Genomic DNA, 114,601 nt, shown 5'->3' on the forward strand with positions numbered 1-114,601 from the left:
TTGGCTGAAGAGTGCGGAAGGAACCAATATTTTATGCGACCTTTGGTGTGGCACTGGCAAGCGCAGTCATGGGAATGGGCAAATGAAAAAAGGCCATCAAATGATGCGAATGAGTGGTGTACAAGAAATGCAGCCTAACCTACGGACTCAGCCCTTTGTGATCGATCCATTTGCAATCAAAGGAGTGGATGCGTTAGTGGTGACCCACATCCATTCCGATCATTTAGACATCAATACCGCAGCCGCAGTCCATCAAAATTGTCCAGAAGCAAAATTCGTCGGTCCCCATGAAGTCGTTGCAACTTGGTTGAAATGGGGAATACCAGAAGAAAAAACCATCGTGGTCAAACCGGGGGATGAAGTAACCATTGGGCAGGTGAAAATCGTCGCTTTAGAAGCATTCGATCGAACCGCTCTGATTACTTGTGAAGATCCGGATACCAGCTTGAAAGGAAAAATGCCCCAGGACATGGATCGTATCGCAGTCAATTACTTGTTTGAGACTTCCGGTGGGGCGATTTATCATGCAGGAGATTCTCATTATTCGAATGTATTTGCTAAACATGGGAATCAGTACAAGATCGATGTTTGCTTAGGTGCATATGGCGAAAACCCGCGGGGCATCACCGACAAAGTTACATCAGTCGATATGTTGCGGATGGCCGAATCCCTCAATGCCAAAGTGGTGATTCCCGTACATTATGATATCTGGTCCAATTTTATGGCTGATCCAAAAGAGATCACCGAGATTTGGAAGTTTAAAAAAGATCGTTTGAACTATGAGTTTAAACCGTATATTTGGCAAGTTGGCGGCAAATTCACCTACCCAACGAATAAAGATGATCTTGAATTTAATTTCTATCGTGGCTTCAAAGATGTTTTTTCGGTCGACAATGATACGCCATTCCCTTCTTTCTTATAAAAGAAGGGGGGATGCTGCAAAAGCCAAATTTGAAAGGAGCAAACGTAATGCTGCGTTATTTTTATGAAAATGAGTTGGTTGCAATCAACCAGGAACAGCCCGAAGACTGGGAAGCTGCTATCTGGGCGAGTGGCGAAGGATTAAAGCAAAAGGCGTTGATTACGGATCAGTACATTGAAGATGTCATTCGGGATGTCCATCAATACGGTCCTTATATTGTGATCATTCCCAAAGTAGCCATGCCCCATTCTTCAGCAGAAAGCAAAGGCGTCTTAGGAACAGGGATCGGGCTGACGATTTTTCCAGCGCCCGTCTCGTTTCAGGAAGATAATCCGGACAAGGAGGCGCAGTTGTTCTTTATGCTCGCTGCCAAAAACGCTGAAGCACATATGAACAATATCGCTGGTTTATCAGAGATGTTGATGGAAGAGGGGCTGGTAGAAGATCTATTAGGTGTAAAAACGATGGCAGATTTTGAAGTGGTGATGGAGAAATATGACCAAAAAGAAAGCAGGGATTAGATGGAAGTGATAGGAGATTTCTTATTGAGATGCTGGGATTACTTTGCTCAGAATATTTTGATGCAGCCAGCTTTTTTGATCGGTTTTATTGTACTGATCGGTTACTTACTATTGAAACGGCCGTTTGTTGAATGTGTCGCAGGTTTCTTAAAAGCCACCGTTGGTTACTTGATTTTGACGATTGGCTCTGGTGGATTGGTCAATAATTTCCGTCCGATCTTGGTGGGGCTTAAGGAGCGTTTTGAATTAGATGCGATGGTCACTGACCCGTATTTTGGTCAAAATGCGATCACCGCCGGCATTGAAGAACGATTCGGACGCACCTTTGGTGACACGATGCTCTTATTATTGATTGCCTTTGTTTTTAATATCTTACTCGTTCGCTTTAAAAAATATACGAAGCTGCGGGCCGTCTTCACTACTGGAAATGTGCAAGTACAGCAAGCCGCAACGGCCTTTTGGTTGCTGCTATTTTGTTTTCCAGACTTGGGTCGGATCGAAGTCTTACTTGTCATGGGCTTGATCTTAGGCTGCTATTGGGCGGTTGGTTCCAATTTGACCGTGGGCATCTGTCAAGATTTGACGGAAGGTGCTGGTTTTGCGATTGCCCATCAACAGATGTTTGGTGTTTATTTCTTTGCGAGACTTGCGGAACGGTTCAAAAAGAACAAATCCAACCGGAAATTAGAAGATGTCGAACTACCGGGTTTTTTATCGGTCTTCAATGAAAATATGGTATCGACTTCGATCCTGATGCTCTTTTTCTTCGGTATCATTTTAGTGACACTTGGACAAGATTATTTAATAACAGCAGGATTTATGGCAGAAGGACAAAGTTTCTTATTTTATATTTTACAAACATCACTGATGTTTGCCGTCTACTTAGCAATTCTTCAATTAGGTGTGCGCACCTTCGTTTCCGAATTGACCGAGTCATTTCAAGGAATCTCAAATACGATTTTACCAGGTGCTGTTCCGGGGATCGATATCGCCGCAACCTTTGCCTTTGGTTCACCAAATGCTGTGACGGTGGGCTTTTTATTCGGTGCATTAGGACAATTTTTAATGATTGCTTTACTGATTTTGTTCCGGTCACCAACGATCGTGATTGCCGGGTTTATCCCACTGTTCTTTGATAATGCAGCGATTGCCGTTTTTGCCAACAACCGTGGAGGTATCAAGGCGGCTTGTCTTTTCCCATTCTTATCAGGCATCATTCAGATCGGTGGTTCGGCCTTGATCGCTACTTGGGTAGGATTGTCCCAATATGGCGGCTATCTTGGTATGTTCGACTGGGCGACCGTCTGGCCATTCTTTACAGTATTGATGAAATTCTTAGGCATCATTGGTGTGGTTCTTGTGGTGGTGATCTTATTAGTGATTCCGCAATTGCAGTACCGCAGAGATCCAGAAGGATATTTCTTGATCGTAGATGATTACGATGCGTATGTAGAAAAACAAAAATAATAAATTCTTAGGAGGAAAAAAAGATGAGAGTATTAGTATCTTGTGCAAATGGATCAGGAACAAGTTTGATGATGATGCGGAGTGTTGAAAAAGCTTTGAAGTCTGAAGGGATCACAATCACCTCTATCCACCACTGCGCGATTTCCGAAGGCAAAAGCACCGCCAAGAATTACGATGTGGTCTTTACGCCAATGAACTTTGTCAATATGTTCGATAAAGCAAAAGAAAAGGGCGTAACAGTAATCGGGGTCAGAAATGTGATGTCTCCAAAAGAAATCATTGAGCGGGTCAGAGAAGCGGGTCTTTCAAAGGAGTAGTCAGCGTAACAGGATGTGGCAAAACAAAAAGGTTGGTCAAACAAAAGAGAGGGGAATTTCATGAGCATACCAAAACTACAGATTGCTTGCGATCACTCCGATTTAGCTAGTGCACTGGCAGATATCAAAAAAGTCGGCGATGTGGTTGATATTATTGAAGCAGGGACTATTTTATTGTTGCAAGAAGGAGAACAGGTATTACGCTGTTTCCGAGCAATGTATCCGGAGAAGTTGATCGTAGCAGACACAAAATGTGCCGATGCCGGTGGGACGGTCGCCAAAAACTGCCAGCAAGCTGGCGCGGATTATATGACCGTGATTTGTGCAGCAACGATCCCAACAATGAAGGCAGCAGCAAAAGAAATTGCTGAGATCCAAGTAGAATTATATGGTGACTGGACCTACCAGCAAGCACAGCAGTGGCTAGATGCCGGCATCTCACAAGCCATCTATCATCAAAGTCGTGACGCATTGTTAGCTGGTGAAACATGGGGAGAAAAAGATTTAACGAAAGTCCGTAAATTGATCGATATGGGGTTTCGAGTGTCAGTCACGGGAGGATTGAGCGTCGAGACGTTGGCTCTGTTTGCCGGCATTGATGTGTATACCTTTATCACAGGACGAGGCATCACTGCCGCTGACGATCCGCAACAAGCAGCAGTTGATTTCAAGCAAGAGATTTTACGGATTTGGGGGTAGTTTTCTATGAGTTTGATCGGTCTATATGAAAAAGCAACACCCAAAGCCCTTTCTTGGCCGGAACGATTGCAGTTTGTCAAAGACCGAGGTTTCGACTTCATTGAAATGTCCATCGATGAATCCGATGAACGCTTGGCACGCCTAGAGTGGAACCAAGCACAGCGCAAAGAGATCGTCGAGGCAATCTATGACTCGGGGATCAAAATCTTGTCTTTATGTCTCAGTGGACATCGGCGGTTTCCCTTTGGTTCGATCGATGAAAAAAAGCGCAAGCACGCGATGCATCTGATGGAAAAAGCCATCGACTTGGCTTCAGATTTGGGTATTCGCTGCATCCAATTAGCCGGATACGATGTGTATTATGAGGAAAAAAGTCTTTGTAGCCGAGAATGGTTCATTGCCAATCTAAAAGAAGCCGTCGCCAGGGCGTCTGAAAAGGGGGTCGTTTTGTCACTAGAGATCATGGATGATCCGTTTCTGAATTCTATCTCAAAGTATTTACGGATCAAGGAGCAGATCCCTTCGCCCTATCTACAAGTCTATCCAGATGTCGGGAACCTGTCGGCCTGGCCAGAAAATGATGTCGGTTATGAATTAGAAAAAGGCATTTGCGAGATTACCCAGATTCATTTGAAAGATACATTGGCGGTCTCAGATAAGTTTCGAGGAAAGTTTAAAGAAGTACCGTTTGGCACTGGGTGTGTTGATTTTGATGGCTGCTTACGCACGCTGAAGCGGTTGAATTATAACGGTTCTTTTGTCATCGAGATGTGGAGTGAGACGAGCGCTGACCCGATTGGGGAGATTGAACAAGCCAAAGCATTTTTATTACCAAAACTAAAGGAGGTCGGTTACCTTGATCAATCAGCTTCAATTGATGAAAGAGCGAGTTTATCAAGCCAATAAGAGACTGCCTGAGGAAGGGCTAGTAAAGCTGACTTGGGGAAATGTCAGTGAGATTGATCGAGATTTAGGGATTATCGTCATTAAACCAAGTGGTGTTGATTATCAGACGATGACGGTTGATTCAATGGTGGTTTGCGACTTAACGGGAACACCGAAAGAGGCGAAGACGTTGAAGCCTTCCTCGGATATCAAAACCCATGCGCTATTGTATAAGCACTTCGAAGGCGTCAAGGCGATCGTCCATACGCATTCGACAAATGCGGTAAAATGGGCGCAAGCACAGCGAGACATTCCTGCATATGGAACGACGCATGCGGATACTTTTTATGGTAGTGTCCCTTGTACACGACCATTACGGGCCTCTGAGGTAACGGCAGACTATGAAAAAGAAACCGGCAAAGTCATTGTCGAGACGTTTGAAAAGCGGGGATTAGATCCGCTTGCATGCCCAGCTGTCCTCACAGCGGGACACGGTCCCTTTACTTGGGGGCAATCTGCGGAACAAGCGGTCAGCAATAGTATTGTTTTAGAAGAGGTTGCAGAAATGGCACTAGGTACCGAAGCTTTGACCTTGGATCGAACACCGATCGCTGATTATTTGCTGGATAAACATTATTTCCGCAAGCATGGCGAACATGCTTATTATGGACAAGGATAACGGAAAAGCAGCCATTCCTAGCGATCAAGGAATGGCTGCTTTTCTATTCGTTTTCTTCAACGAGTGTTTTCACATAAAAGCGATCCATCGTGGTATGCTGTGCTGCCAATAGTGGCTGGCACAATGCGCGATAGCCGGCTTTTTGATAGACATGCAAGGCTGCTTCTAGAGAATGATGGGATTCTAAATAGAGTTGCCGATAACCTAGTTCAACAGCTTTGGCCTCGATATTCGCCAGCAAGGGATAGCTGAGGCGCTGCCCTTTGGCAGCATCACTGAGATAAAATTTTTGCAGCTCGGCGATTTGCCCTTCTGAATCATAAGCGGCAAGACCACCGCCGCCTAAAAGGGTACCCGATTCATTAGTGACGACAAAATAATGGCGGCTAGCAGGATCTGCTGCATAAAATTCACTTAAGTGGTCTAACTCGGGATCAAAATAGGCAGTTCCTGGAACCGCCAACTGGTGGTCGGTCAAGCTTTTGCGAATGATAGCAGCTAATGGCGCATCATCTTGAGATTGGATCGGACGAAATATCGGCTTCATGCAGTTCCTCCTTAACGTAAAAGTAAATGAATAGCTATAGTGTACCACAAGCATCGAGGTAGTGTTTAGTGATGATAAGAAAAGCCATCCTCGCAATGGCGCACCTCTTTAATAAAAAAAACGCCCCTCGTTGCCAGGCTCCTAATGTAAAAAGGAGGATGGCGAAACGAGGGGGCGGTTTTTGTGTTAGTCATGGAAGCAGTAATTAGAGCGTTTCACCATTAGAGGCGATTACTTGCTGGTACCACGCAAAGGAATCTTTTTTCAAACGATTCAAGGTTCCTTTGCCGGTATTGTCTTTGTCGACATAGATCATGCCATAGCGTTTCTCCATTTCGCCGCTGCCGAAGCTGACGATATCAATGATCCCCCAAGGCGTATAACCTAATAGCGGTACACCATCTTCAACCACCGCTTTTTCCATCTGTTCGATATGCTCTTTCAGGTAAGTGATGCGGTAATCATCATGGACTTGCTGTTCATCGGTTAATTGATCGTAAGCACCAAAGCCATTTTCTACGATAAATAGCGGCAAGTCATAGCGTTGATAGATCGTATTTAACACATAGCGCAACCCGACTGGATCGATAGGCCAGCCCCAATCAGAAGCACTGATATAAGGATTACTCACGATTTTTGCTCCCGGGATATCCTCAGTTGGTGTGCCAGCCACTTCATCAAGGGTTGAGATCGTTCCTGACATGTAATAGCTGAACCCAATATAATCAACGGTTCCTGCTTTTAATAGCGCTTGTTCCTCGGGCGTGATCTCAATCGTGATGCCTTTTTTTGCCCAATATTTTTGCACATAGGTTGGGATCTTGCCTCGTACGTGGACGTCGCTGTAAAAATAGCGCCGTTCATTGGCTTTGACGGATGCCATCAAATCAGCTGGCGCACAAGAGTAGGGGTAGACCGGGACATAGGCCATCATACAACCAATCTGAAACTCTGGATTGATTTTTTTGCCTTCGATCACGGCTGCCGCGCTGGCAATCAACTCATTGACGCCCGCTTGAAAGACGAGTGCTTCTTTTTGACTGTCATCCTCGATGATCATGGCAGAATTGGTCCAAACGTGCAGCGGCTCTTGCCCATCTGCTTGATTATTGATCTCATTGAAAGTCATCCAATACGTCACTTTGTCATGATACCGTTGAAAAACAGTCTTAGCGAATTTGACAAAGAGGGGAATCACTTCTTTGTTAGCAAACCCACCAAATTCTTCATAGAGGGCATAAGGCATTTCAAAGTGAGACAAAGTGATGACGGGTTCGATGCCATTTGCCTGCAATTCGTCGAAAAGATCATCGTAGTATTGGAGACCGGCTTCATTTGGTTCTTCTTCTGTTCCAGTTGGATAGATCCGGCTCCAAGAAATCGATGTCCGTAGACATTTCAAGCCCAGTTCTTTGAATAACTGGATATCTTCTTTGTAACGGTGATAAAAGTCAATGGCTTCATGGTTCGGGTAATATTCCCCTTCAATGACTCCTTTGGTGATTTTACGGGGAATACCGTTGCCACCGGCCGTCATGACATCGGCGGTACTCATTCCACGGCCAGCAACATTCCAAGCGCCTTCCGCTTGATGGGCAGCGATCGCGCCGCCCCATAAAAAATCTTTCGGCATTTTTGCGGACATAAATTTCATTCCTCCTCGACTCATTCGTTTGCTTATAATTCTACTTTCTGGGAACGGTTAGAGGCGATCACGAAAGGCAAATAGATCAAGACCGAAATCGCAAGACAAACGACACCGACAACCGCAGCGATCGCATTTCCTCCAGTTCCTAAAAAGAGATTAATGATTCCTGGGGTCGTCCATGGTACCCCAATCGCTGGGGTCGGCATGATCGGCCAGACAACAGTGACAAAATAACCCACCAAAATATTGACCATTGGTGTCAAAATAAACGGAATGATCATGATTGGATTCAAGACGATCGGTAGACCGAAGATCATCGGTTCATTGATTTGGAAAATTCCTGGAACTAAGGACATCTTAGCGATCTCACGTTGTTCTGGACGTTTTGAAGCGATGAAGATCGCAATGATCAAGCCCAATGTCATACCAGTTCCGCCCATATTTGCGAACATATCATTTAAAACGCCCCAGGTTTCTTTGTAAGGAACGTCCCACAAGGAGCCGCCCTGGTTGATAAAGTCTAGGTTAGCTAGATCTTGTTCGGTAAAAATCGCTGAACGAACCGCATTCAATGTGTTTGGTCCATGGATCCCGATCGCAAACAACGTGGTTTGCAAGAATGCCAAGATCAAGACACCGACGACATTGCCCCCCAGATCCCGCAATGGACTTTGGATCCCGTTGTAAATCAGTTCATTGATGCCTTCCGGTGCAATCATTAAAACTAAGAAATTGATCAAAGCAGTGACTGCCACGATGATCACGATCGGAATCATGCCAGAAAAGGAACGGGAAACAGCTGGTGGTACCATTTCAGGCATTTTGATCTGCAATCGTTTGACCTTGAAAAGCTTGGGTAAGAATTCACCGACCAAACAAGCCACGATCATAGCTACGAACAACCCTTGGGCGCCTAAATATTGTGTAGAGATCACATTGACATCATCTACTGCAAACGAGGTCGGGTACAAGATCATAAAGGCAGCGACACTTGTCAAACCAACTAGCGTAGCATCTGCTTGGAAATGCTTGGCTAAAAGTTGGGCAACAAGAAACGCAATGAATAAACTCATGATGTTGATGGTCCCGTTCGCCACGGAAGCTAGAACTTGCTGGGCGCTTTCCAGATTAGGAAAAAGCCGATTCAGTTGAAATAATTGCACGATGAAACTTTCATTGGAAAATAAAATATTGTTGACCAAAATAACGAGAGAAGAAGCGATGGTCAGTGGGAAAATCAGCATGAATGCATCCCGGATCGCTGCTACGTGGCGTTGATTGTTCAACTTTGTTGCGATTGGTACCAACGAGCGGTCTAACAGGTCATTGAATTTTTGCATAATAATAACACCTTTCCTTAATTGATGCCATCATTATAGCGAATGAAAGCGGCTAAAAGTAAGCGGATACGGATTCCGTACATATCTCTCAAGAAATGAAAAAAATTCCGCATCCGGAACACAGTGTTACAAAAAAAGATGGTTCAGTAAACTGAACCATCAAGGGTTGGAACGATAATCTTGTAAATAGCCGATCAGTGTTTCTAAAATCGCTACTGAAGGCAATTGACTAGTCAAATCAAGAAAGATGTCTTTGCGTTCCTCTTTGATCGCATACTCGATCGAATAATCGCACAGGCGTGCCAACGTACTTTCCCGATTAGGGGTAATGCAGTATTTCTGCACGATCGCTTGATTGTCTAAACCGGTAATGACTTCGATCAGTTCTTTGGTTTCACCAGAGACACTCAGAAAAACCAAAACATTTTTTTGATCTTTTCGCAAAAAGCTTTTGATTGGGTAGGTCAGCTCATCAATGCTGATACTAAAGTAACCGAGACTGGCTAGCTTGCGGGCAACGTATTGCGCGATCGCACCGGATGCCCCCATCCCCATAAATAAGATCAAATCGGCATCCCGCATCGCTTCGGCAAGTTTTCGTATTTGGTATTCCGCATCAGGGTGGAAGATCTGCATATTCAAGCCTTTGATGCGCGCTTCTAAACCTAAGTGTTCAGGATGCGCGTCAAAATGGGCTTTTTCTAAATGATTTTTGATATAGAAGCGAAATTCTGGAAACGACTGAAAGCCGACTTTTTGAATAAAACGAAAGACCGAAGTCGAAGAGACATGAGCATCATCGGCAATGTCGCGCACACGCATATACGGGATCTTTTCTAAGTGATTGACGATAAAACGGTAGATTTCTTGTTCTACCGCAGAGAGCTTGTTCAAGTTTAATTGTTCAAAAAGCGCCATGCTGGTTCCTCGCTGTCCTAGATAATCAATTTACACCAGTATAGCATATCCGAACTTTTAACGGTGCAGCTGTTGGTGGATCTGATAGACTGCGCCGATCAAGCCGGCATCGTTTTTTAGCTTCGCTGGACGAACAGGCGCGATGGTTTGTCCGCGCAAATAATTGATCGCTTCATGCCGTGTTTCCGTGATCGTCAAGCGAGCCTGCAGGCGTTCCCAGAAATAAGGATTGGCACTGATGCCGCCGCCGATCAATACCAATTCTGGGTCAAAACAGCTAATCAAATTGATCAACCCTACAGACAGATCCGTCAGAAATTGGTCCGTCAGCTTCAACGCCAATGCTTCGCCTTGCTGCGCGCGGTCAAAAATCTCTTTGGCGTCTTGGGTGGGTTCAAAGCCAGGAACTGCTGCGCCAGATAAATTGTAGAGGCGAATCAAGCCGCCCACGACGGCAGTTTTTTTATTGATGGAACTTTCCTCGATATTGCCTTCTTCTGGCAGCTGATCGATCACCATCCAACCAAATTCACCAGCCATGCCATGAGCACCTCGGTAGACTTGATTATTGATTACGATCCCACCGCCTACACCAGTGCCTAGGACAAGACACAAATAGTTGGCTACCTCTTGCGCATTCCCGATCCATTTTTCAGCAATCGCTGCTGCATTGGCATCATTTTCCACCGCCACCGGCAATCCTGTACGCGCTTCCAAGACTGCTTTAAAATTTTCACCATATAACGATTTGATTGCTCCAGCCGTTAACATAAACCCGTCTTTTTGAACGATCCCGGGGGCGCTGATCCCAATGCCATCAATCGTGTGGCGGCTCTGGGCATCTTCGATGATCGTGAGTAGATCCTGATAAAACTGGGCTGGCTCATAGCTAGTAGGGATCGCTGATTTTTCAAGGATCGCTCCGGTTTCATCTAAAACCCCATATTTAATACTTGTTCCGCCAATATCAAATCCTACGTACATTCTTCTTCCTCACCTTCTAAAACATTGTTGCCTTAAGTGTACCATCTGGCAGGAGGAATTTTTTTCTTTTTTCAGCTATTTTTTGCCTGCCGTTTCCGCTGCATCCAAATAAAACAAAATGTCACTTTTGCCTTCCTGATTGGTTCCTTTGTACACCTCCGTATCCAGGCCTCCGATACGAAAGCCTGCTCGCAAGTAAAACAGACAGGCAGAAGGATTGTTGTCCTGCGCTTGTGTATAGATGCCGCGATAGTCTTTGGCAAGGGCCGCTTTCAGTGCCTGTTGGATCAACAGTTGACCGATTCCTTGCTTGCGGTAGTCTGTGTTGACCTTTAAGTCATAGAGGTACAGATACTTGAAAAAAGCGTCTTGAACGATCGCTAAGCCGATGCATTTTCCATCATCATAAGCACCGATAAACAGACTGTTTCGGCTCATTTCATCATAGCAATAATTTTCATCTGGGAAACGCATCGTCTGAATGTCTTCAGGTGCAAATTTACAGATTGTGTACTGCCAGTTGCCCTCATTATAAGACGGCAGCATTTTCCCCCATAAGGAGAAGGGTTCGTTTTTCAAGCGGATATCAGCTTGGTGTTCTTGATCGATCAGTTTGATTTCTAGCATGGGACACCTCGATTTTCTATAGTTTTCAATCATGAGTATTTAAAAGTAAGTTGTTGTAGTTTAGTTTACTACAAAGAATGAAAAATCACGATACTTATTAAACAGTCTGGTCTTCCTGTGAGAAGGGACGTTTTTGTAGGAGTAACTTAGTTGTTTGTCTATACATTTAGGTGGAAAAAGCAGAAAATATTCCATTGATACCTTAGTTACAATGACCGACGGAAAAATACGTCTTAAGTTTGATTATATTTATCGCTTGTTTTTTTATACTGAAGGCAGATAGAAAAAACGGAGGACAATCACTTGAAAAAAGCAATTAGTATGATCCTGCTCGTGTTAACGATCGGGACCGTCACATTGGTTACATGGTCTTATTTTACGAAAGATGATTCCAGCGAACTGGTTCAGCTGGTGGATCGTTTCAATCCTTTCGTACCGGAGAAAAAGGTTTATGTCAAAACATCCGATGAGTATGGCGTGCCGCAAGAACATGATGCCTATGAATATACGCAAGAAGGAATCAATGAAGATGGACAAAAAATAAAAATCACGTTTTGGGCACCACAAAAATTAAAAGAAAATGCCTACCTAGAGCTTGATGCAAAGGGCAAACATGTGGAGTCGTATCAAGAGGTGACCGAGCAAGATCTCCCTGACGCTATCAAAGACGAGTTGGTTACGACCCATTGATCATCGAGCCTGCTTGAAGAAACGGACAGAAAGTCATTTCCCACATGTTGGGAGATGGCTTTTTTTAGTACCTTCACCTAAAGAAAAGTTCGCCAAGATTTGATTTGGGTGAAAAAGATTAGAGGATGATAGAATTTTCAGAAAAAATAGATAATTTTTTCAATTCTTAGTTGCAATAGCAGAAACGTCTGGTATTCTCTATGAGGTAGTTAAAAAAAATCATTCATATAATTAAAAATAGCAACAGTGAGAGAATCACTGTGTATGAAGGATCAACGGTTTTCGAGGAGGAACGTATGACAGAAAAAAATCAATTAAAAAAACAGATGAAAACCAGGCACATCACTATGTTGGCACTAGGTGGCGCAATCGGTGCCGGCCTATTCAAAGGCAGTGGGGAAGCGATCCAGTTAGCGGGGCCTGCGGTCTTGCTAGCGTTTATTTTTTGTGGGCTGATCTTATTTGTCGTCATGACAGGACTGGGACAGTTGGTTTTATCTGACCAAAAACAACATGGCCTTTCGGGCTTAGTCCAGCCGTATCTTGGCTTGCATACAGCTGATTTCATTGATTGGATCTACTGGTCAATGTGGATGATCAACATCATCGCCGAAGCAGTTGCTGCCGCAAGCTTTTTGCAGCTGTGGTTTCCCAATATTCCAGCTTGGATCTTTGTTTTGATTTTGGCACTACTCACGACCATCATCAATTTGTTTTCGGTCCGCTTGTTTGCAGAAACGGAATACTGGCTTTCGTGGGCCAAAATCAGTGTGGTGATTGTGCTGATCTTGGTGGGTCTCTATCTGGTTGCCACGCAAGTCTTTGATCTGGGCTTTTTACCGACGATGAGACAAATGACAGACTATGGTGGTTTTGCCCCTCACGGTCTCAAAGGATTTATCAATTCTTTATTGGTCGTAATCTATTCTTATGGCGGTTCTGAGTTAGTAGCCATCACGATTAGTGAAGCAGAAAATCCAAAAAAAGCGATCCCTCAAGCAATCAAAGGAGTAATGACTCGGATTGCCGCTTTTTACATCATTCCCATGTTTCTTTTACTGATCATTTATCCGTGGAATCAATTAGCAGATCCAAATGTCAGTCCCTTTGTAATGGTGTTTCAAAAAATCCATGTGCCTTTTGCTTCCGACATCGTTAATTTAGTGATCATTTTGGCCTTGTTTTCCTCCATCAATTCTGGGGTCTATGCTTCTTCAAGAACGTTGTTTTTCCGGTTAAGCAACAATGGCCAGAAAAAAAGCCGCTTCACGATGCTGAATAAAAACAGCGTGCCCCAACGAGCGATCATGTTTTGCAGCGGTACTTTATATCTTGGAGTCGTTCTTTCTTACTTTTTAGGCGACAAACTCTTCAATTATCTGGCAGGCTCCCTGTCGTATACTGTATTACTGATTTGGTTGTTGATCAGTGTGGCGGCGTTTGTTTTGGTACGCAAGCAGAAGAAAATGGGCTATACGATTTTTTTGGGTGGGGCGATCCTTGCGTTGCTTTTGCTGTTTGCCGGAATCTTGATCACTAACCCATTAGCGGTTACAGGTTTCACCGCATTGCTGTATACGATCATTTTTCTTAGTTTTTATTGGAACCATCGAAAAATAGGGGACACCAGTGGAAAAAGTTGAAGAACCCTCCCTTAAGGCATAAACTGATGGAGAAGGAACAGCCCGCTTGGCTATTTTTTCGCTTCTCAGGAACATGGCTAAAAATAAAGTAAAGGAGAATACGAAAATGGTTAATTTTTGGACATTGATTTTCGGCACCCTCAGCTGGGTTGTGGTGGAAAGTCTGCTTTACAACCCGATGCATAAGTGGGGCAAGTTTTGGGCGAAAGAATCAGGAATGGCAGAGAAGATGGACGGTCAGCAGATGACGACCGGTGACATGCTCTTTACCTTTGGCGGCACGATTGTTGGTGGGATTCTCTTATCGGCAGCGACCTATCAAGTCGTCTATTGGTTTGCCACATTCGATCATGATGGTTGGCTGATGACCTCCTTGCAAGTCGCTTGCTTATTGTGGCTAGGGGTGTATGGGGTCGCCACCTTCGTGATGGCTGTTTACTCGGGACAGTCCCGTAAATTAGTTGGGCTGCACCTTGTGAATGGGTTTCTAGGAGTGATCGTTTTAGGGCTTGTTGTCGGACTAATTGGACAATAGGCAGCGATCATATCCCAGCGAGAACGTTCAAAGATCTCAACGAATCAATCCTAAAGAAAGCCGATCTTGTCTCGACAAGGTTGGTTTTTTTGCGCGTGAAATTAATCTCACTATAAAAAAAAGCTATAAAAGCAAATTGTTTATGCTATACTGAAAATAACTAAATTTGACAGGAAACACAAACCCACGGGTTTGCGAAAAATCATGAAAGAAGGAAACTTAGGGAAAACGAGGAGGGGAAAAATGAAAACGAAAAGCAAGTTAGGTAGAAGAATGTTTGCTACCGTTTGTTTGGCGGTGCTATTTTTTTTGGCAAGCTGCAGCCGCGCAGGGGTTGACTCTGCAGCTGCAAATCAAGTATTGACCAATAGCAACAGTCATCAACAATATGCTTTGTATCTATTTGAAGATGGAAGGATCACTGTCAATAAAACGCTGAGTTTTTTGGTCGATCCGAATCAGGAACCTGCGGACTTGGTAGAAGAACAAGAGGCGCAATTAGTGCAGATCAACGAAACACTGCAAGCAGAGTTTCCCAAAAGCAAAGCACTGACTGCGGCAGACATCGGCACTATGCACACCTTTGAAGTGACAAATGCCCAAGTGATCATTGATCAAGAGAAAAAGGAAGTGCGCATGACTGGCGATGATTTTGAGAAAGTATTCAAAATGGTGGACAACAATGACAAGCGTCTGATCGATGATGAACAAAACGAGTACGAGTTTTCTTACGATGAGAAATAGCAAGTGATAAAAAAGCAGCTGCCTCCGACGAGACAACCACTTTAGACTGCAGACAAACCTTAGACAAAAATGAGGTTTGTTTTTTTTCGTTGCAAAATATTAGTGACTATTACGGAAAACATTTTGCGCAAGGAGTAAGTCCGCGACTTTGCGCTTCTGCTAAAGTGGCAGGCGTGTAGGTACCGTTGCCGCATTTTCTCGTATGATATTTCGAACCTGTTGGTGTAACGAGGACCGACGTTTGGGCTTGATTGCTAGCAGCGACTGGCTGACTTTGTTCTGGCACAGCGGCGGCTGCCTGCCGTTCTTCCTCCGCCTTGGCTTGAGCGGCTGCTTGTTCGTTGGCAGCGATCGTTTGCGCCACTGTTTTTGTTCGAGTAGCTAATTCCTCATCGGGGGTCTTGAGACGAGCGACAGCATCTTCTGCACGAGCAAGGGTATCTTTTGTCGGCTCCGCCTCTGCCGCTTCCACCGCTTGGACAGCTTCTGCAACGAGGGCTTCTGCTTCTTTCTCAGAAATCTTAGTTTCTACAGTGGATAACCGACTTTCAAACGTTTCCTTGTTCAACACTGCTTGTGCGACCAATTCTTTTGCCTGATCGAAATCCTTGCGCTCAAGAGAAGCTTCAGCGGTATCAAGGGCTTTGCCGATGGCAAGGTGTTCTTCAACTACAGCTAGCCGGGTAGCAAAATTTTCGTAGGTTTTACTTAAAGCATGAATCAGCGTCACGGCTTCGTCATAATTCTTTTGGTTTGGCTGGGTTTCGGCAAGCGCCAGTGCCGTCTCAGCTTTTTCCAGTGCTGCTTGTTCTTGTCTTTCAGCTTGTAAATTCGCTAGAAATGCGCGAGAAGGTTTGACGGTGACGACTTCTTCTTTGGCGCTTCCACCCATTGAGGCTTGGAGAGTAAATTCCTGTTCCTCTTCATCTTCAAGTTGCACGGTGTAAGAAAATGTTTCGTCCGCCAGCGAAACCTCCACCCCGTTGATCGTCAGTTGCGCTTCTGGGTTGGTTTGACCCGTAATCGCCGCTTCGCCTTGTTCGTTGGTAACCAGTTCTGCTTCATCTACGTGAAGCTCCGGTGTTGCTGCTGGAGTCATTAGTGCTCCGCCAATCAATAAGAGAAAACCACCCATAAAAATAACGATTTTGTTGCGAAGCGACTTTTTCTTGATCAAACTAAGAACAAAAAAGATTCCGCTTACAACCATTGTCAAAAAACCAACAACAAAAATAAATATCCCCATACTTTTTTCCATTTCCTTTCTTGTGAATAATTTAATTATAACATTTTTACTAACGTATCCGCCATCAATAACCGGCTAGCAAGGGTTGCTGAACGTATGGAGGGAGTTCAACTAGCAAACCAATAGATTTTTATCAATAATAAATAGATTTACGGAAATTTTTATTATAAAATGATGTAGAAAGGTTTTTTTTCGTTTGTATTTGCTTTTTTTGCTAAACAGCTCTTGGTCCTAATACACGTATTTACTTCATTACTAGAAAAAGACGCTTTGAACAAACGGATGAAATCGAGCAAATACCTGCAAACAAGCGGCTTTCCCCAAATAACACCATAAAAAAGACATTCCCCCTCATGTGCAACTAAGCCACTTCATTGATAAGAAAATCAGTATGTGCAAAAGGAGTAGCAATGAAAATCACACAAATCCAATGTCCCAGCTGCTTGGGTCAGTTAACCGTTGACTGGGAGACAGGAAAAGCAGTCTGCCAGTATTGCTTAACTAAGTCAGTCCTACAGTCGCCGCCAAAACAAACGCAAGAAGCTTCGAATGAACAGGCTCCCGTAGTTTTTCAAAAAGTCAAAGAAGGGTTTTATTCGTTTGCCTTTAATGAAGACGAGGTAGCAAATGCCTTGAAAAAATGGCTGATCCAACAGGAATCAGTTCCTGAGGACATTATCGTTCATCTTGAAGTCAGCGAGGTAAAACGATATTTTATTCCGATTTATGAATTTCAGGTGACCTATACGATGCACTGGGAGGGGGCCTTTGGCTACGATACCCATTCCATTGCATGGGCAGGCTCGCATACGACCACGTGGGAAAAGAAGCGAGGCGACCATTCAGGTGAGACGGTTATATTCTATCAATGCGGCAGTTCGGAGGTGATCGAACAAGAAATTCCTCAGAGCTTTGAGGTCAATGATGAAATGAAAAGAAAACCGCACTTTAATACCGATCAAAAGGAATTTCAACAGCTAGTCTCAGCACATGCTATTCATGTTTTTCCCTTTGATATTGAGCAAGAGCAGGCGCTCTTTGGTTCTGAAAAACAAGCGGAATTGAGAGCTCATGCGAATGCGGTGATCCAGAAGAAAGAATCTGCCGATCATCTAAAAGAGCTGCACCTAAATCTTTCCCTGATCAGCTGTGCTACAGAAGAGCTCTACTTTCCCCTGTATATGGGCACCTTCAAGTACCAAGAGCAATCCTTTGAATTTGCGATCGACGGCAAAGATCCTGACCGAATGAAGCTGCCGATTATCCCACAGTGCCAAGCTACCTATCAAACGGTTGCGAATTTTTCAAAAGCTCGTAAGGTTTTTGGCTGGTCCTCCGTACTCTTTTTTACGTTAGGTGTGATCCTGATGATCTTGGCGCTATTCATTTCTGAATGGCTTCCTCTAGGAAGAGTATTTAGGGCTGTCATAGGGGGAATTGTCATGAGTTCCCTGCCAACTGCAGTTTATTGGGTAGTATCGGGGATAGTGTTGCACTTTCTAAAAGAACAGTACCTCAAAACAGTCCAAAAATTTAGAGATGAGCTCCAAAGAGAATTATTAGGTAAGAAAACTGGGACAGCTTTTTTAGCAAACTACGAGAAGCGTGGAAAGCATCTTGCAAGAATGAGGAAATTTTATGAATGGCTCGATACGCTCGCTTATGTGGTCGTGGTCGTTATCCTTATTTGGAACATTCTTCGGTTTCTTTGATAAACCATCTTGTTGAAAAGAAAAAACGATTCATAAAAAAGGAGAAAAAATGAAAATCACCCAAATCCAATGTCCCAGCTGTCTGGGACGTCTAGAAGTTGATTGGGACTCAGGGAAAGCAGTCTGTCAGTATTGTTTAAATGAGCTGTTGATCAAACCGGAACAAAAAAACCAGGAACAAACAAAACAAGTCGTCTCGCTTAAAGAGTTGCCACACATTCAAGGGACTGTCAAAGAAGGGTTTTATCCGTTTGCCTATGATGAAAAGGCATGTGAAGCGGCGTTAAAAAATAAACTAGCATGGCAAGAGACCATCTCGGAAAGTATCTTTTTTGAGCTAGAGATGGTTCATCTAAAACGTGTATTTATCCCGATGTATTACTTTCAAATTGCTTATGATGCTCAAGTGAGAGGGAGCTATGTCCACGAGGAACAGCAGAGGGGGAGTGGGCGCATTACTGCCGATATTTCTTTACATAACAGCGGGAACACAACAATTTTCAATGAATATTTCCCTACGGATACCCAAAAAGAAGCGGATTACAGTATCAATGGTAAGCTGCCGCTGCATCTTCAAAAAGGAGCCGCCTATTGCACGGATATGCAGCAGTTTTCGGCACTTAGCCAAGGCGCTCAGGTGCTGCCCTTTGATATTTCCAGAGAAGCGGCACTCTCTGATACCCATCTAATGGAAGTCTTTGAAGCAAAAGCCAAAGACCATTTGGTGGGAGCAGATGTTGCCAATGAGGTTCAACTGACTCTTTTTCCGAAACAATGTGATACGGAAAAACTGTATTTTCCTTATTACATTGGCGAATTCAAATACGGAAACCAAACCTATTCTTTCGTGGCTGATGGCACCGATGCTGAACGTCTCTTTCCAACCCAGCTTCCTGAATGTGAACAGCTGGTGCAAGTGAAGAAAAGTTTTTCCAAAACCAGCAGGATCCTTGGAAATTCTTTCTGTATATTTTTATTGTTAGGTATGCTTTCAGGAACGTTCTTGAATCTTTTTTTTGGTGGATTTTTAATGCCTGCCGTTGCCTTTAGTCTGATTGTTTCAGCGGTCATCTTGCTGATTGCTTGTGTCGTGACTTGGTATTTCTTGCTCGTACCAGAGGTCAAGTTTTTCTCAGAGTACGGCAAATTCAAAGCAGAACTTTCTCAGGCATTGAGTCAATCGGATGCATCAGCAACTGCAGTGAAGAAAGCTTTTGAAACGCGTAGGAAGAAACTCGTCCGACAGACAGTATTTTACAGCAGTCTGGAAAACATGGCGTATGAATTCGCCTTGATCCTTTTTTTAACATTCCTGACTTGGTATTTCGGTTTTTATGGCATATCGCTTCTAGTGCTGCTGGCGTTTTTCAGCTGGAATACGATCCGTATCTTTACCACGGATAGCTCCGATACCTGTATCGAAACGAAAGGATGATTCAATGGATATTATTCCGATTCAATGCCCCCACTGCTTAGGAGAACTAGAAGTCAATTGGGACGCTGGCACGGCGATTTGTCTGTATTGTCGTGGGAAAATGGTGATCAAACGGTCCTTCGATCCTACCAAAAGCCCGCATGCCAATCCTATGACAGCAAAACAGCTTTCGTTGACGCACCTTGCTGTTTTGCTGAAGAAAATCAGTCAATCAGCTGCTGCCAACCAAACGATGGATCCTCTTCCCCTGGGAAACTCCTCAGCGGCAGGGGGTTCAAGTAATCACAAGCAGTCAAAGCAAGCGGCAATGAATCAGACGTCTTTGATTCAGCGGGCGCCACGCGATCCAGTCAAGGAGCGACAAACTCGTTTGAATGCTTTTTTGCAAGAGCAAAATTTTTTGTTCTATTTTTCTGGAGAAAGACAAGTGCTACCAAGGCAATGGCAAAGACAAGTCCTCGCTAGTTTTCAAGTGCCTGAAACGGAGACCCCTCTTGCGTTGCTAACGTCAAAGATGACTGGCAAGCAAGCGAATGCGGGACTGCTTTTTGGCGTTGAACGAGTGTATTTGTGCACGTACGAAAAGAAAGAAAAACGAATAGTCAGTTTTTCCTGGAGTGTTTGGAAAAACCTCGGTTTTGAGGTCCAGCATAAAATGTTTAGTAGCTTTTTGGTGATTCAACAGGAATATCGTGTTCCTCTTCAAGCATTGGGCTTTGCGACCCAATCATTTTTGCAAGAATTACAGCAGTTGCTGCAAGAGTGGGAGACTGGCTAGTGCTGAGTATCGATGAAATCAAATAGGGAATCAATTTATTGGTCAAAAAAACAAAGAGAGCGTCGCAAACAGCGGCGCTCTCTTTCACTTCATGTGGTTTCCAACTCAGCATTGTTGGTCTCTGTTAAATACTCGGCTTCATCGTTTAAAAGACTGGCCGTCGTTCGCAGCGTGTCGTAAGAATGCAAAACGGCAGCGAGACTTTTTTGCGAATCACTGATTTTCATAGTCGTCGACTCGGTACTATCTAACACGACTAAGGCTTGTTGGTTGATGGCTTGCATGGTTGCGGCAATGGTTTGGGTCAACTGCTTGGTCTGTTCGGCTAATTTTTGCATTTCATCGGCAACTACCCGAAAGCCAGCTGCTTGTTCGCCGATCCGTGCTGTTTCGATGGAAGCGTTGAAGGATAGCAGTTTGGTTTGTTGTGCAATGCGGTCGATGTCATGCAGCACCGCTGTCACCTGTTGGCTATCCATTTCTAAGGCATGGGTCGTTGCTTGATTTTGATCAGACAGCCGTTTGACTTGCGCCAAGTTCTCTGACAAATGATCGACTTGCTGATGCCCGTTGGCAGAAAGTCGTGTCAGGGAAGCAGCACTTTCTTGCACTTTTTTGATAGTGACCGCTAAGGCTTGTTCTCTTTGGGTAATGTCAAAAGCGATTTTGACGACGTTGACGACTTCTTGCTGCTCATCGAGGACGGGGAAGTAGATTCCTTCTAAAATCAGTTTTTCTCCTTGTTTGTTTTTTCGGATGATTTTGTCTTGAAACCGTTGCTTTGAGTACAGCAGTTGATTCCAAAAAGCTTGGTAATCCGTACTGGCAGCATAATGGTCAAAACAAAAGGTCCGATGCGGCAAGCCAATGATTTCTTCTTGGCTGTACCCTAGGATATCAGTCATGTTGGCATTGGCGAAAACAACTTCTTTTTGCGGATCAAAGACTATGACAGCGAGTTCTTGAAAAATAGCAGCGAGCAGACGGTTATTTTGTGTTTCATCTAATGTGAATTTCATACGTACTTACCTACGCCTTTCAGTTTTTTGGGAAGTTTACACAGCGAGTGTCTTACAGTTATCGGTCATGAAGGCAAGGCAGTTAAGAGTGCAAAAACCACCTTTTTTGTCGAACAAAATGCCTGGAAGCAGAAGGAAGCAAGATTCTTTGCATCAGAATGACTTGGTGGTACCCTTAAGGTCAACACGAACGATTTCAAACAAAAGGAGAGAATCGTATGACAGATAGAATTTCGTTGGAAAAAGCAGCCGTTGAATTTAGTGAGGCAAATGCACCGCACCCACGGATCTATGAATTACCGCCAGAAGAAGGGCGCGCACTATTGGAACAAGTCCAAGAGTCACCCGTCAATAAATTGGCGGTTGAGATAGAAGATCAGACCGTAGATACAGGCGAATGGGGGACCATCAATGTTCGTTTTGTTCGTCCTGAAGGAAATCATGCGATTCTCCCTGTCATTTATTATCTCCATGGCGCGGGCTGGGTCTTCGGCAGTGCCGCGACTCATGATAAATTGATCCGTGAATTGGCGGTACGAACCAACTCGATCGTCATTTTTCCTGAATATAGTCGTTCACCAGAAGCAAAATACCCAACGGCGATCGAACAAAATTATGCGGTCTTGCAGCAATTACCGGGATTTGTCGATGTCAAAGGCTTAGACCTTAGCCGTTTGACCGTGGGTGGTGATTCCGTAGGTGGGAACATGGCGACCGTTATGACCTTGTTGACGAAAGCCCGTGGCGGCATTCCGATCGCACAGCAATTATTGTTCTATCCTGTGACAGATGCCCGCTTTGATACGCCTTCGTATGAAGCATTCGGCGAAAACTATTTTCTGACCAAAGAAGGGATGCAATGGTTCTGGGATCAATACACGACGGATGAAACACAGCGGAATCAAATTACCGCTTCTCCTTTACGAGCGACCAAAGAGGAGTTAGCCGATCTGCCACCAGCGTTGATCATTACAGGGGAAGCAGATGTCTTGCGGGATGAAGGGGAAGCCTATGCGCAGCATTTACGAGCAGCTGGCGTGGAAGTTACCCAAGCACGTCTGCAAGGAATCATCCATGATTTTGTGATGGTCAATGCGATGGATCAGACCCAAGCTGCACGAGCGGCCATGACACTGGCTGTCGGTTGGCTGACGGAAAAAAATGTCCCAGCAGAATAAAAAACCGACAAAAGAAGCTTCTTTTTAGAGGTGTTCTGATACAGTAAAGGATTTATGGGGTGGAGCGATCCACTCCTTTTTTTGTCGGAAAAATGGAAAGACATACACCTGCAGTCTGAAGCAGATGCAAACGCTCTCTAAAAAACTACGTTTTTATAGTACAGATATTAATGAGTGTTTTTCGTTTATAAATAAATAGAAAGTGCTATTATATGTATTGTGATTAATACAGTTTTCGAAAAGAGGTAATACAGTGAGCGCAAAAGGATCAGAAATCATTGTTGAAAGTTTAGAAAATCATCGGGTGCCTTATATCTTTGGGATTCCCGGTGCAAAAATCGATGGCGTATTTGATGTGTTGAGTGATCGGGGACCAGAGTTGATTTTGGCGCGACATGAACAAAACGCGGCATTTATGGCACAAGCAATCGGTCGCCTGACAGGAGAGCCAGGAGTCGTCATTGCGACAAGTGGACCAGGAGCCAGTAATTTAGCGACTGGGTTGGTCACGGCAACTGCCGAAGGTGATCCCGTCCTGGCACTAGCAGGACAAGTGAAGCGTTCTGACCTTTCAAAATTGACCCACCAAAGCATGAATAATGCGGCATTGTTTGCGCCGATCACGAAATTCAGCAGTGAAGTCCAAGATCCTGAAACCCTTTCTGAAAGTATTGCCAACGCCTTTCGCATCGCAAAAACAGCGAAAAAAGGGGCGAGCTTTTTATCCATTCCTCAAGATGTGACGGACGGAACCGTTCAAGGGGCAGCGATCAAACCACTATCTTCGCCTAAATTAGGCAGTGCCGATGCAGAAGATATCCAGGCACTCGTCGATCGGATCAAAGAAGCCAAACTGCCTGTCTTACTCTTAGGAATGCGGGCTTCAGGCGTGAAAGAAACACAAGCGATTCGTCATTTAGTTGCAAAAACTGGGTTGCCTGTCGTAGAGACCTTCCAAGGCGCTGGGATCATTTCTCGTGAATTAGAAGAGCATTTCTTTGGCCGCGTCGGCTTGTTCCGCAATCAGCCTGGTGATATGCTGTTGAAACGCAGCGACTTAGTGATCGCTGTGGGGTACGACCCGATCGAATACGAAGCTCGCAACTGGAATGCGGAAAAAGATGCCCGCGTGATCGTCATCGATGAAGTACCGATGGAGATCGATCCATTTATGCAGCCAGAAGTTGAACTGATGGGCAGTATCGCGAAAATTATTGAACAACTATCAAAAGCCATCGATCAGTATCACTTGACCGAAGACGCTCAAAACTATTTAACGACGCTGCAAACCAAACTCAATGAAAAACCAGCGGATGTCGAAGGCAGCAACAATACCTTGCATCCCCTGGAAATCATTGATGCTTTGCAACAAGAAGTGACCGATGACATGACGGTGACGGTGGATGTCGGCAGCCACTACATTTGGATGGCCCGTCATTTCCGCAGTTATGAGCCACGGCATCTGCTCTTTAGTAATGGCATGCAGACTTTAGGGGTAGCTTTGCCATGGGCGATCGCGGCAGCGCTCGTGCGACCAAATACTCAAGTGATCTCTGTATCTGGCGATGGTGGCTTCTTGTTTTCTGCCCAAGAGTTAGAAACAGCCGTCCGTTTGAAACAAAACATCATTCACTTGATTTGGAATGACGGTACCTACAATATGGTGAAATTCCAAGAAGAAATGAAATATGATCGTGCTTCTGGGGTTGATTTTGGACCAGTTGATTTCGTGAAATATGCCGAAGCGTTTGGTGCCAAAGGCTTACGGGCAACCACCAAACAAGAATTGATGGCAGCCATCGAAGAAGGCTTTGCAACGGATGGTCCAGTGATCATTGATATCCCTGTGGATTATTCAGACAATGCCGATCTTGGCAAAACGATCCTACCTGATCAATTTTATTAAGACCAAAGGAGCATCAAGATGAAAGTGAAAAACAAAAGTTATTTATATCAGCATGGCACCCTAGGTGGGTTGATGCAGGATTTAATGGATGGCACGGAGCAAATCGGAAAAATGCTTGAATATGGCAATTTTGGGATTGGTACTTTGGCTGGTTCCAATGGTGAAGTGATTATTTTAGATGGTGAAATCTACCATGTAGACGAGTCGGGCAAGGTACAAGTGCTCCAAGGAAATGAAGGAACCCCCTATGCGGCAGTCGTTGATTTTTCTGCGGCGAAGCACCTGCAGGTCAGCCAAGAAATGACCGATGAAGAAGTGAAAAACCACGTCCTGACAGAAGTCAGTCCGAATTTGTTTTCCGCTGTCAAGATTCATGGGGTATTTACCAAGATACACGTCCGCGTTGCCCCAAAGCAAGAAAAACCGTACCCAAAATTCATTGAGATCATCCAGCATCAGCCGGAATTTCAAGCAGAAGATATCAGCGGCACGATCGTCGGGTTCTTTACCCCGTTGTTGTTCCACGGTGCTGCGGCCGCCGGTTTCCATTTGCATTTTATTAGTGATGATCGCACATTTGCTGGTCATGTCTTAGACTTTGAAGTGGCAGCTGGTGAAGTCGAATTGATGGAACTAGCCGAATTTCGTCAGCATTTTCCTATCGACAACCAAGACTACTTGCAGCGGGAGATCGATGTCGCAAAAATCGCCAAAGATATTGAAGCTGCCGAATAAGTAGCAGGCAGCAAAAAATAATTGATCGCCAGTAGAGTGGTCTCGGATCGAATGGAACGCAAAGCAGCAGTGAAGCCAACGCTTCACTGCTTTTTTGTGCTTCCTTTTATTCATGAGGCTTGCTGCAAAACCTGGATACTTCGATAGAAAAATTGGGAAATGGTCAAAAATCTGAATTAATTCTTATTTCCGAGCAAATAAATTGATATATTTTAAGAATAATGATAATTTTTGTACTAATTAGAAGTATTTTGTTGAGAGTAATTGCACTTGACTGATTTTATAGAGAAAAGAGGAAAGATATGAAAAAAAAGTTGACGACTGCGCAAGGAGCCAGTGTAGCGGATAACCAGAATTCTTTGACGGCGGGGCGCCGTGGACCAGTGTTGATTCAAGATGTCCATTTGCTAGAAAAACTGGCACATTTTAATCGTGAGCGGATTCCCGAACGGGTCGTTCATGCGAAAGGTGCGGGGGCTCATGGGGTCTTCCGAGTAACAAACGACGTAACGATGTACACGAAAGCGGCATTTCTTTCAGCCATCGGGAAAGAAACGGAGATGTTTATTCGCTTTTCAACGGTTGCCGGAGAACTAGGGTCTGCGGATACGTTGCGCGATCCTCGGGGGTTTGCGGTTAAATTTTACACGGAAGCGGGGAATTATGATCTCGTGGGCAATAATACCCCGATTTTCTTTATTCGTGATCCGTTGAAATTTCCTGATTTTATCCATACCCAAAAAAGAGACCCGCGAACGCACTTGAAAAATCCAGAGGCGGTGTGGGATTTTTGGTCCCATTCACCGGAATCCCTCCATCAAGTCAGCCTGTTGATGGGGGATCGGGGCTTACCGGCAACCTTTCGTCATATGCATGGGTATGGGAGCCATACATTCGCTTGGCTCAACGCAGAGGGAGAACGCTTTTGGGTGAAATATCATTTTCGGACGGATCAAGGCATTATGAACATGAGTGCGGCACTCGCAGCAGAACTTGCGGGAAGCAATCCTGATTATCATATTGAAGATCTATATAAAGCGATTGAGGCAAAGGAGTATCCTTCTTGGACACTCTATGTTCAAATCATTCCCTTTGAAGAAGGTTGGTCAGCTGCCGTCAATCTTTTTGATGTGACCAAAACAGTCTCACAAAAAGACTATCCGCTCATTGAAGTGGGACGAATGACTTTGAATCGCAATCCAGAGAACTATTTCAACGAAGTCGAGCAAGTCACTTTTTCACCGGGCAATATCGTTCCAGGGATTGATTTTTCTCCGGACAAACTATTGCAAGGTCGGCTGTTTGCTTACGGTGATGCGCATCGTTATCGAGTTGGACCCAACAGCAGCCAGTTGCCGATCAATGCGCCAAAAGCGCCTGTCCATAATCACCAACAGGACGGTTTCATGAATACCAAAACGAATTCTTCAGGGATCAATTATGAACCGAACAGTTTCGATGGCATCAAAGAAAACCCGCATGCCAAGGGCATCCACTATTCGTTAGAAGGAGAGATCGGTTCCTTTGATTACGATGAAGACTATTATAGCCAAGCAGGTGATTTTTATCGTTTGCTCTCAGAAGAAGAACGAACACGTTTAATTCAAACGATTGCGGGAAGTTTGGGACAGGTTCAAAATCAACAGATCAAAGAACGGCAGGTCATGCATTTTTACCGTGCGGACCCAGAATACGGCAGACGAATCGCTGAAGCGATCGATGTGAACATTTAAGAAAGGAGGAAAAAGAATGTTACTTTTACATGTAGTTTTTGGTCTTTTATCTTTTGTCGGAGCAATGATGCTGGGGGTGGCCTTTAAAGGGCAGCTGCGAGAGCTTTCAAGGCTTCAGCAATGGGCAGTCGGTTTGAGTTATACGGGCACGCTGTTGACGGCGATTTTGGGGATCTTGTCTGCATCTTCTCATCCAATCATCGTACTCATGACCCTCGTAGGCGCACTGGCTTTTACGAAACGGACATTTTTAAGTGCAGATCAATCCAAAGAGCAATGATTGCTGATAGTAGCAGCGTAGAAGGAAAAAGCGTACTTGATTCATTGGAAAAGTCCCATATAAAACTGCTTCCACTAAAAAAGAACAGCTTTATATGGGAGGATTAGTCAGGCGTTCGTTTAAAGGCGACAAGGAAATATCAATTCTCTTTCTTTGGAGAAGCGGCGTGAATGATTGGAATTACTACGTATTATCAAGAACGACCAACCGCAAAATTCTCGGATTGATTCGATTCAAAAGATAATTCCAATCGGCAGCGTCGGGTATTGATTTTAATAAGACACTTTCAACATCCAGTAAGTATTCAGTGGCGTATTCGGAGTAGTTAGTAATGAGAAAATTAATGTTTTTTTCTTTTAAATACTCGTGGGAGAGTTCGTTTGAATCAGGGTAGTACATTTCATGATAAACGCCAAGATATTTTCGGATAATACTTTCAGCGTACTCACAAACATACTCGTTACCTTCAAAAATAACAGCTATAGTTCTCCGCGTGCCCCAATTCTCTTCAATGATGGCTTCCATGTGGAAGGTGAGACTTGCACAAAAATCATCCAAATGGTCGAAAGAATAGAGTGTTTTCACAAGAGGATGTGAGAGCAAAAACTGGCGATTTTTTTTATATTCAGCCGCAAATTTCTCTTTGACGAAAGCATTCAAATCATCGATGTTGACGTTCATCGTTGGCGATAACAACTCACGAAGCTTGAAAATAGTAAAGAATGACTCTAACCAAAGCAAATCTTTTTGTTCATCAAAGCTGTTGCCGCGATTTTGGGCATAGAAATCAGCAGTGATTTGTTTGATCGCGGGCCAGTGGTTATAGTTAAGACAAAACGCTTTGCTTGTTTCTAGATCGGTGTTGAGTTTGCGACGACAAATGATGCAAGTCAGAAGATAGATTGCTTCTTCTTGAGGAAACTCAAAGGTAAAATAACGCTGGATAATCTTTTTAAGGTCCTCATAATTTGAAAGTAAACCATTTTTTTTAACTAACTCGCTTAGTTCTGGAGAGGGGGCAGCAAGTAAACCGCGTTTGCTGCGCTCCACGCTAATATAAAGGATATAAGCAAAATAAGAAAACGAAGAGCTCTGTAAGGCCTTCGTTTCCAAAAGGTCAGTGATTTCCATCACCGCATCTTGTACATGGATCGAGGGAAATAACGTGTGGACATTAATGTCAGACTCGTAGTAAAAAAGACAGAAAAATTTTCGTATATCGATCTCCGAACCTGCCAAAGAGACGGGATCCGTTTTTATTTTTAAACCGAAAGGGGATAAAAATGGCTGTATTTTCCGGAAGTAGCTGATCAGCGCTTGTTCAGAAATATTAAGCGTTAAGCTCCAATCAAAGAGGGTTTGCTGCTCATCATAAAAAATACTTTCTAAAATCTGGAAAATCGGTTCATCTTTTATCAGTTCTTGCTTTTGCTTTCGATACCTATCATGATCGATTTCTTCAAAAAGATACCCGATTTTTGCTGTATGGATCGCCATAGCCCCTTTAAAATACTCTCGCAAGCTAGCAATGTCAGTAATCAACGTACGCGTACTGCTCTCGGTCACTTCAGCGAGTTCTCCCAGTGTACGGGAGGGACTTTTCTCAAATTCATTCAACAATTGCAGCCAGCGAATCAACGTACGATTTCGCATGAATTTTAATTGAAATGTTTTCATGTCAGCCTCCGAAAAATAAGTTTAAATAATTATAGCATAATCATTTACACAGAGAATGAAACGTTCAACTGTTAGGCGTTCTTGCCACAGTGCCTTGAAGGCTCTGACTACCAGCAGAACATTTCCGGGAATATCAATCGTTCACGGTAAGTATAGCAAGGACCTGAGAAACCAATTGCCAAAAATCATACATAAACTTGAGAAAACGAAGCGCTAATAGAAAGGCTCCAAACGCTAGATAAAAAGCTAATGAAGCAAGAAAAGACGATAAAAACACAGTTTTTCAACTGGCAGTTGCCCATTTGAAAAACTGTGTTTTTTTCTGATGACGCCAGAGGATCTTAGGCAACAGAAAGAAAAAGCTGCAACCCAGACTCGATAACGAATTGGATGCAAAACGTGATCCTTTACCAGTAGACCCATTCTTCCAACAACTCGTTCTCTTTGACAAGCACGGGAGTCATTTGCTTGAGTCGAAAAAACGAAGCGTAGTATAATAAAAGAGAATTGATATTTATTTACTATTTGGATGACAACATGTTTTTTTGATAGAGGTTGTTAAGTGAAAAAAGGAGAGAAAGGAAATCGCCTATGAAGCATTCGCAAAAAGGGGTAGCGCTTCTTTTGGTTTGCGGACAACTTTTAGCTGGTGTGCCAGTTTCAGCTGCGGTTGTTGCATCGGAAGGTACGATCGTTGCCCAAACATCAGAAACAGCTGCACAAGAAAGTGACAGTAGCAGCACAGCAGGGACGGTTGAAGAAACTGCTCCAGCAGGGGAAGGACAAGTGTCCGATTCGGAGCAAGGATCGGCACCTGTAGAAAGTGTACCAGAAGGATCTGAGACAGCGCCGGAGGGAACAGAGCAAACCGAAGAACCAACCCCAGATCCCCAACCGACGCCAGAACCGAAACCAGAGCCGAAACCAGAGCCAGAACTACCGAGTAAGCCAGAGCCTTCTCAGCCAGAAGAACCAACCCCAGCACCGAAACCAGAAAAACCAACGAAGCCTGAAGCGCCCAAACCTGAGACGCAGCCAGAGAAGCCCCAACCGTCAGAACCTGTAGAAACGCAACCGACACCAGAAGCAAACAGTGATGCAAGTCAAGAAACACCGGCGGCTGTGTCTCCGATCATACCACCAAGTACCCAAGCACCAAGCGGGCCAAGTCAATCCGATCCTATAACGCAGCAAGGTAGCGAAACGAGCTTGACGGTCACACCAGTAAAAGAAGTGTGGGATTTTATCCAAGAAATCGGCGAAGATGCCCGAGATATTGGCTTGAAAAATGATTTGTACGCTTCTGTCATGATTGCACAGGCTATTTTAGAATCAGGTGGCGGTCAAAGCAGATTGAGTCAGGCGCCGTACTTCAATCTCTTTGGTATCAAAGGAACCTATCACGGACAGGGTGTTGCCTTTCGGACACAAGAAGATGATGGTTCGGGAAATCACTATACGATCACGGCAACGTTCCGCCAATATACTGGGTACAAAGAGTCATTGATGGACTATGCTCGTTTGTTGAAAGAAGGGGTCGGACAACAGTCTGATTTTTATAAAGGTGTATGGAAATCAGAAGCGGCTTCTTATCAAGAAGCTGCCCATTATTTGACTGGTCGGTATGCCACTGATACCGCGTATGATCAAAAGCTGACCGCATTGATCGAAGCCTATGCGTTGACCCGTTATGATCAGAAAAAACCTGATGTGACCGCAAGTGAGACGTATCTTTTTCCTGTTGAAAAAGCCGTTGTCACTTCTACTTTTGGCCCACGTTGGGGAAGCTTTCATCGGGGCGTTGACTTTGCCGCAGCGTTTGGGACACCCATCATGGCGAGTCAATCTGGAACGGTCATCCGTTCAGAGTTTCATCCTTCTTGGGGGAATTATGTAGCGATTCTCCATGAGGACGGGATGACGACACTCTATGCTCACAATCAACAGAACCTTGTGAAGGTTGGTCAACAAGTGGAACAAGGAGAAACGATTGCGCTCATGGGTAGTACGGGCAATAGCACAGGCGCACACCTGCACTTTGAAGTCAGTGCATCGCCTAGCTTGAGCCAAGCGAAATTGGTCGATCCAATCGCTTTTCTAACAAAATAAGGATTGCCGAAAAGAGAGTATCGTGGATACTTTCTTTTTTTGTCTTTTTCCAGCAATTTTTTGGGAGCAACGATTTTAATTTTTTTTTCATGAAAACCGAAAAAATGTTTAAAAAAATCGTGCATAGATTCTTTATAATTTTCACATAACCGTAACAGTTGCTAATCCATAAACTGGCGTGAACAGATCGGTCAGCCAGCAGCACAAATGGTAGGTTCGAATGCTATTGATGATGAGCGGAGAAGCAAAATCGTTACAGTTATTACCCCTACGAATAAAAACTTGCTAACGAAGTAGGGGAGCGAATAATCAGGAAGTGCATCAATTATAAGTCTACTCCTTTTTTTCTAATCAGTATTGATCGTTGAAAAGAACTAACAAGAAATGATTAACCATAAAAAAGTAGAAGAGATAAATGAGCTGCTCTTTTTTTCTGTTAAACGAAAAGAATGTTTTACACAGTGATGCATAAAATAAAAAAAGAGGGGAACATTTTATGAGAATAAATAAAACGGATTTTGAGGCAGTGATGGCCAATAGCGAATTTTTAGACTATTACTGTCAATTATTTGAACAAAACGGTGAACGATCCGTCACAGATAAGCAATTAGAAAAATTACACTATTTGATTCAAAAGCAGGTGGCACTAACGATTCAAAAGAATGCGAGATATTCCTTTTTTACACAAACATACAAGCTGCCGCAAACACTCGTAAAGGATTACCAACTGTTAGCGGAATGTACCGAGAGGCTTTCAAAAATAGAAATGGATCAGTTGATACCCAAACAATTTATTGAACAGGACTTTAATGTGCAGATGAAAAAAGTAAGTCAAGAAACGCAATATGAACAGCTTTTAAACATCATGACAGACACATTTAGACAAATAAAGAAAACATAGGTGATTTTCAACATAGCAGTTTTTTTCAAAATGAAGCAAATAATACAAAGAATTTTCTTATTCCTTAAGCAGAATCTGATGAAAGTAAAAGCGAAATCCTTGCACTATTTTTAATAGCCGATAAAATAATTGTTATAAGACAGTAGTCTGGACACAACGCTTTTTTTCATCAGTCTATGAAAAAACCGATTTTTTATGTAGGATGAAAACCGATATAATGAGACTGCTTAGGCGCCTTTCATGCGTAAATTAGCCGCAAAAAAGAAATTCTTAGTAAGGAGCTTATGTTTGAAAAATTTTCAATTGAGTTTTGTCACAAGCAAATCGACCGTCCGATGGCTGCAGATTCTAAGTGAATTTGAAAAAAATGAAATTTGCAGTGCCAGCCATTTGGCTGAAGTAACAAGTAGTACTACAAGGACGATTGGCAAAGACATCAGTCAGATTAATGATTATTTCTGTGGGTTGATCCTGATCACTTCCACCAATCAAGGCTATTCGTTTGAACTATTTGATTATTCACAGTATGAAAAGAAAAAAGCCTCGCTTTTAGCGAATGAACCGCTCTTTATTTTATTGGAAAATATTTTTATTGGAGAGTTAAAGACGATCGATGAGTGGGCGGACTGCTTGTTTTTATCCAAGAGTACCTTATCAAAATACTTGCAGCGCATTCATGAACAACTGGCACGTTTTGATCTCCAACTAGCACTAGATCCCCTGAATATCGTTGGACAAGAAGCAGATATCCGCAATTTCTTCTGTACCTTTTTCTATGAAACGGATAGCACACCCCATACTGTCTTTCCGCCTGCTGCGGTCCAACAGGCAGTAACGGAAATCGGCAGGATGTTTGACAAAAATAGTTATCACACCGTTTCGTTTTCACAATATACGTATCTACTTTATATTTCGCTTGAGCGATTTATGCAAGGCAAAACTGTGCAAATCAACGACGAATTGTACCACGCCTTGCGACACAGTATTCAGCTGATGCACTTTCAGCGAATCAATGGCATTATTGAAAAGTACTTTCAATGTCGATTGACGAACGATGAACTTATCTTTTTGTTTGTTAGTATTATCACAAAGAAAAAACTGCAAAATGTGATCGTCGAACAAAAGTTTTGTCTTTCTTATAATCATTGGACCGAGATTCGCACGTTGACCAACGAGTTTTATCAGATGTTGAATGTATCGTCGAAAAAGCCTAAAGAAGATCAGATTCTGATCGAATCCTTTTTTACTTCTGCCAAATTGAAGGAGTGCTTATCCACTTCGGCCAATCGTAATATTTATGATGTGAATGCGTTTATTAAGAAAACTTTTTCTAAGGAGTTTGCTGCTTACCGAGAGTTTTTAGAAAGTAGTTGCGAGTACCACACCCTTTATTCTGTGGAGTATCTGACGGATTTTTGTGCAAACTTAGTGATTTTTATTGAATCTGTTCGAGAACGTCATTGGTTTCCCCGAAAAAATATCGCCTTTATCTTCGAAGGAAATAACAATATCGTTCAGTACATTGAGGGCTGGTCCAACCGCTATTTTAGCCGATCCCATCAAGTCTTTTATCCTGACTCAGGGGAAGTCAATGCTCAGTATTTAGAACAAAATACCATTGATCTGCTAGTGACGAACTATGCCGAGCATGCGACCGAATTTCGAGATATCGTTGAATGTATCGTCTTCAAAACGATCCCTTCTTCTTCTGACTGGAATCGGCTGCTTGAACGGATCAATCCTAACGTCACCCGCCAATTTGCCCTAAAAGACCTCTTCTAGTTTCCCATTCTGTTTTGACCTAAAGAGTTGCTAGAAAGGGCCTTTTACATGAAAAGAAAGCATTTTTCCTTCACTGCTTAGACAGTGAGAAGGAAAGATGCTTTCTTTTTTAATGGCTTGACTCTCCGCAGCTGTGCAGGAGTGTGGGAAGGGGAAGTGGGGAATGCATCAGGTACGGATGCAAGCCTTTGGAACCAGCGGTTTTCAATTCAATCGATCAATGTGGGCGAAATCATTGGGCTTCACTTAAGTAAATCAAACTCCAAGGCGCCTTTTGGTTTAGCTGAAGACCGGTCAATTCCCGATAGAAACAGGTTTTGTCTTTGACCGTCAGCTGAATGATCTCTTCTTCCGTATACTCGTTTAGAGAAGAAATTTTTAAAACATAAAGTTCTTTTAGTATTTGCAGCTGTGCGTCGATATCTAAGAGCAACGACATTTTTTCGAAAAAAGTACCCTCGTCTTGTTCATAGATCGCCAAGAATCGTTGGCGCAAAGAGAGATAAAAATTAAAGATTTTTGGGTGTGTATAAGAACAGGGAGAGTGGATAAATTCTACGTCAAAAAAGTTTACATATTCTTCGGCTGATTGGATCGTTTTTAAGTTCATATCAATACTCCTTATAAGTGTTAGGAAAAGGCGACAATACGTGTCATTATCAAAAAGAGTCACTGTTAAGCAATGTCTTACTGAGAAGGCCCTTTTGTTTTTTTTAATGATTGGGGGAAGGACTTTCGCTACATTCAATGTACAGGATATTCCAAATTGGCTCAAACGCGTTTTTTCGTAACCATACGAAGATTTGTTTTTCGCTGGTATTAACGTCAAAAATGTTCAACTATTCTGATAATTGTTGTTATAAAAAGAATATTTTCGGAATGGACGAAATGACCGGGTTTCCTTTCTTTTCCAGCAGGTTGTTTTTTCATTCGCTGAAATCATGGTTGAGAAAAAACAGCATCAGTTGACCGGTAGGCTCATCCCCGTCATTTTTTCAAAGGTGTGATACTATAGAATTATCTAGAAAAACGATCCTTTGATTCAAGTGGCCAATGCCAAAATAGTGCGAAGACACGCAGTTGCAGTGAGACGCAACCGTCTGTTTCGGTGAAAAGAATTGGCTAAATAGGGACGTTTATTAAAGCAAACGAGGAGCAACTCAATGAATGAGAAAAAAACAGTTGTAGTGATCGGCGGCGGACTTGGTGGTCTATCAGCGGCGGTCTCATTAGCCCAAAATGGCTTTGATGTATCATTATATGAAAAAAATCACCATTTAGGTGGCAAATTGAACCGACTGGAAACAAACGGCTTCGGCTTTGACTTAGGTCCTTCGATTTTGACGATGCCGCAGATTTTTGAAAAATTATTTACTGGCAGCAATCGCGATATGGCGGATTATGTTGCGATTCGCCGATTGCCATTGGAATGGCGCTCCTTTTTTCCTGACGGCACCAAGATCGATCTCTATGGCGATCTTGCCCGCATGGCAAAGGAAAACCCCCACTTGTCAGAAAAAGACATGGCAGAGTACCAAGATTTTTTGGACTATGCGCAAAAGATTTATGATATCACGGAAAAAGGCTATTTCGAGAAAGGCTTAGATACCACGAAAGAAATCTTGAAGTATCACGGCGTGATCAAAGCGCTGAAAGGCTTTGATTATTTCTCTTCCATGCATGATGCTATTCAAAAACGTGTCAGCAATCCGCAGCTGCAAGACATGCTGAGCTATTTTATCAAGTATGTCGGCTCGTCTCCTTATGACGCCCCAGCCGTCTTGAACATGATGATCTACATGCAGCATGCCCAAGGTGTCTGGTACGTGCCAGGCGGGATGCATCGGTTAGCCGAAGGCATCGTTCACTTAGCAAAAGAGATCGGTGTGACCTTCCATACGGGACATAAAGTGGAAAAATTGATCGTTGAACAAGAACAAATCCGTGCCGCTCGTTTGGATGATGGTACGTTGATCGAAGCGGACTATTTTGTTTCCAATATGGAAGTGATCCCGGCATATGAAGAGCTGTTAGAAGAAGCGCCGGCCTTTACTCGAAAACTGGAAGAAAAATTTGAACCAGCAAGTTCTGGCTTTGTCTTGCACTTAGGGGTCAAAACCTCCTATCCGCAACTGGCGCACCACAACTTTTTCTTTTCAAATGCCTCAAAAGAAAACTTTGATCAAAATTTCCATCAGCATCAGCTGCCGGAAGACCCAACGATCTATTTGGTCAATGCCAACAAAACCGATCCTTCGCAAACAGTGGCAGGGCATGAGAACATCAAAATCTTGCCTCATATCCCTTATTTGCAGGATAAACCCTTTACGGAAGCGGAATACGATGCCTTTCGTGAACGGATCTTGATCAAGCTGGAAAACATGGGCTTAACGGATCTACGCAAGCACATCGTGTATGAAGACCGCTGGACACCCGAAGACATCCAAAAGAATTATTTGTCACATCGCGGCGCCATCTACGGCACAGTCTCTAATCGCAAGAAAAATCATGGCTTTAAACACCCGAAACACAGCGAACGCTACGACAATCTTTACTTCGTTGGCGGTACGGTCAATCCCGGTGCCGGTATGCCGATGGTGACCCTTAGTGGCCAGCAAGTCAGTGAGATGATCACCAAAAGAGAACACTAAGATAAGAAAGGATGATGACTGTGTACCTGCTGCTCGCTGGTATTTGCGCTGCTTGGCTGGCAGGCTGGCTGATTTTTTTCCGCCTGCCGACGATACCCACCCGCAAGGAGACAGCCGCATCCAAAGACTTGAAGGAGAGGGCAGAATTGTCGATCATCCTCCCCGCCCGCAATGAAGCAGAAAATTTGCCGCAATTGTTGGCATCCTTGCAGCAGCAAACCCTTTATCCTGTGGAGATTTTGGTGGTTGATGACGGATCGGAAGACGAGACGATCGCCTGTGCCAAGCGCTTCGGTGCGACGGTCTTGCAAACCGCTGCTGATTCTGCTGGGAAAGCGGCGGCTTGCTGGTTAGGCGCCTCACAAGCGGTGGGCAAGTATCTATTATTTTTGGATGCCGATACCTTCTTTCTAGCAGAAGATGGCTTAGAGCGCCTTTTCGCTGCGTATGAGGAGCGATCGGGACAAGGCCTGCTCTCGGTGCAGCCCTATCATCAAACGAAGCGCCTGTATGAACAATTATCTGCCGTCTTTAATGTCATCTTACCTGTCGGGTTGAACCGCTTTTCTATCGTAGGCGAAAAACTCTCAGCCGGCGGCGCCTTTGGTCCGTGTATCTTGTGCAGCAAAACAGCGTACCTTCAAGCCAATGGGCATCAGGACATGCCACAAGGAATCTTAGATGATCTAGCATTAGCGAGACGCTTTAAGAAAAAACGCTTGCCGATCGCCTTGTATGGTGGAAAAGACCTGTTGGCCTTTCGGATGTATCCAGCTGGTGTTCGTCAACTTGTTCAAGGCTGGACGAAGGATTTTGCCACTGCTTCGCAATTCACTCACCCTTTGATTATGGCAGGTGTCATCTTGTGGATCAGCGGCGGCATTGGGGTACTGGCGGCACCGTTTCTGATGGAACCGTTTTGGCTAGGACTGCTTTTTTATGCTGCTTATTTTGGACAAACCGTGTGCTTTGCCCGCCGTGTCGGCAACTTCAACCGAGTCTTGCTGCTTTTTTTCCCATGTTACTTTCTTTTTTTCCTAGGCTTATTTGGTTGGTCATGGATCCAAACCCATTTGTTGAAATCCGTGACCTGGAAAGGACGAAAAATCAATTTATAGGAGGCGATGAACATGCCGCTGATCACCTTATCTCCACTGCTCTTGCTCATTACAGACAGCTTGGCTTGGCTGCTGTTTCATCTAGGCATCTCGTTTGGCTTGCGCAAAGTCAGTGATGCTTTTTTTGAACGTCATGCCAACTGGTTCCGTTCTTTTGCCTTTGAAAAAGGCGGCAGAATCTGGGCGGAGGTATTTCGTATTCGTCAGTGGAAAGACAAATTGCCCGACGGCACTGTGATTGCCAAAAAAGGCTTTGACAAATCTCGCTTGGCTCAGCAACAAAAGGACTATCTGGAAAAATTCGTCATCGAAACACGCCGAGCAGAGCTGACCCATTGGCTGCTGATGGTTCCAGCACCGTTCTTTTTCCTCTGGAATCCTGCGTGGGCGGGCTGGGTGATGATCGTCTATGCGTTATTGGCCAACTGCCCATTCATCATGATCCAACGCTATAATCGCCCCCGTTTGGAGCGAGTCTTGCGGAAAAAAAGTGCCCTGCAAGTCAAGCAGAAGGCGACGGTCTAGGTTCCTGTAGGTGCCGCTTTAAGATTCGCTGAAAAATAGGCAAACGGGAAATCAAAAGGATCGGAGGATAACTGCCTTCGATCCTTTTTAAAAAATTGGTGTTAATTTTTATGGGATGCGTCAAGACCATTCTTTGTACACTAAGGTCATTCAGAGGAAAGGGTGATCGTATGTCATCAGAAGGATATGGGCAAATTTTCGACCTGCCTTTGCAGGCTGCTGCATTGGTTGGTCGTGTGTTAGGACAGGTACAAAGTATTTTTGTAAGTGTAGAAAAGAAGGAGGGATGCGCAAGATGATTGAAGATAGCCGACAACGGGACCACTATTACGACATGCTGATTGAAAAAAATTCCCAATATGAAGGGATTTTTTACGTTGGGGTAAAAACCACCGGCGTCTTTTGCCGTCCTACCTGTCCAGCGAAAAAACCGCTCAAGAAAAACTGCGAGTTTTTTCAGACGGCACAAGAAGCGCTGCTGGCGGCGTATCGTCCCTGCAAACGATGTCGCCCGCTCAGCTCACCTAGCCACTTATCCCCTGACGTGAAAAGCCTTGTGGAAGCGGTGGAGAGTAACCCGGAGAAAAAGTGGACCGATAAAGATTTTGAAACGCTAGCGATCCATCCCAATACTGCGCGTCGACAATTTAAAAAATATTTTGGCATGACCTTTATCGAATATTCCCGTGCACGCCGTTTAGGGTTAGCGTTTAAGCAGATTCGTGAAGGAGAACCGCTGATCCAAGCACAATTAGAAGCCGGCTTCGATTCTGGCAACGGCTTTCGAGATGCGTTTTCCCGGATTATGGGGGAATTGCCTTCCAACAGCCGCGAAAAAACGATTCTTTCTTCTGCTTGGCTTGAGACCAAGATAGGGTCGATGTTGGCGATCAGCGACCAGCAGCAGCTTTACTTGTTAGAATTCGTGGATCGCAGAGGGCTAGAAACGGAGATTGCTGTTTTGAGAAGCCGCTTGAATGCAGTGATCATTCCGCAGCAAACAGCAATCATTCAGCAACTCAAACAAGAACTGACGGAATATTTTGCAGGGAATCGAACTGCCTTCACGGTACCCATCGCATTGATCGGCTCTGATTTTCAAAAAGCCGTCTGGCAGCAGCTGTTGGCGATGAAGATCGGAGAAACATACTCTTACAAACAATTGGCACAGCGAATCGGTTATGAAAAAGCCACCCGAGCTGTTGCCAACGCCAACGGAAAAAATCAATTGGCGTTGATCGTTCCATGTCACCGTGTCATCAATAGTGATGGTAGTATCGGCGGCTATGGCGGCGGTGTCGAACGCAAAAAGTGGTTGCTGGCTTTGGAAAAGCAGGTCCAGCCGACTGTAAAGATTTGAAAAAGAGATAACTATGCGTAGGAATCAGCGCTTCATCGATCAGTACATGGAATGGATCGAATCCTCTTCAGTAAAATATATATTTAGCGGAACTTATGGAATCTTTCATGAGTTCTGCTTTTTTATTAGATTTGAAGGGGACATAGAGAAAAGGTGGGACCTTCGTTAGTGTCTAACCGTTCTTAACCTCTATAAAAATAAGCATTGAATGATTTTCTTAAACAACCAAAGCATATCTTTTTACAACTTACAAAAAGTAAGTTATGATTATCTCGAATTCGAAATAAAGAGGTGAGGAAAATGGCGCATCAAGAAGAAGCGCTCAAAGCGTACATCGGTTTGCTGCGTACGGCGAGTCGTTTGGAACAAGTGGCAAAAAAAGATGTTCGTTGTTATGGCTTAAATATTACAGAGTTTTCTGTACTGGAATTGCTTTACCATAAAGGCACCCATACGACGCAAGCCATCAAGGAAAAAATTTTGATCGCCAGCAGCTCGACAACCTATGTAGTCGATCAATTAGTCAAAAAAGGCTGCGTGCGCCGGGAACCTAGCCAAGAAGATCAACGGGTAACTTACGTCAGGATTACGGAAGCAGGCAGGGCATTGATGGAGAAAATTTTTCCCAGTCATGCACAAAAGATTGCGGCGAGTTTTTCCGAACTCAGCAGTGAAGAATTGCAACAATTAAAAACAATTTTACGAAAAATAACTTACGATCAGAAATGAGGAAAAGAAAATGAGAAAACAAGATCAATTATTAGGGGTACACCATGTGACGGCCATGACAAGTGATGTGGAACGGAATTACCATTTCTTTACGGATGTGTTAGGGATGCGTTTAGTGAAAAAAACCGTCAATCAAGATGACATTTATACGTACCATACCTACTTTGCGGATGATTTAGGGACACCGGGAACGACCATGACGTTCTTTGATTTTCCCAATACCGCTCGCGGCAGCAAAGGAACCAACTCGATCACCCGCACCAGTTTCCGAGTACCCAGTGATGCTGCCCTTGATTATTATGCCGCACGCTTTGATGAATTTGAGGTAAAACACGAAGCAATCACCACCGAATTTTGGAAAAAAGTGTTGCGCTTTTGGGATTTTGATACGCAAGCCTATCAATTGATCTCTGATGAACACAATACTGGCGTGAAAGCTGGTACCCCTTGGAAAAAAGGACCGGTTCCTACTGAATTTGCGATTTATGGCTTAGGTCCTGTCGAAATGTCTGTTTCTTACTTGGCAGATTTCAAAGGGCTGCTGGAATCCGTTTTTGATTTCAAAACCATTGATCAAGTAGACAATCGCTATTTGCTAGAAGTCGGTGAAGGCGGCAATGGCGCTCAAGTCGTTTTAGTGGAAGATACCACGAGCCCGCAAGCACAACAAGGCGATGGCGAAGTGCATCATGTCGCTTTTCGTTTAGCTCACCACGACTCATTAGCAGTTTGGCAAGAAATCTTTGATAACTTGGGATTGGCCAACTCCGGCTATGTGGATCGCTACTATTTTGAATCCTTGTATGTGCGCATCGGCCATATTCTTTTTGAACTAGCAACAGATGAACCAGGGTTCATGGGGGATGAGCCATACGAAACATTGGGTGAGTCCTTATCATTGGCACCATTTTTAGAAAATCGCCGTGAATACATCGAAGGAGTCATCAAACCCTTCAATACAAAACGCGCCTAAGGAGGCACATAGTATGCAACCCATTCAACAGATCCACCATATTTCAGCTATCGTAGGCGATCCGCAAACGAACGTTGCCTTTTACCGCGACGTGTTGGGGTTGCGCCTCGTCAAACAAACCGTCAATTTTGATGATCCCTACACGTATCATCTTTATTACAGCAATCAAGCGTTAGAAAATGGGACCATCATCACCTTCTTCCCTTGGGCAAATGCTCATCCTGGGCGAGTAGGAAGCGGACAAGTCGGCACGATCGCGTTTCGCATTCCAAAAGACAGCAGTGCCTATTGGCAAGAACATCTGGCGAAACATCAAGTAACTGTCCAAGAAAGTACATTGTTTGATCGGCCAACGTTAGAACTTCATGATCAGCATGACCTGTCTTTGGCGTTAGTCGAAGCCGAAGAGTCGGCAGAAACACCAGCGATTTTAGGCTTTCATGGGGCCGTCTTGCTTTCGGCACAACCAGAAGCGACCATTCAAACGTTGGCAGATGATCTAGGTCTGGACATTGTTAACAAAACAGAGAAAAGCACCCATCTTCATACCGCAGGCACCCTCGCTCATGAGATCGTCGTGCCCCATGAAGCAATGCCAGCAGGGCGCTGGGGTGTCGGCACCGTCCATCACATCGCGTGGTCTGTGCCAACGGAAGCAGTGCAAAAAGAGTGGCAAGAGTACTTGTACGATCAAAGATACGGAGTCACTGAAATCAAAGACCGCAATTATTTCAAAGCCGTCTATTTCCAAGAGCGGGGCAACATCGTCTTTGAGATCGCAACAGAAACCCCAGGCTTTTTAGTTGATGAACCATTAGAAACGTTAGGACAGCAGTTGATGCTGCCCGCCCAATTTGAAAGCCGCCGTGCAGAGATCGAGGATCGCTTGCCAGACTTATCGGTTTAGAAAAAAGGAGACGCTGTATGCACTATTTAGATCCCAAGGATTTGACCCAACGAGAAAATTATAAGCTACTGATTGGCTCCATCATTCCACGGCCAGTGGCAGTGGTCAGTACGCAATCAGCCGATGGTATCGTCAACATCGCCCCATTTAGTTTTTTTAACATCGTCAGCTCAGAACCTGTGATCCTCTCGTTGGCTATCCAGCGCAAAGAGGGGGAACTGAAAGACACCGCCCGCAATCTGTTGGCGACGAAAGAAGCCGTCGTGCATATTTTGGATCAAACAAATGTCCAAGAGGCCAATAAAACCGCGGCATTATTGCCCGCAGACCAAAGCGAGTTGACGGTTTCTGGGTTTACCACAACGACATCGAAAACGATTGCCGTTCCTGGCTTGAACGAAGCCAGTGTCCGCTTAGAAACGATTCTGCATCAGCACGTACCCATCAAAAAAGACCAGCAGACCACTGCCGATCTCTTATTGTTGGAAGTCGTCGGCTACCAGATTGCAGAGGATGTCTATCAAGACGGCAAGATCGATCCCCGTGCCTTACAAGCAGTCAGCCGGCTAGCGGGAAATTCTTACGCAACGATTGGGGAGATTTTCGATATCAAACGACCAAGTTAAAGGAGGAACTTCGATGAAAGCAATCTACCAACAAGGAGCAGCCGACGCACCAGTTTTGGTGCTGCTCCACGGCACTGGTGGCGACGAACAGTCGTTGCTGGAAGTAGGCAAAGCCCTTGATCCCCTAGCATCACTATTAGGTATTCGCGGGAACGTTTTAGAAAACGGCATGCCCCGTTACTTCAAACGCCTGGCTGAAGGAGTGTATGATGAAGCCGACTTAGCACTTCGCGGCGACGAATTAGCCGATTTCATTCGGCAAGCCGCCAAAGAATACAACTTTTCATTAGCCCAAGTGGTACTGGTGGGTTATTCCAATGGCGCCAACATTGCCATTCGCTTATTACTAAATGATAGCGACCACTTCAAAAAAGCGATTCTCTACCACGCCATGTATCCAGTCGAGAATGTACCGACGAATTCCTTGCCTGACACTCATGTGTTTCTGAGTTTTGGCAGAAACGACCCGATCGTTTCCCTAGCCGACAGTGCTTACGTCCAAGAGATCTTCACCTCCCGGGGTGCAGTCCTTTCAACCGTTTGGACCCCGAGTCATCAGTTAACGTATGAAGAAGTTGAACACTCGCGCACGTGGTTGACCGAACAATAAAGGAGTACCCATTTCCTAATCAAACAGCGATCCTGCTGGTTGGTTAGGTTTTTTTGTTTCACGTGAAAACATTGAACAGAGAGTAGATCAGCTCCACCAAGATATGCTTTACATTAGTTCTGTTAGTATGGGTGGTTTTTATATTCTTAAAGCTTCTAGATTATAAGGTAGCTTGTTATCTCTAACCTGTTTAAGTTAATAACATGAATTATTCCTAAAAAAAATGGTAATACAATTTAATAAAACACATAATGGAAAATGAGTTTGGTGATGATCAAAACCAGTTAGGGATTATACCTAGCTGGTTTTTTTATTATGGAAGCAGATTTGTTGATAGTTCCTTTATTTAACAACGTTGATTGTTGTATCGGTGAATAGTGAGTGACTTGTGGTTCTTTAGATACCAAGACTCAAAAACCAGTGAACGTACTTGTTAAAAATAACATTAAGGTCGTTCCCTTGATGGATTTCAATACCTTTATCAATTGGGTTATTAATTGATAATCATTGTTTTGGCGCCGTTTTTCGTATTTAAAGATAACAAAGACATTTTTATATAAAAACAAAAAAATTGTTGACAGACAAAATGAAAGCGTTTATATTGGATATGTGGTTACTACCAGTTGAGAGTAAGGGGAGGACATAAGATGCTTGGTTTGGTTTTAACAGGTCATGGAGGATTTGCGCAAGGGATGGAAAATGCGCTTGCGATGATTGCAGGGCCGCAAGAACAGTTTCTAGCAGTGTCGTTTTTAGAGGAAAATCCGTTAGCTGACTTTGAAAAAGAGTTGCAAGGAGCAATCGATCAATTAAAGGAAACCTGTGATGGGGTCGTGATTTGTGCAGACCTTGTAGGCGGGACCCCTTTTAATGTTGCGATGACCGCTGCCAATGAGGACCCGCAAGTCGAGGTCATCGGCGGCATCAATCTACTGCTGCTAGTGGAAGGTTCGTTGACTAGATATACGGCAACTGATCCAGAGCGTTTTTGTCAAGAACTGGCAGAGATTGGCAAGAGCGGTATTTTTCACGGAAAGATCAAAGGCCATGAGGAAACCAATGAGGAAGAAGGGATTTAACGATGTGGGAAATGATCTTAGCAGCCTCAATCGTGGTGCTTGTTTTTCTCTTTCTCTTTTTGGCGGTCTCATCTTTCTTGAATGGGAAACATCTGAAAAAGCAAAAAGGCTATTTCGCTGAATTGCAGCAGTCCTTGAAAAAGGGGCAGAAAATCAAATTATACGGCGGCATTATTGGGGAGATTCAAGCACTTGGGAAAGAGACGGTCGATCTAAGGGTGAAATCGGGAACGGTGATCGAAGTAGAACGCAGTGCGGTTGCAGAAATCATGCAGTAAATAGAAGGAGGACATATTTATGGGAGAACCAAATATTTTGTTGACGCGAATCGACAATCGGTTGATTCATGGGCAAGTTGCCACCCAATGGAACGGTACGTTGGGGGCAAATCTAATTTTAGTGGCAAATGATAAGGTCGCCAAAGACAAAGTCAGACAAGGGTTGATGGATATGGCGGCGCCATCTGGCGTCCAAACGAGGTATTTCTCGATTCAAAAAACCATCGAGATCATTCATAAAGCATCGCCAAAACAAAAGATTTTCATGGTGGTTGAAAATCCTCAAGATGCGTTGAAATTAGCTGAAGGTGGGGTGCCAATCAAGAAACTCAACATTGGGAATATGCATATGTCAGAAGGGAAAAGACAGGTTGCTACGACAGTTGCCGTCGATGAAGCAGATGTCGATGCTTTTAAAAAACTGAAGGAAATGGGGGTGCAATTAGTGATTCAGCGGGTTCCAACGACACCTGTTGAAGATGAAAAGAAATTATTTCAGTGATGCAGAGATAAGGAAGGAGAAAGAAAATGGATTACACGATTTTTCAAATCATTTTAGTCTTCATAGTTACATTCATTGCCGCAATCGATCAATTTAGTTTTTTAGAATCATTGTACCAGCCCATTGTTACTGGGATGGTTATCGGACTTATTCTTGGAGATCTTCAAACCGGCTTGATCGTTGGCGGAACCTATCAGTTAATGACGATCGGCAATATGCCGGTGGGCGGCGCGCAACCGCCAAATGCGGTGATTGGCGGAATTATGGCAGCAATCTTAGCGATCACGCTGCAGCTGGAACCGACAGTGGCCGTCGCTACGGCGATTCCGTTTTCTTTGCTGGGGCAATATGGGGTGACGATTATCTTCTCACTAATGTCGCCAGTGATGTCAAAAGCTGACAGCTACGCCCATGATGCCAATACGAAGGGCATTGACCGGATCAATTATTTAGCGATGGTGGGTCTTGGAACGATCTTCGGCTTGATTGTGGTCTTATTCTTTATCGGCGGTGTTGCCTTCGGGAATCAGGCGGTCGCAGCGATCCCTCAATGGTTGATGGGTGGGCTCGGCGCAGCTGGGGGCATGATGCGGTATGTCGGTTTTGCGATTTTACTAAAAGTGATGGTTTCCAAAGAAATGTGGGGCTTCTTCTTTATGGGGTTTGGTTTAGCCACGATCGTAATGGCGGCACCTTCCTTGCAAGGACCAGCCTTGATCATTCTAGCCTTTATCGGTTTTGCATTAGCCTTTTGGGATTATCAAATCCAGTCCAAATTTAAAGTAGCAACAGCCAATACCTATGATTTCGGAGGCGATGAAGATGGCATATAATATTCCCGATTCTTATAGCGAACAAGCGCCCGCAGAACAACTGGATAAAAAGACCTTGAACAATATGGTCTGGCGTTCCTTATTTCTACAAGCCTCTTTCAACTATGAGCGAATGCAAGCAGGAGGCTGGTTATTCAGTATTTTACCGGGATTGAAAAAGATCCACAAAAATGAAAAGGACTTGGCTGCTTCAATGAGCCATAACCTAGAGTTTTTCAATACTCATCCATTCCTCGTGAACTTTGTGATGGGGATCATTCTATCGATGGAACAAAACAAAGCCGATATTCCCATGATTCGGGCAGTGCGAGTCGCCGCGATGGGACCGCTAGGCGGGATCGGTGACGCGTTATTCTGGTTCACTCTGGTACCGATAACAGCTGGTATCACAGCCAATATGGCGATCAACGGCAACATCGCTGCACCGTTTATTTTCTTACTGGTATTCAATGCGGCCCAATTTGGTTTACGGTTCTTCTTGATGCATTGGTCCTATCGTTTAGGGACAGATGCGATTGGGATCTTAACGGAAAATGCCAAAGAGTTCACCCGAGCAGCGAGTATTTTAGGGATTTTTGTTGTCGGTTCCTTGACCTGCGTGTATGGGGCGACGTCTTTGGATATTCAGATCCCTAACGGTACTACCAATGAAGTGACACAAGCGACGACGATCGTGGATGATCAAGCAGCCATTGCCGCTTACGAAGACATGCTGTATACCACGGATGAGAATGGACAATTGACCGACACACTGCAAGAAAATGCGGCGGTCAACGAATTGGCTAACGGCAAATATGAATTGACGTTTAACAAAGTCAACGAAGTGCCTGTGACGATCGATATTCAAAAAATCCTCGATGGGATCTTGCCGCAAGTGATTCCATTGACCATCACACTGATGCTGTATTTCTTCTTATCAAAACGCGGCTGGACGCCGTTGAAATGTATCGCTTTGCTGCTAGTGATCGGCTTGATCGGTTCTGGCTTTGGTCTGTATCCATCCATTTGGCCGCAATAAGCAAGCTAGCAGAAGAAACGGCGCAAACCGTAGGAGGAGTTTTGCTAAGCAAGCAAAAGCTGACTTTTCAGCTTAGCTCGTGCTGGCAATTGGTTCATTTTCCTGCGTGAAGAGATGCAAGTTCAGGAAACAGAGCCCCTGTAGACGATTGTTTGACACGCCTATCGGGAAATAGTACACTCGTTATGTGGTAGTAACCAGTTTGGAGGGGCTTATGAATATCAATAAAAATCGACAACCATTATACGATCAATTGTTAAATTTACTGATTGAAAAAATCGAAAATGAAATGGAAGCAGACACGATGCTTCCCTCAGAAAGAGAACTGTCAAAGCGCTACGGGTTAAGTCGGACCACCGTTCGCTTGGCTCTACAGGAGTTAGAAAAATTAGGCTATATTTATCGCCAACATGGCAAAGGCACCTTTGTCTCGGAGATCCGCAAGCAGGCAACCAATTTATCAGGTTCGTATAGTTTTACCGAACAGATGAAAGCACTAGGGAAACAACCAGAAACTAGAGTATTGGCATTCAAAAAAATGGAAGCGACAAAATATTTTGCCACTCAGTTGCAAGTTTCCATTGGCGAGCCGATCTACAAGTTAAAACGATTGCGTCTTGCTGATGGCCAACCGATGATGATCGAGCGTTCTTATCTGCCCGTCAAGCGCTTCATGAATTTAACGAGTGAGATGATCGAGCAAAAACCATTGTACGATATCTTCCATGAAGATTTTCATCAAGTGATCCGCCTAGCGGACGAAGAATTTTTTGCCAGCATTGCCAGTGCGAAGGATGCGGCATTGCTAAAAATCCACGAAGGTGCGCCGGTGTTGAACCTGGTACGCAGCACGTTCAATATTGAAAATGAAGTGATCGAATACACCTTGAGTGTTGCTCGAGCAGACCAATTTAGATACAAAGTCCGCCACTTGCGTAACGACGAGTAGCGCATTTCCTAGACAGTCTGAAATGATCCGCTCGAGCAAAGAAAAGGTGTGTATTCAAAACCAGTGAGGTCGAGGAAGTTTGCCCTTTGGGTGATCGCTAAGTATTCATCCAAGACAACGCTCCTCGTACCGTCAATGGGAATACATACTGGAAAACCAGCAGCTAGGAGGAAGAAAGATGTTTCAACTGTCAACAAAGGAATTAGCAGAATTAGGTGCGGAGATTACAACAAGAGAAATCAAACAACAGCCAGAACTGTGGCAAGAAACCTTGACGATCTATCAAGAAAAGCAAGAGGCGATCGCGGCTTTCTTACGTACTATCAAGCAAAAGACGGACAAGCGAATCCGCGTGGTCTTCACGGGAGCGGGGACATCGCAATATGTTGGAGATACGATCGTTCCTTACTTGAATAAGAACGGCGCAACGGTGGATTATCTTTTTGAAAGTATTGCTACGACGGATATTGTCGCTGCTCCAGAACAAGTTTTATTTGCGGATGAGCCAACACTGCTCGTTTCTTTTGCTAGAAGTGGCAATTCACCAGAAAGTTTAGCAGCGGTCAAAATCGTCGATCAATTCGTTGCGGACAGCTATCATTTGACGATCACTTGTGCAGCCGACGGATCTTTGGCACAACAAGCTGCCGCTGATGAAGCGAGTTATCTGTTATTGATGCCTGAGAGGTCAAATGATGCTGGATTTGCGATGACGGGAAGCTTTTCTTGCATGGCCCTTTCGGCACTGCTGATTTTTGACCAGACGCCTCTGGCGGAAAAAGGGCATTATGTTGAAACCCTTAGCCGGTTGGGGCAAGAAGTGATCGACAGAGAAACAGAACTCCAAGTACTGACGGACCGTTCCTTTAAGCGAATCGTTTACCTTGGTTCAGGCACGTTGTCGGGGTTGACCAGGGAAGCACAGCTAAAAGTATTGGAACTGACTGCGGGAAAAATCGCCACCGTGTTCGATTCTTCGATGGGCTTCCGTCATGGACCGAAATCATTCGTAGATGATCAAACCCTCGTCTTTGTCTTTGTCAGCAATACGCCCTACACGCGGCAGTATGATCTTGATATGTTGGAAGAATTAAAGAGTGATGGCATCGCCGCCGCAGTGACTGCTATCGGACAGCCGGCCGCTGTGAATTTCTCAGGAACAAACTTTTTCTTTCCAGATGACACATCATTGCCAGACGGTTATCTAGCCTTAGCAGACATTGTCTTTGCACAAACGATCGCACTGCTGGCATCGATCAAAGTCGGTAATACACCGGATACTCCTTCGCCAACACGTACCGTCAATCGGGTGGTCAAAGGCGTGACGATTCATCCGTATAACAACTAACGATGACTGAGAAAGCCCACCACGAGCACGTATCTTTTCGTGTACGAAGTCGATACGTGCGGTGGTCAATCAGTCGAACGGCTTCATCAATAGACATTTTTATACGTGCTGACAACCGTTTCGCCAACGCTGAAAAAAGTGAAAGCGGTTGATTCTTTGGCATGGACAAAAAAGGAGGAATTTTAATGAAAGCAACCGTAACGAAAGCCAAAAAAGCAGCGATGGATCGCCTGTCAACGAAAGAAGGAGTGATCGCAGCTTTAGCGATCGACCAACGAGGTGCCTTGAAAAAAATGATGGCAGCACTTGGCGTGGAGGCTGATGCAGAAAAAATCAGCCAGTTTAAAAAGCTAGTCTCACAAGAATTGACCCCTTACGCGTCTTCCATTTTACTAGATCCAGAATATGGGTTGGCAGCTGCGCAAAGTCGTGATCCAGAGGCGGGGCTTTTGCTGGCGTATGAAAAAACCGGCTATGATGCGACTACGCCGGGACGTTTGCCTGATTTATTAGGGGAATGGTCAGTTGAGCGATTAAAAGCAGCAGGCGCCGATGCCATCAAATTTTTGCTTTATTATGATGTAGATGAAGATGCCCAGATCAATCAGTTGAAACACGTCTTTGTGGAACGACTCGGCAGCGAATGCCAAGCCGCTGATCTGCCCTTCTTTTTAGAAGTTCTTTCCTATGATGCTAAGTTGCCTGAAGTCGACTCAAAAGCATATGCGCAACGCAAACCAGAAAAAGTCATCGGATTGATGAAGGAATTTTCAAAACCACAGTACAAAGTCGATGTGTTAAAGGTGGAAGTACCAGTCAACATGAATTATGTGGCAGATTTTGCCAAGGAAGAAGCCGTGCATACCAAGGAAGAAGCCGCAGCGTATTTCAAAGCGCAAAGCGATGCGACGCATCTGCCGTTTATTTTTCTCAGTGCAGGCGTATCAGCCAGCTTATTCCAAGAAACACTGGTTTTTGCCAAAGAAGCCGGTTCAACCTTCAATGGCGTCTTGTGCGGCCGGGCAACGTGGAAAGACGGTGTTGATCCCTTTGTAAAACAAGGAATAGAAGCTGCCAAAGAATGGCTAGCAAGTACCGGAAAACAGCACATCGAAGACTTGAATGAAGTGATCCAAAAGACCGCCACTTCTTGGTGGGACAAAGTCACGGTCGAAGAATAGTTTTTTCGCTGTTTGACAAGAGAAATGGCCAATGATCAGACATCTTAAGGGCTTTTGAGAAGAAGTGCAGGCTTCTGACTTAAGGCTTTAAGGTGTCTTTTTCTAGTGAAAAAAGGTTGATAGTATAACGGATGCTGACCTCATTTAGACAAAAAAAGGTTAGCAAAAAAATTATGAAAAAAAGTCATGGCACTACGGATGATTTATCATAATTTTTTCATATAGACTAAGTTAACTTTGCTAGTTAAAAGAAAATGAAGGCAAGAAAATCAATCCCAAAAGATTTGTTAACAGGTTAAGTCAAAAATCCCTCAAAAGCTTTTCTCATTTTTCAGAAGTATTGCCAGTAGAAAATCGCTTGATAAAAAAGTCGTGGCTTGCTATTCTGTTCTGTAAATTGACAGAAGGAGATGGCGTATGAAGCAAATGGCAATCAAAGAGAATACGTTTTTGACGCGTCTGGATTATCAGCGGGCAGTGGAAGACATGATCGCTCCTTTGCGAGAAGCGATCTTGGCAGATGACCATCCAGGATTGAATCTAGGTAGCAGTGGGGCCGTGTATGACCGAACACGGGCTGAAATGGAAGCGCTTGTGCGTCCTTTGTGGGGGCTGGCGCCTTATTGGAGGATTTGCTCAGATGATCCGTTACGAGTAGCTTATGTGGAAAAAGTGATCGCGGGGACAGATCCTGAACACGCATTTTACTGGGGAAGGATCACGGATTATGATCAATACATCGTGGAAGCAGCCGCATTGTCATTGACTCTTTTATTGCAAAAGGATGCTTTTTGGACAGCGTTGCCGCAGAAGAACCAGCGAAAGCTAGTGGCTTGGCTATCCCAAGCACTTGAGTGCAAGATTCCTAAGAACAACTGGACATTCTTCAAAGTGTTGATTCGCGTTGCCCTGTTTCACTGTGGGGAACCGTTGGCAAAAGAAGCATTGTCCCAAGAGTTGGCATTGATCGATTCCATGTACATTGGCGATGGTTGGTACGTAGATGGGAAAACGACGCAGCGAGATTACTATATTCCTTTTGCGTTTCATTATTATGGCTTGATTTACGCTACATTTATGCAAGACGAAGACCCAGAATGGGCACAGCGTTTTAAAGAACGAGCCACCCGATTTGCCCAAGATTTCATCTATTATTTTGATGAAGACGGCGAAGCCTTGCCCTATGGCCGCAGCCTGACCTATCGGTTTGCGCAAGGTGCTTTTTTCTCGGCGCTGGTTTTCGCAGATGTCGAAGCGATCCCATGGGGACAGGTGCGAGGACTACTGGCGAAACACTTGCGCAATTGGATGGCGCAGGAGATTTTCACTTTCGATGGTCGCTTGTCCATCGGGTACCACTATGAAAATCATGTAATGGCAGAAGGGTATAATGCACCAGGCTCGCCTTATTGGGGGCTGAAGACCTTTTTGCTTTTAGCGGTCGCAGAAACGCATCCTTTTTGGCGGGCTGAACCTGAGCCGATCAAAAGAGAGCCGCAAAAACGGATTGAAAAAGGCAATATGTTGCTGGTGCACAATGAAAAAAGCCATCATCTGTTGGGGTATCCTGCAGGCTTGATGCTTGAACAGCAAGCCCATGCTCAAGCAAAATACAGCAAATTCGTCTATTCGAGCAAACTTGGTTTCAGTGTGCCGAAAGCTGGCGTCACGTATGCCGAAGGCGCCTTCGATAGCACATTAGCTATTGCTCGAGATGGCAGCTATTTTCGCACGAAGGGCACAGTCATGGATTATCGAGTGACGGAAAAAGGGGTCTTTTACCAATGGGCACCCTTTGAGGAGGTAGTGATTGAAACTGAGATTTATCCCTTTGGTCAGTGGCATGTGCGCGTGCACGAGTTGACGACGACGATTTCGTTGGATCTTCGTGAGGGCGGGTTTAGTGTACCGCTGACTGGACGGTTGCCTCAGGCCCAAACAGGACCGACCTGGAGTCGAGTCAGTGAAGAAGGCTTTTGTTCTCAAATCATCAACATCGAAGGCTATCAACAAGCCAGTATTGTTCAGCCAGAAGCCAATACCTCCGTCTTTTTTCCAAGAACCAGTTTTCCATACTTAGCACAACATATTCCGCCCGGGAAGCACCGTTTGATTTGTTTAGTCGGTGGTATCGTAGAAAAAGAAAGGATCGATCCAAATGATTACGCTAGCAATAAAAAATAAGCAGGACCAGGTGATCGTCGGTCGCATCGACCATGAAAAAGAACCCGCGCCATTTCAAGTTTCTGATGATGATTTGGCCGTATTAGCCATTAAAAACTATCCCTATGAGGAAGGAGATAAGATCGTTATTGAGGTGACGGGGGAAAATCCGTATTATGTCCTTCAGCTTGATGAAACCTTAGCACCATCACTGATCTATCTTTCCCAATCCACTTGGGAGTATCAGATTCCTTGGACGGAATCCGCTCGAAAGTCCTCGGTGGAAACGGCCTTTACCTCGCAGCGCCATCACCTGATGGTGCGCAAAGCCCATGCGTTTGAGATCACGAATTATCAAAATTTATCCTTCAATGCCCATGATCAAAAGTCAGCGACAGGGGCGTATCCTCATGCTTCAGCGAATGTGGAAACGCGAGATGATTCCGTCTTTTTTGCTAAGAATGCGATTGATGGAAAATATGGCAACCGATCCCACGGGTCGTATCCGTTTGCTTCTTGGGGCATCAATCAGCAAGCCGATGCTGCATTGACCATTGAGTTTGGTCGTCCCGTCTTGATTGATCGGGTTCGCTTCCTATTGCGGGCAGATTATCCCCATGATAGCTATTGGACCAAAGGGACCTTGGTCTTTGCTGATGGAGAAGAGCTGGTGGTGGAAACGACAAATACGGCGTCTTTTCAAGAAGTTCGTTTTCCGAAAAAAGAAACGACTAAGCTGACCTATAAAGAGCTGCAAAAAGCAGAGGATGATTCCCCGTTTCCAGCTCTTACACAAATCGAAGTATTTGGTTGGAACTGTTAAAAAAAAGAGGACAAGAGCATGACAGGTCTGCATTTGTGGGCAGTTGTCATGCTCTTTTTTAGGAATCAAGGAAGGAAGGTCGCTTTTTTTTTGTGTTTACGTTATAATGATTTCAGTTAATATGTTAACAAGTTAAGGAGAGGGTAAACATGCGTCTGCAAGAGAACAAACAACGCTTGATCCTGTTAGGAGAAAAAGTGACCGATGTGTGGGTAGCGGATAAAATCACCGCGTGCATCCAACAGATCGAAAAAAATAGTCAGCGCTTTGGCACACAATTTCCTTCAGCCTGTGCCACCAATGGCAAATATCGGCTGAAAGGCAACGATGATTGGACCAATGGCTTTTGGACCGGTATGTTGTGGCTCGCCTATGAGTGGACCAAGGAAAAGAACTTTCTTGATCGAGCTATGGCAAATATCGACAGTTTTCAAACGCGTTTAGACGACCATTTTGTATTAGATCATCATGATATTGGTTTTTTATATAGCTTATCTGCCGGTGCGGGCTACAAGATCACTGGCGATGAACACTGCAAGCAAGAAGTCATTCAAGCAGCAGATGTTTTGTTGGCACGGTTTCAAGAAAAGGGGGAATTTATTCAAGCTTGGGGCGCTTATGGCGACCCACAAGAATACCGCTTGATTATTGATTCGCTACTGAACTTGCCGCTTTTATTTGCAGCAACTCAATTGTCGGGAGAGCCTCGCTACGCAGAGGTTGCGAGTAAGCATTATCAGACAGTCCGAAAGACCGTCATTAAGAATGACGCCACCACCTTTCATACGTATTATTTCGATCCTGAGACGGGGCAGCCAAGTCACGGTGCGACGCATCAAGGAAATAGCGACCAATCGATTTGGGCACGAGGGCAGAGCTGGGCGATTTTAGGGCTTCCTTTGAATGAAAGCTACCTGCATAGTCAGCCTTTTCCAGAAAATTATCCGCAGATCGTGGAGGTGTTTTTGGCTCATTTGCCAGCAGATTTGGTACCGTATTGGGACTTTGATTTTAACGACCAACATCCTGCTGAAAAAGACAGCTCTGCTTTAGCGATTGCGGCTTGTGGCTTGTTGGAAGCAGAGAAAATGGGGGCATATCCCGATGCCCAAAAAATCGCTAAAGGAATGCTTTACCAATTAGGCGAGCAGTATGCAGCGAGCCAAGTGCCAGAAAATGAAGGCTTATTGCTGCATGGTGTGTATGCTCATGCGGAAGGCAAAGGCATCGATGAGCCCAATCTTTGGGGTGATTATTTCTATTTAGAAGGATTGATCCGATTGGCATTGCCTGATTGGCAAAGATACTGGTAAAGGGGAAGACGACATGCGAACGTTTGAGATAAAAGAAGATTTTTTGTTAGATGGAAAACCAATCAAATTGATCAGCGGAGCGATCCACTATTTCCGCATGACACCGGTGCAATGGACAGATAGCCTCTACAATCTAAAAGCACTGGGAGCCAACACAGTTGAGACCTACATTCCTTGGAATCTCCACGAACCTCGTGAAGGAGTCTACGACTTTGAGGGGATGAAAGACATCTGTGCTTTTGTAAAGCAAGCCCAAACGATTGGCTTGATGGTCATTTTGCGACCTTCCGTCTACATTTGTGCTGAATGGGAATTTGGTGGGTTGCCAGCTTGGCTGTTAAATGAACCGATGCGGTTGCGCTCAACCGACCCACGCTTCATGGCAAAGGTGCGCAACTATTTCCAGGTCTTGTTGCCAAAGCTTGTGCCGTTGCAGATCACCCATGGGGGACCAGTGATCATGATGCAGGTGGAAAATGAGTACGGCTCTTATGGAATGGAAAAAGCGTATTTGCGCCAGACCAAGGAGTTGATGGAAGAATACGGCATCGATGTACCCTTGTTTACCTCAGATGGGGCATGGGAAGAAGTACTGGACGCTGGGACATTGATTGAAGACGACATCTTTGTCACAGGCAATTTCGGCAGTCGTTCCAAGGAAAATGCGGCTGTGATGAAAGAGTTTATGGCAAAACATGGCAAAAATTGGCCCATCATGTGCATGGAATATTGGGATGGCTGGTTCAACCGCTGGGGCGAGCCAATCATTAAGCGAGACGGTCAAGACTTAGCTAATGAAGTCAAAGAGATGTTAGCGGTCGGCTCCTTGAATCTCTACATGTTCCATGGAGGCACGAACTTTGGCTTTTACAATGGCTGTTCCGCTCGGGGAGCGCTGGATCTACCACAAGTGTCCAGCTATGATTACGATGCTTTACTGACAGAAGCAGGAGAACCTACCGACAAATACTATCAGGTACAAAAAGCCATAAAAGAAGCCTGTCCCGAAGTGTGGCAAGCCAAACCACGGACCAAGCAATTAGCGGCATTAGGAACCTTTCCCATCGAAAACAGTGTCTCATTATTGGCTATCAAAGATCAGCTGATGGCACCACAAGAAAGCATGTATCCTCTAACAATGGAAGCGGCCAGCACAGGCTACGGCTATTTGCTCTATTCGGTTCAGTTAAAAAACTATCATCGAGAAAACAAATTAAAAGTGGTAGAAGCTAGCGATCGGTTGCATATTTTTACCGACGGCCAATTACAGGCGATCCAATACCAAGAAACGCTAGGTGAGGAGCTGTTGATCCAAGGGACACCAGATAAAGAAACCATCGAGCTAGATGTCTTAGTAGAAAACTTAGGGCGCGTGAACTACGGGTTTAAATTGAATGGGCCTACACAAGCCAAAGGTATCCGTGGGGGCATCATGCAAGATATTCATTTCCATCAAGGCTATCGTCATTACCCATTGACGCTTTCCGCAGAGCAGCTACAAGCCATCGATTATCAAGCAGGAAAAAATCCGACACACCCCTCCTTTTATCAAACGACCTTCACGCTGACAGAGGTAGGAGATACGTTTATCGATTGCCGTGGGTATGGGAAAGGCGTCGTTATCGTCAATGGCATCAATCTTGGTCGCTATTGGCAACGTGGCCCCGTGCATTCCTTATACTGTCCGAAAGAATTTTTGAAAAAAGGCAGCAACGAAGTCGTGGTATTTGAAACCGATGGCGTTGAGATCAAGGAACTCGTTTTCTGTGATCAACCTGTCGTAGAATAAAAAAATAGAAGTAGAGACCCAAATTTACGCGGGCTCTACTTCTATTTTTGTTTTGAAATATTTCCAGTGCTTGTAGCTGACGATGTATTCAGCGACACTTCCATCTGCCAAATAGGAGTGCTTGACTTGTTTGACCGCAGGCTCTCGGAAGCTCAGTTGCAATAAGTTCAACAATTCAGCGTCATCAGGAAAGACGATTTCGTTGGTTTCAACAGAAGCCAATGAGAAAAGGTCGATCGCAAAGTCTTTTCGGACCCGCTCATAAACACTAGCATATTGGTTGAGGTTTTTGGCGATCGGTTCTTTCATCAGCTTCTTCGGCAAATGAGTGATGTGAACCAAGAAAGGAACGTCGCCAAAATAGCGGACTCGTTTGATTCGGTAGTAGGAAGCACTGGCAGCCAATCCTAATTCTTTCAAAATCTCTGGGGCATTTCCTTCTTCCACCGCAAGGACCTTGACCTTTTCTTGGTCCAGTGAATGCAGCTCAATGTCGGAAAACTTCACACTCTGAGATACTTTTGCTTTTGAAACAAAGGTCCCTTTGCCTTGGATGCGATACAGATAGCCAGCACTCGTCAATTCATTCAACGCTTTGACTGCCGTGATCGAACTAACAGAATACATCCGCTTGATATCTGCCTCTGAATAAAACTTATCACCGGGAATGAATTTATGGTCTTTGATTTCTTGTAAAAGATCTTGCTTGATCTGCTCATACTTTGGCAACACAGTGGTTTCCCTCCATTCCATATGAATACATCAAGCATAACATGTTAAATCCTTTCCTGCCACTTAATTAGTGTAGAAAATTCGTTGTTTTCCAGTCTATACAGGTCTGAAAAATAAAATTCAATATGTTAAGATATTAGGTTTACGAATGGCTTGCCATGTGGTATAGTATGCTTACAAGGAACATAACATGTTAAGTAGGGCGACCTGCGGAGTAGGAGGGAAATTAGTGGAAAACATTGTATTGATCAGTCATGGCGGCATGGCAGAAGGGGTCAAAAGTAGTCTCGAGATGATCGTAGGCCAGCAAGCAAACGTTCACACCGTTTCATTACGACCAGATAGTGACAATCTACAATTTGAGAAAGAATTGAACGAGAAAATGAAAGCCCTTAACGGTCCAACATTGATTATTGCGGATTTATTAGGAGGAACCCCGTGCAACGTTGCAGTCAAGAATTATTTAGAGGATGACGAAGTGGCGATCTTCGCTGGAATGACATTGTCCGTAGTGATCGAGGCAGTCGTCAATCAACGAGCGACGATCAAAGAGCTGCTTTGCTTAGCCAAAGAAAACATCGTTGATGTCAAAGCAGGGATGAACCAAGCAGAACAAGAGATGTTAGAAGAAAAGCAAGAAGAATTAGGGGATTACAGTGCGTATGCTGGGCAAGAAAATATCGTCAATAGTCGGATCGATGAGCGCTTGATCCATGGACAAGTCGCCGGTATCTGGTCCACCAGTTTAAACACGCAACGGATCATCGTAGCCAATGATGAAGCTGCCGCAGACCCATTACAAAAATCTTCTTTACGAATGGCAGCGCCAACTTCAATGCGACTTTCCGTCCTTCCAGTGGCAACGGCAGCCAAAAATATTCGTGCCGGTCGTTATGGAAAACAACGGTTGTTTTTGCTTTTCAAAAATCCCCAAGATGTTTTGCGTTATATTGAAGCAGATGGACCGATCAAAGCGATCAACGTCGGCAACATGAGCTACAAAGATGGTGCACGGGAAATAACCAAAAGTATTCAAGTGATGCCAGAAGAAGAGCCGATCTTTGAAGCGATCGCCGAAAAAGGCATCACCGTCACGGCACAGCTTGTTCCCAATGAACCATCGATCGACTTTATGAAGAAATTACGAGGATAAACCAGGCAGGGATTGAATCGAGGAGAATATGTAGCGGAAGATTTGTCAAAAAACGAGTGTTTTTCACGATTTATCTGAGGCGACATAACGATCGATAACTAGCCAGTTAAGACTCGTTCATACAATTAGGAGGAAAATTCATGCATTTAGCAGCGTATCAAATCATTCTTATTACTGTTTATGCTTTTATTGCTATTAATGATTCACTTATTTCCAATACGTTGACCCAACCAGCGATCGCCGGAATGATTTCTGGAATGATCATGGGGGACTTAAAGACCGGTTTGATGGTCGGTGGGACCTTGCAGTTGATGCGTTTGGGGATCGCCGCATTTGGTGGTGCATCCGTCCCGGATTATTTTACCGGCGCAGTACTGGGAACGGCGTTTGCCGTGATCTCAGGAAACGGCGCGGAATATGGCATCGGCTTAGCAGTTCCAGTGTCCTTGCTGATGCTGCAACTGGATGTCGTGGCTCGTTTTTGTAACGTATTTCTACTACACCGGATCGATAGAGCCATCGACAACATGCAAGTCAAACGAATCCCACGGTTAGTTTTATCGGGTTCTTTCTTATGGGGATTGTCACGGGCGATTCCGATTTTATTGATGCTTTTAGCTGGAGATGCAGTCGTTACGACGATTACCGATAACACGCCAGAATGGCTGATGACCGGACTAAAAACCGCTGGTGGCGTCTTGCCAGTCGTCGGGGTAGCGATCTTATTGCGCTACTTGCCAACAAAGCACTACATTCCTTATTTGTTATTAGGCTTCTTTTTAGCTGCGTATCTGCAAGTACCAATGCTCGGCGTTTCCATCATCGGACTTGTAGCAGCAATGTTAGTCTTTAAACGTGATAGCGAAAAAGGCACGGTTGCAACGGCAGCTGCCGGAGATTTTGAAGGAGGATATGATGGCGATGAGTGATCAAAAACTGACAAAAAAAGAGTTGAATACCATTAGCTGGCGTTATATTTTGGCAAGCCAATTAAACTGGAACTATGAGCGAATGATGAGTTCAGGCTACCTTTACGGCATCCTGCCCGTCTTGAAAAAATTCTATGGCCATGATGAAACCCAGCTGCAAGATATGCTGCGGACCCACAATCAATTTTTTAATACCAATGCGATCTTTGGGAACTTGATCATGGGGATCGATGTCGCGATTGAAGAACAAGATGGACACAAAGCCAAAGAAACGATCATCGCCTTGAAAACGGCCTTGATGGGTTCCTTAGCCGGTGTCGGTGACTCCTTGTTCCACGTGATTTGGGGAACAATCTTTGGCTCTGTTGCTGGCACATTAGCGCAAAATGGTTCCGTCGTTGGTTGTGTCATCTGGATCATCGCCAACATCGCGTTACTTTTCGGTCGGGCAGCGTTGCTTCCCCTTGGTTACAAACAAGGGGTCAAATTAGTGACGACCTTGAAAGACAAATTATCTGCCTTCACCAATGCCGCAACCGTTTTAGGGGTTACAGTGATTGGTGCCTTGATTCCCTCTGTGGTCAAAGCAACTGTTCCTTTTGTCTATAAAAAAGACGGTGTCGAATTAGTGATCCAAGACACGTTGGATGCCATCTTGCCATCCCTTGTACCTATCTTGCTCGTCTTGCTGACCTACTGGATGCTAGGCCAAAAGAAACTAAATTCCACTCGAGTAATTTGGATCATCTTGATCTTGTCGATCGTTTTGAGTGCGTTTGGTATTTTGGGTTAGGAAAGAATCATGGTGTAAAAGGAAATGGGCAGCTGCTGTGATTGTTTTGTAAATCGTATAAGCAGTTAGGGTAGTCAACCTGTTTTCTTTTTTAGAATAGTTGAACTAAATGGAAAAGAGTGCGGAAATGAATTTCTTCACTCTTTTCCTATTCCACGAAATGATAGCGCTATCTTTTGCGCGGGGAAATAGGAGGAGTAAAGGATGGAAAAAGGGAAAAAATATCTGCTGATCATGGGGTGTTTCTTGTTGCTGTATTCGGTAGTTGGCGCCACTCGTCTTTCTGGAAATGCCGAGGAACAAATACCCGAATTGCCGGAAGCAGAATCGATCTATCACTCGGATTTTTCAAACCAGAAAGGGTCTTGGCAAGATTTAGTCGGGAAAGCCGAAGTAGCACAAAATGCTACTGGTTTAATGATCAGTAATACGAAGCAAGGCACCAATCTGGAATCAGTAACGCTCAACAAAGATGCTCCCAAGCGGTCTTCAGGGGATTTTGAAACTACTTTCTTATATGAAGACCAAGCGAACATTGGGGTGGTCTTTCGCGCAGATGAACAAAAGACAGATCAGTGGCAATCGTTTGCTTATAATCGTGATGGGCAGTGGCAACTTGGTCAACCAGGTGGAAAATGGCTGACAGCTATTTCTGGACCTACTTTGATTGCGGGACAAAAATATAAACTCTTGCTTCAGTATGAGGGCTCGAGTTTTCGTGCCTTTTTAAATGATCAGCTATTTTATGAGAATCAAAAGGTAAACTATCCCAATGGTACGGCAATTGATGGGGACTGGTCCGGGTATGTGGGTATCCGTTTGTTTGGCAATTTATCTAAGCTGAAGGTATTATCGATGCGCAGCGGTCCTATCGGCAGCTTGCCCGTGGAAGATCATACAGCAGAATTTATGCAGCTGCAAGAAAAATGGCAAAATCAACTGGTTTCCGATCACTATGATCCAAATAATCCGACTATGGCTGATTACGTGCAGATGGTCACCTCAGAAGCTGAGGCGTTGTATCAAACCATAAATAAAGCATCTGATCGAACGAGCCTATGGCCCCTCGAACAAGGGAATACTGCTTCAGCGGATGTAACGACTCAATTTACAAAATTACAGAAAATGGCTTTAGCCTATGGCACGAAAGGTAGTTCTTTGTATCAAGATGATGCAGTGGCGACGACGATTATTGATGGGATAGATTTCATGGTCACTCGAAAAGGGTATGATGGGAAAAAGTACCATGGAAACTGGTGGGATTGGCAAATCGGTGTCCCGCAAAAACTGATCAGTACTTTAATGATTTTAGGCGCTGAGTTACCGTCCGAGAAATTACAGCAATACACTGCCATTATCAGCAGTTATGTACCAGATCCCTTCAAGCAATTGTATACGAAGACACAAGGCAGTTTTACTGAGCTTGCTTTTATTCCAAATTTTGTGACTTCTGGTGCTAATCGTACAGATCTCGCGCTTACTGTATTAGGCTTGGGCATTTTGCAAAGGGACGCTGGGAAAATCACCCAAGCTTCAGCAAGTATCGAAGAAGTATTTCAGTTAGTCACAAAAGGCGATGGTTTTTATAAAGATGGCTCCTTTATTCAGCATAATACGATCCCTTATACTGGTTCTTATGGAAATGTACTGATCAAGGGTGTGGGACAAATTCTAGCTATCACGCAAGGGTCAAGTTTTGAAATGGATGCCGATCTCGTACAAACGTTTGTCAAAAATGTTGATCAAGCATTCTTGCCGTTGATCTATCAAGGAGAAATGTTGCCGTTGGTCAATGGTCGTTCGATTTCAAGAGCTCCAGCCAAAAACAAAGTCGGTTATGGCTCATCAACAGTTTATAATTTGCTGATCGTATCCCAATTCGCACCAACTCAATACCAGCAAAGATTCCGTGAAGCTGCCAAATATTGGCTCAAAGAAAATCCAGACTATTATTTGACGAATGCAAGAGACTTCAATGATTTACAAATGACAATGAATCTCTTGGCAGACCCATCGATTACAGGGGATGCATTACCTTTTACGGGAACAAAACTGTACGCTTCAATGGATCGCTTTGTTCAACGAACAACTGATTATATGGTGGGTTTAGGACTATATTCCAGTCGCATTTCTTCCTTTGAAGCTGGCAACAAGGAAAACAAGCGTGGGTGGCATACAGCAGACGGGATGCTCTACCTCTATAATGATGATCAAGTTCAATTCAATTCTAGCTATTGGCCGACCGTCGATCCATATCGCTTGCCAGGAACAACCGTGGACACCATACAATTAGCGGATGAAAATTCAGCTTTTACAACGGTAACGTCTCCAGAAAAGTGGGTAGGCGGTGTGGCTTATGATGGTGCAGCTGCGGTGGGAATGGCATTAAACAAAACGGGTACAAAAAATAACGGGAATGTTTTACCTATGAACGTGCGGGCAAAAAAATCGTGGTTTATCATTGATGGGCAGATTGTCGCTTTAGGTGCGGGAATCACTGGTGATACGACAGCTTCTATTGAGACGGTCGTGGATAATCGCTTACTAAACGATGCGTATACTTATCAAATCCTTTCTGATCAAGGAAGTATTGATCAGTTAAATGAAACAAGTAGCAAGCAGTGGTTGTTGTTAGACTCCGATCATTCCCAGGCCAATATCGGTTACTATTTTCCAGAAGAAACGACAGTAAACGTGGTAAGTGAAACACGAACAGGCAGCTATACAGAAATCAATGAGGCATTTCCAAGTAATGCGGTTTATACCGGAGAATATCGAAAATTCTTGATCAATCATGGCAAAAATCCCATGGAGGATCATTATGCGTATGTCATGTTGCCAGGTATCAATGAAACAGAACTGACTGCCTATGCCCAAGAAGAACCGCTGGAGATTTTAGCCAATACCTCGGAAGTTCAAGCAGTAAAACTTGATCAAACTGACTATTTAGGTATCAATTTTTGGCAGAATGATGGAGGTAGTGTCGCCGATATTACTACTAACAAACCTCTTTCATTGATTAGAACAAGTAGAGAAGGCAAAACCATCTATGCCTTTTCTGATCCAACTCAAACAACGACTACCATGACCTTAAAATTGCCAAAAGACTACCAAAAAATCGTTTCTCAAAGCGATGGAATCAGTTATGATGCTTCGACGAATCTATTTACGGTGAACTTTGCGGAGCAAGACGGTGGAAATAAAGTGATTGTAGTCGAGTAAGGTGTTTCAATGCTATCTGTCTCATCATCAGCAGCTAGGGATCAATCTCTAGCTGTTTTTTGTCAGCTAGAAAATGAAACGATGAAAGGCTAAACATAGATTTTTTCTTTGACTATTAATTCCTTTAACTACTTTTCAAGGGCCGAGGTTTTGTCAAAAAAATCCTCACAGAAAAGGCTGAAAACTTGCGCATTGGCATGAAACGTTTGCTAATTTTCTTCTTACTTAAAAGGCGTATGTTTGCCACGAAAGAATGTATCTAAGATTGCAAACACACTTTTCCAAGATTGCAGTGGCAACTTTTCAAGTAAGAATTGGTAGCGAATTTATCCGAAGGCGCGGCGATTAACAATATACTCTTCTCCATCAATTTCAAAAAGATAATAGTGTTGACCATAAATAGAAACTATATCTTCAGTAACTGGAACAGTTCTATTCATAAGATTATTACTCGAAATTGTTCCTACATATGGATCTCTTGGGGACAGAGACAGTTTATACAAATTATAGTTACCTGTTATTTCAACTGTTTGATCGATGAAAGTAACGCCAGAAATTTTTCCAGCAGGAGAATCTAAAAAGATTGAGGCAATTTGATTAGAACGATGATTATTCAAATAATAGACTTTATCCCTATTATTAAGGATATTTAGTATCGCATATTTGTTGAATAATGGGACAGCAGGAAGTATCCCCTTAGAAATTGAGTCCGCCGTTTTTTGCGCTGCATCCAGCATCTCTTGATTGTTGCTAACCTGGGCATCATATAAATCAGCCATTACTGATCCATTGTCATGTTGGAGACCTAAAGTATGCCCCATTTCATGTCGGATAGTTGAAACCAGCTGTACGTAGCCGGAGGTTCCTTTTCCAGATGATGCGTCATTTAAAGCAGCATTATTCAAAAATATTCTGTTCGTACTATTTCCCCAACCAAATCCAGAGTACCCCATATCTGCATAGGAATCGCCATCCGTTGATTGCAAAACTAAATCAACTTGGTTATCTGCTGCATTTACACTTGATTTTTCAACAATTACTGATCTCCCAATCGACTGATTCCATGATTGCGCAGCTTCATTGACAGCCTCTTGGCAGGTTTCTCCTAGTGAGTTTGAGTCGTAAATGATGGTACCGTATTCGTTAACACAAGTAGCTGTACCATACAATATTCCAGGATAGTAATAATCAACAATAGGCGTCTTCGCTATGTCGGCTGACTTTGCATCTACAGAAATTGTTCCTATAGAGCAAATTAATGCAACTAAAAATAACGAACGAATTCTTGAAAAAAATTTTTTCATTGTTTTCCACTCCTTAAACTTGTTGACTTGATTTCATACAAATAATTCCAAAAATCTTTTTCCCATCTATCTTGTATGGAAAGATGCTCCCAGGGCATCGAATTTTTTTCAAATTCAACGAAATGTCGAATCTTTATATTTTTTCTAGCTTTTTCAATTTTCAAAAATTTGAGTGGATTCACATTTTTTGCCCAATCAAATAACCAATGATCATCTTTCTGGTAATTGTATTCATAAGGCAACAACTCAACACTTCTCTCACAAAGAATGTTTAAAATGGTTTGATCTAAATACAAGTATTCATTCTTATTTATCATACGTACTATGGCTTCTGGTCGTATCTGTTCATTGAACACAACTACATTAAATAAAATAACTCCAGAATTGAAGTAATTCTTCATAGTTTTTACGCCAAAATATTTAAAGCTGTCCTCTGTATCACTTATAACTGAGAAGTAGAAGTCTCTAACTGCAGCAATTGATTTTTGATCAGGGATCAAATCAAAGAAATTGGATACGTCATCGTATACAATAGTGTCATTATCTAAATAGAGAATGTAATCATAATTGCTAAAATATGAAGGTAGAAATAATCTCCACAGAGTGACTTCAGGAAAACGCGAATTACTATAATTCTTTATTTCGTTTATTATTTTAGGTGGATACCAAATAGTAATAGTTACATTTTTTTCTCCATATAATCCAGAAATACTCTTCAATTTCAGTATTTCTTCGTTCCCTATTTCATTTACAACTACTAATATATCTAAAGGTTCATTCCCTTCATAAGTATTTACTACTGACGCAATGGATACTGCAGCTAATTGAATATGTGACCCCGTAACACAATAAACGACAGCTTTCTTCTTCATAGTTCATGTTCACCCTTTTTAGTGTTTTTTATTTTTTAATAAAAACCTTCTATAGAAACTTAGGCAATAAAAGCATTTAAGCTTATTTTATCGTATCTGATTTCCAATATGAGCGTTAGTCCCACTATTGGGATTAACGTAGTTAACGAGAATCAACAATTTCTTATCGTATTTTCCCAAAAGGGTTGTCAGATTAAGCCTAAATCAAAAATCCCGTCAGAGAAATCTGACGGGATTTTGGTGGTGAACCTAGGTAAAACAGGTCATTGTTATCCATTCCAAGTGAACTAAAACACTGTTAAATCAACATTTCGCAACCAAGTGAGGTTGCTACTTTATTCCCACTCCACAGTAGCAGGTGGTTTACTCGTAATATCATACACGATCCGATTAACGTGTGCGACTTCGTTGACGATGCGGACGCTGATTTTTTGTAGGACTTCCCATGGGATGCGGGCAAAGTCAGCGGTCATGCCATCGATTGAAGTGACTGCACGAATGCCGACGGTATAATCGTAGGTCCGGCCATCACCCATGACACCGACGGAGCGGATGCCTGGTAAGACGGTGAAGTATTGCCAAATGTCGCGATCTAAGCCGGCATTTGCGATTTCTTCCCGCAAGATTGCGTCCGAGTCGCGGACGATCGTTAGTTTTTCTTCTGTCAATTCGCCAAGGACACGAATACCTAGACCTGGTCCAGGGAATGGTTGGCGCCATACGATGCTGTCTGGCATGCCAAGTTGGGTCCCTAATTCACGGACTTCGTCTTTGAACAAGGTGTTCAATGGTTCGATCAATTTGAATTGCATGTCTTCAGGTAAACCACCCACATTGTGGTGTGATTTGATGGTTTGAGCAGTTTCGGTTCCTGATTCGATGACGTCGGTATAAAGGGTTCCTTGAGCAAGGAAAGAAACGCCTTCTTCGCCAGCTAGTTTCGTTGCTTCATCATCGAAGACATACACGAATTCATTCCCGATGATCTTGCGTTTTTCTTCAGGATCAGAAACCCCAGCAAGTTTTGATAGGAAACGTTCTTTGGCATCAACTTTGATGATGTTCAAGCCGAATTTGCCGCCTAAGCTTTCCATTACTTGCTCGGCTTCCCCTTTACGCAAGAGGCCGTGGTCAACAAAAATACAAGTCAGTTGATCGCCAATCGCTTTTTGTAAAAGAACACCAACGACAGAAGAATCGACCCCGCCGGAAAGACCAAGCAAGACTTTTTTGTCGCCCACTTGTTCGCGGATTTTTGCGATTTCCATATCGATGAAGTTGTCCATTGTCCAATCACCTGTACATTGACAAACGTCAATGGCAAAGTGACGCAGTAAGTCGTTGCCGTATTCTGAATGGCGAACTTCTGCGTGGAATTGGATACCGTACATTTTGCGTTCTGCATCTTGGATAGAAGCAATCGGGCAATCTTTGCTCGTCGCCACAACATCAAAGCCTGCAGGTGCTTGAGTGACCAAGTCTCCGTGGCTCATCCACACGGTTTGGGTTGCGGGCGTGTTTTGGAAAAGGGCCGCTGCATCAGAAGTGACTTCCAATTCTGCTTTGCCGTATTCACGGTTTTTGGCAGGTTCAACTTTTCCGCCTAATTTATAAGTAATCAACTGCATGCCGTAACAGATCCCTAAAACTGGGATGCCTAACTCAAAAATTTTCTCGTCGATGCCGAAAGAGTTCTCGTCGTAGACGCTGTTTGGTCCGCCAGATAAGATGATCCCTTTTGGGTTCATCGCTTTTACTTCTTCAGCGGTAATGCGGTGGCTCAATAATTCTGAGAAAACACCGAACTCACGAATACGGCGTGTAATCAGCTGGTTGTACTGACTACCGTAATCAAGTACGATAATTTTTTCGACGTTTGGCAAAGTGTCAACGTTTGTCACAATAAATTACCTCAATTCTTTTAGTTTTTATTGAAAAAAGGCTGGGCCTTTTCAACAGCATAATTATAAAAATGAAGCGGTCAATACTTGCGCAAGAACACTTCATCGATCAAATGGTGCTTTGTTTTATGAAGAATTATATCGGCTCTGCTGCGTGTAGGCAAGATATACTCGTGTAAATTCTTTAAATTCACATTTTTCCATACTTCTTTTGCCATTTTAATCGCTTCCTTGCGATCCCCGATCGCATATTGGTAATAATAATTGCTAGGGTCTTGAAAGGCAGTGTCTAGTAATGATTCAAATCGTTCCAAATACCATTTTTCAATCAGTGCCGGTTGGGCATCCACGAAAATTGAAAAATCAAAAAAGTCACTGATATAGATTTGTTGGTTGGCAGGTAGTTGCAGGGTATTGATGCCTTCCACGATCAAGATATCTGGTTGACTGATCGTTTCATACGTATCAGGAATAATATTGTAGACTTCATGGGAGTAGACGGGGATCTGGATGTCTGGTTCTCCTGATTTGACCGCATTCAAAAAGTTGATCAAGGCTTCCATGTCATAACTTTCTGGAAATCCTTTGCGATTCAAGCTGCCGCGTTCTTCCAAGACTTCGTTCGGGTACAAAAAGCCGTCAGTGGTGATCAGTTGGACGGTTCTGCGGGGAAACAAACGGGCCAATAAATTTTGGACGAGCCGTGCGGTGGTACTCTTGCCGACGGCGACGCTTCCGGCGATGCCGATGATAAAAGGCGGCATTTTAACATAGCGGTGTAAAAAGAGTCCCTTGCTGAGGGTCAATGATTCAAACTCTTTCATATAAAGATGGATCAGATGGCATAAAGGCACGTAAACATCTTCCACATCTTGGACCGAGATCCGGTCGTTCAAACTTTTGATATTATCCAATTCTTCTTGAGTGAAAGGCATCATGCCGTTCGTATAAAACCCTTGCCATTGCTCACGAGGAATTTGATAAAAATTCATGGTTTCTTGCATAGTAGGCTCCTTTTTTGCGGCATCATCGGTTTCTATTAGAAGCGATAGGCCACTGTTCGAAAGTATTTTACCATAGAAACCCGCAGAACTTGGAAAAAAGACATGATTTCCTTTGCAGAAACAACAAAAAACTGTTTTTTCGTTGTTTTTTTTGCTGGGCGTTTACTTCTGGCTGTTTTTCGGTATGATTAGAAAGAAACAGCAGACAAATCTTGCTGGGCTTTTTTACTAGTGTTTTCACTATGTTCACTCGTTCGAATAGAAGAAACAAGGAAAAACTAGTAGAAACCAGTAGAAAAAACAAGTGAAGAGGAAATAGAAGAAAGGAGCATAACCATGAGTAATCATTACTATACAGAAAATCCTGATACGGCCCATGATTTTGAACAGTGGTCGTTTGAATTAAGAGGAAAGAAGTTTCATTTTGTGACAGATAGCGGGGTGTTTTCCCGTGACACGGTGGACTATGGCTCGCGGGTGTTGATCGATGCGTTTGAGTGGGGGGAGCTACCAGAAGGAAGTCTGCTGGACGTTGGGTGCGGCTATGGACCTGTTGGCTTAGCGTTAGCTTATGCGAGTCAACGACCTGTCGAGATGATCGATATCAATCAGCGGGCAGTGGATTTGGCAAAAGGCAATGCCCAGCGTAACGGCATTGAACAGGTAGATATCCATCAATCCAATATCTATGCCCAATTAAATCAACCTGCTTATGCGGCGATCCTCAGCAACCCACCGATTCGGGCAGGAAAAGAAGTCGTTCATGAGATTTTGACGGGGGCGTTTCCGCTGCTAAAAGCAGGGGGAACCTTAACGATCGTGATCCAAAAGAAACAAGGAGCGCCGAGTGCTCAAAAGAAAATGCAAGAGACCTTTGGCAATGCCGAAATCATCAAAAAAGACAAAGGCTATTACATCATTCAAAGCGTAAAAGAAGCGTAGCTGCTCTTTGATTCTCAGCAGATCAAAGGCATCGCCAAGGCAAGCGCTGGTTAGCAGCAACTGGACCAGTTGGTTTCTCAAAAAGCCTATTGCCAGCAGCCTTTCGGGCAATTGCAGCGTTGGTTAATCAGCTGTCTATATCATCGGGCTATTTTTGATCAACGAAAAAGAAAGTCGCACACTTGTTGAAAGTGTGCTATTTTTTTTGAGAAAAATTTGCTACACTTTAGGCAAGAGAGGAGAGAAGCAGATGAAATTGACGATTAAACAGATTGCTGAAATGGCTGGCGTCTCTGTCACGACCGTGTCGCAGATCCTAAACAATAAAGGCAGCCGTTTTAGTGAAGAAACCCGGAAGCGGGTCTTAGATATCGTAAATAAATATCACTATAAGCCGGATTTTTTTGCTTCGAATCTTATCAACCGCCATTCAAAAACGATCGGAATGATCGTGCCTGATGTGACGGATTTCTTTTTCTCTAAAGTCATTGAAGGGGCGGAAAGTTATTTCAATCCACTAGGTTACATGCTAGTGTTATGCAATTCGCGCCACAGCCAAGAAAAAGAGGTTCAATATTTGAATGAACTGTCTCATCGTTCGGTAGATGGTATCTTATTAGCGACGCCGCATTTACTGCCGGAGGATTATTCCTTGAAGAGCGGGTTCTTTGATGACCGACCAATTATTTTAGTCGATCGCGGGATCAATCAGCGGGACAATGGTCGTTTAATCGTGAAAGAATACGAAGGTGCCTACCAAGCCGTCAGTTATTTGATCAAAAACGGTCACCGCAACATTGCGATGCTCAAAGAAATCACCGGCTACTATCAATTAGAGGAACGGTTCAATGGCTATCGCCATGCCTTGAAGGACCATCAGATCCCTTTTAAAGGCCGATATGTAGAAAATGCTGAATTAACGGTTACCGGCGGGTACGAAGCAACGAAGGAATTATTGAAGTACAAAGAGATCACAGCGTTTTTCTGCGGCAACGACGCCATGGCGATCGGCTGTTATCAAGCGATTTATGAGGCTGGCAAAAAAGTACCAGAAGACTACTCGGTGATCGGCTTTGATGCCTTGAAATTATCGGAATACATCACACCACCGCTTACCACGGTCATGCAGCCGACCTTTGAAATCGGTTTTACCGCAGCGAAGTTTTTAGTGGACGCCATTGAGTTTCCGACACGGCGAATTCCAAATAAGATTTTTGATACAAAATTAATTATTCGTGAGAGCGTGAAGACATTGACAAGCGAGAAATAATGCGGTATATTTCTTCTTGTAAGTGTTTTCATAGTTTTGCGATATTTAGTAAACTGTTTTACTAAAGTGGTTTACCCTACGAAAAATTATTGTATAATGTTAAAGGAAGCGAGGGTCATTTCGATGCGAATGGTGGATTTAATTGAAAAGAAACGTGACGGCAAGTCATTGACGAAGGAAGAAATTGACTACATTGTAACTGCGTATACTGAAGGAAGTATTCCAGATTATCAAATGAGTGCCTTGTTGATGGCTATTTTTTATGTAGATATGACAGATGAAGAGATCACGAACTTAACGCTAGCAATGGCAAATTCTGGTGAAGTGATCGACCTATCCTCAATTGAAGGAATCAAAGTCGATAAGCATTCGACTGGTGGTGTTGGTGATACGACCACGTTGATCCTAGCGCCATTAGTGGCTAGTGTTGGCGTACCGGTTGCGAAAATGTCTGGCCGCGGCTTAGGCTATACCGGGGGGACGTTAGACAAGCTTGAAGCGATCCCTGGATTTAAAATCGAGCTTTCTGAAGCCGACTTTATCCGATTAGTCAACGAAAGCAAAGTGGCCGTGATCGGTCAATCAGGAGATTTAGCTCCTGCGGACAAAAAACTGTATGCCTTACGAGATGTGACGGCAACGGTTAGTTCGATCCCATTGATCGCCAGCTCGATCATGAGTAAAAAAATCGCGGCAGGTGCCGATGCGATCGTGTTAGATGTAACCACAGGCGATGGCGCCTTTATGAAAAACTTGGAGGATGCCAAACGCTTAGCCCAAACGATGGTCCGCATCGGAAAATTGGCAAATCGCCAAACGATGGCAGTCATTTCTGATATGTCACAACCTCTAGGGGAAGCGATCGGGAACAGTTTGGAAGTGGTGGAAGCTATTGATACACTGCAAGGAAAAGGACCGAAAGACTTGGAAGAAATGTGCTATGCACTGGGCAGCCAAATGGTCGTTTTAGCGAAAAAAGCTGATTCATTGGAAGAAGCACGCCAACTGTTGGAAGAAGCCTTGCATTCAGGCAAAGCGTTAGAAAAATTCAGACAGATGATCATAGATCAAGGCGGAGACGCTTCAGTGATCGATGACCCGAGCAAGATTTTGACAGCAAAATATGAAGTGGAGGTCCCAGCGAAAACTAGCGGCGTGGTGACGAAATTAGTTGCCAATGAGCTAGGGATCGCGGCGATGATGTTAGGGGCAGGTCGTAAGACCAAAGACGAAGACATCGACCATGCAGTGGGCATCAAATTGCATAAGAAAGTTGGCGAATCCGTAACTGAAGGAGAATCGCTATTGACGATCTATAGCAATACCGAAGCAATCGAGGATGTCAAAGCATTGATCGACCAAAATATTGCAATTGGGGAAGGTGGCGCAGAACCGCCATTGATCCATGACATTATTACAGAATAAGGAGCGAATAAAAATGGAATTGAATCGCATGATCGACCACACGATTTTGAAAGCAGACGCAACGGAGGAAGATGTTTTACGAATCATCGAAGAGGCAAAAACCTATCACTTCTATTCTGTCTGCATCAATCCAACGTGGGTTTCATTAGCAGCAGAAAAATTACAAGGCGAACCAACGGCTGTTTGTACTGTGATCGGGTTTCCTTTAGGGGCAAACACATCTGAAGTCAAAGCTTATGAAACAACAGATGCGATCAAAAATGGCGCAGATGAAGTCGATATGGTAATTAACGTAGGTGCCTTGAAATCAAAACAATACAAAAAAGTTCAAGCAGACATCGAAGCAGTCGTTGAAGCGGCCAAAGACAAAGCGCTTGTCAAAGTAATCATTGAAACAGCGTTACTAGACAACGAAGAAATCGTCAAAGCCTGTGAATTAGCCAAAGCAGCCGGTGCAGATTTCGTGAAAACCTCAACTGGCTTTTCAACTGGTGGGGCAGTCATTGAAGATGTTCGCTTGATGCGTGAAACAGTAGGACCAGAAATGGGTGTCAAAGCTTCCGGTGGTATCCACAACGAAGCAGAAGCTGCAGCTATGGTCGAAGCGGGGGCAAATCGCTTAGGAACAAGCGCAAGTGTTGCTATCGTGACTGGCTCAACAGGTGCTGGCTACTAAGCTTAGCATTATTAAGTAAAGTAGCAAAAAATAAAAACAAGAGCGGGGAAGACAATGACAACAGCGAAAAAAGAGTGGATCGACACCGCCGTTTCCGCCTTAGATAAAGCGTATGTGCCGTACTCTAAGTTTCCGGTCGGTGCTTGTCTCGTTGCCAAAAATGGTACGATATATCAAGGGATTAACATTGAAAATGCCTCATATGGCTTAACAAATTGCGCAGAACGAACCGCTTTTTTCAAAGCCGTTTCTGAAGGCGAAAAAGAGTTTCAACATTTGGTTGTGGCGGGTCATACGCCAGAACCGATCTCTCCTTGCGGTGCTTGCCGCCAGGTCATGGTGGAATTTTGTGCGCCAGATATGCCGGTGACCTTAGTCGGCGATGATGGAGTGATCAAAGAAACCACGGTAGAAGGCCTATTGCCTTATTACTTTACGAACAAAGATTTATAAACCATGTTCATTCAGTCGATGCGGCTGTTGAAAAAAACTATATTTTTAGGGGGCTTTACAGCAATGAAAAAAGCAAAATTATTTAGTTTAGGTATTGTTGCAGTAGCTGGGTTGACTTTACTTGGTGCTTGTGGCGGAGGAAATTCAGGTTCAACTGATTCAACTGGTGGCGGTTCTGCAGACGGTACGACTGATGCAGCGCATAGTGTCGCAATCGTTACCGATATCGGCGGGGTGGATGACCGTTCATTCAACCAATCCGCATGGGAAGGCTTAGAAGCATGGGGGGAAGAACACGGGATCGCTCGCGGTGCTGGTGGTTATGACTACGTGCAATCAAATGAAGCATCAGAATACACAACAAACGTAAATGGTGCCGTTCAAAATGGTTTCAAAACAGTTTTCGGTGTGGGTTACTTATTGAAAGATTCAATCGCAGCAGCAGCTGATCAAAACCCTGATACACAATTCGGGATCATCGATGATGTGATCGAAGGCAAAGACAACGTTGTTTCAGCAACATTTAAAGACAACGAAGCAGCTTACCTAGCTGGTTTTGCAGCAGCTTATACAACCAAAACAAACAAAGTCGGCTTCATCGGTGGTGAAGAAGGCGTCGTTATCGACCGTTTCGAAGCTGGTTTCATGAAAGGTGTTCAAGACGCAGCTGAAAAATTAGGCAAAGAAATCACAGTTGATCCTCAATATGCAGCATCATTTGGTGATCCTGCCAAAGGGAAAGCTTTGGCAGCTTCAATGTACCAAAGCGGCATTGACGTAATCTTCCACGCATCTGGCGGTACTGGTGCAGGTGTCTTCCAAGAAGCAAAAGCAATCAATGAACAATTGAACGAAGCAGACCTAGAAGACAAAAAAGTTTGGGTCATCGGTGTAGATAGCGATCAACAAGACGAAGGTAACTTCACAACTGCTGACGGCAAAGAAGATAACTTCACACTGGCTTCAACATTGAAAGGTGTTGGCGCAGCGGTACAAGATATCTCAACTCGGGCGTTGGAAGACAACTTCCCTGGCGGCGAACACATTGTTTATGGCTTGAAAGATGGCGGTGTAGACATTACTGAAGGGTTCCTTTCAGATGATGCCAAAGCAGCGATCGAAACAGCGAAACAAGACGTGATCGACGGCAAAGTAGAAGTACCAGAAACACCTGAAAAATAAAGTGGTTCTTTTCGGTTATCTTGCCCTAGCTTAGGGCAAGATGATCGTTGTTGGATTACTATGTTGATGAAAGCTACGGGTTTTCATGAGGATAGTAATCATCCTAAGCAATAGCAATTATTTTTTTGACATGACGAATGGTTTGTATAAGCGAATTAGAAAGTAAGGATGTGAGTAATTTGGCTGAGGAAAAATATGTTGTAGAAATGCGTCATATCACCAAAGAGTTTGGAACGTTCAAAGCCAATGACGATGTCAACTTGCAAGTAAGGCCGGGAGAAATCCACGCATTGCTTGGTGAAAATGGAGCGGGCAAGTCGACCTTGATGAATATGCTGTCAGGATTATTGGAACCAACATCTGGTGAAATCTGGATGAATGGTGAAAAAGTGAATATCACGAGTCCGACCGCGGCAAACAAATTGGGGATCGGTATGGTGCATCAGCATTTCATGCTGGTAGACGCCTTTACTGTAACAGAAAATATCATTTTGGGGAGCGAACCCCATCATCTCGGTGTGTTAGATCGCAAGAAAGCCCGCAAAGAAATCAAAAAAGTTTCTGAACAATATGGTTTATCGGTTGATCCAGATGCTTATGTGCGTGACATCTCTGTCGGGATGGAACAACGGGTAGAGATCTTGAAGACTCTTTACCGCGGCGCAGATGTACTGATTTTTGATGAACCAACGGCAGTTTTGACACCGCAAGAAATCGAAGAGCTGATCGAAATCATGCGCGGATTGGTGCGTGAAGGCAAATCGATTATCTTGATCACCCACAAACTGGATGAGATCAAAGCGGTGGCAGACCGTTGTACAGTTATCCGTCGGGGACAAGGGATCGGCACTGTCAATGTCAAAGACGTCAGCTCGCAACAGTTGGCCGATATGATGGTTGGTCGTTCTGTGTCCTTCAAGACACCGAAGAAAGAAGCGTCACCAAAAGAAGTCGTGCTTTCTGTTGAAAACTTAGTCGTAAAAGAAAACCGTGGCTTAGAAGCAGTCAAAAACTTAAGCTTAGAAGTACGTGCAGGTGAAGTATTGGGGATTGCTGGGATCGATGGCAATGGGCAATCAGAGCTGTTACAAGCCATCACTGGTTTACGGAAAGTCGAAAGCGGCAAGGTCTTGCTGAATGGTGATGACATCACCAACTTCAAGCCTCGGAAAGTCACTGAAGCCGGCGTTGGTCATGTGCCAGAAGACCGCCACAAATACGGACTTGTCTTGGATATGATGTTATCAGAAAACATCGCCTTGCAAACCTACTACAAAAAACCTTTGAGTAATGCAGGTGTCTTGGATTACGGAGAGATCAACGAGTTTGCTCGTGACTTGATTCAAGAATTTGACGTACGAACAGTCAACGAGATCGTACCGGCACGGGCATTGTCCGGCGGGAATCAACAAAAAGCGATTATCGCACGAGAAATCAGCCGCGATCCTGATCTATTGATCGTTGCCAATCCGACCCGTGGGTTGGATGTCGGAGCGATCGAATTTATCCACAAACGCTTGATTGAACAACGGGATAAGTTCAAAGCTGTTTTATTAGTCAGCTTTGAATTAGATGAAATTTTGAATGTATCAGACCGCATTGCTGTTATTCATGCTGGTGAGATCGTTGGGGTCGTTGATCCGAAAGAAACATCAGAGAAAGAGCTTGGCTTGTTGATGGCAGGGTACTCCTTGGAGGAAGCAAGACGAGAGCTGCAAATGGAGGAAGTAGGTGGTTCGGTTGAATAACCGCAAAGAAAAGATCCGCAATATATTAGTGCCGATCATCGCTGTCTTGTTGGGATTCGTCCTTGGCGGAATCATCATGGCGGCCTTCGGCTACAGCCCGATCACAGGGTATACACAAATGTTCCGGACCGTTTTTATCAACGGACAAACAGGTGGGTTAAATGCCCGCAACATTGGTGAGATTTTTGTTACAGCAGGACCCTTGATCTTTACTGCTCTGGGATTTGCCGTTGCAAACTCAGCAGGATTCTTCAATATCGGTCTTTCTGGTCAAGCGCTAGCAGGTTGGGTTGCCAGTATCTGGGTCGCACTGGCGATGCCGGATGCGCCTCGGTTGGTGGTCTTGCCATTAGCCGTGATCGTAGGGGCTTTATGCGGGGCGATCGCAGCTGCGATTCCTGGTTTCCTACGGGCATTCTTTGGAACAAGTGAAGTCATCGTGACGATCATGATGAACTATATCTTGCTTTATACGGGGAACCATTTAGTCAATAATGTGATGAGTGAATCCATGATCACGACAAAAGGGGTCACGAAAATGGTGGGGGAAAATGCCTCCATGCAGACGCCGTTTCTAGCAAGCATCACGAGCAACTCTCGCTTGAACTTAGGGATCTTCTTAGCCTTGATCTTCTTAGTTTTGGTTTGGTTCTTGATGAAAAAAACCACTCTTGGTTATGAGATCCGCGCGGTGGGCTTGAACCCAAGCGCTTCTGAATATGCTGGGATGAGCAGCAAACGGACGATCATTATCTCCATGATCATCTCTGGGACACTTGCCGGATTAGGTGGAGTTGTTCAAGGACTAGGAACGTTTGAAAACTTCTTCGTTCAAGGGTCATCATTAAGCATCGGGTTTGACGGTATGGCTGTATCCTTGTTAGGAAGCGGCTCATCGATCGGAATCTTGCTTTCAGCCCTCTTGTTCAGTATTTTGAAATTAGGTGGACAAGGCATGCAGTTTGCAGGTATTCCATCTGAATTAGTTGATGTTAATATCGCAATTATTATTTTCTTCGTAGCGATCAGTTTTGTGATTCGTTTCTTGTTGGCAAAAATCTTTGACGGCAAAAAAGAAGCGCTGGTCGTACAGGAGATTGAAGCCCAACCAAACGATCAAGATCAGGAAGGAGGAACCATCTAATGGATATTAGTTTAATTTCTTCGATCGTCACTCAAACATTGATTTATGCGTCTCCTCTGATTTTGACGGCGCTAGGTGGCGTGTTCTCAGAGCGAAGCGGGATCGTTAACGTGGGTCTTGAAGGAATCATGGTTATGGGTGCTTTTAGCTCGATTGTTTTCAATATTGAATTTGCGTCACAATTTGGTGCGTGGACACCGTGGTTAGGGATGCTCGTCGGCGGACTTGTCGGTGTGGTTTTCTCCTTGCTGCATGCGGTGGCAACCATCAACTTCCGTGCAGACCACATCATCAGTGGTACGGTGATGAACTTGATGGCACCAGCTTTGGCCGTGTTCTTAGTTAAAGCGATCTACAACAAAGGGCAAACCGATAACATCCAACGGACATTGGGGTATTTCAATTTCCCGATTCTTAAAGATATTCCTATCATTGGCCCGATTTTCTTTAATCAAACGTTCTTACCGGCGTACTTCGCCATTTTGATCTCAGTGATCGCGTGGTTCGTGATTTTCAAAACACGCTTTGGGTTGCGTCTTCGTTCTGTCGGTGAGCATCCTCAAGCAGCTGATACCTTAGGGATCAATGTTTACGTGATGCGTTACTCAGGCGTCTTGATCTCTGGATTCCTTGGTGGGATGGGCGGTGCCTTGTTTGCTCAATCGATCGCGGGTCGCTTTGCTGTGACAACGATCGCCGGTCAAGGGTTTATCTCGATGGCTGCGATGATCTTTGGTAAATGGAATCCACTTGGTGCGATGGGAGCAGCGATTTTCTTCGGTTTCGCGCAAAACATCAGTATCGTAGGTGGCCAGCTGCCAATCATCTCTTCCATTCCAGCAGTTTACTTACAAGCTGCGCCTTATGCCTTGACGATCATCGTGCTCGTTCTTTTCCTTGGAAAAGCTGCTGGTCCGAAAGCTAACGGGAAGAACTACATTAAATCTAAATAATTTTTTCAGTATGAAAGGGTGGGGCTATGGGACATGAATGTGTTGCTGTGTCCTGCCCTTTTTCTATCCTCTGGGTGAAAGGAAAGCGTCAGGAAATTTCCAAAGCAACCCAGCGCAATTTTTGCTTAAGTTTAGTATGATAGAGGTAGTAGATCCGCTTGTAAAAGCATAAAATAAAGAAAGTAGGGAATAGAATGTTTAAACGTGTACACTTGATCGTGATGGATTCAGTCGGAATTGGTGAAGCACCTGATGCGGCAGCTTTTGGTGATGTCGGTTCAGATACATTAGGCCATATTGCAAAAGAAGCAGGCTTAACGATCCCTCACTTGGAACAATTAGGCCTAGGGACGATTCGTCCTTTAGAAGGCGTAAAGGCGGTAGCTGACCATGATGGGTATGCAACCAAATTGGAAGAAGTTTCTGTTGGGAAAGATACGATGACGGGTCACTGGGAGATCATGGGCTTGAATATCCAAAAGCCTTTCCGCGTATTTCCAGATGGGTTTCCCGATGAATTATTGCAACAGATCGAAGCGTTCTCTGGACGCAAAATCGTCTGCAATGCGCCGTATTCTGGGACAGCAGTCATTGATGACTTTGGCGAACATCAAATGAAGACCGGGGATCTGATCGTTTACACTTCGGCTGACCCAGTGTTGCAGATCGCCGCTCATGAGGAAATCATTCCATTAGAAGAATTGTATCGTATTTGTCAGTACGTTCGGGATATCACGAAAGATGAGCCGTATATGATCGGCCGCATCATCGCGCGTCCTTATGTCGGTGAGCCTGGAAACTTTACTCGTACGAGCAATCGTCATGACTACGCACTCGATCCATTTGGCCATACAGTGTTAGATTCATTGAAAGAAGCTGGAAAAGACGTGATCGCCGTTGGGAAAATCAATGATATCTTCAACGGGCAAGGAATCACCGATTCTGTACGGACGAAGAGCAATATGGACGGTGTGGATCAATTATTGAAGGTGATGAAACAAGACTTTACGGGTCTAAGCTTTACGAACTTAGTCGACTTCGATGCGCTTTATGGTCACCGTCGCGATGTCGTAGGGTATGCCCACGCCATTGAAGATTTTGATTTGCGTATTCCAGAACTCTTAGAAGCAATGGGAGACGAGGATCTGCTGTTGATCACAGCTGATCACGGCAATGACCCAACCTTTACGGGAACGGATCACACGAGAGAATATGTGCCATTACTAGCGTACAGCAAGAAATTTCAAGGCCAAGGCCAATTGCCACAAGGCTACTATGCGGATATTTCCGCAACGATCGCTGAAAACTTTGGTGTTTCAGCTACAGAAAACGGAACAAGCTTTTTAAAACATTTAAATTAGAGGTGATGAAATGACAACGTTACATGAGAAATTACAAGAAACAACGGCATTTATCAAAGGAAGCGGCGTCGGTGAAGTGGAATTTGGGTTGATTTTAGGATCTGGCTTAGGTGAACTAGCCGATGAGATCGAAAATCCAATCGTGTTGCCTTATAACGATATCCCGCATTTTCCTGTTTCGACAGTGGTCGGTCATGCTGGACAATTGGTCTATGGAACATTAGCTGGGAAAAAAGTCTTAGCGATGCAAGGACGATTCCATTATTATGAAGGCCATTCGATGCAGACGGTCACTTACCCCGTCCGTGTGATGGCGGCATTGAAAGCTCATTCCTTAGTCGTGACCAATGCCTGTGGCGGTGTGAACGAAAGCTTCCAGCCTGGAGACTTGATGTTGATCACCGATCAAATCAACTTTATGGGGGACAACCCACTGATTGGTGAAAACGAAGAAGAAATGGGTCCACGTTTCCCAGATATGAGCCAAGCTTACCATTTGCCTTATCGGGAAGCGGCACAAAAAGTTGGCGCATCAAAAGGATTGCACTTAAAAGAAGGCGTCTATATGGGCTTCTCAGGTCCTACGTATGAAACGCCAGCAGAGATCCGCTTTGCTCGGACGATCGGTGCCGATGCTGTCGGTATGTCGACTGTCCCAGAAGTGATCGTTGCTGTTCACAGTGGCTTGAAAGTCTTAGGTGTTTCTTGCATCACAAACTTGGCTGCTGGTATGCAAGCGAGCTTGAATCACGAAGAAGTCGTGGAAACGACGGAACGGGTCAAGGCAGAATTTAAAGCGTTGATCAAAGAAACGTTAGCAGTACTATAAAAAGCAGACCAAAGGAGAAAAACGAATGAGCGTTCATATCGAAGCAAAAGCAGGCGAGATCGCAGACAAAATCTTGTTACCAGGTGATCCACTGCGGGCAAAATATATTGCTGAAACATTTTTAGAAGACCCGATCTGTTACAACAATGTTCGGGGAATGTTGGGCTATACAGGCGTTTATAAGGGCGAGCGGGTCTCTGTCCAAGGAACCGGCATGGGCATGCCTTCAGCGAGCATCTATGCCCATGAATTGATCAACTCTTACGGCGTGAAGAAATTGATTCGGGTCGGTACGTGTGGTGCCATCTCAAAAGATGTCCATGTGCGTGATCTTGTGATTGCCCAAGCGGCAGCAACAAGTTCCTCGATGGTGGCAAAAAACTTCCAAAGTTTCCATTTCCCACCAATCGCTGACTTTGCACTGCTGCGTAAAGCCTATGATACAGCGATTGAATCAGGATTTACGACCCACGTCGGCAACATCTTATCTGAAGATACCTTCTACAAAGATGACATGACGGAAACGTTACAGTTGGCAGACCTTGGAGTGATGGGTGTTGAGATGGAAGCCGCAGCCTTATACTATTTAGGGGCGAAATTCCACGTTCAAACCTTAGCGATCTGTACTGTCAGCGACCACATCATCACTGGAGAAGAAACAACGCCAGAAGAAAGACAAACGACGTTTAACGACATGATCAAAGTTGGCTTAGAAACAGCGATTGCGTAAAAAAGATACCACAGGATCGGTGCATGAACGATGCGAGGGCTGCTTGCTTTTGAGAGAGCAAGCAGCCAAATCGTATTGGTTTGCATGCAACCGAGAATGTGTTATCTTTTTTTGTTGGCAAAAAGCCACGAAGAAGCGTTGCACTTTTGCCAGAAAATGGTTTAATGAAAAGAAAAGGTGTAAAAAGGAGACGAGACAATGAATAATTTTACGTTTCATGTAACGACGGACATTCGTTTTGGGAAAGACCGTCTGAACGAATTGCCAGAAGTACTGAATACATTTGGAAAAAACGTCTTGCTAGTCTATGGTGGCGGCAGTATCAAGAAAAACGGCTTGTACGATGCAGTCATGGCGCAATTGACTGCCAACGGCAATCAAGTCACTGAATTGACTGGTGTCGATCCAAATCCACGAATCGAAACCGTTCGTCAAGGAGCCGCTCTTTGTCGTTCAGAAAAGATCGACGTCATTTTAGCTGTTGGCGGCGGTTCTGTAATTGATTGCAGCAAAGTGATTGCTGGGGCGGCTTGCAGTGAGCAAGAGCCTTGGGACTTAGTACTTTCCAGAAGCTATCAAGGACCAGCGATTCCATTAGTAACGATCTTGACCCTTGCGGCTACCGGCAGTGAAATGAATCGCGGCGCAGTGATCTCTAATCTAGAAACGAAACAAAAACTTGGCGTTCACGGACCCGAATTTTTACCGAAAGTATCCTTTTTAGATCCAACAACGACCTTTAGTGTCAGTCGTTATCAAACGGCTGCCGGTTCAGCGGATATCATGAGCCATCTGATTGAAAATTATTTCAGTAAAACAGAAGGAACAGATGTCCAAGACGGTGTAGCAGAAGGATTGCTAAAAGCAGTCATTAAAAATCTGCCCATCGCATTAAAGGATCCCTCGGACTATGACGCACGGGCGAATTTGATGTGGGCGAGCACCTTAGCCTTAAATGGTTTGACTGGAAGCGGCAAGGGTGGTGCATGGTCTTGTCATGCGATGGAGCATGAGTTGAGTGCGTTTTATGACATTACCCATGGCATCGGCTTAGCGATCCTGACCCCACGCTGGATGCTTCATGTATTGAATGAAGAAACGGCGCCGAAATTTGCGCGTTTTGCCAGAGAAGTCTTTGGTGTCCAAGAAGCAGTGCCAGAATTAGCTGCCCGAATGGGGATTCAAAAACTGTATGACTTTTTTGCTTCTTGCGATATTCCGATGACTTTGCCAGAAGTGGGAATCGCCGATGACACTCATTTTGCTGAAATGGCGGCTCAAGCAGTTCAATTCAGCTCTATTGCAACAAATGCGTATGTACCGCTACAAGAAGAAGACGTGATCGCAATCTACCAAGATTCCTTGACTCCTTCAACCTATCTTTAATCATTAAACAGACCGTTCCTGCGACTTGGTTGTCGCGGAGCGGTCTGTTTATTTACCCTTCAGAAGAAAAAGCCAAACGGGCCATTAGCTGATTCGCAATCAAGGCGTGTCCTGCAGGAGTAGGGTGCACACCGTCATCGCCTGTCAGTGCCTGTGGGGAGCTAGCGACGGATGCTTCGGCAAACAAGCCATCCAGCGGCAGCAGTTGACAATGAAAGGCGGCAGCTAAGCGACGAACGATTTGGATTTTCGGATCAAGATCGATCCGCCAGGTTTGGCGATCTTCAGGATATGGCAATACAAAAGGTTCCAGCAAGAAAATACGCGTGATCCCTTGTTGGGTCACTTGTTCCAGAATTTGACGGTAGGTTGCCTCAAAGGACGTTGCCGCAGCTTCTGAACCAAAATCGGGACCACCGGCATTGTGCCACGTGTCGTTGATCCCAATCATAAAGACCAAGACGTCAGGCGCTAATTGGAGGCAATCTTCTTGGAGACGGGCTAAGACATCGGCAGCTTTATTGCCGCCGATCCCGCGGTTATAAAAGGTAAAGCCCGCAGTGGGGAATTTCTCTGCCAGCTGATCGGCAACGAGACGGGCAAACCCATGTCCTAAATCGTGGGGGTCTTGGCGATCACGATCGCAATCTGTGATGCTGTCACCTAAAAATAAAACGGTATCATTTTTGACTAGTTTCATAATAAGCTCCTTTCGAGTATGCCCTCAATTATAAAAGAGGGGGGAGAAAATGCCAATAAAAAAACTGCCCTTTGGTTAAAAAGGGCAGCGATAAGCGAGGCTTATAAGTAGTATTTTTTCGCAACAGTCAAATCATCGTTCAATTCATAAACAAGTGGTTGACCAGTTGGGATCTCAAGATCCATGATATCTTCGTCAGAAATACCTTCGATATGTTTTGCTAATGCACGTAGAGAGTTTCCGTGAGCCGCAACTAAGACAGTTTTGTCGTCTTTTAATGCTGGGGCGATTTCATCTTGCCAGAAAGGCAATGCACGTTCTAAAGTAACTTTTAAGTTTTCTCCACCAGGTACGTCGCGAGGGTCAAGCATTGCATAACGACGGTCGTTTGCAGCAGAACCTTCATCTGAAGCTTCCATCAATGGAGGTAAAACATCGTAAGAACGACGCCAGATGTGTACTTGTTCGTCACCGTATTTTTCAGCAGTTTCTTTTTTATTTAAACCTTGTAATTTACCGTAATGACGTTCGTTTAAGCGCCATGATTTGATCGTTGGTACCCAAAGTTGATCAGAATATTCTAAAATGTAATTACAAGTTTTGATGGCACGAGTTAAAACAGATGTGTAAGCAACGTCAAATTCGATGCCTGCTTCTTTGATTTTACGTCCGCCTTCGATTGCTTCTTCGACACCTTCTGGCGCTAGATCAACATCAGCCCAACCGGTAAACTGGTTTAATTTGTTCCATTCGCTTAGTCCATGACGAGAAAATACTAATTTTGGCATGTAAAACTCTCCTTTAGATATTCGATATTTTTCTGAAATTTTCAATTCCGTATTTATTGTACACTCTTTCTCAAAGAATTTCCATGGTTTTGGAGGAAAAGCTGGGGGAAAACGCCATTCTTAAGGAAAAACAAAAGGGGATCATTAAAAAGAGGACCGCTTTTGTTTCATGCTGTTCTAGGGGGAGTCGACAACTATGAACGTAACTTGTTCCATTCTTCTTCGGATAATTTTATGTATTTATAGCATGTACCTACAGAAACACCGCATTTTTCAGAAATATATTGAATCGTTTCTTTTTTTTCGTAGTACAATTGACGGATTTTTTTGATCGTTTTTTGATCGATCTTTGGACGACCGCCAATTTTGCCTTTTTTGCGGGCTTTATTTAAGCCGACCAGCGTGCGCTCTTTGATGAGTGAGCGTTCCATGATCGCAAGTCCTTCCATCAAATTGAAGTAAACCTGTCCCATCGGACCGCGGGTATCGATTTGTTCTGCCAGTGAAACCAGATGAAGCTCTCGCTGTTTTAATAGATCCGTGAGATCGGTCAGCTGTCTGGTCGTCTTCCCTAAACGATGCAGTTCCGTAACGACTAAGGTGTCACCGGGCTGCATTTGTGCCACCACTGACTCCAATGAATGATTTTCTTCACTTTCTTCCACGCTAAATGTCTCATGGAAAAATTCATGACACCCAAATTCTTCGAGCTTGTTTAATTGTTCACTTGTTGAGTTATCGGTGATCGTTGAACGAGCATAGCCTATGATTTTCATAAACCCTCCTACCTTTCCCTTTTTATTGAATGTATCATAATTATTTCTTAAATGATAGGGTAATTTGCACAAAAAATAATAAAAATTAAGTCGATTGAAGAAAAATAACGAAAAAAAGAGAAGCATTTTTGCTTCTCCTTTTTTGTTTCCTTTATCTAACGTGCTTGGTACTCGGTCCTTCAGGCAATCCGACAATGATCGTATGAACCATATCCAAAAACAGACCGTGTTCAACCACGCCCACTGTAGCATCTAATTCCTGTGCCAACTCAGTAGGAGCGGTGATCGTTTCTAGATGAAGATCGATGATGTAATTGCTGCAATCGGTTTTTAAAGGTTCGCCTTCTTCATTCAGACGCAGTTTTGGATGGTAGTTTTTCTTCTCGAACAGACGCAACAGCTGTTGGCTGCCATAAGGGATCACTTCCACTGGCAACGGGAAGGCACCAAGTGTTTCGACCATTTTCGATTCATCAACGATCCACAAAACTTTTTTGGAGTTAGACGCCACGATTTTTTCGAATAAAAGGGCTGCACCGCCGCCTTTGATGCCATGATAATCCTTGCTGATCTCATCTGCACCGTCGATCGTTAGATCCACAGCGTCCACTTCATCGATGGTGCGAATCGGGATACCTAATCCTTCTGCTTGTTTTTTCGATGCCCAAGAAGTTGGGACACCAGTGATCGATAGACCTTCTTCTTTTACACGTCGACCCAGTTCTTCAATCATGTAGTAGGCTGTTGAGCCAGTGCCCAAGCCAACGACCATGCCATCTTTTACATAACTAGCCGCTTCAATGCCGACCATTTCTTTTAGGTTCATTTTCTTCCCGCCTTTTTTAAATAAATGCTTTGTCTCTATTATATAGGAAGAAGCGCAAAATTTGCGGATTTTTTCGTAACAGATTTCTTTTGAAAAAAGCTTGGGAGGATACTTGACAGGTAAGAATAAGCATGATATTCTATCAAAGGTGCTTTATCTACAGGTCTCTCGTTGGAGACGTGCTGACTGTCTATCAAAGCATAGTTGATATGAATGCAGAGAATGCATTATTTTTTATCGCAAAAAAAGAACCACCTGGATGTGTGGGACTATAAAGCGAATCAAGGAAGGAGGACAACTAGGGATGCCTACAATTAATCAATTAGTACGTAAACCTCGTAAATCCAAGGTTGAAAAATCAAATTCACCAGCATTGAACAAAGGATATAACAGTTTCAAGAAAGCTCAAACGAATGTTAACTCACCTCAAAAGCGTGGGGTAGCTACTCGTGTGGGAACTATGACACCGAAAAAACCGAACTCAGCTCTACGTAAATATGCGCGTGTTCGTTTGTCAAACTTGATTGAAGTGACAGCTTATATTCCAGGTATCGGACACAACTTACAAGAACACAGCGTGGTCTTGTTACGTGGTGGACGTGTAAAAGACTTACCAGGGGTACGTTACCATATCGTTCGTGGTGCATTGGATACTGCCGGTGTTAACGATCGTAAACAATCTCGTTCTAAATATGGTACAAAACGTCCTAAAGCTTAATCTTTAAGACAAACAGATCAAATGAATCTTATTTAAATCAGAACTGATATCTCGGAAGGAGGAGTTACGGATGCCTCGTAAAGGTCCTGTTGCAAAACGTGATGTTTTACCAGATCCTATTTATAACTCAAAATTAGTAACTCGTTTGATCAACCGTGTAATGGTTGATGGTAAACGCGGTGTTGCTGCAAATATTATCTACAATGCTTTTGGCATTATCAAAGAATCTACAGGAAATGATCCATTGGAAGTTTTCGAACAAGCAATGAAAAACATTATGCCTGTATTGGAAGTTAAAGCTCGCCGTGTCGGTGGTTCTAACTACCAAGTACCAGTAGAAGTACGTCCTGAACGTCGTACAACTCTAGGTCTTCGTTGGGTGGTAAACTACGCTCGTTTGCGTGGCGAACACACAATGGAAGAACGTCTTGCAAAAGAAATCATGGATGCAGCAAACAACACTGGTGCTTCTGTGAAAAAACGCGAAGACACACACAAAATGGCGGAAGCCAACCGCGCATTTGCTCACTATCGTTGGTAAGATCCTCACTGCTTTTTATTGGAAGGTACTGAGACAACCTTAGCTTAAGTTAAGTAAGAATGAGAGGGGAACAACCTAGAATGGCAAGAGAATTTTCGCTAGAAAAAACTCGTAATATCGGGATCATGGCCCACGTTGACGCTGGTAAAACAACGACAACTGAACGTATCCTTTATTACACAGGTAAAATCCATAAAATTGGTGAAACACATGAAGGTGCTTCTCAAATGGACTGGATGGAACAAGAACAAGAACGTGGGATCACAATCACTTCTGCTGCGACAACTGCGCAATGGAAAGAAAACCGCGTAAATATCATCGACACACCAGGACACGTGGACTTCACAATCGAAGTGCAACGTTCATTGCGTGTACTTGATGGTGCTGTAACTGTGTTGGACTCACAATCAGGTGTAGAACCTCAAACAGAAACAGTTTGGCGTCAAGCGACAGATTACCGCGTACCACGTGTTGTATTCTGTAACAAAATGGACAAAATTGGTGCAGACTTCTTATACTCTGTATCAACTTTACATGATCGTTTACAAGCAAATGCTCACCCAATCCAATTACCAATTGGTGCGGAAGATGACTTTACTGGTATTATCGACTTAGTAAAAATGAAAGCTGAAATCTACACAAATGACTTAGGAACTGAAATCCAAGAGACTGAAATTCCTGAAGAATATGTAGAATTAGCTGAAGAATGGCGCGAAAAATTAATCGAAGCTGTTGCTGATACTGATGAAGAACTAATGATGAAATTCTTGGAAGGTGAAGAAATCACTGAAGAAGAATTGAAAGCTGGTATTCGTCAAGCAACATTGACTGTTGACTTTTTCCCTGTTCTTTGTGGATCTGCCTTTAAAAACAAAGGGGTTCAATTGATGTTGGATGCAGTCATCGACTACTTGCCTTCACCACTTGATGTTCCTGCGATTAAAGGGATCAATCCTAAAACAGACGAAGAAACTGATCGTCCGGCTGACGATGAAGCACCATTTGCTTCATTAGCATTTAAAGTAATGACTGACCCATTCGTAGGTCGTTTGACATTCTTCCGTGTGTATTCAGGTATCTTGAACTCTGGATCATACGTATTGAATGCTTCAAAAGGCAAACGCGAACGTATCGGTCGTATCCTACAAATGCACGCCAACACACGTGCTGAAATCCAAACAGTATACTCAGGCGATATCGCCGCTGCTGTTGGTTTGAAAGACACAACAACTGGGGATACACTATGTGATGAAAAATCACCAGTAATCCTTGAATCAATCGAATTCCCAGAACCAGTTATCGAAGTCGCTGTTGAGCCTAAATCAAAAGCTGACCAAGATAAAATGGGGGTTGCTTTACAAAAACTTGCTGAAGAAGATCCATCATTCCGTGTGGAAACAAACGCTGAAACAGGCGAAACTGTTATCGCTGGTATGGGAGAACTTCACTTGGACGTCTTAGTTGACCGTATGCGTCGCGAATTTAAAGTTGAAGCAAACGTAGGTGCGCCTCAAGTTTCTTATCGTGAAACATTCCGTGCAGCAACACAAGCGGAAGGTAAATTTGTACGTCAGTCTGGTGGTAAAGGTCAATACGGTCACGTATGGGTCGAATTTACACCAAACGAAGAAGGTAAAGGCTTCGAATTCGAAAACGCGATTGTCGGTGGTGTGGTTCCTCGTGAATACATCCCAGCAGTTGAAAAAGGACTTGAAGACTCAATGGCGAACGGTGTCTTAGCCGGTTACCCATTAGTAGACATCAAAGCAAAACTTTATGATGGTTCATACCATGATGTCGATTCAAGTGAAACTGCCTTCCGTGTTGCAGCTTCTATGGCTTTACGTGCTGCAGCGAAGAAAGCAAATCCAGTAATTCTTGAACCAATGATGAAAGTAGTTATCACTGTACCAGAAGATTACTTAGGTGATGTTATGGGTCACGTAACTGCTCGTCGTGGACGCGTAGAAGGAATGGAAGCACACGGTAACTCACAAATCGTGAACGCAATCGTGCCATTAGCTGAAATGTTTGGTTACGCAACGACACTTCGTTCATCAACACAAGGTCGCGGTACGTTCATGATGACATTTGATCACTATGAAGATGTACCAAAATCTGTTCAAGAAGAAATCATCAAGAAAAACGGCGGCAAAGCTGAATAATTGATGGAAGTATAGGAAATTAAGTAAAAAGCTATATTTTTTTCTGAGTTTCGTGTACAATATTATCGATGATAAGGGATGGGGAGCTGCGGCTCCCTACCTATCAAATATAAAAAATAAACTGCATTTTTAGGAGGAACATTTTAAAATGGCAAAAGAAAAATTTGACCGTTCTAAACCCCACGTAAACATTGGTACGATCGGACACGTTGACCATGGTAAAACTACACTTACAGCTGCTATCACAACTGTATTATCTAAAAAAGGTTTGGCTCAAGCTTCAGCTTACGACCAAATCGATGGCGCTCCAGAAGAACGCGAACGCGGAATCACTATCTCAACTGCTCACGTTGAGTACGAAACTGAAGCACGTCACTATGCTCACGTTGACTGCCCAGGACACGCGGACTACGTTAAAAACATGATCACTGGTGCTGCTCAAATGGACGGCGCGATCTTAGTAGTATCTGCTGCTGATGGTCCTATGCCTCAAACACGTGAACACATCTTGTTATCACGTAACGTTGGTGTACCATACATCGTTGTTTTCTTAAACAAAATGGATATGGTTGATGACGAAGAATTACTAGAATTAGTTGAAATGGAAGTTCGTGACTTATTGTCAGAATATGACTTCCCAGGCGACGATGTTCCTGTAATCGCTGGTTCTGCTTTGAAAGCTCTTGAAGGCGATGCTTCATACGAAGAAAAAATCATGGAATTAATGGCTGCAGTTGACGAATACGTTCCAACTCCAGAACGTGACACTGACAAACCATTCATGATGCCAGTCGAAGACGTATTCTCAATCACTGGACGTGGTACTGTTGCTACAGGCCGTGTTGAACGTGGACAAGTTCGCGTTGGTGACGAAGTTGAAATCGTTGGTATTGCTGAAGAAACTGCTAAAACAACTGTAACTGGTGTTGAAATGTTCCGTAAATTGTTAGACTATGCTGAAGCAGGGGATAACATTGGTGCATTGCTACGTGGGGTTGCTCGTGAAGACATCCAACGTGGACAAGTATTAGCTAAAGCTGGTACAATCACACCTCATACAAAATTTAAAGCTGAAGTTTACGTTTTAACAAAAGAAGAAGGTGGACGTCACACTCCATTCTTCACTAACTACCGTCCTCAGTTCTACTTCCGTACAACTGACGTAACTGGTGTTGTTGAATTACCAGAAGGAACTGAAATGGTTATGCCTGGTGATAACGTAACAATCGACGTTGAATTGATCCACCCAATCGCTATCGAAGACGGAACTCGTTTCTCAATTCGTGAAGGCGGACGTACTGTTGGTTCAGGCGTTGTAACTTCAATCCAAGCTTAATTTGATTGATCGAAGAGCAAAAGCGTACGCGCTTTTGCTCTTTTTTTTGACTCGTAGAACCAAAAAAGAGCCGCCATCTCTAGCGTTGACGAATCCACTGTGGTTCATCGAAGCTAAAGAGAGCGGTGCTTTTTATTTTATTAGTTTTTGCTTCTTCAAGAAGGCGTCAAATCCTTGGTCAGGGCGATTGCTGTAAAACCCAGCAAATTTTTCTGACCATGGTTTGGTCTCGCGAGCTTCTCCAAAATCAGTCATTGTTTGATCGTAGGCTTCGATCGCCTCATAAGAATAGTCCTGATATTGGTTGTAATGAATGACCGCTTCTTCTGGCAAGCGAGGCTTGACCTTCATTTCTACGATTGGTTTACCGATGCTCAAGCCAGCCACAGGGTAGACATATTCCGGTAAGTGCAACAATTCAGCGATTTTGGCGCTGTCTTTGCGGACACTGCCGGAAATGACGGTACCTAAGCCCAGTGATTCAGCAGCGATCGCACCAGATTGTAAAGCAATGCTGGCATCAGTGGTGGCGATCAATAATGGCTGATAGCCCTCATCGATTGGATAAGGGGTCTGTTTTTCGTCAGCAACTTTTTTGGTTCGGTTTAAATCTGCGAGAAACAGCAGAAAGAGCGAACTTGCTGCGATATGAGGATTGCCGGGATTCCATTCGACCATTTGTTGGCGGATCTGCGGGTCGTCGATCACCAGGATCGAATAGGCTTGCCCATTCATCCAGCTTGGTGCTTGACGAGCGGCAGTCAAAATCGCGGTTACTTGTTCTTGGCTCAAGCGGTAGTCAGGGTCAAATTGTCGGTAAGTGCGATGATTGTGCAAAAGCTCAATGGTTTCGTTCATAGGTTTGCTCCTTTAACTGTTGGGTGATTTTTGTGAATCGTTCTTGAAATCGTGGTAAATCATCTTTGGCTAAGCGGGTATAGTTCAAACGCAAGCCATTCGTATCGTTACTGAAAAGAAACGCAGGTGCTACTAAGCAATCGTTCGCCAAAAAGCGCGACCAATCTTTGCGGGTCAACGTGCGGTGACGCCAAGTCAACCACAGGTAAAGACCACCTTTCGTCGGCTGGCATTGCCAATCCTCCTGAAATGCCTGCAAGAGTTGGAGTAGGTCTTGCTGGCGCTGGGCCATTTCTGCAAGCAGTGTCCGCTGCTGTTGGTGGTAATCAGAGGAGCGTAAGGCGATGTTGGCAAGGACTTGCGGGAAGATCGTGGTATCGATCGCCATCCGTTTTTTCGCTTGGGCAAATTGGGCGGCTAACGCTTCTGGCACCAAAAGCCAGCCGATTTTGATTGATGACCCAAGTAATTTTGAAAGCGAGCCTAAATAAATGACGGTTTCGGGAGCCATGGATTTTAGCTTGGGCGGTACTTCATCAAAAGCCAACTCGCTAAAAACATCGTCTTCTATGATCGGTACTTGGTAGGTCTGGCAAAGGCGGATGATCGCTTGGCGCCGATGCTCACTCATAGTATGGCCCGTTGGGTTTTGGAAGGTGGGGTTCAGATAGACGAATTTGATCTTCTTTTCCTTCAGCACTTTCTCCAACGCGGCGGGTCGCATCCCTTCGCTATCTTGTTTGATCCCAATCAACTGGACATTCATCGTGGAAAACAAGGGGAGAGAGAACAAGAAAGAAGGGTCCTCTGTCGCGATACAATCCCCCGTCTGCAATAAGACTTGCATCAGCAAAGTGATTCCTTGCGTCGAACCGGCAGTAATTACTAGTTTTTGACCGCTGGTGGGCAAATTGAAGGAATCAGCAAGGTGCTGCAATAAGATTTCTTGCAAAGGCTCATAACCAGTCGGTAATACTTTGGTGCTTTCTTTGCGGATCTCTTCCCATGTAAAGGCGGGAAACGTGAAGTCGGGAATCAGATCGGCAGGTAGATCACCTGTGTACAGATCCAGCACATCCTTCTCGGTGCGCAAGTGCTGAATCTGTTGAACGTAAGGGTCTTGCTGCAAGTAAGGGCTGCTTAAAGACGAGCGCAAATAAGAAAGCGGTGTTTGTCGGTTCCCCCAACGACCTTCCAATACGCGAGAGCCGCTGCCTTGTTTTCGTTCGATCCATCCTAAGCTCTTCAATTCATCTAACGCTTTGACGACGGTGGAACGGTTGACGTCAAAAGTCTGAGCAAGGCTGCGCTCTGGTGGTAAACGATCCCCAGGCCCATAGGTTCCCGCTTGGATCTCTTCGATAAAATGGGTCACGATCTGCTGGTAAATCGGTTGTTTCTTTTGTTTGTCGATACTTGATGAAGCCATCCTGCACCACCTTTTTCAATTGGATGGTTTAAAAATAAGCCAAATGGCTCTTTTCGTCAAGGGGAAGATTGACTATACTTAGCAAAAAGCACAAGGAGATGAGGAAGATGGAAAAAGTAATATCAATTGCCGGGTCTGATTCAACCGGAGGTGCCGGTATCGAAGCAGATTTAAAAACGTTTCAGGAGTATGGTGTCTTTGGTTTTGCCACGATTGCTTCGATCGTCACGATGGATCCACAAGCGGGTTGGAGCCATGAAGTAACAGCAATGGAACCAGCACTTGTTGAAAAGCAATTGATCTCCGCTTTTGCAGGTGATCCGATGGATGCCCTTAAAACGGGGATGTTAGGCAATGAAGACAATATTGTGCAAGCAGCGAAGATGATTCAACAACAGCAAGTCAAAAATGTGGTGATCGATCCCGTCATTGCTTGCAAAGGGACCGCAGAAATCTTACAGCCAAAAAGTGTCGATGCCATCATCACGCATTTGTTGCCTTTAGCAGATGTTGTCACTCCTAATTTAGTAGAAGCGGGGATTCTTTCGGGTTTGGGGGATTTGACGAGTGTGGAAGCCATGAAGCAAGCTGCTGAAAAAATCCATCAATTAGGTGCTAAATACGTCGTGATCAAAGGTGGTCATCGCTTGCCAGGAGCAAAAGCCATTGACCTTGTTTATGATGGAGAATCCTTCCTCTTGTTAGAAAGTGGCAAAATCGCTACTGATTTCAATCACGGAGCAGGCTGCACCTTTTCAGCGGCGATCGCTGCCGGTCTTGCAAAAGGCAAACCCGTCGTGGAAAGTGTTCGCTTAGCGAAAGCCTTTGTCACAGCAGCAATCAAAGAAGGCGTGGTCATCAATCCCTATGTGGGCCATGTGTGGCATGGTGCCTATACCCACGCCCAAGGACGTATGAAGGAAGAAGCGCCGCAATAGCAGGTTTTCTTCTATATAAATAGGAATTGAAGAAGCACTTAAAAGAAGCGGACAATGCTTCTTTTTCTGTGTTTCGAAAACAAAAGAAAATTTTCTGAAAGAAATGCAAAAGAATCCCGGTTTTTCCATAAAAAAAGCTTGCAATCAATGTTTATCCGTAATATAATCATAAAGGTGCTGTTTACGTAAATACGTAAGTCACACTGGCAGCAAAGAAATTTTCTGCCGGCTACGAAACGAGAGGTTGCGACACGCCCGGACGCTTTGCCATGGACGAGCGTGACGGAAAATTTTCGTGGAGCTATGTCTACTTTTCAAAATAGGCGAAGGAGGGAAAACAATGGCAAAACAAAAAATTCGTATCCGTTTAAAAGCGTATGAACATCGTATTTTAGATCAATCAGCGGATAAAATCGTAGAAACTGCAAAGAGAACTGGAGCTGGCGTATCTGGTCCAATTCCATTACCAACTGAACGCAGCTTGTACACGATCATCCGTGCGACGCACAAATACAAAGATTCACGCGAACAATTCGAAATGCGTACACACAAACGTCTAATCGACATTGTGAATCCAACACCAAAAACTGTTGATGCTTTAATGAAGCTAGACTTGCCAAGCGGTGTTAATATCGAAATCAAACTATAATAATTAAGATGGAGGTGTAATCATGACCAAAGGAATCTTAGGGAAAAAAGTGGGAATGACTCAAATCTTCACTGAATCTGGCGAATTGATTCCAGTAACTGTAGTAGAAGCTACACCAAACGTAGTGCTACAAGTGAAAACAATCGAAAATGACGGCTACGAAGCAATTCAAGTCGGCTACCAAGATATGCGTGAAGTTTTGTCTAACAAACCTGCGAAAGGTCATGTTGCAAAAGCAAACACGGCTCCTAAGCGCTTCATTCGCGAATTCAAGAATGTAGAGCTAGAGGGCTTAGAAGTAGGATCAGAAATCAAAGTTGATATTTTTGAAGCAGGAGACATCATCGATGTAACCGGCACTTCGAAAGGTAAAGGATTCCAAGGCGTTATCAAACGTCACGGACAAAGCCGCGGACCAATGGCTCACGGTTCTCGTTACCACCGTCGTCCTGGATCAATGGGTCCAGTTGCACCTAACCGTGTATTTAAAAACAAACGTCTTGCTGGACGTATGGGCGGAAATCGCATCACGATCCAAAACTTGGAAATCGTACGCGTAGACGCAGAACGCAACGTTATCTTGATCAAAGGTAATGTACCTGGCGCGAAAAAATCATTGATTACAATCAAATCAGCTGTGAAAGCTAAATAAGTAGATAGGAAGAAAGGAGGAACTAAGGAATGCCGAATGTAGCATTATTCAAACAAGATGGAAGCCAAAATGGCGAAATTACATTGAACGAAGAAATCTTCGGAATCGAACCAAATGAATCAGTTGTCTATGATGCAATCATCATGCAACGCGCTTCATTAAGACAAGGAACACACGCTGTGAAAAACCGCAGTGCCGTTCGTGGCGGTGGCCGTAAACCATGGCGCCAAAAAGGAACTGGACGTGCCCGTCAAGGTTCAATCCGTTCACCACAATGGCGTGGAGGTGGCGTAGTCTTCGGACCAACACCACGTTCATACAGCTACAAACTTCCTAAAAAAGTTCGTCGCTTAGCAATGAAATCTGTATTGTCAGAAAAAGTTGCTTCAAATAACTTGGTAGCAGTAGAAGGATTAAGCTTTGATGCTCCAAAAACAAAAGAATTCAAACAAGTTTTAGCTAACTTGACAATTGACTCTAAAGTATTGGTAGTTTTAGAATCTGAAAACGACTTTGCCGCTTTATCTGCGCGCAACTTGCCAAAAGTTTCTGTAGTTACTGCTGATAACATTAGTGTGCTAGACATCGTTTCTAACGACAAAATGTTAGTGACACAAACTGCTCTTACTCAGATCGAGGAGGTGCTTGCATAATGAACTTACTAGACGTTATTAAACGCCCAGTGATCACTGAAAAATCAATGCTTGCCATGGATGACAAGAAATACACTTTTGAAGTGGACACAAAAGCTAACAAAACTTTAGTAAAACAAGCTGTAGAAGCTGCCTTTGACGGAGTGAAAGTGGCAAACGTGAACATCATCAACGTTCGTCCTAAATTCAAACGCATGGGTAAATATGCAGGATATACAAAAAAACGTCGCAAAGCTGTTGTGACTTTAACTGAAGATTCTAAAGAAATCCAAATTTTCGAAGCTGCTGAATAAGCAACTCACGCATAAATTTTACATGGGAGGGAAAAAGACGTGGCGATTAAAAAGTACAAACCTACCACGAACGGCCGTCGTAATATGACAAGTTCTGATTTCGCTGAAATCACAACTTCAACACCAGAAAAAACATTGTTAGCTCCTTTGAAAAACAATGCTGGTCGTAACAACAACGGACGTATCACGGTTCGTCATCAAGGTGGCGGTCACAAACGTCAATACCGTTTGATCGATTTCAAACGTAACAAAGACAACGTCGTTGCTACGGTTAAAACGATTGAATATGATCCAAACCGTTCTGCTAACATTGCGTTAGTACATTACGAGGATGGAGTAAAAGCATACATCTTAGCACCTAAAGGATTAGAAGTTGGCATGACTGTCGTTTCTGGTCCAGATGCAGATATTAAAGTAGGGAATGCATTACCGCTAGAAAACATTCCAGTCGGTACTGTTATCCACAACATCGAAATGAAACCTGGTAAAGGTGGACAATTGATTCGTTCAGCTGGAACAAGTGCTCAAGTACTTGGTAAAGAAGGCAAATACGTATTGATCCGCTTGAACTCTGGTGAAGTACGGATGATCTTAGCATCATGTCGTGCAACAATCGGTTCTGTTGGTAATGAACAACACGAATTGATCAACATCGGTAAAGCCGGTCGTTCTCGTTGGATGCGCAAACGCCCAACTGTACGTGGTAGCGTAATGAACCCTAATGATCACCCACACGGTGGTGGTGAAGGTAAAGCACCAATCGGACGTAAAGCACCAGTTTCTCCTTGGGGACAACCAGCACTTGGCTACAAAACACGTAACAAAAAAGCAAAATCAGACAAACTTATCGTTCGTCGTCGTAAAACTAAGTAATATACTTGACCGTGTGTCGCACATTTTGAGAGGAGGTACACCATGGGTCGTAGTTTGAAAAAAGGACCTTTTGTCGATGACCATTTGATGAAAAAGGTCGAAGCACAAGAAGGCGCTGAAAAGAAAAAAGTGATCAAAACTTGGTCACGTCGTTCTACAATTTTCCCTAATTTTATCGGATTTACAATTGCTGTGTATGATGGACGGAAACATGTACCAGTTTACATCCAAGAAGACATGGTAGGACACAAATTAGGTGAATTTGCACCAACAAGAACTTATCGCGGACATGCTGCCGATGATAAGAAAACAAGACGCTAATTTTGAGGGGAGGATATCCAAAAATGGCAGAACAAATCACATCAGCGAAAGCAACTGCTAAAACAGTCCGCGTTTCTCCTCGTAAATCTCGTCTAGTTATTGACTTAATCAGAGGGAAAAGCGTTGCTGAAGCAATCGCGATCTTAAAGTTCACACCAAATAAAGCAGCTGGAATCATCGAGAAAGTCTTGATGTCAGCTATTGCCAATGCAGAAAATAATTTTGACTTAGATGTTGAAAACTTGATTGTTTCTGAAGCATTCGTAAACGAAGGACCAACGATGAAACGTTTCCGTCCACGTGCGAAAGGTTCAGCTTCACCGATCAACAAACGTACAAGTCATATTACTGTAGTCGTATCAGAAAAATAAGGAGGGACAATCAGTGGGTCAAAAAGTACATCCAATTGGAATGCGTGTAGGCATCATCCGTGACTGGGATGCTAAATGGTATGCTGAAAAAGAGTATGCTGAATTTCTACATGAAGATTTGAAAATCCGTAAATTTATCGCATCTAAACTTGCTGATGCCGCTGTGTCTACAGTTGAGATCGAGCGTGCAGCAAACCGCGTGAATATTTCAATCCACACAGCTAAACCAGGTATGGTTATCGGTAAAGGCGGATCTGAAGTCGAAAACCTAAGAAAAGAATTAAATAGCCTAACTGGCAAACGAGTTCACATCAACATCGTTGAAATCAAAAAACCAGATTTAGATGCTAAATTAGTAGGCGAAGGAATCGCACGTCAATTAGAAAACCGTGTTGCTTTCCGTCGTGCTCAAAAACAAGCGATCCAACGCACAATGCGTTCTGGCGCTAAAGGAATCAAAACACAAGTTTCTGGCCGTCTAAATGGTGCGGATATCGCTCGTTCAGAAGGTTACTCAGAAGGAACAGTTCCACTTCATACATTACGTGCGGACATTGATTACGCATGGGAAGAAGCAGATACAACATACGGAAAACTAGGAGTTAAAGTGTGGATTTATCGTGGAGAAGTTCTTCCAACTAAAAAGAACACTGAGAAAGGAGGGAAATAAACATGTTAGTACCTAAACGTGTAAAACACCGTCGTGAGTTCCGCGGAAAAATGCGTGGCGAAGCGAAAGGCGGAAAAGAAGTAGCATTCGGTGAATACGGCTTACAAGCTGTTGAATCACACTGGATCACAAACCGTCAAATCGAAGCTGCCCGTATCGCAATGACTCGTTATATGAAACGTGGCGGGAAAGTATGGATCAAAATTTTCCCTCACAAATCTTATACTGCCAAAGCTATCGGGGTACGTATGGGTTCTGGTAAAGGGGCTCCTGAAGGATGGGTATCACCAGTTAAACGTGGTAAAATCATGTTTGAAATTGCCGGTGTACCTGAAGAAGTTGCGCGCGAAGCGCTACGTCTTGCTTCTCACAAATTACCAGTGAAAACGAAGATCGTAAAACGTGAGGAAATGGGTGGTGAATCGAATGAAGGTTAAAGAAATCAGAGAATTAACCACTGCCGAAATGCTAGATCAAGAAAAACAATTGAAAGAAGAATTGTTCAATCTTAGATTCCAATTAGCAACAGGTCAATTAGAAAACACTGCACGTATCAAAGAAGTACGTAAATCGATTGCACGCATTAAAACAGTATTGCGTGAACAAGTTAAGTAATAGTGGAAGGAGGCCATTTAGCGTATGACTGAAGAAAGAAATCAACGCAAAGTTTACCAAGGTCGCGTGGTATCAGACAAAATGGATAAAACTATCTCTGTTGTCGTTGAAACAAAGAAAAACCACCCTATCTACGGCAAACGTCTGAACTATTCTAAGAAATACAAAGCACACGATGAAAACAACGAAGCAAAAGTTGGCGATATCGTGAAAATTATGGAAACTCGTCCATTATCAGCTACGAAACGTTTCCGTCTAGTAGAGATTGTTGAAAAGGCAGTGATTATCTAATCACACGAGATTTTCCTATATAGATTGTGAATTGCAAAATCTGAAAGGAGGATACACATCGTGATCCAAGCAGAAAGCCGATTAAGAGTGGCGGACAACTCAGGTGCCCGTGAAATTCTAACGATCAAAGTCCTTGGCGGATCTGGTCGTAAAACTGCCAATATTGGTGACGTGATTGTTGCTACGGTTAAACAAGCAACGCCAGGTGGGGTTGTCAAAAAAGGTGACGTCGTTAAAGCCGTTATCGTTCGTACTAAATCAGGAGCTCGTCGTACAGACGGTTCATACATCAAATTCGATGAAAATGCTGCGGTTATTATCCGTGACGATAAGAGCCCTCGTGGAACTCGTATCTTTGGCCCAGTTGCCCGCGAATTGCGTGAAGGCAACTTTATGAAGATCGTTTCCCTAGCACCAGAAGTATTGTAATAGTGATTCTTATCTAAAGGAGGTGCGAAACAAACATGTTTGTTAAAAAAGGCGATAAAGTTAAAGTTATCACTGGTAAAGACAAAAACAAAGAAGGCGTTGTGCTAGCAGCGTTTCCTAAAAATGACAAAGTCGTTGTTGAAGGTGTCAATGTTGTCAAAAAACACCAAAAACCTTCTCAAACTGCTCCTCAAGGCGGAATCGTTGAAATGGAAGCACCAATTCATGTTTCTAACGTGATGGTGGTTGATCCATCGAACGGTGAAGCTACGCGTGTCGGTTACAAAGAAGTTGACGGCAAAAAAGTCCGCGTTTCTAAGAAAACCGGAGAAGTTCTTGATAAATAATCTGATGAAGGAAGGAGGGGCTAACAGATGAACCGCCTTAAAGAAAAATATTCAAAAGAAGTTGTCCCATCATTAATGGACAAATTTAACTACAGCTCAATCATGGAAGCACCAAAAGTTGATAAAATCGTTATCAACATGGGTGTCGGTGACGCTGTTTCTAATGCTAAAAACTTAGACAAAGCTGTTGAAGAATTACAATTGATCTCAGGTCAAAAACCATTGATCACAAAAGCGAAAAAATCTATCGCAGGATTCCGTTTACGTGAAGGAATGCCAATCGGTGCGAAAGTAACTCTACGCGGCGAAAGAATGTATGAATTCTTAGATAAACTAGTAAGTGTGTCATTGCCACGTGTCCGTGACTTCCACGGTGTGAGCAAAAAAGCGTTCGACGGACGCGGAAACTACACTTTAGGTATCAAAGAACAATTGATTTTCCCTGAAGTAGATTATGATTTGATCGACAAAGTACGTGGTATGGATATCGTGATTGTAACAACAGCAAACACAGATGAAGAATCTCGTGAATTGTTGACACAATTAGGCATGCCATTCCAAAAATAAAAAAAGGAGGCGAACTACGTGGCTAAAAAATCAATGATTGCTAAAAACAAACGCCCTGCTAAATTCTCAACGCAAGAATATACTCGTTGTGAACGTTGCGGACGTCCACATTCAGTTTATCGTAAATTTCATCTTTGCCGTATTTGCTTCCGCGAACTTGCCTATAAAGGACAAATTCCCGGCGTGAAGAAAGCTAGCTGGTAAACTATACTCGCATAAAGGAGGTAAATTATCCCATGGTCATGACAGATCCAATTGCAGATTTTCTAACGCGCGTGCGTAACGCAAACATGGTTAAACACGAAAGCCTAGAAGTACCTGCTTCAAAAATCAAACGTGATATCGCTGAAATCTTGAAACGTGAAGGTTTCGTCCGCGATGTTGAATACATTGAAGATGACAAACAAGGCGTGATCCGCGTATTTCTTAAATACGGTAAAAACGGTGAACGTGTTATCACAAACTTAAAACGTATCTCTAAACCAGGCTTGCGTGCTTATGTCAAAGCTGACGAAGTACCAAAAGTATTGAATGGTCTAGGAATCGCGATTATCTCAACTTCTGACGGTGTAATCACTGACAAAGAAGCTAGAGCAAAAAATGTTGGCGGCGAAGTAGTCGCTTATGTATGGTAATTTAAAATATTCCACAAGGAGGTGCCTCTAAGTGAGTCGTATCGGTAATAAGATCGTCGTTCTTCCTGCTGGTGTTGAAATCAAGCAAAACGGAAACGACATTACAGTTAAAGGACCTAAAGGTGAATTAACACGTACTTTCTCTTCTGATATCACAATGAATATCGAAGGAAACGAAGTAACATTCACTCGTCCAAATGATAGTAAAGAAATGAAAACTATCCACGGAACTACCCGTGCAAACTTCAACAACATGGTTGTTGGTGTTTCTGAAGGTTTCCAAAAAGCGTTAGAATTAATCGGGGTTGGGTACCGTGCTCAATTACAAGGGAAAAAACTTGTATTGAACGTTGGTTACTCTCATCCAGTTGAAATCGAAGCGCCAGCTGGAATCGAAATAGAAGTTCCTTCAAACACTTCTGTGATCGTTAAAGGATCAGATAAAGAAGTCGTTGGCGAATTGGCTGCCAATATCCGTGGCGTTCGTCCTCCAGAACCTTACAAAGGCAAAGGAATTCGTTATGTTGGCGAATTTGTACGCCGTAAAGAAGGTAAAACTGGTAAATAGTCGTAATTCTTTACGACTAGCAGCTTAGGCTAGCAAAATTAAAAGAGGTGACAAATTGTGATTACAAAACCAGATAAAAACAAGACACGTCAGAAAAGACATCGTCGTGTACGTAACAAAATCTCTGGTACTGCTGAGTGCCCACGCTTAAACGTGTTCCGTTCGAACAAAAACATCTACGCACAAGTAATTGATGACGTAGCGGGTGTGACGCTAGCAAGTGCCTCTGCCTTAGACAAAGAAGTTTCAGGTGCAACAAAAACTGAACAAGCACAAGCTGTCGGTAAATTAGTCGCAGAACGTGCAGCAGCAAAAGGTATTAAAGTAGTAGTCTTTGACCGTGGTGGATACCTTTACCATGGCCGTGTAGCAGCTTTAGCTGAAGCAGCTCGCGAAAATGGACTGGAATTTTAAGAGAAGGAGGAACACCATTCATGGTTTATATTGATCCAAAACATTTGGAATTAGAAGACCGCGTTGTTGCGATCAACCGTGTAACTAAAGTTGTTAAAGGTGGACGTCGTCTACGTTTTGCTGCATTAGTTGTTGTCGGTGACAAAAACGGACACGTAGGTTTCGGTACTGGTAAAGCGCAAGAAGTACCAGAAGCAATCCGTAAAGCAATCGAAGACGCGAAGAAAAACTTGGTGGAAGTACCAATGGTTGGTTCTACAATCCCTCACGAAGTTATCGGTGTATTCGGCGGCGGACGCATCCTTATGAAACCTGCTGTAGAAGGTTCTGGGGTAGCTGCTGGTGGACCAGTTCGTGCCGTATTGGAATTAGCTGGGGTAGCTGATATCACATCTAAATCTTTAGGTTCTAACACACCAATCAACGTTGTTCGCGCAACAGTTGAAGGTTTAAAACAATTAAAACGCGCTGAAGAAGTGGCAGCACTTCGCGGCAAATCAGTAGAAGAATTAATCGGTTAAGGAGGACACTATAATGGCTGAATTGAAAATTACTTTAAAACGCAGTATTATCGGACGTCCCCAAAACCAACGTGATACTGTAAAAGCGTTAGGTCTTACAAAGTTGAATTCAACAGTTGTAAAACCTGCTAATGATGCAATCAAAGGCATGGTTAACACTGTTTCTCACTTAGTGGACGTTGAAGAGGTCTAAGGATCAGCAGATCTAGTTTGATTAAGGAGGTGCCAAACCTATGAAACTTCATGAATTAAAACCATCAGAAGGCTCACGCCAAGTACGTAACCGTGTCGGACGAGGAACTTCATCTGGTAACGGTAAAACAGCTGGACGTGGACAAAAAGGTCAAAAAGCTCGTTCAGGCGGCGGAGTACGTCTAGGATTCGAAGGTGGACAAACACCATTGTTCCGTCGTTTACCAAAACGTGGCTTTACAAATGTGAACCGCAAAGAATATGCAGTCATCAATCTTGATGTCTTGAACCGCTTTGAAGACGGTGCTGAAGTAACACCTGTTGCTTTACACGAAGCTGGAATCGTCAAAGACGAAAAAGCTGGAATCAAAGTATTAGCTAACGGAGAATTAACGAAGAAATTGACTGTGAAAGCAGCTAAATTCTCAAAAGCAGCTGAAGAAGCAATCGTTGCTGCTGGTGGATCAATCGAGGTGATCTAATGATCAGACTATTGAAGGATGCCTTTAAGGTTAAGGATATTAGATCCAGAATATTGTTCACCGTCTTAATCTTGTTTGTCTTTCGTCTGGGAACACATATTACTGTGCCAGGCGTAGACGCAAGTCGCCTAAATACCATCGCGGATCTACCATTTTTAAACATGTTAAACTTGGTAAGTGGTGGCGCCATGCAACAATTTTCGATTTTCTCGATGGGGGTTTCGCCTTACATCACTGCCTCAATTGTCATTCAGTTGTTGCAGATGGATATCGTCCCTAAATTTGTTGAATGGTCGAAACAAGGTGAAGTGGGTCGTAAGAAATTAAATCAGGCAACACGTTACTTGACGTTGGTATTAGGCTTTGTCCAATCCATGACATTAACGGCTGGATTTAACTATTACACTCAACTCGGGTTTGTAAACAATCCTAATATGGCAACCTATATCGTGATCGGACTGATTTTAACAGCCGGAACGATGTTAGTCACTTGGTTAGGAGAGCAGATCACCGAGCGTGGTATCGGAAACGGTGTGTCAATGATCATCTTTGCGGGGATCATTTCACGCTTACCAGCAAGCATCAAAGAATTGATTGAAGATTACTTCATTAACGTGGATCAATCGGATATCTGGCTAAATGCTATCTTTATGGCGCTGCTTGTGATTGCTGTGTTGATCGTCATTACTTTAGTAACGTATGTTCAACAGGCAGAACGCAAGATTCCGATCCAATATACAAAACGGGTAGCAGGAGCGCCTACCAGCAGTTACCTTCCTTTGAAAGTAAATGCTGCCGGGGTTATCCCAGTTATCTTTGCCAGTTCTTTTATTACAACACCAAATGCGATCATTCAAGCATTAGGTAGTTCATATAGAGGAGAAACTTGGTACGAAGTGGTGCAAACGATCTTTAGTTACAATACTGTACCGGGTGCGATCATCTACACTGTCTTGATTGTTGCGTTTACCTTCTTCTACGCATTTGTTCAAGTGAACCCTGAGAAATTAGCGGAAAACTTGCAAAAACAAGGAAGTTACATTCCGAGTGTGCGTCCTGGTAAAGGAACAGAAGAATATGTATCGCGTTTGTTGATGCGATTAAGCACGGTTGGATCGATCTTTTTAGGATTGGTTGCTTTACTTCCAATCATTGCTCAGATGGCTTGGAATTTACCGCAATCGATCGGACTAGGTGGAACGAGTCTATTGATCATTATCGGTGTGGCACTTGATACTGCCAAGCAGTTAGAAGGGCTTATGCTGAAACGGAAATATACTGGTTTCATCAATTAAAGTTATTGAAGTGTTGAGGATTTCCTCAACACTATTCAAAAACTTACAGGAGGAATTAGAATGAACTTCATTTTAATGGGATTACCTGGTGCTGGAAAAGGTACTCAGGCAGAACGTATCGTTGCTGAATACGGTCTTCCTCATATTTCAACAGGCGATATGTTTCGGGCTGCGATGGCGAACGAAACAGAACTAGGCCTTAAAGCAAAATCATACATGGATCAAGGCGCATTAGTTCCTGATGAGGTTACAAATGGGATCGTTAAAGAACGTTTAGCTGAACCTGATACCGAGAAAGGTTTCTTATTAGATGGTTTTCCTCGTACATTGGATCAAGCAAAAGCGTTAGATGAGATGCTTGCTGACCTTAACAAAAAACTTGATGCCGTTATTGATATTCATGTTCCTGAAGAAGTTCTTGTAGAACGTTTAGCCGGCCGCTTCATGTGCCGCAATTGTGGGGCAACTTATCATAAATTGTTCAATCCTCCCAAAGAGGAAGGAACATGTGATCGTTGTGGAAGTCATGACTTCTACCAGCGTGAAGATGATAAGCCTGAGACGGTCAAAAATCGTCTAGCTGTCAATATCAAAAGCAGTGAACCAATTTTGACTTATTACAAAGACAAAGGGTTATTGCAATCGATTGATGGGGATCGCGACATCGACGCTGTATTCGAAGATGTTCAAAAGATCATTGACTAATCATAGATTGCCCGAGTCCAACTTGCAGCTTAAAACTTTCTCTTGAAATCTTTGACAGGATATGATAGAATATGTCAGTCCGACTTCTACTTTTTATTAAGTAGGAGCATAGTTTGAGAATATCAGGTGGGAACCGAGTTTCCGCCATTTTATCGTGTGAAAATCACAAGTACAAGGAGGTACTGTGCGTGGCAAAAGAAGATATGATTGAAGTCGAAGGTACAGTCGTCGAAACTTTGCCGAATGCAATGTTTAAAGTAGAATTGGAAAACGGACACCAAGTTCTAGCGACCGTTTCTGGTAAGATCCGGATGCACTACATTCGTATTTTACCTGGAGACAAAGTAACGGTGGAATTATCCCCGTATGATCTGAACCGTGGCCGCATTACTTATCGCTTTAAATAATTGTACTCCGTAAAACCACAGGAGGTATTATCATGAAAGTAAGACCATCAGTAAAACCAATGTGCGAACATTGTAAAGTAATTCGTCGTAAAGGACGCGTTATGGTGATTTGCCCAGCAAATCCAAAACATAAACAACGTCAAGGATAATCGGAGGTGTAACAAATATGGCTCGTATTGCAGGAGTAGATATTCCTCGTGATAAACGTGTGGTCGTTTCACTTACTTATATCTATGGTATTGGTAACACGACTGCAAAACAAATTTTAGCTGACGCTGGCGTGTCTGAAGAAGTTCGTGTTCGTGATTTAACGAATGAACAAACAGATGCTATCCGTGCAGAAGTTGATAAATTAAAAGTTGAAGGTGACCTTCGTCGTGAAGTGAACTTAAACATCAAACGATTGATGGAAATCGGTTCTTACCGTGGGATCCGTCATCGCCGTGGATTGCCAGTTCGTGGACAAAACACGAAAAACAATGCACGTACTCGTAAAGGCCCGTCTAAAACAGTCGCAGGCAAGAAAAAATAATTCCTAAGTGAAGGAGGTTAAAACTTCATGGCAGCAAAAAAAGTGAGTCGTAAACGCCGTGTGAAAAAGAATATTGAAGCGGGTATTGCACATATTCACTCAACATTCAATAATACAATCGTAATGATCACTGATACTCATGGTAATGCATTAGCATGGTCATCAGCTGGTTCATTAGGTTTCAAAGGAAGCAAAAAATCTACTCCTTTTGCCGCTCAAATGGCAGCAGAAACAGCTACCAAAGCAGCAATGGAACACGGATTAAGAACTGTTGAAGTAACAGTTAAAGGACCTGGTTCTGGACGTGAAGCAGCAATTCGTTCATTACAAGCAGCAGGTTTGGAAGTGAGTGCGATCCGTGACGTGACTCCAGTCCCTCATAATGGATGCCGCCCTCCAAAACGCCGTCGTGTTTAATGAGTGCTGCTCATTTTGAGTGTAACAAATACGTCATTGAACAAGACACTTTTCGTTTTGAAAGGGGTAATAGATAAGAATGATTGAATTCGAAAAACCAAGAATCGCAAAGATTGATGAAGACAAAGATTATGGCAAGTTCATCGTGGAACCTCTTGAAAGAGGCTACGGAACTACACTAGGAAATTCCCTACGTCGTATTTTATTATCTTCTTTACCTGGTGCGGCAATCACCAATATTCAAATCGATGGAGTTTTACACGAATTCTCAACTGTTAAGGGTGTTCGGGAAGACGTTGCTCAAATCATCTTGAATATTAAAGGTCTTGCATTGAAAATGTACGGGGATGAAGAAAAGACCCTTGAAATTGATATTTCAGGACCTGCTACAGTAACTGCTGGCGATATCATCGTTGATAGTGATGTAGAAATCCTTAACAAAGATATGTATATCTGTACCGTTTCTGAAGGTGCTACGTTCCATGCTCGCTTAACAGTGAAACCTGGCCGCGGCTACGTTCAAGCGGACGAAAACAAAAAAGAAGACATGCCAATCGGCGTTCTTCCAGTCGATTCAATCTATACACCAGTACGTCGTGTCAACTACCAAGTAGAAAACACACGTGTCGGTCGTCGAGATGATTTCGACAAATTAACGATGGAAATATGGACTGATGGCTCAATCGAACCATTGGAAGCAATGAGTTTGTCTGCGAAAATCATGACTGAACATTTAGACATCTTTGTTAACCTAACTGATGAAGCGAAAAACGCTGAAATCATGGTTGAAAAAGAAGAAACACAAAAAGAAAAAATGTTGGAAATGACGATCGAAGAATTAGACTTATCTGTTCGTTCATACAACTGTCTAAAACGTGCAGGAATCAATACTGTACAAGAATTGACAAACAAATCTGAACCAGAAATGATCAAAGTAAGAAACTTAGGCCGTAAATCTCTTGAAGAGGTCAAAGTGAAATTACATGATTTAGGTTTAGGACTACGTAAAGACGATTAAACCGTTTTCGATTACGTTAGTTCGGTTCGTCTGACCGATACAACATTCGAAAGTGAAGGAGGGAAACCACGTGAGTTATCGTAAACTAGGACGCACATCTAGCCAACGTAAAGCGATGTTGCGTGATTTGACAACTGATTTATTCATTAACGAACGTATCGTTACGACTGAAGCTCGTGCGAAAGAAGTTCGTTCAACTGCAGAAAAAATGATCACTTTAGGTAAACGTGGTGATTTGCATGCACGTCGTCAAGCAGCAGCATTCGTTCGTAATGAAGTTGCAAGTGTACGTGAAGAAAACGAAGAAGTAGTTATTGAATCAGCATTACAAAAATTATTCAATGATATCGCTCCTCGTTACACAGATCGCCAAGGTGGATATACTCGTATCTTGAAAACAGAACCAAGACGCGGAGATGCTGCACCAATGGTTATCCTAGAACTTGTTTAAAATCACACTTATCATCACTTTATAGATGTTTACTAAGAGTGTTATGATGTTGGAAGAAACTTTCCGAGTCTAGCTCAGCGCCTACACCTCGATGTATTTCGAGGTGTACGCACTCATCATAAAGTGCTTTTTTTTTACTTTCGATTACCTGTCAAGACAGGTGATGGCAAGTGAAAAAAAGATCTGGAGACAAATCGTGCGCGAATCATTGAAAAACGTGCGCTTTTTTGGTAGTGTTAGAAAGAATTAATCGCAAATGAAGGAGTCTATCATGAAGCCAATCATTGAATTGAATGCTATTACTGTGCGTTATAGCGAAGAAGAGCGTGCCGCGTTAAATAACGTATCCTTTTCCATCAACAAAGGGGAATGGGTGGCGTTGATCGGCCATAACGGCTCTGGAAAATCAACTTTAGCAAAAACCATCAATGGCTTGATCTTGCCGCAAGAAGGCAGTGTTTCTGTCGGCGAATTGCCTTTGAATGAAGAAAATATCTGGAATATTCGAAAAATGGTCGGTATGGTCTTTCAAAACCCTGACAATCAATTCGTTGGTTCGACGGTGGAAGATGATGTGGCTTTCGGTTTAGAAAATCAAGGAATCCCGCGAGAAGAAATGCTGGTTCGTGTCAAAGACGCTCTGGAACAAGTACGGATGAGCGAGTTTGCGACGCGGGAACCCGCGCGCCTTTCTGGTGGTCAAAAACAACGGGTAGCCATTGCCGGTGTCGTTGCACTGCGCCCGGATATCATCATTCTTGATGAAGCCACTAGTATGCTAGATCCAGAAGGCCGTGAAGAAGTGATCGCAACGATCAAAAAAATCAAAGAGAAAAACAATTTGACCGTGCTATCGATCACCCATGATATTGATGAAGCAGCTAACGCCAATCGGGTGCTGGTGATGCGTCAAGGAGAGCTCGTCCGCGAAGGGACACCAGCAGAGATTTTTTCTGCAGGTCCGGAACTGATTGAGCTAGGCTTAGATCTGCCGTTTCCTGAAAAATTAAAGGCGGCACTAAAACAGCGGGGCGTCACGGTACCACAAGCGTACTTAACTGAAGAAGGGATGGTGGATTGGCTATGGACATCCGTTTTGAACAAGTAGGATTCACCTACCAACCGCATTCTCCGTTTGAACAACGGGTTTTGTTCGATATCGATTTAGAGATCAAAGAAGGCTCTTATACCGCCTTAGTCGGTCATACGGGTAGCGGAAAATCTACGTTGCTGCAGCACTTGAATGCATTATTAAAACCAACGACTGGAACGGTCACGATCGGTGAGCGAGTCATCAAACCCGAGTCAGACAACAAAAATCTAAAACCGTTACGTAAAAAAGTCGGGATCGTTTTTCAATTTCCTGAATCCCAATTATTTGAAGAAACCGTTGCGAGAGATATCGCTTTTGGACCGAAAAACTTTGGCATCTCCGAAGAAGAAGCCAAAGGTTTAGCCCAAGAATACATTCAATTGGTAGGTTTAGATGAAAGTTTTCTGGAACGTTCACCATTTGACCTTTCAGGGGGCCAAATGCGCCGTGTAGCGATTGCTGGAGTCTTAGCTATGGAACCAGAAGTTTTGGTCTTAGATGAGCCGACAGCTGGCTTAGATCCACAAGGACGCAAAGAGATGATGGAAATGTTTGATCGCCTGCATCGGGAAAAGAACATGACGATCATTTTAGTGACCCACTTGATGGATGATGTGGCGAACTATGCTGATTATGTCTATGTGTTAGAAAAGGGACGTCTCGTCAAAGCCGGCACGCCGTCCGTTGTGTTTCAAGACACTGCTTGGCTGCAAGAAAAGCAGTTGGGGGTACCGACAGCAACCGCATTTGCGGAGCAACTACAAGCCAGAGGATTGGCATTTGAGCAGTTGCCGCTAACGGCTGATGAACTGGCAGATGTTTTAGTAGCAAAGGGGGCGACTGCCCATGATGAATAAACTGATTTTCGGTCGTTTTATTCCCGGGGACTCCTTGATCCACCGTTTAGATCCACGGGTCAAATTGATTGCTAGTTTTTATTTTATCGCGATTATCTTTTTGGCGAATAATTGGCAAAGCTATTTATTAGCGGGGGCTTTTACGCTTTTTTGTATCTCTTTTTCAAAAATTGATTTTGGCTTCTTTATTCGCGGCGTACGTCCTTTGATTTGGCTGATTTTGTTTACCGTGGCGTTACAGATTTTATTTACTACCGGCGGTGACGTCTATTGGTCTTGGTGGATCTTTAACATCACAGAATTTGGTGTCCAAAATGGGATCTTTATTTTTTGTCGTTTTGTTTTGATCATTTTCATGTCGACTCTGTTGACGTTAACGACGCCCCCATTAGAGCTTTCAGATGCGATCGAATACATTTTGCGTCCTTTAAAAGCGATCCGTTTCCCTGTCCATGAAATCTCACTGATGCTGTCGATTGCGTTGCGCTTTGTACCAACCTTGATGGATGAAACAGAAAAAATTATGAATGCTCAGCGTGCCCGCGGGGTCGATTTCGGCGAAGGGGGACTGTTGCAGAAGATGAAGGCGATCGTTCCTTTATTGATTCCTTTATTTGTCAGCAGCTTTAACCGTGCGGAAGATCTAGCTACCGCTATGGAAGCCAGAGGCTATCAAGGCGGCGAAGGGCGTACCAAGTATCGTATTTTGCACTGGCATCAACGGGACACATTGGTTGTCATCGTTTTTGCGCTCTTTACAGTAGCATTAGTGTTCTTAAGAGGATAAACGAAGACCTATGATTGAAGTCAACCCACGAAAGGTTCTTAACGAAGCAACGAGACTGCTGGCAATCCCAGCGGCTGGTTCGAAAAGGCCTGTCGATCGATCAGACTTTTCTCATAGGCCTTTTTTTGAAAAAATAGAAAGAAACAGGTGATTCAATGGTCCGCTATAAAGCGACGATCGCTTATGATGGTACGAATTTTCAAGGATTTCAGCGTCAACCCAATGGACGAACGGTTCAAGAAGAGATTGAAAAGACATTAACGAAGATGAACAATGGGCAACCGATCCAGATTCATGGCTCTGGCCGCACCGATGCGGGGGTCCATGCGCAAGGGCAAGTGATCCACTTCGATTTCCCTCAAAAGCGTCCACTGGAAAAAATGCGCTTTGGATTAGATACCCAAACGCCAGAAGATGTTGCGGTAAAATCGGTGGAGATCGTTGACGATACCTTCCATGCCCGCTACTTAGTCATTGAAAAAACCTACCAGTTTCGGGTAGACATTGGGAAACCCCGCAGTCCTTTCCGCCGCCATTATGCCAGCTATTATCCGTATCCGCTAGATTTGGAAAAAATCCAACGAGCGTTGCCAGATTTTTTAGGCACCCATGACTTTACCAGTTTTTGTGCGACGGGCAGTTCAGTCGATGACAAGACGCGGACGATCCATGAGGCGTCCATGGCGGTCAATGACGCTGGAGATGAGTTGATTTTTACCTTTCGCGGCGATGGATTTTTGTACAAGATGATCCGGATCATGGTGGGCACATTGCTGAAAATCGGCAATGGACGGATCGCACCTGACAGCATTCCTGCAATCATTGCGCAAAAAGACCGAAATGCGGCAGGTCCCACGGCTCATCCAGAAGGATTGTATTTGGTTCATGTTGCTTATGAATAAGGAAAAACACAAGCTTCGCTGCTCTTACACAACAAGAGATAGCGAAAGCTTGTGTTTTTATTTTTTCTCAGGCAAAACAGAGGTGGTTTCTTGCCAATCTTCAGTCCTTTCCGTCGCGTTTTTAGGCGCAGCAATGGTGGGTGTTTTTTCCAAGGTACCGGCAGCGACTAAGGCGGCGATGGCTACCAAAAATGCGAAAAGCAAGTAAAGCAGCCAGCTCCAAGCAACGTGATAGCGATTGCCGATGCCTAAAAAGACCATTTGTCCGACAGGTCCCCCTAGCATCACAATGGTGGAAAAGATCCCGCTGCTGATGGCGAGATGTTCTTCATCAATCTCACGAATCAGATATGCCGAAAAACGAGGATTGATTTTTCCAATCAGATAGCCTTCAGCAAAGAGCAGCGCAATCATGAGCCAACGGTTATGCAGGAAGAGAAAATTCAAGGTCAACAGACATAAAACGAAAGAGGTATACGCAATCAAGCGAACCAGACCGGTATTCTTGAACCAGTCGGCAGCAAACAAGGCGCCAGCGACCATACCGATCGAAGTAGCGATGCCTGCCATCGCAACGGTGTTGCCATAAGTGGCAAACCAAAGCGCAAGGTCATCCAACAGCTGGAGATTTAGTAGACCGCTCGTACTAGCAGCTAAGGTATTGATCAGTAAGGCAAAGAGGATCATCTTTTTAAGAAAAGCCGTACCAGTCAATAATTTAAAAGTATCCGAGAAATTCTGAAAGAGTGGTGTTGCTGCTTGATTGATTTTCCCTGGCACCGCATAGAAGAGCGAGCGGTTCAGGAAGATCACGATCGCGGCTAAGAAAAACGTCACGGCATTGATCAAACCAAAAGCCGCAAAGTTATTATTCAGTAAAATGATCCCCCAAGCACCGATGCCTTGAAAGACGATTTGAACGGTGGTTTGACACGCCATTTGAAAGCCCATGGCACTGTCTAAGGCATCAGCAGGCACAAGACGGCGAACATAGGGCAGCTGCAACCCAGAACAATAAGCGCCCAAACAATCAGATACAATGTTGATGCCTAGCAAAAGGAAGAAAGACCATAAACTAGGCGGCAGTTGGATCAAAAAAGCGAGTGCCACAAAAAGGACTCCTTGTAAGAGTCGACTGCTGATCATCCATTGCACTTTGTTTTTGGTACGATCGGCTAGATAGCCAGTCAGGATCCGTAAGAGATCAGGGACTAACAGTGCCATGGAGGCTAAGGAAACAGCAAGGGCATTAAAGGGTAATGTACTGGCATAAACTACAAAGACGATATTAAATAAACTCATGCCGATGCCGCTGAGTAAGGCGGCGTTGACTAAGGCACGATAGCCTTTGTTTTGTTGATATTCTTTCATCGAAATCATCCTTTCACGTTCTACGTTGTAAAATCAGTATAGGATGCTTTATACTAAGAGAAGAAAATAATCCACTATAGTGGAATTTAAATGCACCAGGAGCATACCAGAGGTTACTGTCACGAGTGATTAGCAGTTAAAAGAGTGGCATGTAAATAAGGTGCCGCAGATTTTGCTCCTCAACATTTTATAGGTTTGAATCTAAACTTGAATCTAGAACAGGAAAATTTAATTGCGGAGCTTCATTCGTGAAGTGGGATTGGTTTGGCGTTTGTAGACCGATCGTTGTGAGGAGGATGGTTATGGAAGAAGGAAAACTGTACCGACAATTGCGCAAAGAGCGCGGCTATACGATCGCTCAAGTGGCGGATGAACAAAACAGTCGCTCGTTTATCAGTAAATTTGAGCAAGGTGCTTCAAGTATCAGTATTCATCGATTGGAACGCTTATTAGAAAATATTCATGTCACAGTGGAGGAGTTTTATTATTTGCGTGCGCAGCAAAAGGGCGTAAAAGGGCACGACAACCTGATGAGCTTTCCCAGCTATATGACGAGCGAATTTATGGATTTACTGGATCGAATTTTAGGGATCAACAAAGAAGCTTATTTGAGTAACGCCCACGCCCAGAGAAGCAAAGAAGGGCTGGAGGAAATGCGTAGCGAACTGATCGCCGCTTCCAAACAGCATTCTTTTGTTTTTCTGTACCTTGAGATCACAAAGGAGATACATGAAATCAATCTCTCAGGTCCTAAACTCAATCACTCTTCTGGTGACTATATGGAAAAGCTACGCACCAAAACTCGCCCCGTCATTTCCTACCTTACGAAAGTAGACAACTGGGGCGTTTATGAGATTTTGCTTTTTCGTTATTTTCAATTCTTATTTCCTGTCGAAACCTCCTATCACTTACTGCAGATCGCTATCTCTCGCACAAAAAAAGAACAAGGTTTGTCCTTGATGCGAGAAATTCAAATGGATTTGATTTTTAGTTGTTTTACGACGTTTGTCAATTTTCGCCGCCTGGAGTGGGCAAAAGAGGTGTTGACCATTGCAGAGGAATTATTGGCAGATCGCGGAGACATGCTAAACAGTACGCATCTTCTTTGCTATCAAGGATGGTACTGGTATATTTATGGCGATCAAGAAAAAGGACTGTTGAAAATCGATCAAGGGCTTTCGATCTTTCGCGTCTTAAAACAAACCAAAATGGTTAAATTATGGGAGCGATCGTTGCACTCCATCAAGAAAAATGCGGAAGAACCCAACAGTTATCTTATGTTTCGCTAAACGCTCTAAGGGCTAACGGGCTAGGCATTGCTCCCCGAATCGAAGGGGATCTAGCGGGTAATGGATGCTAAGACCACTAGAGCGAACAACTGCGGAACCTGAGCACAAAAAAGAACCAAACTCACCGATCATTGAGCGACACCCATAAGTCAGCTTTTGCTCTAACTTAAGGAGATCGCCTCAAAAAGACGAGTTGGTTCTTTTTCGATTAGGTTTCTGGTGGTTGATCCATGAGTTGGCGTTGGTTGTCCAAGACTTGCTTTTTGGCTACTTGTTTCTGGTAAAACCAAGCAAACAAGATAAACAATGCGATGCAGCCAAAGAACAAGCAAACACCGATAACAAAGCCTTGCGGTAAGAAGGAGAGTTCCAAGTGATGGGTGCCACTTGGGATCGTCACACTGATAAAGCCATCTTG

The 114,601-nt window shown here is 43.8% G+C and carries 122 protein-coding genes (2 of these 122 cut by a window edge); 99 read left to right on the forward strand and 23 right to left on the reverse strand.

Annotated elements, in window-relative coordinates:
- The 7 genes in view from ulaG to araD are tightly spaced (at most 60 nt apart) and all read left to right on the forward strand, a layout consistent with a single transcriptional unit that may run on beyond the window.
- On the forward strand, positions 1–922 hold the 3' portion of the coding sequence (ulaG, locus tag IGK85_RS00805) for an L-ascorbate 6-phosphate lactonase (RefSeq protein ID WP_005232716.1). 143 nt of this gene lie to the left of the window's left edge; 922 of the gene's 1,065 nt are visible here — the last part of the coding sequence; its start codon lies beyond the left edge, outside the window; its stop codon occupies positions 920–922.
- Positions 923–969: 47 nt separating this feature from the next.
- A complete protein-coding gene (locus tag IGK85_RS00810; RefSeq protein ID WP_008376535.1) occupies positions 970–1,443 on the forward strand; it encodes a PTS sugar transporter subunit IIA in 474 nt (157 codons plus the stop codon).
- Positions 1,444–2,910 (forward strand): PTS ascorbate transporter subunit IIC, encoded by a 1,467-nt coding sequence (locus tag IGK85_RS00815; RefSeq protein WP_008376533.1) that lies wholly within the window; start codon positions 1,444–1,446, stop codon positions 2,908–2,910. It abuts the gene before it with no gap.
- 23 nt (positions 2,911–2,933) lie between these two features.
- The gene (locus IGK85_RS00820; RefSeq protein WP_008376531.1) at positions 2,934–3,227 is read left to right on the forward strand and encodes a PTS sugar transporter subunit IIB; all 294 of its coding nucleotides are present in this window, start codon (positions 2,934–2,936) and stop codon (positions 3,225–3,227) included.
- Between the two features lie 60 nt (positions 3,228–3,287).
- Positions 3,288–3,926 carry a 3-keto-L-gulonate-6-phosphate decarboxylase UlaD gene (locus IGK85_RS00825; RefSeq protein WP_008376529.1) on the forward strand — a complete coding sequence of 213 codons (639 nt, stop codon included), beginning with the start codon at positions 3,288–3,290 and terminating at the stop codon, positions 3,924–3,926.
- Between the two features lie 6 nt (positions 3,927–3,932).
- Positions 3,933–4,832 (forward strand): L-ribulose-5-phosphate 3-epimerase, encoded by a 900-nt coding sequence (locus IGK85_RS00830; RefSeq protein WP_429961668.1) that lies wholly within the window; start codon positions 3,933–3,935, stop codon positions 4,830–4,832.
- Entirely contained in the window at positions 4,804–5,490 is a 687-nt protein-coding gene (araD, locus tag IGK85_RS00835) for an L-ribulose-5-phosphate 4-epimerase AraD (RefSeq protein WP_035006426.1), read from the forward strand. The genes IGK85_RS00830 and araD overlap by 29 nt, the downstream gene beginning before the upstream one ends.
- Before the next feature lie 43 nt (positions 5,491–5,533).
- Here the strand turns inward: araD and IGK85_RS00840 are convergent, their stop codons facing one another.
- The 6 genes from IGK85_RS00840 to IGK85_RS00865 form a co-directional block, all read right to left on the reverse strand.
- Positions 5,534–6,037, reverse strand: a complete 504-nt coding sequence (locus IGK85_RS00840; protein WP_008376523.1) for a GNAT family N-acetyltransferase — start codon at positions 6,035–6,037, stop codon at positions 5,534–5,536.
- A 205-nt stretch (positions 6,038–6,242) separates the two neighbouring features.
- Entirely contained in the window at positions 6,243–7,682 is a 1,440-nt protein-coding gene (locus IGK85_RS00845) for a 6-phospho-beta-glucosidase (protein WP_008376521.1), read from the reverse strand.
- A gap of 32 nt (positions 7,683–7,714) precedes the next feature.
- Positions 7,715–9,025 carry a PTS sugar transporter subunit IIC gene (locus IGK85_RS00850; RefSeq protein ID WP_008376519.1) on the reverse strand — a complete coding sequence of 437 codons (1,311 nt, stop codon included), beginning with the start codon at positions 9,023–9,025 and terminating at the stop codon, positions 7,715–7,717.
- 159 nt (positions 9,026–9,184) lie between these two features.
- The gene (locus IGK85_RS00855; protein WP_005232695.1) at positions 9,185–9,943 is read right to left on the reverse strand and encodes a MurR/RpiR family transcriptional regulator; all 759 of its coding nucleotides are present in this window, start codon (positions 9,941–9,943) and stop codon (positions 9,185–9,187) included.
- 57 nt (positions 9,944–10,000) lie between these two features.
- Positions 10,001–10,927, reverse strand: a complete 927-nt coding sequence (locus tag IGK85_RS00860) for an ROK family protein (RefSeq protein WP_008376516.1) — start codon at positions 10,925–10,927, stop codon at positions 10,001–10,003.
- A gap of 75 nt (positions 10,928–11,002) precedes the next feature.
- Complete coding sequence (locus tag IGK85_RS00865) at positions 11,003–11,554, reverse strand: GNAT family N-acetyltransferase (protein ID WP_008376514.1); 552 nt, start codon at positions 11,552–11,554, stop codon at positions 11,003–11,005.
- Positions 11,555–11,875: 321 nt separating this feature from the next.
- On the opposite strand from IGK85_RS00865, the gene IGK85_RS00870 reads away from it, so the two are divergent.
- The 4 genes from IGK85_RS00870 (at position 11,876) to IGK85_RS00885 (ending at position 15,166) form a co-directional block, all read left to right on the forward strand.
- A complete protein-coding gene (locus IGK85_RS00870) occupies positions 11,876–12,244 on the forward strand; it encodes a YxeA family protein (protein WP_016619558.1) in 369 nt (122 codons plus the stop codon).
- Positions 12,245–12,540: 296 nt separating this feature from the next.
- A complete protein-coding gene (locus IGK85_RS00875; protein WP_008376509.1) occupies positions 12,541–13,887 on the forward strand; it encodes an amino acid permease in 1,347 nt (448 codons plus the stop codon).
- Positions 13,888–13,993: 106 nt separating this feature from the next.
- Positions 13,994–14,422 (forward strand): DUF1761 domain-containing protein, encoded by a 429-nt coding sequence (locus IGK85_RS00880; RefSeq protein ID WP_008376507.1) that lies wholly within the window; start codon positions 13,994–13,996, stop codon positions 14,420–14,422.
- Positions 14,423–14,665: 243 nt separating this feature from the next.
- On the forward strand, positions 14,666–15,166 hold the full coding sequence (locus tag IGK85_RS00885; protein ID WP_008376504.1) for a hypothetical protein: 501 nt from the start codon (positions 14,666–14,668) through the stop codon (positions 15,164–15,166).
- A gap of 109 nt (positions 15,167–15,275) precedes the next feature.
- On the opposite strand, the gene IGK85_RS00890 is transcribed toward IGK85_RS00885, so the two are convergent.
- Complete coding sequence (locus IGK85_RS00890) at positions 15,276–16,412, reverse strand: hypothetical protein (protein WP_008376502.1); 1,137 nt, start codon at positions 16,410–16,412, stop codon at positions 15,276–15,278.
- Positions 16,413–16,822: 410 nt separating this feature from the next.
- Between IGK85_RS00890 and IGK85_RS00895 the strand changes: the two genes are divergently transcribed.
- From IGK85_RS00895 to IGK85_RS00905, 3 genes are read left to right on the forward strand one after another with little or no spacing between them, the layout of a single operon-like run.
- Positions 16,823–18,124 (forward strand): hypothetical protein, encoded by a 1,302-nt coding sequence (locus IGK85_RS00895; RefSeq protein WP_008376499.1) that lies wholly within the window; start codon positions 16,823–16,825, stop codon positions 18,122–18,124.
- A 49-nt stretch (positions 18,125–18,173) separates the two neighbouring features.
- Positions 18,174–19,559, forward strand: a complete 1,386-nt coding sequence (locus tag IGK85_RS00900; protein WP_008376497.1) for a hypothetical protein — start codon at positions 18,174–18,176, stop codon at positions 19,557–19,559.
- A gap of 4 nt (positions 19,560–19,563) precedes the next feature.
- Entirely contained in the window at positions 19,564–20,337 is a 774-nt protein-coding gene (locus tag IGK85_RS00905) for a hypothetical protein (RefSeq protein WP_008376495.1), read from the forward strand.
- A gap of 89 nt (positions 20,338–20,426) precedes the next feature.
- Here IGK85_RS00905 and IGK85_RS00910 read toward each other — a convergent pair whose 3' ends face one another.
- Positions 20,427–21,356 (reverse strand): methyl-accepting chemotaxis protein, encoded by a 930-nt coding sequence (locus tag IGK85_RS00910; RefSeq protein ID WP_008376493.1) that lies wholly within the window; start codon positions 21,354–21,356, stop codon positions 20,427–20,429.
- Between the two features lie 218 nt (positions 21,357–21,574).
- Between IGK85_RS00910 and IGK85_RS00915 the strand changes: the two genes are divergently transcribed.
- From IGK85_RS00915 to IGK85_RS00935, 5 genes are all read left to right on the forward strand, one after another.
- Positions 21,575–22,534: an alpha/beta hydrolase gene (locus IGK85_RS00915; RefSeq protein ID WP_008376492.1), complete on the forward strand. Its 960-nt coding sequence runs from the start codon at positions 21,575–21,577 to the stop codon at positions 22,532–22,534.
- Between the two features lie 253 nt (positions 22,535–22,787).
- Positions 22,788–24,440 (forward strand): acetolactate synthase AlsS, encoded by a 1,653-nt coding sequence (alsS, locus tag IGK85_RS00920; RefSeq protein WP_005232673.1) that lies wholly within the window; start codon positions 22,788–22,790, stop codon positions 24,438–24,440.
- An 18-nt stretch (positions 24,441–24,458) separates the two neighbouring features.
- Positions 24,459–25,175, forward strand: a complete 717-nt coding sequence (gene budA, locus IGK85_RS00925; protein WP_008376489.1) for an acetolactate decarboxylase — start codon at positions 24,459–24,461, stop codon at positions 25,173–25,175.
- 302 nt (positions 25,176–25,477) lie between these two features.
- A complete protein-coding gene (locus IGK85_RS00930; RefSeq protein ID WP_005232671.1) occupies positions 25,478–26,908 on the forward strand; it encodes a catalase in 1,431 nt (476 codons plus the stop codon).
- 16 nt (positions 26,909–26,924) lie between these two features.
- A complete protein-coding gene (locus IGK85_RS00935) occupies positions 26,925–27,188 on the forward strand; it encodes a hypothetical protein (protein ID WP_005232670.1) in 264 nt (87 codons plus the stop codon).
- Between the two features lie 183 nt (positions 27,189–27,371).
- On the opposite strand, the gene IGK85_RS00940 is transcribed toward IGK85_RS00935, so the two are convergent.
- Positions 27,372–28,865 carry a helix-turn-helix domain-containing protein gene (locus tag IGK85_RS00940; RefSeq protein WP_008376486.1) on the reverse strand — a complete coding sequence of 498 codons (1,494 nt, stop codon included), beginning with the start codon at positions 28,863–28,865 and terminating at the stop codon, positions 27,372–27,374.
- 591 nt (positions 28,866–29,456) lie between these two features.
- On the opposite strand from IGK85_RS00940, the gene IGK85_RS00945 reads away from it, so the two are divergent.
- The 3 genes from IGK85_RS00945 (at position 29,457) to IGK85_RS00955 (ending at position 33,657) form a co-directional block, all read left to right on the forward strand.
- On the forward strand, positions 29,457–30,974 hold the full coding sequence (locus IGK85_RS00945; RefSeq protein WP_429972125.1) for a peptidoglycan DD-metalloendopeptidase family protein: 1,518 nt from the start codon (positions 29,457–29,459) through the stop codon (positions 30,972–30,974).
- Between the two features lie 496 nt (positions 30,975–31,470).
- Positions 31,471–31,875, forward strand: coding sequence for a hypothetical protein (locus IGK85_RS00950; protein WP_008376482.1), 405 nt, complete (start codon positions 31,471–31,473; stop codon positions 31,873–31,875).
- A 288-nt stretch (positions 31,876–32,163) separates the two neighbouring features.
- A complete protein-coding gene (locus tag IGK85_RS00955; protein WP_223347152.1) occupies positions 32,164–33,657 on the forward strand; it encodes a helix-turn-helix domain-containing protein in 1,494 nt (497 codons plus the stop codon).
- A 232-nt stretch (positions 33,658–33,889) separates the two neighbouring features.
- On the opposite strand, the gene IGK85_RS00960 is transcribed toward IGK85_RS00955, so the two are convergent.
- Positions 33,890–34,267 (reverse strand): DUF7006 family protein, encoded by a 378-nt coding sequence (locus IGK85_RS00960; protein ID WP_005232663.1) that lies wholly within the window; start codon positions 34,265–34,267, stop codon positions 33,890–33,892.
- 553 nt (positions 34,268–34,820) lie between these two features.
- Here IGK85_RS00960 and IGK85_RS00965 point away from each other — a divergent pair.
- The 21 genes from IGK85_RS00965 (at position 34,821) to IGK85_RS01065 (ending at position 56,432) form a co-directional block, all read left to right on the forward strand.
- Positions 34,821–36,308, forward strand: coding sequence for a phytoene desaturase family protein (locus IGK85_RS00965; protein WP_008376479.1), 1,488 nt, complete (start codon positions 34,821–34,823; stop codon positions 36,306–36,308).
- Between the two features lie 11 nt (positions 36,309–36,319).
- Positions 36,320–37,426 carry a glycosyltransferase gene (locus tag IGK85_RS00970; RefSeq protein WP_035006388.1) on the forward strand — a complete coding sequence of 369 codons (1,107 nt, stop codon included), beginning with the start codon at positions 36,320–36,322 and terminating at the stop codon, positions 37,424–37,426.
- A gap of 12 nt (positions 37,427–37,438) precedes the next feature.
- Entirely contained in the window at positions 37,439–37,951 is a 513-nt protein-coding gene (locus IGK85_RS00975; RefSeq protein WP_008376475.1) for a hypothetical protein, read from the forward strand.
- 295 nt (positions 37,952–38,246) lie between these two features.
- Positions 38,247–39,311: a bifunctional transcriptional activator/DNA repair enzyme AdaA gene (locus IGK85_RS00980; protein ID WP_008376473.1), complete on the forward strand. Its 1,065-nt coding sequence runs from the start codon at positions 38,247–38,249 to the stop codon at positions 39,309–39,311.
- A 300-nt stretch (positions 39,312–39,611) separates the two neighbouring features.
- Positions 39,612–40,040: a MarR family winged helix-turn-helix transcriptional regulator gene (locus IGK85_RS00985; protein WP_005232643.1), complete on the forward strand. Its 429-nt coding sequence runs from the start codon at positions 39,612–39,614 to the stop codon at positions 40,038–40,040.
- Between the two features lie 10 nt (positions 40,041–40,050).
- On the forward strand, positions 40,051–41,013 hold the full coding sequence (locus IGK85_RS00990; RefSeq protein WP_008376470.1) for a ring-cleaving dioxygenase: 963 nt from the start codon (positions 40,051–40,053) through the stop codon (positions 41,011–41,013).
- Between the two features lie 13 nt (positions 41,014–41,026).
- A complete protein-coding gene (locus tag IGK85_RS00995; RefSeq protein ID WP_008376468.1) occupies positions 41,027–41,920 on the forward strand; it encodes a VOC family protein in 894 nt (297 codons plus the stop codon).
- Between the two features lie 17 nt (positions 41,921–41,937).
- Positions 41,938–42,546, forward strand: coding sequence for a flavin reductase family protein (locus IGK85_RS01000; protein WP_008376465.1), 609 nt, complete (start codon positions 41,938–41,940; stop codon positions 42,544–42,546).
- Positions 42,547–42,559: 13 nt separating this feature from the next.
- Positions 42,560–43,156, forward strand: a complete 597-nt coding sequence (locus IGK85_RS01005; RefSeq protein ID WP_008376463.1) for an alpha/beta hydrolase — start codon at positions 42,560–42,562, stop codon at positions 43,154–43,156.
- Positions 43,157–43,803: 647 nt separating this feature from the next.
- Entirely contained in the window at positions 43,804–44,235 is a 432-nt protein-coding gene (locus IGK85_RS01010; RefSeq protein WP_008376461.1) for a PTS sugar transporter subunit IIA, read from the forward strand.
- A gap of 2 nt (positions 44,236–44,237) precedes the next feature.
- Positions 44,238–44,513, forward strand: coding sequence for a preprotein translocase subunit YajC (gene yajC / locus IGK85_RS01015; protein ID WP_008376459.1), 276 nt, complete (start codon positions 44,238–44,240; stop codon positions 44,511–44,513).
- Between the two features lie 19 nt (positions 44,514–44,532).
- On the forward strand, positions 44,533–45,015 hold the full coding sequence (gene agaV, locus IGK85_RS01020; RefSeq protein ID WP_008376456.1) for a PTS N-acetylgalactosamine transporter subunit IIB: 483 nt from the start codon (positions 44,533–44,535) through the stop codon (positions 45,013–45,015).
- A 26-nt stretch (positions 45,016–45,041) separates the two neighbouring features.
- Positions 45,042–45,848 carry a PTS mannose/fructose/sorbose/N-acetylgalactosamine transporter subunit IIC gene (locus IGK85_RS01025; RefSeq protein WP_429972126.1) on the forward strand — a complete coding sequence of 269 codons (807 nt, stop codon included), beginning with the start codon at positions 45,042–45,044 and terminating at the stop codon, positions 45,846–45,848.
- Positions 45,838–46,866, forward strand: coding sequence for a PTS system mannose/fructose/sorbose family transporter subunit IID (locus tag IGK85_RS01030; protein WP_008376454.1), 1,029 nt, complete (start codon positions 45,838–45,840; stop codon positions 46,864–46,866). The genes IGK85_RS01025 and IGK85_RS01030 overlap by 11 nt, the downstream gene beginning before the upstream one ends.
- A 214-nt stretch (positions 46,867–47,080) precedes the next feature.
- Positions 47,081–47,815 carry a GntR family transcriptional regulator gene (locus IGK85_RS01035; RefSeq protein ID WP_005232618.1) on the forward strand — a complete coding sequence of 245 codons (735 nt, stop codon included), beginning with the start codon at positions 47,081–47,083 and terminating at the stop codon, positions 47,813–47,815.
- A 178-nt stretch (positions 47,816–47,993) separates the two neighbouring features.
- The gene (locus IGK85_RS01040; RefSeq protein WP_008376448.1) at positions 47,994–49,163 is read left to right on the forward strand and encodes an SIS domain-containing protein; all 1,170 of its coding nucleotides are present in this window, start codon (positions 47,994–47,996) and stop codon (positions 49,161–49,163) included.
- A 185-nt stretch (positions 49,164–49,348) separates the two neighbouring features.
- Positions 49,349–50,344 (forward strand): tagatose-bisphosphate aldolase, encoded by a 996-nt coding sequence (lacD, locus tag IGK85_RS01045; protein ID WP_008376446.1) that lies wholly within the window; start codon positions 49,349–49,351, stop codon positions 50,342–50,344.
- Positions 50,345–50,761: 417 nt separating this feature from the next.
- A complete protein-coding gene (locus IGK85_RS01050) occupies positions 50,762–52,528 on the forward strand; it encodes a DUF2264 domain-containing protein (protein WP_008376444.1) in 1,767 nt (588 codons plus the stop codon).
- Positions 52,503–53,330, forward strand: a complete 828-nt coding sequence (locus IGK85_RS01055; protein ID WP_008376442.1) for a DUF7402 domain-containing protein — start codon at positions 52,503–52,505, stop codon at positions 53,328–53,330. The genes IGK85_RS01050 and IGK85_RS01055 overlap by 26 nt, the downstream gene beginning before the upstream one ends.
- A 149-nt stretch (positions 53,331–53,479) precedes the next feature.
- Complete coding sequence (locus tag IGK85_RS01060) at positions 53,480–54,643, forward strand: glycoside hydrolase family 88 protein (RefSeq protein ID WP_008376438.1); 1,164 nt, start codon at positions 53,480–53,482, stop codon at positions 54,641–54,643.
- A gap of 13 nt (positions 54,644–54,656) precedes the next feature.
- The gene (locus tag IGK85_RS01065; protein ID WP_008376436.1) at positions 54,657–56,432 is read left to right on the forward strand and encodes a glycoside hydrolase family 35 protein; all 1,776 of its coding nucleotides are present in this window, start codon (positions 54,657–54,659) and stop codon (positions 56,430–56,432) included.
- Positions 56,433–56,456: 24 nt separating this feature from the next.
- Here the strand turns inward: IGK85_RS01065 and IGK85_RS01070 are convergent, their stop codons facing one another.
- Positions 56,457–57,164 carry a GntR family transcriptional regulator gene (locus IGK85_RS01070; RefSeq protein ID WP_008376433.1) on the reverse strand — a complete coding sequence of 236 codons (708 nt, stop codon included), beginning with the start codon at positions 57,162–57,164 and terminating at the stop codon, positions 56,457–56,459.
- 190 nt (positions 57,165–57,354) lie between these two features.
- On the opposite strand from IGK85_RS01070, the gene IGK85_RS01075 reads away from it, so the two are divergent.
- The 4 genes from IGK85_RS01075 (at position 57,355) to IGK85_RS01090 (ending at position 63,261) form a co-directional block, all read left to right on the forward strand.
- On the forward strand, positions 57,355–58,317 hold the full coding sequence (locus IGK85_RS01075) for a PTS mannose/fructose/sorbose transporter subunit IIAB (protein ID WP_008376431.1): 963 nt from the start codon (positions 57,355–57,357) through the stop codon (positions 58,315–58,317).
- Positions 58,318–58,457: 140 nt separating this feature from the next.
- The gene (locus tag IGK85_RS01080) at positions 58,458–59,246 is read left to right on the forward strand and encodes a PTS mannose/fructose/sorbose/N-acetylgalactosamine transporter subunit IIC (protein ID WP_005226797.1); all 789 of its coding nucleotides are present in this window, start codon (positions 58,458–58,460) and stop codon (positions 59,244–59,246) included.
- On the forward strand, positions 59,230–60,039 hold the full coding sequence (locus IGK85_RS01085; RefSeq protein ID WP_005226799.1) for a PTS system mannose/fructose/sorbose family transporter subunit IID: 810 nt from the start codon (positions 59,230–59,232) through the stop codon (positions 60,037–60,039). The genes IGK85_RS01080 and IGK85_RS01085 overlap by 17 nt, the downstream gene beginning before the upstream one ends.
- Positions 60,040–60,243: 204 nt before the next feature.
- The gene (locus IGK85_RS01090) at positions 60,244–63,261 is read left to right on the forward strand and encodes a polysaccharide lyase 8 family protein (protein ID WP_008376425.1); all 3,018 of its coding nucleotides are present in this window, start codon (positions 60,244–60,246) and stop codon (positions 63,259–63,261) included.
- A 326-nt stretch (positions 63,262–63,587) separates the two neighbouring features.
- Here the strand turns inward: IGK85_RS01090 and IGK85_RS01095 are convergent, their stop codons facing one another.
- The 4 genes from IGK85_RS01095 to coaA all read right to left on the reverse strand — a co-directional run bounded on the left by IGK85_RS01095 (position 63,588) and on the right by coaA (position 68,342).
- The gene (locus IGK85_RS01095) at positions 63,588–64,565 is read right to left on the reverse strand and encodes a matrixin family metalloprotease (protein WP_008376423.1); all 978 of its coding nucleotides are present in this window, start codon (positions 64,563–64,565) and stop codon (positions 63,588–63,590) included.
- Positions 64,562–65,437: a glycosyltransferase family 8 protein gene (locus IGK85_RS01100; protein ID WP_008376420.1), complete on the reverse strand. Its 876-nt coding sequence runs from the start codon at positions 65,435–65,437 to the stop codon at positions 64,562–64,564. Before IGK85_RS01100 ends, IGK85_RS01095 begins: the two co-directional genes overlap by 4 nt.
- 335 nt (positions 65,438–65,772) lie before the next feature.
- Entirely contained in the window at positions 65,773–67,338 is a 1,566-nt protein-coding gene (gene guaA / locus IGK85_RS01105; RefSeq protein ID WP_008376418.1) for a glutamine-hydrolyzing GMP synthase, read from the reverse strand.
- 80 nt (positions 67,339–67,418) lie between these two features.
- A complete protein-coding gene (gene coaA / locus IGK85_RS01110; protein ID WP_005226828.1) occupies positions 67,419–68,342 on the reverse strand; it encodes a type I pantothenate kinase in 924 nt (307 codons plus the stop codon).
- A gap of 336 nt (positions 68,343–68,678) precedes the next feature.
- On the opposite strand from coaA, the gene IGK85_RS01115 reads away from it, so the two are divergent.
- The 13 genes from IGK85_RS01115 to IGK85_RS01175 all read left to right on the forward strand — a co-directional run bounded on the left by IGK85_RS01115 (position 68,679) and on the right by IGK85_RS01175 (position 82,441).
- Entirely contained in the window at positions 68,679–69,284 is a 606-nt protein-coding gene (locus IGK85_RS01115) for a class I SAM-dependent methyltransferase (RefSeq protein WP_008376416.1), read from the forward strand.
- A 250-nt stretch (positions 69,285–69,534) separates the two neighbouring features.
- Positions 69,535–70,554 carry a LacI family DNA-binding transcriptional regulator gene (locus tag IGK85_RS01120; RefSeq protein WP_005226832.1) on the forward strand — a complete coding sequence of 340 codons (1,020 nt, stop codon included), beginning with the start codon at positions 69,535–69,537 and terminating at the stop codon, positions 70,552–70,554.
- Positions 70,555–70,677: 123 nt separating this feature from the next.
- Complete coding sequence (locus tag IGK85_RS01125) at positions 70,678–71,979, forward strand: pyrimidine-nucleoside phosphorylase (RefSeq protein WP_008376413.1); 1,302 nt, start codon at positions 70,678–70,680, stop codon at positions 71,977–71,979.
- Positions 71,980–71,992: 13 nt separating this feature from the next.
- Positions 71,993–72,655: a deoxyribose-phosphate aldolase gene (gene deoC / locus IGK85_RS01130; protein WP_008376411.1), complete on the forward strand. Its 663-nt coding sequence runs from the start codon at positions 71,993–71,995 to the stop codon at positions 72,653–72,655.
- A 54-nt stretch (positions 72,656–72,709) separates the two neighbouring features.
- Positions 72,710–73,108, forward strand: coding sequence for a cytidine deaminase (locus IGK85_RS01135; protein WP_008376409.1), 399 nt, complete (start codon positions 72,710–72,712; stop codon positions 73,106–73,108).
- A 63-nt stretch (positions 73,109–73,171) separates the two neighbouring features.
- Positions 73,172–74,290 (forward strand): BMP family lipoprotein, encoded by a 1,119-nt coding sequence (locus IGK85_RS01140; RefSeq protein ID WP_008376407.1) that lies wholly within the window; start codon positions 73,172–73,174, stop codon positions 74,288–74,290.
- A gap of 137 nt (positions 74,291–74,427) precedes the next feature.
- Positions 74,428–76,038: an ABC transporter ATP-binding protein gene (locus IGK85_RS01145; RefSeq protein ID WP_005232559.1), complete on the forward strand. Its 1,611-nt coding sequence runs from the start codon at positions 74,428–74,430 to the stop codon at positions 76,036–76,038.
- Positions 76,031–77,182, forward strand: coding sequence for an ABC transporter permease (locus tag IGK85_RS01150; RefSeq protein WP_005226844.1), 1,152 nt, complete (start codon positions 76,031–76,033; stop codon positions 77,180–77,182). Before IGK85_RS01145 ends, IGK85_RS01150 begins: the two co-directional genes overlap by 8 nt.
- Positions 77,182–78,135 (forward strand): ABC transporter permease, encoded by a 954-nt coding sequence (locus IGK85_RS01155; protein WP_005232556.1) that lies wholly within the window; start codon positions 77,182–77,184, stop codon positions 78,133–78,135. The genes IGK85_RS01150 and IGK85_RS01155 overlap by 1 nt, the downstream gene beginning before the upstream one ends.
- Before the next feature lie 194 nt (positions 78,136–78,329).
- Entirely contained in the window at positions 78,330–79,496 is a 1,167-nt protein-coding gene (deoB, locus tag IGK85_RS01160; RefSeq protein ID WP_008376404.1) for a phosphopentomutase, read from the forward strand.
- A 10-nt stretch (positions 79,497–79,506) separates the two neighbouring features.
- Complete coding sequence (locus IGK85_RS01165; RefSeq protein WP_008376402.1) at positions 79,507–80,325, forward strand: purine-nucleoside phosphorylase; 819 nt, start codon at positions 79,507–79,509, stop codon at positions 80,323–80,325.
- 25 nt (positions 80,326–80,350) lie between these two features.
- Entirely contained in the window at positions 80,351–81,055 is a 705-nt protein-coding gene (gene deoD, locus IGK85_RS01170) for a purine-nucleoside phosphorylase (protein WP_005226852.1), read from the forward strand.
- Positions 81,056–81,253: 198 nt separating this feature from the next.
- Positions 81,254–82,441 carry an iron-containing alcohol dehydrogenase gene (locus tag IGK85_RS01175; RefSeq protein ID WP_005232552.1) on the forward strand — a complete coding sequence of 396 codons (1,188 nt, stop codon included), beginning with the start codon at positions 81,254–81,256 and terminating at the stop codon, positions 82,439–82,441.
- 52 nt (positions 82,442–82,493) lie between these two features.
- On the opposite strand, the gene IGK85_RS01180 is transcribed toward IGK85_RS01175, so the two are convergent.
- The 4 genes from IGK85_RS01180 to rpiA all read right to left on the reverse strand — a co-directional run bounded on the left by IGK85_RS01180 (position 82,494) and on the right by rpiA (position 85,531).
- Entirely contained in the window at positions 82,494–83,141 is a 648-nt protein-coding gene (locus tag IGK85_RS01180; protein ID WP_005232551.1) for an SGNH/GDSL hydrolase family protein, read from the reverse strand.
- Positions 83,142–83,242: 101 nt separating this feature from the next.
- The gene (gene gpmA / locus IGK85_RS01185; RefSeq protein WP_005226871.1) at positions 83,243–83,929 is read right to left on the reverse strand and encodes a 2,3-diphosphoglycerate-dependent phosphoglycerate mutase; all 687 of its coding nucleotides are present in this window, start codon (positions 83,927–83,929) and stop codon (positions 83,243–83,245) included.
- A gap of 194 nt (positions 83,930–84,123) precedes the next feature.
- Positions 84,124–84,705 (reverse strand): recombinase family protein, encoded by a 582-nt coding sequence (locus tag IGK85_RS01190; protein WP_035006379.1) that lies wholly within the window; start codon positions 84,703–84,705, stop codon positions 84,124–84,126.
- Between the two features lie 151 nt (positions 84,706–84,856).
- Positions 84,857–85,531: a ribose-5-phosphate isomerase RpiA gene (gene rpiA / locus IGK85_RS01195; protein WP_005226875.1), complete on the reverse strand. Its 675-nt coding sequence runs from the start codon at positions 85,529–85,531 to the stop codon at positions 84,857–84,859.
- A 304-nt stretch (positions 85,532–85,835) separates the two neighbouring features.
- Between rpiA and rpsL the strand changes: the two genes are divergently transcribed.
- The 4 genes from rpsL (at position 85,836) to tuf (ending at position 90,291) form a co-directional block, all read left to right on the forward strand.
- Entirely contained in the window at positions 85,836–86,249 is a 414-nt protein-coding gene (gene rpsL / locus IGK85_RS01200) for a 30S ribosomal protein S12 (RefSeq protein WP_003127956.1), read from the forward strand.
- 70 nt (positions 86,250–86,319) lie between these two features.
- Positions 86,320–86,790 (forward strand): 30S ribosomal protein S7, encoded by a 471-nt coding sequence (rpsG, locus tag IGK85_RS01205; RefSeq protein ID WP_003127957.1) that lies wholly within the window; start codon positions 86,320–86,322, stop codon positions 86,788–86,790.
- An 80-nt stretch (positions 86,791–86,870) separates the two neighbouring features.
- Positions 86,871–88,955 carry an elongation factor G gene (fusA, locus tag IGK85_RS01210; protein ID WP_005226900.1) on the forward strand — a complete coding sequence of 695 codons (2,085 nt, stop codon included), beginning with the start codon at positions 86,871–86,873 and terminating at the stop codon, positions 88,953–88,955.
- 148 nt (positions 88,956–89,103) lie between these two features.
- Positions 89,104–90,291: an elongation factor Tu gene (gene tuf, locus IGK85_RS01215; protein ID WP_005226902.1), complete on the forward strand. Its 1,188-nt coding sequence runs from the start codon at positions 89,104–89,106 to the stop codon at positions 90,289–90,291.
- A 132-nt stretch (positions 90,292–90,423) separates the two neighbouring features.
- Here tuf and IGK85_RS01220 read toward each other — a convergent pair whose 3' ends face one another.
- Positions 90,424–91,149: a nitroreductase family protein gene (locus tag IGK85_RS01220; protein WP_008376393.1), complete on the reverse strand. Its 726-nt coding sequence runs from the start codon at positions 91,147–91,149 to the stop codon at positions 90,424–90,426.
- The gene (locus IGK85_RS01225; protein ID WP_008376392.1) at positions 91,133–92,578 is read right to left on the reverse strand and encodes a PLP-dependent aminotransferase family protein; all 1,446 of its coding nucleotides are present in this window, start codon (positions 92,576–92,578) and stop codon (positions 91,133–91,135) included. The genes IGK85_RS01220 and IGK85_RS01225 overlap by 17 nt, the downstream gene beginning before the upstream one ends.
- Before the next feature lie 107 nt (positions 92,579–92,685).
- Between IGK85_RS01225 and thiD the strand changes: the two genes are divergently transcribed.
- The 34 genes from thiD (at position 92,686) to truA (ending at position 111,523) form a co-directional block, all read left to right on the forward strand.
- Positions 92,686–93,516 (forward strand): bifunctional hydroxymethylpyrimidine kinase/phosphomethylpyrimidine kinase, encoded by an 831-nt coding sequence (gene thiD / locus IGK85_RS01230; RefSeq protein ID WP_008376390.1) that lies wholly within the window; start codon positions 92,686–92,688, stop codon positions 93,514–93,516.
- A 340-nt stretch (positions 93,517–93,856) separates the two neighbouring features.
- Positions 93,857–94,165 carry a 30S ribosomal protein S10 gene (rpsJ, locus tag IGK85_RS01235; RefSeq protein ID WP_003127966.1) on the forward strand — a complete coding sequence of 103 codons (309 nt, stop codon included), beginning with the start codon at positions 93,857–93,859 and terminating at the stop codon, positions 94,163–94,165.
- 22 nt (positions 94,166–94,187) lie between these two features.
- Positions 94,188–94,817, forward strand: a complete 630-nt coding sequence (gene rplC / locus IGK85_RS01240) for a 50S ribosomal protein L3 (protein WP_003127967.1) — start codon at positions 94,188–94,190, stop codon at positions 94,815–94,817.
- A gap of 29 nt (positions 94,818–94,846) precedes the next feature.
- A complete protein-coding gene (gene rplD / locus IGK85_RS01245) occupies positions 94,847–95,470 on the forward strand; it encodes a 50S ribosomal protein L4 (protein ID WP_005226910.1) in 624 nt (207 codons plus the stop codon).
- Positions 95,470–95,763: a 50S ribosomal protein L23 gene (locus IGK85_RS01250; protein WP_005226911.1), complete on the forward strand. Its 294-nt coding sequence runs from the start codon at positions 95,470–95,472 to the stop codon at positions 95,761–95,763. The genes rplD and IGK85_RS01250 overlap by 1 nt, the downstream gene beginning before the upstream one ends.
- 39 nt (positions 95,764–95,802) lie before the next feature.
- A complete protein-coding gene (gene rplB, locus IGK85_RS01255) occupies positions 95,803–96,636 on the forward strand; it encodes a 50S ribosomal protein L2 (protein ID WP_005226912.1) in 834 nt (277 codons plus the stop codon).
- Between the two features lie 42 nt (positions 96,637–96,678).
- A complete protein-coding gene (gene rpsS, locus IGK85_RS01260; protein ID WP_005226914.1) occupies positions 96,679–96,957 on the forward strand; it encodes a 30S ribosomal protein S19 in 279 nt (92 codons plus the stop codon).
- A gap of 23 nt (positions 96,958–96,980) precedes the next feature.
- Positions 96,981–97,328: a 50S ribosomal protein L22 gene (gene rplV, locus IGK85_RS01265; RefSeq protein WP_003127973.1), complete on the forward strand. Its 348-nt coding sequence runs from the start codon at positions 96,981–96,983 to the stop codon at positions 97,326–97,328.
- A 13-nt stretch (positions 97,329–97,341) separates the two neighbouring features.
- Positions 97,342–97,998 (forward strand): 30S ribosomal protein S3, encoded by a 657-nt coding sequence (gene rpsC, locus IGK85_RS01270; RefSeq protein ID WP_005226916.1) that lies wholly within the window; start codon positions 97,342–97,344, stop codon positions 97,996–97,998.
- A gap of 2 nt (positions 97,999–98,000) precedes the next feature.
- A complete protein-coding gene (gene rplP / locus IGK85_RS01275) occupies positions 98,001–98,435 on the forward strand; it encodes a 50S ribosomal protein L16 (RefSeq protein WP_005226918.1) in 435 nt (144 codons plus the stop codon).
- On the forward strand, positions 98,425–98,613 hold the full coding sequence (rpmC, locus tag IGK85_RS01280) for a 50S ribosomal protein L29 (RefSeq protein WP_005232529.1): 189 nt from the start codon (positions 98,425–98,427) through the stop codon (positions 98,611–98,613). The genes rplP and rpmC overlap by 11 nt, the downstream gene beginning before the upstream one ends.
- Positions 98,614–98,637: 24 nt before the next feature.
- Positions 98,638–98,904 (forward strand): 30S ribosomal protein S17, encoded by a 267-nt coding sequence (gene rpsQ / locus IGK85_RS01285; protein WP_005232528.1) that lies wholly within the window; start codon positions 98,638–98,640, stop codon positions 98,902–98,904.
- A gap of 60 nt (positions 98,905–98,964) precedes the next feature.
- Positions 98,965–99,333 carry a 50S ribosomal protein L14 gene (gene rplN, locus IGK85_RS01290; protein ID WP_003128006.1) on the forward strand — a complete coding sequence of 123 codons (369 nt, stop codon included), beginning with the start codon at positions 98,965–98,967 and terminating at the stop codon, positions 99,331–99,333.
- Positions 99,334–99,368: 35 nt separating this feature from the next.
- Complete coding sequence (gene rplX / locus IGK85_RS01295; protein WP_005232526.1) at positions 99,369–99,680, forward strand: 50S ribosomal protein L24; 312 nt, start codon at positions 99,369–99,371, stop codon at positions 99,678–99,680.
- Between the two features lie 27 nt (positions 99,681–99,707).
- Positions 99,708–100,247: a 50S ribosomal protein L5 gene (gene rplE, locus IGK85_RS01300; protein ID WP_005227088.1), complete on the forward strand. Its 540-nt coding sequence runs from the start codon at positions 99,708–99,710 to the stop codon at positions 100,245–100,247.
- A gap of 18 nt (positions 100,248–100,265) precedes the next feature.
- A complete protein-coding gene (locus IGK85_RS01305; RefSeq protein WP_003128010.1) occupies positions 100,266–100,451 on the forward strand; it encodes a type Z 30S ribosomal protein S14 in 186 nt (61 codons plus the stop codon).
- A gap of 32 nt (positions 100,452–100,483) precedes the next feature.
- On the forward strand, positions 100,484–100,882 hold the full coding sequence (gene rpsH, locus IGK85_RS01310; protein WP_005227093.1) for a 30S ribosomal protein S8: 399 nt from the start codon (positions 100,484–100,486) through the stop codon (positions 100,880–100,882).
- Between the two features lie 31 nt (positions 100,883–100,913).
- Positions 100,914–101,450 (forward strand): 50S ribosomal protein L6, encoded by a 537-nt coding sequence (gene rplF, locus IGK85_RS01315; RefSeq protein ID WP_005227095.1) that lies wholly within the window; start codon positions 100,914–100,916, stop codon positions 101,448–101,450.
- Positions 101,451–101,507: 57 nt separating this feature from the next.
- A complete protein-coding gene (gene rplR, locus IGK85_RS01320; protein ID WP_005227097.1) occupies positions 101,508–101,864 on the forward strand; it encodes a 50S ribosomal protein L18 in 357 nt (118 codons plus the stop codon).
- Between the two features lie 20 nt (positions 101,865–101,884).
- Positions 101,885–102,385: a 30S ribosomal protein S5 gene (gene rpsE, locus IGK85_RS01325; RefSeq protein WP_003128014.1), complete on the forward strand. Its 501-nt coding sequence runs from the start codon at positions 101,885–101,887 to the stop codon at positions 102,383–102,385.
- A 13-nt stretch (positions 102,386–102,398) separates the two neighbouring features.
- On the forward strand, positions 102,399–102,578 hold the full coding sequence (rpmD, locus tag IGK85_RS01330; protein WP_003128015.1) for a 50S ribosomal protein L30: 180 nt from the start codon (positions 102,399–102,401) through the stop codon (positions 102,576–102,578).
- Positions 102,579–102,618: 40 nt separating this feature from the next.
- On the forward strand, positions 102,619–103,059 hold the full coding sequence (gene rplO, locus IGK85_RS01335; protein ID WP_003128016.1) for a 50S ribosomal protein L15: 441 nt from the start codon (positions 102,619–102,621) through the stop codon (positions 103,057–103,059).
- Positions 103,059–104,354 (forward strand): preprotein translocase subunit SecY, encoded by a 1,296-nt coding sequence (gene secY / locus IGK85_RS01340; protein ID WP_005227099.1) that lies wholly within the window; start codon positions 103,059–103,061, stop codon positions 104,352–104,354. The genes rplO and secY overlap by 1 nt, the downstream gene beginning before the upstream one ends.
- Before the next feature lie 60 nt (positions 104,355–104,414).
- Complete coding sequence (locus tag IGK85_RS01345; RefSeq protein WP_005227100.1) at positions 104,415–105,059, forward strand: adenylate kinase; 645 nt, start codon at positions 104,415–104,417, stop codon at positions 105,057–105,059.
- A gap of 188 nt (positions 105,060–105,247) precedes the next feature.
- Entirely contained in the window at positions 105,248–105,466 is a 219-nt protein-coding gene (gene infA, locus IGK85_RS01350) for a translation initiation factor IF-1 (RefSeq protein WP_002288695.1), read from the forward strand.
- Between the two features lie 32 nt (positions 105,467–105,498).
- On the forward strand, positions 105,499–105,615 hold the full coding sequence (gene rpmJ, locus IGK85_RS01355; protein ID WP_002288710.1) for a 50S ribosomal protein L36: 117 nt from the start codon (positions 105,499–105,501) through the stop codon (positions 105,613–105,615).
- Between the two features lie 17 nt (positions 105,616–105,632).
- Complete coding sequence (rpsM, locus tag IGK85_RS01360) at positions 105,633–105,998, forward strand: 30S ribosomal protein S13 (protein ID WP_005227102.1); 366 nt, start codon at positions 105,633–105,635, stop codon at positions 105,996–105,998.
- A gap of 27 nt (positions 105,999–106,025) precedes the next feature.
- On the forward strand, positions 106,026–106,415 hold the full coding sequence (gene rpsK / locus IGK85_RS01365; RefSeq protein WP_005227104.1) for a 30S ribosomal protein S11: 390 nt from the start codon (positions 106,026–106,028) through the stop codon (positions 106,413–106,415).
- A 79-nt stretch (positions 106,416–106,494) separates the two neighbouring features.
- Complete coding sequence (locus tag IGK85_RS01370) at positions 106,495–107,433, forward strand: DNA-directed RNA polymerase subunit alpha (protein WP_008376367.1); 939 nt, start codon at positions 106,495–106,497, stop codon at positions 107,431–107,433.
- A 70-nt stretch (positions 107,434–107,503) separates the two neighbouring features.
- Positions 107,504–107,884 (forward strand): 50S ribosomal protein L17, encoded by a 381-nt coding sequence (rplQ, locus tag IGK85_RS01375; protein WP_003128038.1) that lies wholly within the window; start codon positions 107,504–107,506, stop codon positions 107,882–107,884.
- Positions 107,885–108,155: 271 nt separating this feature from the next.
- Positions 108,156–108,992, forward strand: coding sequence for an energy-coupling factor ABC transporter ATP-binding protein (locus IGK85_RS01380; RefSeq protein ID WP_005227109.1), 837 nt, complete (start codon positions 108,156–108,158; stop codon positions 108,990–108,992).
- Positions 108,968–109,834 (forward strand): energy-coupling factor ABC transporter ATP-binding protein, encoded by an 867-nt coding sequence (locus tag IGK85_RS01385; RefSeq protein WP_008376364.1) that lies wholly within the window; start codon positions 108,968–108,970, stop codon positions 109,832–109,834. The genes IGK85_RS01380 and IGK85_RS01385 overlap by 25 nt, the downstream gene beginning before the upstream one ends.
- Positions 109,824–110,621 carry an energy-coupling factor transporter transmembrane component T family protein gene (locus IGK85_RS01390; protein WP_005227113.1) on the forward strand — a complete coding sequence of 266 codons (798 nt, stop codon included), beginning with the start codon at positions 109,824–109,826 and terminating at the stop codon, positions 110,619–110,621. The genes IGK85_RS01385 and IGK85_RS01390 overlap by 11 nt, the downstream gene beginning before the upstream one ends.
- A 155-nt stretch (positions 110,622–110,776) precedes the next feature.
- Positions 110,777–111,523 (forward strand): tRNA pseudouridine(38-40) synthase TruA, encoded by a 747-nt coding sequence (gene truA, locus IGK85_RS01395; protein WP_008376361.1) that lies wholly within the window; start codon positions 110,777–110,779, stop codon positions 111,521–111,523.
- Positions 111,524–111,580: 57 nt separating this feature from the next.
- Here the strand turns inward: truA and IGK85_RS01400 are convergent, their stop codons facing one another.
- Complete coding sequence (locus IGK85_RS01400; RefSeq protein WP_008376359.1) at positions 111,581–112,894, reverse strand: MFS transporter; 1,314 nt, start codon at positions 112,892–112,894, stop codon at positions 111,581–111,583.
- Between the two features lie 302 nt (positions 112,895–113,196).
- Between IGK85_RS01400 and IGK85_RS01405 the strand changes: the two genes are divergently transcribed.
- Entirely contained in the window at positions 113,197–114,183 is a 987-nt protein-coding gene (locus IGK85_RS01405) for an Rgg/GadR/MutR family transcriptional regulator (protein WP_008376357.1), read from the forward strand.
- Positions 114,184–114,391: 208 nt separating this feature from the next.
- On the opposite strand, the gene IGK85_RS01410 is transcribed toward IGK85_RS01405, so the two are convergent.
- A protein-coding gene (locus IGK85_RS01410) for a YfhO family protein (RefSeq protein ID WP_008376355.1) crosses the window boundary here: on the reverse strand, positions 114,392–114,601 show its end. 2,439 nt of this gene lie beyond the right edge of the window; the window shows 210 of its 2,649 coding nt (coding positions 2,440–2,649); its start codon lies off the right edge, out of view; the stop codon is at positions 114,392–114,394.

Source organism: Enterococcus sp. AZ015, from assembly GCF_050499225.1.
Taxonomy (GTDB): Bacteria; Bacillota; Bacilli; order Lactobacillales; family Enterococcaceae; genus Enterococcus_D; species Enterococcus_D entomosocium.

What these genes read in the sequence shown, in the direction of transcription:
- gpmA (WP_005226871.1), bottom strand. Translation starts at nt 83,929, where the DNA reads ATGCCAAAATTAGTATTTTCTCGTCATGGACTAAGCGAATGGAACAAA.
- IGK85_RS00875 (WP_008376509.1), top strand. Translation starts at nt 12,541, where the DNA reads ATGACAGAAAAAAATCAATTAAAAAAACAGATGAAAACCAGGCACATC.
- rpsJ (WP_003127966.1), top strand. Translation starts at nt 93,857, where the DNA reads ATGGCAAAACAAAAAATTCGTATCCGTTTAAAAGCGTATGAACATCGT.
- IGK85_RS00895 (WP_008376499.1), top strand. Translation starts at nt 16,823, where the DNA reads ATGAAAATCACACAAATCCAATGTCCCAGCTGCTTGGGTCAGTTAACC.
- budA (WP_008376489.1), top strand. Translation starts at nt 24,459, where the DNA reads ATGAAAGTGAAAAACAAAAGTTATTTATATCAGCATGGCACCCTAGGT.
- IGK85_RS01010 (WP_008376461.1), top strand. Translation starts at nt 43,804, where the DNA reads ATGCTTGGTTTGGTTTTAACAGGTCATGGAGGATTTGCGCAAGGGATG.
- IGK85_RS00890 (WP_008376502.1), bottom strand. Translation starts at nt 16,412, where the DNA reads ATGGGGATATTTATTTTTGTTGTTGGTTTTTTGACAATGGTTGTAAGC.
- IGK85_RS00855 (WP_005232695.1), bottom strand. Translation starts at nt 9,943, where the DNA reads ATGGCGCTTTTTGAACAATTAAACTTGAACAAGCTCTCTGCGGTAGAA.
- secY (WP_005227099.1), top strand. Translation starts at nt 103,059, where the DNA reads ATGATCAGACTATTGAAGGATGCCTTTAAGGTTAAGGATATTAGATCC.
- IGK85_RS01120 (WP_005226832.1), top strand. Translation starts at nt 69,535, where the DNA reads ATGAAATTGACGATTAAACAGATTGCTGAAATGGCTGGCGTCTCTGTC.
- coaA (WP_005226828.1), bottom strand. Translation starts at nt 68,342, where the DNA reads ATGCAAGAAACCATGAATTTTTATCAAATTCCTCGTGAGCAATGGCAA.
- yajC (WP_008376459.1), top strand. Translation starts at nt 44,238, where the DNA reads ATGTGGGAAATGATCTTAGCAGCCTCAATCGTGGTGCTTGTTTTTCTC.
- IGK85_RS00965 (WP_008376479.1), top strand. Translation starts at nt 34,821, where the DNA reads ATGAATGAGAAAAAAACAGTTGTAGTGATCGGCGGCGGACTTGGTGGT.
- IGK85_RS01190 (WP_035006379.1), bottom strand. Translation starts at nt 84,705, where the DNA reads ATGAAAATCATAGGCTATGCTCGTTCAACGATCACCGATAACTCAACA.
- truA (WP_008376361.1), top strand. Translation starts at nt 110,777, where the DNA reads ATGGTCCGCTATAAAGCGACGATCGCTTATGATGGTACGAATTTTCAA.
- IGK85_RS00960 (WP_005232663.1), bottom strand. Translation starts at nt 34,267, where the DNA reads ATGAACTTAAAAACGATCCAATCAGCCGAAGAATATGTAAACTTTTTT.
- IGK85_RS01385 (WP_008376364.1), top strand. Translation starts at nt 108,968, where the DNA reads ATGGACATCCGTTTTGAACAAGTAGGATTCACCTACCAACCGCATTCT.
- IGK85_RS01125 (WP_008376413.1), top strand. Translation starts at nt 70,678, where the DNA reads ATGCGAATGGTGGATTTAATTGAAAAGAAACGTGACGGCAAGTCATTG.
- IGK85_RS01225 (WP_008376392.1), bottom strand. Translation starts at nt 92,578, where the DNA reads ATGGCTTCATCAAGTATCGACAAACAAAAGAAACAACCGATTTACCAG.
- IGK85_RS00970 (WP_035006388.1), top strand. Translation starts at nt 36,320, where the DNA reads ATGATGACTGTGTACCTGCTGCTCGCTGGTATTTGCGCTGCTTGGCTG.
- IGK85_RS01080 (WP_005226797.1), top strand. Translation starts at nt 58,458, where the DNA reads ATGCATTTAGCAGCGTATCAAATCATTCTTATTACTGTTTATGCTTTT.
- rpsH (WP_005227093.1), top strand. Translation starts at nt 100,484, where the DNA reads ATGGTCATGACAGATCCAATTGCAGATTTTCTAACGCGCGTGCGTAAC.
- IGK85_RS01035 (WP_005232618.1), top strand. Translation starts at nt 47,081, where the DNA reads ATGAATATCAATAAAAATCGACAACCATTATACGATCAATTGTTAAAT.
- rpmD (WP_003128015.1), top strand. Translation starts at nt 102,399, where the DNA reads ATGGCTGAATTGAAAATTACTTTAAAACGCAGTATTATCGGACGTCCC.
- IGK85_RS01380 (WP_005227109.1), top strand. Translation starts at nt 108,156, where the DNA reads ATGAAGCCAATCATTGAATTGAATGCTATTACTGTGCGTTATAGCGAA.
- IGK85_RS00990 (WP_008376470.1), top strand. Translation starts at nt 40,051, where the DNA reads ATGAGAAAACAAGATCAATTATTAGGGGTACACCATGTGACGGCCATG.
- IGK85_RS00880 (WP_008376507.1), top strand. Translation starts at nt 13,994, where the DNA reads ATGGTTAATTTTTGGACATTGATTTTCGGCACCCTCAGCTGGGTTGTG.
- rplX (WP_005232526.1), top strand. Translation starts at nt 99,369, where the DNA reads ATGTTTGTTAAAAAAGGCGATAAAGTTAAAGTTATCACTGGTAAAGAC.
- araD (WP_035006426.1), top strand. Translation starts at nt 4,804, where the DNA reads ATGAAAGAGCGAGTTTATCAAGCCAATAAGAGACTGCCTGAGGAAGGG.
- IGK85_RS01165 (WP_008376402.1), top strand. Translation starts at nt 79,507, where the DNA reads ATGACAACGTTACATGAGAAATTACAAGAAACAACGGCATTTATCAAA.
- IGK85_RS01370 (WP_008376367.1), top strand. Translation starts at nt 106,495, where the DNA reads ATGATTGAATTCGAAAAACCAAGAATCGCAAAGATTGATGAAGACAAA.
- thiD (WP_008376390.1), top strand. Translation starts at nt 92,686, where the DNA reads ATGGAAAAAGTAATATCAATTGCCGGGTCTGATTCAACCGGAGGTGCC.
- rplV (WP_003127973.1), top strand. Translation starts at nt 96,981, where the DNA reads ATGGCAGAACAAATCACATCAGCGAAAGCAACTGCTAAAACAGTCCGC.
- IGK85_RS00980 (WP_008376473.1), top strand. Translation starts at nt 38,247, where the DNA reads ATGATTGAAGATAGCCGACAACGGGACCACTATTACGACATGCTGATT.
- IGK85_RS00985 (WP_005232643.1), top strand. Translation starts at nt 39,612, where the DNA reads ATGGCGCATCAAGAAGAAGCGCTCAAAGCGTACATCGGTTTGCTGCGT.
- IGK85_RS01005 (WP_008376463.1), top strand. Translation starts at nt 42,560, where the DNA reads ATGAAAGCAATCTACCAACAAGGAGCAGCCGACGCACCAGTTTTGGTG.
- IGK85_RS00935 (WP_005232670.1), top strand. Translation starts at nt 26,925, where the DNA reads ATGTTACTTTTACATGTAGTTTTTGGTCTTTTATCTTTTGTCGGAGCA.
- deoB (WP_008376404.1), top strand. Translation starts at nt 78,330, where the DNA reads ATGTTTAAACGTGTACACTTGATCGTGATGGATTCAGTCGGAATTGGT.
- IGK85_RS01100 (WP_008376420.1), bottom strand. Translation starts at nt 65,437, where the DNA reads ATGAAGAAGAAAGCTGTCGTTTATTGTGTTACGGGGTCACATATTCAA.
- IGK85_RS00885 (WP_008376504.1), top strand. Translation starts at nt 14,666, where the DNA reads ATGAAAACGAAAAGCAAGTTAGGTAGAAGAATGTTTGCTACCGTTTGT.
- IGK85_RS01250 (WP_005226911.1), top strand. Translation starts at nt 95,470, where the DNA reads ATGAACTTACTAGACGTTATTAAACGCCCAGTGATCACTGAAAAATCA.
- IGK85_RS00845 (WP_008376521.1), bottom strand. Translation starts at nt 7,682, where the DNA reads ATGTCCGCAAAAATGCCGAAAGATTTTTTATGGGGCGGCGCGATCGCT.
- rpmJ (WP_002288710.1), top strand. Translation starts at nt 105,499, where the DNA reads ATGAAAGTAAGACCATCAGTAAAACCAATGTGCGAACATTGTAAAGTA.
- IGK85_RS00825 (WP_008376529.1), top strand. Translation starts at nt 3,288, where the DNA reads ATGAGCATACCAAAACTACAGATTGCTTGCGATCACTCCGATTTAGCT.
- rpsL (WP_003127956.1), top strand. Translation starts at nt 85,836, where the DNA reads ATGCCTACAATTAATCAATTAGTACGTAAACCTCGTAAATCCAAGGTT.
- tuf (WP_005226902.1), top strand. Translation starts at nt 89,104, where the DNA reads ATGGCAAAAGAAAAATTTGACCGTTCTAAACCCCACGTAAACATTGGT.
- IGK85_RS01180 (WP_005232551.1), bottom strand. Translation starts at nt 83,141, where the DNA reads ATGAAACTAGTCAAAAATGATACCGTTTTATTTTTAGGTGACAGCATC.
- rplO (WP_003128016.1), top strand. Translation starts at nt 102,619, where the DNA reads ATGAAACTTCATGAATTAAAACCATCAGAAGGCTCACGCCAAGTACGT.
- IGK85_RS01155 (WP_005232556.1), top strand. Translation starts at nt 77,182, where the DNA reads ATGGATATTAGTTTAATTTCTTCGATCGTCACTCAAACATTGATTTAT.
- IGK85_RS01060 (WP_008376438.1), top strand. Translation starts at nt 53,480, where the DNA reads ATGCGTCTGCAAGAGAACAAACAACGCTTGATCCTGTTAGGAGAAAAA.
- IGK85_RS00915 (WP_008376492.1), top strand. Translation starts at nt 21,575, where the DNA reads ATGACAGATAGAATTTCGTTGGAAAAAGCAGCCGTTGAATTTAGTGAG.
- IGK85_RS01145 (WP_005232559.1), top strand. Translation starts at nt 74,428, where the DNA reads ATGGTTTGTATAAGCGAATTAGAAAGTAAGGATGTGAGTAATTTGGCT.
- IGK85_RS00820 (WP_008376531.1), top strand. Translation starts at nt 2,934, where the DNA reads ATGAGAGTATTAGTATCTTGTGCAAATGGATCAGGAACAAGTTTGATG.
- IGK85_RS01075 (WP_008376431.1), top strand. Translation starts at nt 57,355, where the DNA reads ATGTTAAGTAGGGCGACCTGCGGAGTAGGAGGGAAATTAGTGGAAAAC.
- rpsS (WP_005226914.1), top strand. Translation starts at nt 96,679, where the DNA reads ATGGGTCGTAGTTTGAAAAAAGGACCTTTTGTCGATGACCATTTGATG.
- deoC (WP_008376411.1), top strand. Translation starts at nt 71,993, where the DNA reads ATGGAATTGAATCGCATGATCGACCACACGATTTTGAAAGCAGACGCA.
- rpsQ (WP_005232528.1), top strand. Translation starts at nt 98,638, where the DNA reads ATGACTGAAGAAAGAAATCAACGCAAAGTTTACCAAGGTCGCGTGGTA.
- rplC (WP_003127967.1), top strand. Translation starts at nt 94,188, where the DNA reads ATGACCAAAGGAATCTTAGGGAAAAAAGTGGGAATGACTCAAATCTTC.
- IGK85_RS00865 (WP_008376514.1), bottom strand. Translation starts at nt 11,554, where the DNA reads ATGCTAGAAATCAAACTGATCGATCAAGAACACCAAGCTGATATCCGC.
- IGK85_RS00975 (WP_008376475.1), top strand. Translation starts at nt 37,439, where the DNA reads ATGCCGCTGATCACCTTATCTCCACTGCTCTTGCTCATTACAGACAGC.
- IGK85_RS01135 (WP_008376409.1), top strand. Translation starts at nt 72,710, where the DNA reads ATGACAACAGCGAAAAAAGAGTGGATCGACACCGCCGTTTCCGCCTTA.
- IGK85_RS01065 (WP_008376436.1), top strand. Translation starts at nt 54,657, where the DNA reads ATGCGAACGTTTGAGATAAAAGAAGATTTTTTGTTAGATGGAAAACCA.
- rpiA (WP_005226875.1), bottom strand. Translation starts at nt 85,531, where the DNA reads ATGAACCTAAAAGAAATGGTCGGCATTGAAGCGGCTAGTTATGTAAAA.
- IGK85_RS01390 (WP_005227113.1), top strand. Translation starts at nt 109,824, where the DNA reads ATGATGAATAAACTGATTTTCGGTCGTTTTATTCCCGGGGACTCCTTG.
- rpsK (WP_005227104.1), top strand. Translation starts at nt 106,026, where the DNA reads ATGGCAGCAAAAAAAGTGAGTCGTAAACGCCGTGTGAAAAAGAATATT.
- IGK85_RS01095 (WP_008376423.1), bottom strand. Translation starts at nt 64,565, where the DNA reads ATGAAAAAATTTTTTTCAAGAATTCGTTCGTTATTTTTAGTTGCATTA.
- IGK85_RS01000 (WP_008376465.1), top strand. Translation starts at nt 41,938, where the DNA reads ATGCACTATTTAGATCCCAAGGATTTGACCCAACGAGAAAATTATAAG.
- IGK85_RS01140 (WP_008376407.1), top strand. Translation starts at nt 73,172, where the DNA reads ATGAAAAAAGCAAAATTATTTAGTTTAGGTATTGTTGCAGTAGCTGGG.
- IGK85_RS00910 (WP_008376493.1), bottom strand. Translation starts at nt 21,356, where the DNA reads ATGAAATTCACATTAGATGAAACACAAAATAACCGTCTGCTCGCTGCT.
- rplE (WP_005227088.1), top strand. Translation starts at nt 99,708, where the DNA reads ATGAACCGCCTTAAAGAAAAATATTCAAAAGAAGTTGTCCCATCATTA.
- agaV (WP_008376456.1), top strand. Translation starts at nt 44,533, where the DNA reads ATGGGAGAACCAAATATTTTGTTGACGCGAATCGACAATCGGTTGATT.
- rpsM (WP_005227102.1), top strand. Translation starts at nt 105,633, where the DNA reads ATGGCTCGTATTGCAGGAGTAGATATTCCTCGTGATAAACGTGTGGTC.
- rplP (WP_005226918.1), top strand. Translation starts at nt 98,001, where the DNA reads ATGTTAGTACCTAAACGTGTAAAACACCGTCGTGAGTTCCGCGGAAAA.
- IGK85_RS01030 (WP_008376454.1), top strand. Translation starts at nt 45,838, where the DNA reads ATGGCATATAATATTCCCGATTCTTATAGCGAACAAGCGCCCGCAGAA.
- IGK85_RS01040 (WP_008376448.1), top strand. Translation starts at nt 47,994, where the DNA reads ATGTTTCAACTGTCAACAAAGGAATTAGCAGAATTAGGTGCGGAGATT.
- IGK85_RS00900 (WP_008376497.1), top strand. Translation starts at nt 18,174, where the DNA reads ATGAAAATCACCCAAATCCAATGTCCCAGCTGTCTGGGACGTCTAGAA.
- IGK85_RS01085 (WP_005226799.1), top strand. Translation starts at nt 59,230, where the DNA reads ATGATGGCGATGAGTGATCAAAAACTGACAAAAAAAGAGTTGAATACC.
- IGK85_RS00940 (WP_008376486.1), bottom strand. Translation starts at nt 28,865, where the DNA reads ATGAAAACATTTCAATTAAAATTCATGCGAAATCGTACGTTGATTCGC.
- IGK85_RS01025 (WP_429972126.1), top strand. Translation starts at nt 45,042, where the DNA reads ATGGATTACACGATTTTTCAAATCATTTTAGTCTTCATAGTTACATTC.
- IGK85_RS01345 (WP_005227100.1), top strand. Translation starts at nt 104,415, where the DNA reads ATGAACTTCATTTTAATGGGATTACCTGGTGCTGGAAAAGGTACTCAG.
- IGK85_RS00815 (WP_008376533.1), top strand. Translation starts at nt 1,444, where the DNA reads ATGGAAGTGATAGGAGATTTCTTATTGAGATGCTGGGATTACTTTGCT.
- IGK85_RS00860 (WP_008376516.1), bottom strand. Translation starts at nt 10,927, where the DNA reads ATGTACGTAGGATTTGATATTGGCGGAACAAGTATTAAATATGGGGTT.
- IGK85_RS00810 (WP_008376535.1), top strand. Translation starts at nt 970, where the DNA reads ATGCTGCGTTATTTTTATGAAAATGAGTTGGTTGCAATCAACCAGGAA.
- IGK85_RS01220 (WP_008376393.1), bottom strand. Translation starts at nt 91,149, where the DNA reads ATGAACGAAACCATTGAGCTTTTGCACAATCATCGCACTTACCGACAA.
- IGK85_RS01175 (WP_005232552.1), top strand. Translation starts at nt 81,254, where the DNA reads ATGAATAATTTTACGTTTCATGTAACGACGGACATTCGTTTTGGGAAA.
- rplD (WP_005226910.1), top strand. Translation starts at nt 94,847, where the DNA reads ATGCCGAATGTAGCATTATTCAAACAAGATGGAAGCCAAAATGGCGAA.
- IGK85_RS00930 (WP_005232671.1), top strand. Translation starts at nt 25,478, where the DNA reads ATGAAAAAAAAGTTGACGACTGCGCAAGGAGCCAGTGTAGCGGATAAC.
- IGK85_RS00840 (WP_008376523.1), bottom strand. Translation starts at nt 6,037, where the DNA reads ATGAAGCCGATATTTCGTCCGATCCAATCTCAAGATGATGCGCCATTA.
- IGK85_RS00830 (WP_429961668.1), top strand. Translation starts at nt 3,933, where the DNA reads ATGAGTTTGATCGGTCTATATGAAAAAGCAACACCCAAAGCCCTTTCT.
- IGK85_RS00950 (WP_008376482.1), top strand. Translation starts at nt 31,471, where the DNA reads ATGAGAATAAATAAAACGGATTTTGAGGCAGTGATGGCCAATAGCGAA.
- IGK85_RS01050 (WP_008376444.1), top strand. Translation starts at nt 50,762, where the DNA reads ATGAAGCAAATGGCAATCAAAGAGAATACGTTTTTGACGCGTCTGGAT.
- rpsE (WP_003128014.1), top strand. Translation starts at nt 101,885, where the DNA reads ATGGTTTATATTGATCCAAAACATTTGGAATTAGAAGACCGCGTTGTT.
- IGK85_RS01090 (WP_008376425.1), top strand. Translation starts at nt 60,244, where the DNA reads ATGGAAAAAGGGAAAAAATATCTGCTGATCATGGGGTGTTTCTTGTTG.
- lacD (WP_008376446.1), top strand. Translation starts at nt 49,349, where the DNA reads ATGAAAGCAACCGTAACGAAAGCCAAAAAAGCAGCGATGGATCGCCTG.
- IGK85_RS00870 (WP_016619558.1), top strand. Translation starts at nt 11,876, where the DNA reads ATGATCCTGCTCGTGTTAACGATCGGGACCGTCACATTGGTTACATGG.
- rpsG (WP_003127957.1), top strand. Translation starts at nt 86,320, where the DNA reads ATGCCTCGTAAAGGTCCTGTTGCAAAACGTGATGTTTTACCAGATCCT.
- IGK85_RS01115 (WP_008376416.1), top strand. Translation starts at nt 68,679, where the DNA reads ATGAGTAATCATTACTATACAGAAAATCCTGATACGGCCCATGATTTT.
- IGK85_RS00905 (WP_008376495.1), top strand. Translation starts at nt 19,564, where the DNA reads ATGGATATTATTCCGATTCAATGCCCCCACTGCTTAGGAGAACTAGAA.
- IGK85_RS01400 (WP_008376359.1), bottom strand. Translation starts at nt 112,894, where the DNA reads ATGAAAGAATATCAACAAAACAAAGGCTATCGTGCCTTAGTCAACGCC.
- deoD (WP_005226852.1), top strand. Translation starts at nt 80,351, where the DNA reads ATGAGCGTTCATATCGAAGCAAAAGCAGGCGAGATCGCAGACAAAATC.
- rpmC (WP_005232529.1), top strand. Translation starts at nt 98,425, where the DNA reads ATGAAGGTTAAAGAAATCAGAGAATTAACCACTGCCGAAATGCTAGAT.
- IGK85_RS00945 (WP_429972125.1), top strand. Translation starts at nt 29,457, where the DNA reads ATGAAGCATTCGCAAAAAGGGGTAGCGCTTCTTTTGGTTTGCGGACAA.
- fusA (WP_005226900.1), top strand. Translation starts at nt 86,871, where the DNA reads ATGGCAAGAGAATTTTCGCTAGAAAAAACTCGTAATATCGGGATCATG.
- IGK85_RS01055 (WP_008376442.1), top strand. Translation starts at nt 52,503, where the DNA reads ATGATTACGCTAGCAATAAAAAATAAGCAGGACCAGGTGATCGTCGGT.
- IGK85_RS01405 (WP_008376357.1), top strand. Translation starts at nt 113,197, where the DNA reads ATGGAAGAAGGAAAACTGTACCGACAATTGCGCAAAGAGCGCGGCTAT.
- IGK85_RS00995 (WP_008376468.1), top strand. Translation starts at nt 41,027, where the DNA reads ATGCAACCCATTCAACAGATCCACCATATTTCAGCTATCGTAGGCGAT.
- IGK85_RS00850 (WP_008376519.1), bottom strand. Translation starts at nt 9,025, where the DNA reads ATGCAAAAATTCAATGACCTGTTAGACCGCTCGTTGGTACCAATCGCA.